The 113,815-nt window shown below is 72.9% G+C and carries 102 protein-coding genes and 2 riboswitches (2 of these 104 running past the window's edge); of the genes, 56 read left to right on the top strand and 46 right to left on the bottom strand.

Features of this window, described 5'->3' with window-relative positions:
• Positions 1-1,003: the 5' portion of an FAD-dependent oxidoreductase gene (locus IE180_RS14275; protein ID WP_190157228.1), read on the bottom strand. It extends 359 nt beyond the left edge of the window; the window shows 1,003 of its 1,362 coding nt (coding positions 1-1,003); its start codon is at positions 1,001-1,003; the stop codon falls past the left edge of the window.
• A gap of 188 nt (positions 1,004-1,191) precedes the next feature.
• Positions 1,192-2,112, bottom strand: a complete 921-nt coding sequence (locus IE180_RS14270) for a TIGR01777 family oxidoreductase (RefSeq protein WP_190157227.1) — start codon at positions 2,110-2,112, stop codon at positions 1,192-1,194.
• A gap of 38 nt (positions 2,113-2,150) precedes the next feature.
• Between IE180_RS14270 and IE180_RS14265 the strand changes: the two genes are divergently transcribed.
• Entirely contained in the window at positions 2,151-2,648 is a 498-nt protein-coding gene (locus IE180_RS14265) for a GNAT family N-acetyltransferase (RefSeq protein ID WP_190157226.1), read from the top strand.
• A 57-nt stretch (positions 2,649-2,705) separates the two neighbouring features.
• Here IE180_RS14265 and IE180_RS14260 read toward each other — a convergent pair whose 3' ends face one another.
• On the bottom strand, positions 2,706-3,368 hold the full coding sequence (locus IE180_RS14260; protein WP_229860471.1) for a TetR/AcrR family transcriptional regulator: 663 nt from the start codon (positions 3,366-3,368) through the stop codon (positions 2,706-2,708).
• A gap of 119 nt (positions 3,369-3,487) precedes the next feature.
• On the opposite strand from IE180_RS14260, the gene IE180_RS14255 reads away from it, so the two are divergent.
• Together IE180_RS14255 and IE180_RS14250 are read left to right on the top strand one after the other, a co-directional pair.
• The gene (locus IE180_RS14255) at positions 3,488-4,282 is read left to right on the top strand and encodes an SDR family NAD(P)-dependent oxidoreductase (protein WP_190157224.1); all 795 of its coding nucleotides are present in this window, start codon (positions 3,488-3,490) and stop codon (positions 4,280-4,282) included.
• Positions 4,282-5,115: an SDR family NAD(P)-dependent oxidoreductase gene (locus IE180_RS14250; protein WP_190157223.1), complete on the top strand. Its 834-nt coding sequence runs from the start codon at positions 4,282-4,284 to the stop codon at positions 5,113-5,115. Before IE180_RS14255 ends, IE180_RS14250 begins: the two co-directional genes overlap by 1 nt.
• A 39-nt stretch (positions 5,116-5,154) precedes the next feature.
• Here the strand turns inward: IE180_RS14250 and IE180_RS14245 are convergent, their stop codons facing one another.
• Positions 5,155-5,676 (bottom strand): DUF4240 domain-containing protein, encoded by a 522-nt coding sequence (locus IE180_RS14245; RefSeq protein ID WP_190157222.1) that lies wholly within the window; start codon positions 5,674-5,676, stop codon positions 5,155-5,157.
• Positions 5,677-5,775: 99 nt separating this feature from the next.
• Here IE180_RS14245 and IE180_RS14240 point away from each other — a divergent pair, with 99 nt between their 5' ends.
• Entirely contained in the window at positions 5,776-6,702 is a 927-nt protein-coding gene (locus tag IE180_RS14240; RefSeq protein ID WP_190157221.1) for an SDR family oxidoreductase, read from the top strand.
• A gap of 101 nt (positions 6,703-6,803) precedes the next feature.
• Here the strand turns inward: IE180_RS14240 and IE180_RS14235 are convergent, their stop codons facing one another.
• The 6 genes from IE180_RS14235 to IE180_RS14210 all read right to left on the bottom strand — a co-directional run bounded on the left by IE180_RS14235 (position 6,804) and on the right by IE180_RS14210 (position 16,880).
• Positions 6,804-7,766: a helix-turn-helix transcriptional regulator gene (locus IE180_RS14235; RefSeq protein WP_190157220.1), complete on the bottom strand. Its 963-nt coding sequence runs from the start codon at positions 7,764-7,766 to the stop codon at positions 6,804-6,806.
• A gap of 202 nt (positions 7,767-7,968) precedes the next feature.
• Positions 7,969-10,674, bottom strand: coding sequence for a pyruvate dehydrogenase (acetyl-transferring), homodimeric type (aceE, locus tag IE180_RS14230; protein ID WP_190157219.1), 2,706 nt, complete (start codon positions 10,672-10,674; stop codon positions 7,969-7,971).
• Positions 10,675-11,064: 390 nt separating this feature from the next.
• Positions 11,065-11,688, bottom strand: a complete 624-nt coding sequence (locus tag IE180_RS14225) for a GntR family transcriptional regulator (RefSeq protein ID WP_190157218.1) — start codon at positions 11,686-11,688, stop codon at positions 11,065-11,067.
• Positions 11,689-11,806: 118 nt separating this feature from the next.
• Positions 11,807-13,624 carry a 2-oxoglutarate dehydrogenase, E2 component, dihydrolipoamide succinyltransferase gene (gene sucB, locus IE180_RS14220; RefSeq protein ID WP_190157217.1) on the bottom strand — a complete coding sequence of 606 codons (1,818 nt, stop codon included), beginning with the start codon at positions 13,622-13,624 and terminating at the stop codon, positions 11,807-11,809.
• A gap of 62 nt (positions 13,625-13,686) precedes the next feature.
• Positions 13,687-15,075: a dihydrolipoyl dehydrogenase gene (gene lpdA / locus IE180_RS14215; RefSeq protein ID WP_030691860.1), complete on the bottom strand. Its 1,389-nt coding sequence runs from the start codon at positions 15,073-15,075 to the stop codon at positions 13,687-13,689.
• Between the two features lie 296 nt (positions 15,076-15,371).
• Positions 15,372-16,880, bottom strand: coding sequence for a leucyl aminopeptidase (locus IE180_RS14210; RefSeq protein WP_190157216.1), 1,509 nt, complete (start codon positions 16,878-16,880; stop codon positions 15,372-15,374).
• A 303-nt stretch (positions 16,881-17,183) separates the two neighbouring features.
• On the opposite strand from IE180_RS14210, the gene IE180_RS14205 reads away from it, so the two are divergent.
• From IE180_RS14205 to IE180_RS14185, 5 genes are read left to right on the top strand one after another with little or no spacing between them, the layout of a single operon-like run.
• Entirely contained in the window at positions 17,184-19,286 is a 2,103-nt protein-coding gene (locus IE180_RS14205) for a hypothetical protein (RefSeq protein ID WP_190157215.1), read from the top strand.
• A 26-nt stretch (positions 19,287-19,312) separates the two neighbouring features.
• Entirely contained in the window at positions 19,313-20,842 is a 1,530-nt protein-coding gene (gene pelF, locus IE180_RS14200) for a GT4 family glycosyltransferase PelF (RefSeq protein WP_190157214.1), read from the top strand.
• Positions 20,839-22,395, top strand: coding sequence for a hypothetical protein (locus tag IE180_RS14195; protein WP_190157213.1), 1,557 nt, complete (start codon positions 20,839-20,841; stop codon positions 22,393-22,395). The genes pelF and IE180_RS14195 overlap by 4 nt, the downstream gene beginning before the upstream one ends.
• A 7-nt stretch (positions 22,396-22,402) precedes the next feature.
• The gene (locus IE180_RS14190; RefSeq protein WP_190157212.1) at positions 22,403-23,023 is read left to right on the top strand and encodes a spherulation-specific family 4 protein; all 621 of its coding nucleotides are present in this window, start codon (positions 22,403-22,405) and stop codon (positions 23,021-23,023) included.
• On the top strand, positions 23,020-23,850 hold the full coding sequence (locus tag IE180_RS14185; RefSeq protein ID WP_190157211.1) for an endo alpha-1,4 polygalactosaminidase: 831 nt from the start codon (positions 23,020-23,022) through the stop codon (positions 23,848-23,850). Before IE180_RS14190 ends, IE180_RS14185 begins: the two co-directional genes overlap by 4 nt.
• Here IE180_RS14185 and cobS read toward each other — a convergent pair.
• Positions 23,847-24,620 (bottom strand): adenosylcobinamide-GDP ribazoletransferase, encoded by a 774-nt coding sequence (cobS, locus tag IE180_RS14180; protein WP_229860470.1) that lies wholly within the window; start codon positions 24,618-24,620, stop codon positions 23,847-23,849. The two genes, IE180_RS14185 and cobS, sit on opposite strands and share 4 nt — an antisense overlap.
• A 67-nt stretch (positions 24,621-24,687) precedes the next feature.
• Here cobS and IE180_RS14175 point away from each other — a divergent pair, with 67 nt between their 5' ends.
• Positions 24,688-25,452, top strand: coding sequence for a hypothetical protein (locus tag IE180_RS14175; RefSeq protein ID WP_190157209.1), 765 nt, complete (start codon positions 24,688-24,690; stop codon positions 25,450-25,452).
• Here IE180_RS14175 and IE180_RS14170 read toward each other — a convergent pair.
• From IE180_RS14170 to IE180_RS14155, 4 genes are all read right to left on the bottom strand, one after another.
• A complete protein-coding gene (locus tag IE180_RS14170; protein ID WP_190157208.1) occupies positions 25,392-26,102 on the bottom strand; it encodes a hypothetical protein in 711 nt (236 codons plus the stop codon). The genes IE180_RS14175 and IE180_RS14170 overlap by 61 nt on opposite strands.
• Positions 26,099-27,862: a phosphatidylglycerol lysyltransferase domain-containing protein gene (locus IE180_RS14165; protein ID WP_190157207.1), complete on the bottom strand. Its 1,764-nt coding sequence runs from the start codon at positions 27,860-27,862 to the stop codon at positions 26,099-26,101. The genes IE180_RS14170 and IE180_RS14165 overlap by 4 nt, the downstream gene beginning before the upstream one ends.
• 107 nt (positions 27,863-27,969) lie before the next feature.
• Positions 27,970-29,046, bottom strand: coding sequence for a nicotinate-nucleotide--dimethylbenzimidazole phosphoribosyltransferase (gene cobT / locus IE180_RS14160; RefSeq protein WP_190157206.1), 1,077 nt, complete (start codon positions 29,044-29,046; stop codon positions 27,970-27,972).
• 48 nt (positions 29,047-29,094) lie between these two features.
• A complete protein-coding gene (locus IE180_RS14155) occupies positions 29,095-30,297 on the bottom strand; it encodes a bifunctional adenosylcobinamide kinase/adenosylcobinamide-phosphate guanylyltransferase (RefSeq protein ID WP_190157205.1) in 1,203 nt (400 codons plus the stop codon).
• 80 nt (positions 30,298-30,377) lie between these two features.
• On the opposite strand from IE180_RS14155, the gene IE180_RS14150 reads away from it, so the two are divergent.
• Entirely contained in the window at positions 30,378-30,584 is a 207-nt protein-coding gene (locus tag IE180_RS14150) for a hypothetical protein (RefSeq protein WP_190157204.1), read from the top strand.
• Positions 30,585-30,638: 54 nt separating this feature from the next.
• Here the strand turns inward: IE180_RS14150 and IE180_RS14145 are convergent, their stop codons facing one another.
• The 3 genes from IE180_RS14145 to IE180_RS14135 all read right to left on the bottom strand — a co-directional run bounded on the left by IE180_RS14145 (position 30,639) and on the right by IE180_RS14135 (position 33,257).
• The gene (locus IE180_RS14145) at positions 30,639-31,727 is read right to left on the bottom strand and encodes a S1C family serine protease (RefSeq protein ID WP_190157203.1); all 1,089 of its coding nucleotides are present in this window, start codon (positions 31,725-31,727) and stop codon (positions 30,639-30,641) included.
• Positions 31,728-31,809: 82 nt separating this feature from the next.
• Positions 31,810-32,586 carry a methyltransferase domain-containing protein gene (locus tag IE180_RS14140; protein WP_229860469.1) on the bottom strand — a complete coding sequence of 259 codons (777 nt, stop codon included), beginning with the start codon at positions 32,584-32,586 and terminating at the stop codon, positions 31,810-31,812.
• Positions 32,587-32,651: 65 nt separating this feature from the next.
• The gene (locus tag IE180_RS14135; protein WP_190157202.1) at positions 32,652-33,257 is read right to left on the bottom strand and encodes a DUF3043 domain-containing protein; all 606 of its coding nucleotides are present in this window, start codon (positions 33,255-33,257) and stop codon (positions 32,652-32,654) included.
• 273 nt (positions 33,258-33,530) lie between these two features.
• On the opposite strand from IE180_RS14135, the gene IE180_RS14130 reads away from it, so the two are divergent.
• The 5 genes from IE180_RS14130 (at position 33,531) to IE180_RS14110 (ending at position 40,412) form a co-directional block, all read left to right on the top strand.
• Positions 33,531-34,325, top strand: a complete 795-nt coding sequence (locus IE180_RS14130; protein ID WP_190157201.1) for a PspA/IM30 family protein — start codon at positions 33,531-33,533, stop codon at positions 34,323-34,325.
• Between the two features lie 24 nt (positions 34,326-34,349).
• Entirely contained in the window at positions 34,350-34,628 is a 279-nt protein-coding gene (gene pspAA / locus IE180_RS14125) for a PspA-associated protein PspAA (protein ID WP_190157200.1), read from the top strand.
• A gap of 534 nt (positions 34,629-35,162) precedes the next feature.
• The gene (locus tag IE180_RS14120; RefSeq protein WP_190157199.1) at positions 35,163-36,419 is read left to right on the top strand and encodes a sensor histidine kinase; all 1,257 of its coding nucleotides are present in this window, start codon (positions 35,163-35,165) and stop codon (positions 36,417-36,419) included.
• Positions 36,416-37,105, top strand: coding sequence for a response regulator (locus IE180_RS14115; RefSeq protein ID WP_190157198.1), 690 nt, complete (start codon positions 36,416-36,418; stop codon positions 37,103-37,105). The genes IE180_RS14120 and IE180_RS14115 overlap by 4 nt, the downstream gene beginning before the upstream one ends.
• 178 nt (positions 37,106-37,283) lie before the next feature.
• A complete protein-coding gene (locus IE180_RS14110) occupies positions 37,284-40,412 on the top strand; it encodes an efflux RND transporter permease subunit (protein WP_190157197.1) in 3,129 nt (1,042 codons plus the stop codon).
• A gap of 88 nt (positions 40,413-40,500) precedes the next feature.
• Here IE180_RS14110 and nadA read toward each other — a convergent pair whose 3' ends face one another.
• Positions 40,501-41,679, bottom strand: coding sequence for a quinolinate synthase NadA (nadA, locus tag IE180_RS14105; protein WP_190157196.1), 1,179 nt, complete (start codon positions 41,677-41,679; stop codon positions 40,501-40,503).
• Positions 41,680-41,916: 237 nt separating this feature from the next.
• Here nadA and IE180_RS14100 point away from each other — a divergent pair, with 237 nt between their 5' ends.
• Entirely contained in the window at positions 41,917-42,273 is a 357-nt protein-coding gene (locus IE180_RS14100; protein WP_015033024.1) for a HesB/IscA family protein, read from the top strand.
• 112 nt (positions 42,274-42,385) lie between these two features.
• On the opposite strand, the gene IE180_RS14095 is transcribed toward IE180_RS14100, so the two are convergent.
• Complete coding sequence (locus IE180_RS14095; protein ID WP_190157195.1) at positions 42,386-43,864, bottom strand: hypothetical protein; 1,479 nt, start codon at positions 43,862-43,864, stop codon at positions 42,386-42,388.
• Between the two features lie 66 nt (positions 43,865-43,930).
• Positions 43,931-44,137, bottom strand: a complete 207-nt coding sequence (locus IE180_RS14090) for a hypothetical protein (protein ID WP_190157194.1) — start codon at positions 44,135-44,137, stop codon at positions 43,931-43,933.
• Between the two features lie 177 nt (positions 44,138-44,314).
• On the opposite strand from IE180_RS14090, the gene IE180_RS14085 reads away from it, so the two are divergent.
• Positions 44,315-45,289, top strand: coding sequence for a carbohydrate kinase family protein (locus IE180_RS14085; protein WP_190157193.1), 975 nt, complete (start codon positions 44,315-44,317; stop codon positions 45,287-45,289).
• A 458-nt stretch (positions 45,290-45,747) separates the two neighbouring features.
• Here IE180_RS14085 and IE180_RS14080 read toward each other — a convergent pair whose 3' ends face one another.
• A complete protein-coding gene (locus IE180_RS14080) occupies positions 45,748-47,133 on the bottom strand; it encodes a cysteine desulfurase/sulfurtransferase TusA family protein (RefSeq protein ID WP_190157192.1) in 1,386 nt (461 codons plus the stop codon).
• A gap of 557 nt (positions 47,134-47,690) precedes the next feature.
• Here IE180_RS14080 and ctaC point away from each other — a divergent pair.
• The 4 genes from ctaC (at position 47,691) to IE180_RS14060 (ending at position 52,157) form a co-directional block, all read left to right on the top strand.
• Positions 47,691-48,656: an aa3-type cytochrome oxidase subunit II gene (gene ctaC / locus IE180_RS14075; protein WP_190157191.1), complete on the top strand. Its 966-nt coding sequence runs from the start codon at positions 47,691-47,693 to the stop codon at positions 48,654-48,656.
• The gene (gene ctaD / locus IE180_RS14070) at positions 48,653-50,389 is read left to right on the top strand and encodes an aa3-type cytochrome oxidase subunit I (RefSeq protein ID WP_190157190.1); all 1,737 of its coding nucleotides are present in this window, start codon (positions 48,653-48,655) and stop codon (positions 50,387-50,389) included. The genes ctaC and ctaD overlap by 4 nt, the downstream gene beginning before the upstream one ends.
• Positions 50,386-50,784 (top strand): cytochrome c oxidase subunit 4, encoded by a 399-nt coding sequence (locus IE180_RS14065; RefSeq protein ID WP_190157189.1) that lies wholly within the window; start codon positions 50,386-50,388, stop codon positions 50,782-50,784. The genes ctaD and IE180_RS14065 overlap by 4 nt, the downstream gene beginning before the upstream one ends.
• A gap of 122 nt (positions 50,785-50,906) precedes the next feature.
• On the top strand, positions 50,907-52,157 hold the full coding sequence (locus tag IE180_RS14060) for a L,D-transpeptidase (protein ID WP_190157188.1): 1,251 nt from the start codon (positions 50,907-50,909) through the stop codon (positions 52,155-52,157).
• Positions 52,158-52,174: 17 nt separating this feature from the next.
• On the opposite strand, the gene IE180_RS14055 is transcribed toward IE180_RS14060, so the two are convergent.
• Positions 52,175-52,576: a DNA-binding transcriptional response regulator gene (locus IE180_RS14055; protein ID WP_190157187.1), complete on the bottom strand. Its 402-nt coding sequence runs from the start codon at positions 52,574-52,576 to the stop codon at positions 52,175-52,177.
• 202 nt (positions 52,577-52,778) lie between these two features.
• Here IE180_RS14055 and ctaE point away from each other — a divergent pair, with 202 nt between their 5' ends.
• The 6 genes from ctaE to IE180_RS14025 all read left to right on the top strand — a co-directional run bounded on the left by ctaE (position 52,779) and on the right by IE180_RS14025 (position 59,948).
• Positions 52,779-53,399: an aa3-type cytochrome oxidase subunit III gene (ctaE, locus tag IE180_RS14050; protein ID WP_030693915.1), complete on the top strand. Its 621-nt coding sequence runs from the start codon at positions 52,779-52,781 to the stop codon at positions 53,397-53,399.
• A 74-nt stretch (positions 53,400-53,473) separates the two neighbouring features.
• Positions 53,474-54,283: a cytochrome bc1 complex diheme cytochrome c subunit gene (qcrC, locus tag IE180_RS14045; protein ID WP_190157186.1), complete on the top strand. Its 810-nt coding sequence runs from the start codon at positions 53,474-53,476 to the stop codon at positions 54,281-54,283.
• Positions 54,280-55,332: a cytochrome bc1 complex Rieske iron-sulfur subunit gene (gene qcrA / locus IE180_RS14040; RefSeq protein WP_190157185.1), complete on the top strand. Its 1,053-nt coding sequence runs from the start codon at positions 54,280-54,282 to the stop codon at positions 55,330-55,332. Before qcrC ends, qcrA begins: the two co-directional genes overlap by 4 nt.
• The gene (gene qcrB, locus IE180_RS14035) at positions 55,329-56,954 is read left to right on the top strand and encodes a cytochrome bc1 complex cytochrome b subunit (RefSeq protein ID WP_190157184.1); all 1,626 of its coding nucleotides are present in this window, start codon (positions 55,329-55,331) and stop codon (positions 56,952-56,954) included. Before qcrA ends, qcrB begins: the two co-directional genes overlap by 4 nt.
• Positions 56,955-57,081: 127 nt before the next feature.
• Positions 57,082-58,146 carry an anthranilate phosphoribosyltransferase gene (gene trpD, locus IE180_RS14030; RefSeq protein WP_190157183.1) on the top strand — a complete coding sequence of 355 codons (1,065 nt, stop codon included), beginning with the start codon at positions 57,082-57,084 and terminating at the stop codon, positions 58,144-58,146.
• A gap of 87 nt (positions 58,147-58,233) precedes the next feature.
• Positions 58,234-58,350: riboswitch (SAM riboswitch) on the top strand.
• A 209-nt stretch (positions 58,351-58,559) separates the two neighbouring features.
• Positions 58,560-59,948: an aminotransferase class V-fold PLP-dependent enzyme gene (locus IE180_RS14025; protein ID WP_190157182.1), complete on the top strand. Its 1,389-nt coding sequence runs from the start codon at positions 58,560-58,562 to the stop codon at positions 59,946-59,948.
• A 69-nt stretch (positions 59,949-60,017) separates the two neighbouring features.
• Here IE180_RS14025 and IE180_RS14020 read toward each other — a convergent pair whose 3' ends face one another.
• Together IE180_RS14020 and IE180_RS14015 are read right to left on the bottom strand one after the other, a co-directional pair.
• Positions 60,018-60,299, bottom strand: coding sequence for an Lrp/AsnC family transcriptional regulator (locus tag IE180_RS14020; RefSeq protein ID WP_017238849.1), 282 nt, complete (start codon positions 60,297-60,299; stop codon positions 60,018-60,020).
• Positions 60,296-61,030 (bottom strand): rhomboid family intramembrane serine protease, encoded by a 735-nt coding sequence (locus IE180_RS14015; protein ID WP_190157181.1) that lies wholly within the window; start codon positions 61,028-61,030, stop codon positions 60,296-60,298. Before IE180_RS14015 ends, IE180_RS14020 begins: the two co-directional genes overlap by 4 nt.
• A gap of 159 nt (positions 61,031-61,189) precedes the next feature.
• Here IE180_RS14015 and IE180_RS14010 point away from each other — a divergent pair, with 159 nt between their 5' ends.
• From IE180_RS14010 to IE180_RS13990, 5 genes are all read left to right on the top strand, one after another.
• Positions 61,190-61,432, top strand: a complete 243-nt coding sequence (locus IE180_RS14010) for a hypothetical protein (RefSeq protein ID WP_123451498.1) — start codon at positions 61,190-61,192, stop codon at positions 61,430-61,432.
• Positions 61,433-61,465: 33 nt separating this feature from the next.
• Positions 61,466-62,830 carry an NYN domain-containing protein gene (locus tag IE180_RS14005; RefSeq protein WP_190157180.1) on the top strand — a complete coding sequence of 455 codons (1,365 nt, stop codon included), beginning with the start codon at positions 61,466-61,468 and terminating at the stop codon, positions 62,828-62,830.
• A gap of 256 nt (positions 62,831-63,086) precedes the next feature.
• Positions 63,087-64,121 (top strand): C40 family peptidase, encoded by a 1,035-nt coding sequence (locus IE180_RS14000; protein WP_190157179.1) that lies wholly within the window; start codon positions 63,087-63,089, stop codon positions 64,119-64,121.
• 196 nt (positions 64,122-64,317) lie between these two features.
• The gene (locus tag IE180_RS13995) at positions 64,318-65,340 is read left to right on the top strand and encodes a C40 family peptidase (RefSeq protein ID WP_190157178.1); all 1,023 of its coding nucleotides are present in this window, start codon (positions 64,318-64,320) and stop codon (positions 65,338-65,340) included.
• A gap of 146 nt (positions 65,341-65,486) precedes the next feature.
• Positions 65,487-66,701 (top strand): hypothetical protein, encoded by a 1,215-nt coding sequence (locus tag IE180_RS13990; RefSeq protein WP_190157177.1) that lies wholly within the window; start codon positions 65,487-65,489, stop codon positions 66,699-66,701.
• Here IE180_RS13990 and IE180_RS13985 read toward each other — a convergent pair.
• Positions 66,698-67,294 carry a PadR family transcriptional regulator gene (locus IE180_RS13985; RefSeq protein ID WP_190157176.1) on the bottom strand — a complete coding sequence of 199 codons (597 nt, stop codon included), beginning with the start codon at positions 67,292-67,294 and terminating at the stop codon, positions 66,698-66,700. The genes IE180_RS13990 and IE180_RS13985 overlap by 4 nt on opposite strands.
• 131 nt (positions 67,295-67,425) lie before the next feature.
• Between IE180_RS13985 and IE180_RS13980 the strand changes: the two genes are divergently transcribed.
• Positions 67,426-68,766, top strand: coding sequence for an MATE family efflux transporter (locus tag IE180_RS13980; protein WP_190157175.1), 1,341 nt, complete (start codon positions 67,426-67,428; stop codon positions 68,764-68,766).
• On the opposite strand, the gene IE180_RS13975 is transcribed toward IE180_RS13980, so the two are convergent.
• Positions 68,727-70,010: a glycosyltransferase 87 family protein gene (locus IE180_RS13975; protein WP_229860468.1), complete on the bottom strand. Its 1,284-nt coding sequence runs from the start codon at positions 70,008-70,010 to the stop codon at positions 68,727-68,729. The genes IE180_RS13980 and IE180_RS13975 overlap by 40 nt on opposite strands.
• 118 nt (positions 70,011-70,128) lie before the next feature.
• Here IE180_RS13975 and IE180_RS13970 point away from each other — a divergent pair, with 118 nt between their 5' ends.
• Positions 70,129-71,271, top strand: a complete 1,143-nt coding sequence (locus tag IE180_RS13970) for a glycosyltransferase family 4 protein (protein ID WP_190157174.1) — start codon at positions 70,129-70,131, stop codon at positions 71,269-71,271.
• Between the two features lie 75 nt (positions 71,272-71,346).
• On the opposite strand, the gene IE180_RS13965 is transcribed toward IE180_RS13970, so the two are convergent.
• Positions 71,347-73,143, bottom strand: coding sequence for an AMP-dependent synthetase/ligase (locus tag IE180_RS13965; protein ID WP_190157173.1), 1,797 nt, complete (start codon positions 73,141-73,143; stop codon positions 71,347-71,349).
• Between the two features lie 255 nt (positions 73,144-73,398).
• Between IE180_RS13965 and IE180_RS13960 the strand changes: the two genes are divergently transcribed.
• The 6 genes from IE180_RS13960 to IE180_RS13935 all read left to right on the top strand — a co-directional run bounded on the left by IE180_RS13960 (position 73,399) and on the right by IE180_RS13935 (position 78,315).
• Positions 73,399-74,166 carry a metallophosphoesterase family protein gene (locus tag IE180_RS13960; protein WP_190157172.1) on the top strand — a complete coding sequence of 256 codons (768 nt, stop codon included), beginning with the start codon at positions 73,399-73,401 and terminating at the stop codon, positions 74,164-74,166.
• A gap of 88 nt (positions 74,167-74,254) precedes the next feature.
• Positions 74,255-74,698, top strand: coding sequence for an SRPBCC family protein (locus IE180_RS13955; RefSeq protein ID WP_190157171.1), 444 nt, complete (start codon positions 74,255-74,257; stop codon positions 74,696-74,698).
• Positions 74,699-74,821: 123 nt separating this feature from the next.
• The gene (locus IE180_RS13950; protein ID WP_190157170.1) at positions 74,822-75,976 is read left to right on the top strand and encodes an ArsA family ATPase; all 1,155 of its coding nucleotides are present in this window, start codon (positions 74,822-74,824) and stop codon (positions 75,974-75,976) included.
• Between the two features lie 44 nt (positions 75,977-76,020).
• Positions 76,021-76,485 (top strand): DUF5304 domain-containing protein, encoded by a 465-nt coding sequence (locus IE180_RS13945; protein ID WP_190157169.1) that lies wholly within the window; start codon positions 76,021-76,023, stop codon positions 76,483-76,485.
• Positions 76,486-76,551: 66 nt separating this feature from the next.
• The gene (locus IE180_RS13940) at positions 76,552-77,493 is read left to right on the top strand and encodes an ROK family glucokinase (RefSeq protein ID WP_190157168.1); all 942 of its coding nucleotides are present in this window, start codon (positions 76,552-76,554) and stop codon (positions 77,491-77,493) included.
• Between the two features lie 78 nt (positions 77,494-77,571).
• Positions 77,572-78,315: an endonuclease/exonuclease/phosphatase family protein gene (locus IE180_RS13935; protein ID WP_190157167.1), complete on the top strand. Its 744-nt coding sequence runs from the start codon at positions 77,572-77,574 to the stop codon at positions 78,313-78,315.
• Between the two features lie 8 nt (positions 78,316-78,323).
• Here IE180_RS13935 and IE180_RS13930 read toward each other — a convergent pair whose 3' ends face one another.
• Both IE180_RS13930 and IE180_RS13925 read right to left on the bottom strand, forming a co-directional pair.
• Positions 78,324-78,974, bottom strand: coding sequence for a hypothetical protein (locus IE180_RS13930; RefSeq protein ID WP_190157166.1), 651 nt, complete (start codon positions 78,972-78,974; stop codon positions 78,324-78,326).
• Complete coding sequence (locus IE180_RS13925; protein WP_190157165.1) at positions 78,967-79,749, bottom strand: alpha/beta hydrolase; 783 nt, start codon at positions 79,747-79,749, stop codon at positions 78,967-78,969. Before IE180_RS13925 ends, IE180_RS13930 begins: the two co-directional genes overlap by 8 nt.
• A 172-nt stretch (positions 79,750-79,921) precedes the next feature.
• Here IE180_RS13925 and IE180_RS13920 point away from each other — a divergent pair, with 172 nt between their 5' ends.
• The 4 genes from IE180_RS13920 (at position 79,922) to IE180_RS13905 (ending at position 83,691) form a co-directional block, all read left to right on the top strand.
• The gene (locus IE180_RS13920) at positions 79,922-80,668 is read left to right on the top strand and encodes a lysophospholipid acyltransferase family protein (protein ID WP_174518248.1); all 747 of its coding nucleotides are present in this window, start codon (positions 79,922-79,924) and stop codon (positions 80,666-80,668) included.
• Between the two features lie 30 nt (positions 80,669-80,698).
• Positions 80,699-81,910 (top strand): MacS family sensor histidine kinase, encoded by a 1,212-nt coding sequence (gene macS, locus IE180_RS13915; protein WP_190157164.1) that lies wholly within the window; start codon positions 80,699-80,701, stop codon positions 81,908-81,910.
• Entirely contained in the window at positions 81,907-82,578 is a 672-nt protein-coding gene (locus IE180_RS13910) for a response regulator (protein WP_373302760.1), read from the top strand. The genes macS and IE180_RS13910 overlap by 4 nt, the downstream gene beginning before the upstream one ends.
• A gap of 114 nt (positions 82,579-82,692) precedes the next feature.
• Positions 82,693-83,691, top strand: a complete 999-nt coding sequence (locus IE180_RS13905) for a 2-hydroxyacid dehydrogenase (RefSeq protein WP_190157163.1) — start codon at positions 82,693-82,695, stop codon at positions 83,689-83,691.
• A 7-nt stretch (positions 83,692-83,698) separates the two neighbouring features.
• Here IE180_RS13905 and IE180_RS13900 read toward each other — a convergent pair whose 3' ends face one another.
• The 3 genes from IE180_RS13900 to IE180_RS13890 all read right to left on the bottom strand — a co-directional run bounded on the left by IE180_RS13900 (position 83,699) and on the right by IE180_RS13890 (position 88,635).
• On the bottom strand, positions 83,699-85,570 hold the full coding sequence (locus IE180_RS13900; protein WP_190157162.1) for an anthranilate synthase family protein: 1,872 nt from the start codon (positions 85,568-85,570) through the stop codon (positions 83,699-83,701).
• A gap of 107 nt (positions 85,571-85,677) precedes the next feature.
• Positions 85,678-85,734: a trp operon leader peptide gene (locus IE180_RS37500; RefSeq protein ID WP_223766914.1), complete on the bottom strand. Its 57-nt coding sequence runs from the start codon at positions 85,732-85,734 to the stop codon at positions 85,678-85,680.
• Positions 85,735-85,827: 93 nt separating this feature from the next.
• Positions 85,828-88,635 (bottom strand): N-acetylmuramoyl-L-alanine amidase, encoded by a 2,808-nt coding sequence (locus tag IE180_RS13890; protein WP_190157160.1) that lies wholly within the window; start codon positions 88,633-88,635, stop codon positions 85,828-85,830.
• Between the two features lie 161 nt (positions 88,636-88,796).
• Between IE180_RS13890 and IE180_RS13885 the strand changes: the two genes are divergently transcribed.
• On the top strand, positions 88,797-90,158 hold the full coding sequence (locus IE180_RS13885; RefSeq protein WP_373302759.1) for a class II 3-deoxy-7-phosphoheptulonate synthase: 1,362 nt from the start codon (positions 88,797-88,799) through the stop codon (positions 90,156-90,158).
• Between the two features lie 122 nt (positions 90,159-90,280).
• Positions 90,281-90,526, top strand: coding sequence for a (2Fe-2S)-binding protein (locus tag IE180_RS13880; protein WP_190157158.1), 246 nt, complete (start codon positions 90,281-90,283; stop codon positions 90,524-90,526).
• A gap of 7 nt (positions 90,527-90,533) precedes the next feature.
• Here IE180_RS13880 and bfr read toward each other — a convergent pair whose 3' ends face one another.
• Positions 90,534-91,010 carry a bacterioferritin gene (gene bfr, locus IE180_RS13875; RefSeq protein ID WP_123451457.1) on the bottom strand — a complete coding sequence of 159 codons (477 nt, stop codon included), beginning with the start codon at positions 91,008-91,010 and terminating at the stop codon, positions 90,534-90,536.
• Positions 91,011-91,188: 178 nt separating this feature from the next.
• Between bfr and IE180_RS13870 the strand changes: the two genes are divergently transcribed.
• Positions 91,189-91,845, top strand: a complete 657-nt coding sequence (locus IE180_RS13870; RefSeq protein ID WP_190157157.1) for a sulfite oxidase-like oxidoreductase — start codon at positions 91,189-91,191, stop codon at positions 91,843-91,845.
• 25 nt (positions 91,846-91,870) lie between these two features.
• Here the strand turns inward: IE180_RS13870 and IE180_RS13865 are convergent, their stop codons facing one another.
• From IE180_RS13865 to thiO, 6 genes are all read right to left on the bottom strand, one after another.
• Positions 91,871-92,494, bottom strand: a complete 624-nt coding sequence (locus IE180_RS13865; protein WP_190157156.1) for a DUF4396 domain-containing protein — start codon at positions 92,492-92,494, stop codon at positions 91,871-91,873.
• Between the two features lie 84 nt (positions 92,495-92,578).
• The gene (locus tag IE180_RS13860) at positions 92,579-93,439 is read right to left on the bottom strand and encodes a deoxyribonuclease IV (protein ID WP_190157155.1); all 861 of its coding nucleotides are present in this window, start codon (positions 93,437-93,439) and stop codon (positions 92,579-92,581) included.
• A gap of 6 nt (positions 93,440-93,445) precedes the next feature.
• A complete protein-coding gene (gene pknB, locus IE180_RS13855; RefSeq protein WP_190157154.1) occupies positions 93,446-95,338 on the bottom strand; it encodes a Stk1 family PASTA domain-containing Ser/Thr kinase in 1,893 nt (630 codons plus the stop codon).
• A 449-nt stretch (positions 95,339-95,787) separates the two neighbouring features.
• Positions 95,788-96,582, bottom strand: a complete 795-nt coding sequence (locus IE180_RS13850) for a thiazole synthase (RefSeq protein WP_190157153.1) — start codon at positions 96,580-96,582, stop codon at positions 95,788-95,790.
• Between the two features lie 4 nt (positions 96,583-96,586).
• Positions 96,587-96,787, bottom strand: a complete 201-nt coding sequence (thiS, locus tag IE180_RS13845) for a sulfur carrier protein ThiS (RefSeq protein ID WP_030693430.1) — start codon at positions 96,785-96,787, stop codon at positions 96,587-96,589.
• Positions 96,784-97,938 carry a glycine oxidase ThiO gene (gene thiO / locus IE180_RS13840; RefSeq protein WP_190157152.1) on the bottom strand — a complete coding sequence of 385 codons (1,155 nt, stop codon included), beginning with the start codon at positions 97,936-97,938 and terminating at the stop codon, positions 96,784-96,786. Before thiO ends, thiS begins: the two co-directional genes overlap by 4 nt.
• Positions 97,936-98,049, bottom strand: a riboswitch (TPP riboswitch). (Overlaps the previous gene by 3 nt.)
• 93 nt (positions 98,050-98,142) lie before the next feature.
• Here thiO and IE180_RS13835 point away from each other — a divergent pair.
• The 5 genes from IE180_RS13835 to IE180_RS13815 all read left to right on the top strand — a co-directional run bounded on the left by IE180_RS13835 (position 98,143) and on the right by IE180_RS13815 (position 102,473).
• Positions 98,143-99,366, top strand: coding sequence for an NAD(P)/FAD-dependent oxidoreductase (locus IE180_RS13835; protein WP_190157151.1), 1,224 nt, complete (start codon positions 98,143-98,145; stop codon positions 99,364-99,366).
• 43 nt (positions 99,367-99,409) lie between these two features.
• Positions 99,410-99,775 (top strand): Rv2175c family DNA-binding protein, encoded by a 366-nt coding sequence (locus IE180_RS13830; protein ID WP_030693433.1) that lies wholly within the window; start codon positions 99,410-99,412, stop codon positions 99,773-99,775.
• 113 nt (positions 99,776-99,888) lie between these two features.
• Positions 99,889-100,542 (top strand): thiamine phosphate synthase, encoded by a 654-nt coding sequence (gene thiE, locus IE180_RS13825; RefSeq protein WP_190157150.1) that lies wholly within the window; start codon positions 99,889-99,891, stop codon positions 100,540-100,542.
• A 122-nt stretch (positions 100,543-100,664) separates the two neighbouring features.
• On the top strand, positions 100,665-101,582 hold the full coding sequence (metF, locus tag IE180_RS13820; protein WP_190157149.1) for a methylenetetrahydrofolate reductase [NAD(P)H]: 918 nt from the start codon (positions 100,665-100,667) through the stop codon (positions 101,580-101,582).
• Positions 101,583-101,636: 54 nt separating this feature from the next.
• The gene (locus IE180_RS13815; protein ID WP_190157148.1) at positions 101,637-102,473 is read left to right on the top strand and encodes a hypothetical protein; all 837 of its coding nucleotides are present in this window, start codon (positions 101,637-101,639) and stop codon (positions 102,471-102,473) included.
• 21 nt (positions 102,474-102,494) lie between these two features.
• Here IE180_RS13815 and IE180_RS13810 read toward each other — a convergent pair whose 3' ends face one another.
• The 5 genes from IE180_RS13810 to IE180_RS13790 all read right to left on the bottom strand — a co-directional run bounded on the left by IE180_RS13810 (position 102,495) and on the right by IE180_RS13790 (position 108,635).
• Entirely contained in the window at positions 102,495-103,928 is a 1,434-nt protein-coding gene (locus IE180_RS13810) for a phytoene desaturase family protein (RefSeq protein ID WP_190157147.1), read from the bottom strand.
• Positions 103,929-103,982: 54 nt separating this feature from the next.
• Positions 103,983-104,630 (bottom strand): DUF4126 domain-containing protein, encoded by a 648-nt coding sequence (locus IE180_RS13805; RefSeq protein ID WP_190157146.1) that lies wholly within the window; start codon positions 104,628-104,630, stop codon positions 103,983-103,985.
• 262 nt (positions 104,631-104,892) lie between these two features.
• Positions 104,893-105,501: a TetR/AcrR family transcriptional regulator gene (locus tag IE180_RS13800; protein ID WP_190157145.1), complete on the bottom strand. Its 609-nt coding sequence runs from the start codon at positions 105,499-105,501 to the stop codon at positions 104,893-104,895.
• 19 nt (positions 105,502-105,520) lie between these two features.
• Positions 105,521-107,644, bottom strand: coding sequence for a YhgE/Pip family protein (locus IE180_RS13795; RefSeq protein WP_190157144.1), 2,124 nt, complete (start codon positions 107,642-107,644; stop codon positions 105,521-105,523).
• Positions 107,616-108,635: an ATP-binding cassette domain-containing protein gene (locus IE180_RS13790; RefSeq protein ID WP_190157143.1), complete on the bottom strand. Its 1,020-nt coding sequence runs from the start codon at positions 108,633-108,635 to the stop codon at positions 107,616-107,618. The genes IE180_RS13795 and IE180_RS13790 overlap by 29 nt, the downstream gene beginning before the upstream one ends.
• Before the next feature lie 147 nt (positions 108,636-108,782).
• Between IE180_RS13790 and IE180_RS13785 the strand changes: the two genes are divergently transcribed.
• The 3 genes from IE180_RS13785 to IE180_RS13775 all read left to right on the top strand — a co-directional run bounded on the left by IE180_RS13785 (position 108,783) and on the right by IE180_RS13775 (position 110,851).
• On the top strand, positions 108,783-109,319 hold the full coding sequence (locus IE180_RS13785; RefSeq protein WP_190157142.1) for an SAV_6107 family HEPN domain-containing protein: 537 nt from the start codon (positions 108,783-108,785) through the stop codon (positions 109,317-109,319).
• Between the two features lie 67 nt (positions 109,320-109,386).
• Complete coding sequence (locus tag IE180_RS13780; protein ID WP_190157141.1) at positions 109,387-110,175, top strand: methyltransferase; 789 nt, start codon at positions 109,387-109,389, stop codon at positions 110,173-110,175.
• Positions 110,176-110,446: 271 nt separating this feature from the next.
• Positions 110,447-110,851 carry an SCO2097 family morphological protein gene (locus tag IE180_RS13775; RefSeq protein ID WP_190157140.1) on the top strand — a complete coding sequence of 135 codons (405 nt, stop codon included), beginning with the start codon at positions 110,447-110,449 and terminating at the stop codon, positions 110,849-110,851.
• Positions 110,852-111,554: 703 nt separating this feature from the next.
• Here IE180_RS13775 and IE180_RS13770 read toward each other — a convergent pair.
• Positions 111,555-113,815, bottom strand: partial view of a transglutaminase TgpA family protein gene (locus IE180_RS13770; protein WP_190157139.1) — the 3' portion only. It continues 88 nt past the right edge of the window; the window shows 2,261 of its 2,349 coding nt (coding positions 89-2,349); its start codon lies off the right edge, out of view — the gene reads right to left on this strand; the stop codon is at positions 111,555-111,557.

Below are 113,815 nucleotides of genomic sequence, written 5' to 3'. Positions count from 1 at the left end.
CGCTCATCACCGCCGTGTGGGCGACCGGTCCGCCCGGGTCGGACTCCAGGAGCAGCGTCGGGTCCGAGGTGGGCGCCACGGGGGCCGTGTGGTGCAGGACCGTGACGGGGTGGAAGGCGGGGACGCGCAGGCCCGGCAGCAGCTCCGCCGCCGTGCGCGCGCCCGTGGCCAGGAGGACCGAGCGGCAGCCGATGACGCCGTGTTCGGCGGTCGTGACCCGGGAGACCGACACGTCCGTGACCCGGACGCCGGTGCGGACGGTGCCGGGCGGCAGGGCGGCGGCGAGCCGTTCGGGGAGCGTCGCCGAGCCGCCTTCGGGAACGGCGGGCCGGGCGCGGGCGAAGGTCCGTAGCGCGAGGTCCGCCTGACGGCTCGACATGCCGAGGTCGGGGTCGGCGAGGAGCGCGGCGAGCAGCGGCCGCAGCACGCCCTGCACGGTCCGGGCGGGGAGCCGGGCGGTGAGGGCCTCCCGGGCGGTCCGTTCGGGGCGGGCGAGCAGGCGCGCGGCCGGGGTCGCGGCGAGCCGGACGAGGGAGGCGCCGAGCCGCGCCTGGTCGAGGGAGGCGGCCGGATTGCGGGGGGCGCTCGCGAGGGCGCGCGCCATGCTGAACGCTCCCCCCACGCCACGGTTGACCCCGCCGCCCCGGTGGCCGGCCGGCCGGCGCGGGTGCGGGACGCCCCACCGCGCGTAGCGCCCGTCGCTGTGCACGAGCACGCCGGGGGCGAACGGGCGCAGCGCGAGCCCGGCGAGCCCCGGTGCGGCCCGGAGCTCCTCGGGCGAGAGGGTGAGCAGCGGGCCCGTCCGGTCGAGCCGGAAACCGTCGACGAGGTCGGTGGCCAGCCGGCCGCCGACCTGCGGCTCCGCCTCCAGGACGGCGACGGCGAGCCCGGCGCCGGTCAGTCGGCGTGCGGCGGCGAGCCCCGCGATCCCGGCTCCTACGATGACGACGTCGACGGCTTCCACGACGTCCCTGTGCTGTGCGCTGCTTGCGGTACTGAGCACGTGCCCCTCCCCAGGTCGGCGCGCCGGTGGGAGGCGTTATGCCCCCAACGGGCCTCTGGAATACCCAAGTTCGCGTTCGTATCGAACAGTGGGCCTCGACGGTGGGCGTCGAGCCTAGGCAGTGCCGGGCGGGAAGTCGGCCGCGCGCGGCGGGGTGCACGCAGCACGGGGGCGCGCGGGCGGCCGTGTCAGCGCAGCGCCGCGCGGATCGAGTCGTCGATCGTCGGGAAGGCGAAGTCGAAACCGGTCTCCAACAGGCGCCCCGGCAGCACCCGCTGACTGCCCAGCACGTCCACCGCGAAGTCGCCGAGGGCGACCTTCAGGGCCGCTGCGGGCACCGGGAGGAGCGTCGGGCGGCGCAGGACCCGGCCCATCGCCGCCGTCACCTCGCGGTTGGTGACGGGGTCGGGGGCCGTCAGGTTCACCGGGCCGGAGAGGGAGGGGGTGTCGACGAGGTGGCGCAGGGCGGCCACCTCGTCGTGGAGGGAGATGTACGACCAGTACTGGCGGCCGTCGCCGATCCGTCCGCCGAGCCCCGCGCGGAAGACGGGGAAGAGCCGCCCCCAGGCGCCGCCCTCGCGGGCGACCACCAGGCCCGTGCGGGCGTAGGCGACCCGGATGCCGGCCTCCTCGGCGGGGGCGGCCGCGGCCTCCCACTCCACGCACACCGAGGGCAGGAAGCCCGTTCCGGCGGGGGCGCTCTCGTCCACCGCCCGGGTGCCGGTGTCGCCGTACCAGCCGAGCGCGGTGCCGCAGACCAGCGTCTCCGGCGGGTCGGCGAGCGAGGCGAGCGCCTGGGAGATCGCCGTCGTGCCGAGGACCCGGCTGTCCCGGATCTCCTTCTTGTACGCCTCGTTCCAGCGGCGCTCGCCGACGCCGGCGCCCGCCAGGTGCACGACGGCGTGGACGCCGACGAGCCCGGCGGCGTCCACGTACAGCCGTTTCGGGTCCCATTCGACCTCGTCGGCGGTGCGGGCGGGACGGCGGACGAGGCGGAGGACGTCATGGCCGTCGGCGCGCAGGGAGCGGACCAGGGCCGAGCCGATGAGGCCGGAGGCGCCGGTGACGGCGACGCGCTTGCGAGTGGCGGAACGCTGCATGCCCACCATCCTGCCCTCCCCGGCCGGTGCGTGGCACAGTGATCGTCATGACCGTGCCGGAGACGCAGATACGTACCGCAGTGCAGGACGACGAGGCCGCGCTCGCGGAGCTCGACCGGGCCACCTGGTCGACGCTCCACGCCGTGATGCCGGCCCCGGAGCCGGGCGCGCCCTTCTTCGGCGAGCGCCACGTGCCCGGGGACTACCTCGTGGCGGTGCGCGGGGGAGCGATCGTCGGCTACGTGCGGGCGGTGCCGCCGGCCCCGCTCGCCGCCATGGCCCACGTCCGTCAGATCCAGGGCCTCGTCGTCGCCGAGTCCGCACGGGGCGAGGGCATCGCGCGGGCGCTGCTGCGGGCCGTCATGGACCGGGCCCGGGAGCAGGGCGCCGTACGGATGACCCTGCGGGTCCTCGGCCACAACGCACCGGCCCGCGCGCTCTACGCCTCGGAGGGCTTCGTGGTGGAGGGGGTGCTGCCGGGGGAGTTGTTCCTCGACGGGGCGTACGTGGACGACGTGCTCATGGGCCGGTCGCTCCTGGGCTGACGCGCCCCGTCACGCATCTCCTCGCGCATCCCGTCACGCATCTCCTCGCGCATCCCGTCACGCGCCCCGCAACAGCCGCATCCCGCCGATCAGTTCGCGCAGGCAGCGAACCGCGAGCGCGGCCGGGGCGTTCTCTCCGCGCTCCGGGGCGTCCGTCTCCGCCCAGCTCTCCAGGGCGATCCGGATCGCGTCGGTGGCCGCCGCCGCCGCGAGCCGCACCTCCAGCGGGTCGGCCTCCGGGCCGGCGAGCCCGGCGACGACCTCGCGCAGCCGCTCCTCGGACTCCTGGTTGACCCGGTACCAGACGGCCCGCAGGGCGGGGTCCTCGGCGGCGGCCCGCAGCAGTCCGCGCGTCCAGCGCAGGCCCTCCGCGTCCGCCTCCGTCTCCGGGGTGAGCGACGCGGCGATCGAGCGCTCCAGGGCCTCGGGCACGCCGGCGCCCGGTTCCGTCGCGGCGAGGCGCTCCCGCCAGCGGTCGGCGCCGCCCGCGAGGAGCGGGGCGACGGCGTCCTGCTTGGAGCGGAAGTAGCGGTAGAAGGTGCGCAGGGCGACGCCGGCCCGCTGGGCGATCTCCTCGGCCGTGGTGCCGTCGGGGCCGCGCTCGGTGAAGAGCTCGGCGGCGGCGCGGGCGATGTCGAGCTGGGTGGCGGCCTTGCGGCGCTCCGTCAGGGAGGGGGGCGAGGGGGTGGGGGGCGCGGCGCCCTCGGGCTTGGTGCTCACCCACGAAGCGTACGCCTGCGCCCCCCGAAGATGCATGACGTGCAGGTGTGGCAAAACGTGCCACCTCGGCGTACGGTGGCGGCATTCCCCGGAAAGCTTGACATCGAGAGGTTGCCGCCATGAACCAGCTGACCCGTTACGAAGGACGCCGCGCCCTCATCACCGGCGGCGGCTCCGGCATCGGCCAGGCCACCGTCCTGCGCATGCTCGCCGAGGGCGGCCGGGTCGTCGCCGCCGACATCAGCGAGGACGGCCTCAAGGACACCGTCGCCAAGGCCGGAGACGCCGCCGACCGCCTCACCACCGTCGTCGTGAACATCGCCGACGAGGCCTCCGTACGGGCCGGCGTCGCCACCGCCGTCGAGGCGCTCGGCGGCCTGGACGTCCTGGTCAACGCGGCCGGCATCCTGCGCTCCTCGCACACCCACGAGACGAGCCTGGAATCCTTCGAGCAGGTGATCCGGATCAACCTCACCGGCACCTTCCTCGTGATCCGCGAGGCCGTCCCGGCGCTCCTGGAGGGCAACGACTCCGCCGTCGTCAACTTCTCCTCCACCTCCGCGATGTTCGCCCACCCCTACATGGCGGCCTACGCGGCCAGCAAGGGCGGCATCCAGTCCATGACCCACGCGCTCGCCTCCGAGTACGCCAAGCAGGGCATCCGCTTCACCGCCGTCCAGCCCGGCTCCATCTCCTCCGGCATGACCGACGGCTCCGGCGCCTCCGGGCAGTCCATGGGCCCCGGCCTGCCCGAGGACACCGACTGGTCCCTCTTCGGCAAGCTCGCCCCCGCCCTCGGCCAGGGCTTCGCCGGCCCCGAGACCGTCGCCGGCGTCGTCGCGATGCTCGCCTCCGAGGACGGGAAGTTCATCACCGGCACCGAGGTCCGCATCGACGGCGGGACCCACTTCTGATGACCGCCGCCGAGGTCTTCGGCGGGCGCACCGCCGTCATCACCGGCGCCTCCTCCGGGATCGGCGCCGGTCTCGCCCGGCACGCCGCCGGACTCGGCATGAAGCTGGTCCTCGCCGACATCGCCGCCGAGCGGCTCGCCGAGTTCGCCGGCGAACTGTCGGCCACCGGCGCCGAGGTCACCGCCGTCGTCACCGACGTCGCCGACCCCGCCTCGGTCGAGTCGCTCGCCGACACCGCGTACACCCGGTTCGGCGCGGTCGACCTGCTCGTCAACAACGCCGGGATCATGGCCATGGGCTACTCCTGGGAGATCCCGGCCGACCGCTGGGACGCCGTGCTCCGGGTCAACATCGGCGGATACGTCAACGGCATCCGGGCCTTCGTGCCGCGCATGCTGGAACGCGGCGAGAAGGCCTGGGTGGTCAACGTCTCCTCGATCGGCGGCCTGCTGCCGAGCCCGCTGATGGCGCCGTACAGCGTCACCAAGTTCGGCACGCTCGCCCTCACCGAGTCGCTGCACTACGAGATGCTGATGAAGGGCGCCCCGATCCAGGTGTCCGTCGTGACGCCCGGCTCGGTCAAGAGCGAGATCTTCAAGGCCGCCCGCCCCGGCGAGACCGCGCCCCCCGAGATCGCCGCCTTCAACGAGCAGCTGCAGAACCTCGCCGACGAACACGGGCTCACGCCCGAGGAGCACGCCGCGAGGGTCTTCGACATGGTCGCCGAGGGCAGGTACTGGGCGATCCCGCAGCCCGAGCAGCTCTTCCCGGCGCTCCAGCCGCGCACGGACATGATCCTCGGCCGGGAGAACCCCCGGCTCCAGCTCGGATGAACCCCCGGGGCGCGGATCCCTCCGTCCGCGCCCCGGATCTCACCCCGTCCCGAAGCGCTCCCACAGCCGGGGGAAGCGGGCCGCGAGCACCTCGTCGTCCCCCAGGTCGAAGGGGGTGCCCAGCGGCTCCCCGCCCGGCATCGGAATGCCCAGGTCGGGGGTCTCGCCGCCGGTCAGCTGCTCGTACGCCTCGTCGGCGGCGAAACCGATCTCCTCGCCGTCCCCGTCGATCTCCACGTCGAAGTCGCCGAGCAGCTCCGCCAGGGCGTCCGGCTCGTGCACGGCCCCCTCGTACACCTCCCGGCCCTGGCCGATCAGCCAGCAGCGGAACGAGTCGAAGGTCTCCTCGCCCGCCCCGTCGAAGAGGACGGCCGCCGCGCCCCACAGGTCCCAGAGGTACGCGCGGTTGAAGCGGGCCTCGAAATGGCGCGCGTAGTCGAGCACCGAGTCGGGGTCGAGCCGGGTCAGCCGCTCCACGAGCAGGTCGGCCTGCTCCTCGGGGTCGCCCTCGGCTTCCTCGCGGGTGGCGTCGATGAGCTCCCAGAACTCGGTCTCGTCCATCACCGCTCCAGCATCGTGGCTCCCGGAGTCCGACGCACCCGGAAAGCCCGAAAGAAAACCCGACAGAAGGTGTCGTGGTTGCCTGTCAGGCTGGCGCCCATGACGACTGAGACCACACCCCTGCACGGACGGATCTGCCTGGTCGCCGGGGCCACCCGGGGCGCCGGGCGGGCCATCGCCGTCCAGCTCGGCGCCCTCGGCGCCACCGTGTACGTCACCGGCCGCACCACCCGCGACAAGGTCAGCGAGGTCGGCCGCGCCACGGAGACCATCGAGGAGACCGCCGAACTGGTGACGGCCGCCGGCGGCGAGGGCGTCGCCGTCCCCACCGACCACCTGGACCCCGAGCAGGTCCGCGCCCTCGTCGACCGGATCGACCGCGAGCGGGGCCGGCTCGACGTCCTCGTCAACGACGTCTGGGGCGGCGAGCACCTCCTCGGCCCCGCCTTCGGCAAGAAGACCTGGGAACTCGACCTCGCCGGCGGCCTCCGCATGCTCGAACTGGGCGTGCGGACCCACGCCATCACCTCGCACCTCGCGGTCCCACTGCTCATCCGCCACCCCGGCGGGCTCGTCGTCGAGGTCACCGACGGCACCGCCGCGTACAACAGCACCCACTTCCGCGAGAACCTCTACTACGACCTCGCCAAGAACGCCCCGATCCGGATGGCCTTCGGCCTCGCCCGGGAACTGGAGGAGCACGGCGGCACCGCCGTCGTCGTCACCCCCGGCTGGCTCAGGTCGGAGCAGATGCTCGCCGGCTTCGGCGTCACCGAGGAGAACTGGCGCGACGCCACCGAGAAGATCCCCGACTTCGGCGTCTCCGAGTCGCCGGCCTACGTCGGCCGGGCCGTCGCCGCCCTCGCCGCCGACCCCGACCGGCACCGCTGGACCGGGCGGTCCCTCTCCAGCGCGCAACTGGCCGTCGAGTACGGCTTCACCGACGCCGACGGCTCCCGCCCGGACGCCTGGGGCTTCATCGCCGCGAGCGAGACCGGGACGCCGGACGTGGCCGACTACCGGTGAGGCCGCGGCCCCGGGGTGGAGCGCCGGCTACCGGTGAGGCCGCGGCCCCGGGGTGGAGCGCCGGCTACCGGTGAGGCCGCGGCCCCGGGGTGGAGCGCCGGCTACCGGTAGAGCTCCGCCAGGCCCCGGGCCGCCTCCGCGAACCGCTCCCGGAGCGCGGCCGGGGCCAGCACCTCGACCTCCGGGCCGAGCCCGAGCAGCTGGCCGAAGGCGACCTCCTCGCTCTCCACCCGGAGGACGACCCGCAGGAGGCCGCCCTCGGCGGTCCCCGCCGCCAGCGCCTCCTCGGCGGCCGCCCGGTCCGTGACGTACGGCAGCCGGCGGGCGCCCGCCTCCGAGAGCCGCACGACCACCTCCGCACGGAGCAGGGAGCGGGCGAACTCCGCCGACCGCTCCTCCCAGAAGACGGGCAGGTCGAACTCCGGGTCCCGGTCGAACCGTTCCTCGCCCACGGCCACCGCCGTGAACCGGTCCACCCGGTACGTGCGGAACGAGGAGCCCGCACGCGCGCACACGTACCAGACGCCCGCCTTCAGGACGAGGCCGTACGGCTGGAGCTCCCGTTCCACCTCGCCGCCGTCGCCGCGCCGGTACCGGGCCGACACCCACCGGTCGTCCCAGACCGCCTCCGCCACCGGCGCCAGCAGCTCCGGCGTCTCCGGCTCCTGGTACCAGCCCGGCGCGTCCAGGTGGAAGCGCCGCGCCGCCGACTCGTGCGCGTCCCGCAGCGAGGGCAGCAGCGCCGCCGACACCTTCAACCGGGCCGCCGAGGCGGCGTCCTCGAGGCCCATGTCCCGCAGCGCGCCCGGCAGTCCGGACAGGAACAGCGCCTCCGCCTCGCCGCGCCCGAGCCCGGTCAGCCGGGTCCGGTACCCGCCGACCAGCCGGTACCCGCCGGTCCGGCCCCGGGCCGCGTACACCGGCACCCCCGCCTCCGAGAGGGCGAGCGCGTCCCGGGTCACGGTCCGCTCCGACACCTCCAGCTCGGCGGCGAGCTGGGCGGCGGTCATGGACGGCCGGTTCTGGAGCAGCAGGACCATTTTGATGAGACGGGCGGCACGCATGGACCCAGGGTGCCGCACGCGCGCCGGGACTGGCCCGCACGCGCGCGAGGGAGCGCGAGGGCCCGCCCCGCACGCGCGCGCCGAGGGTTCGCCCCGTACGCCGCCCCGCACGCGCGCGCCGAGGGCCCGCCCCGTACGCACACGCCGAGGGGCCGCCTCCGCATGTGCGTGCGGAGGCGGCCCCTCGGACGGACCGGAGCCCTTACAGGCCGTAGCGCTCGCGCGCCTCCTTCACGGCCGTCGCCTGGACCTCGCCGCGGCGGGCCAGCTGGGCCAGGGCCGCGACGACGATCGACTGGGCGTCGACGCCGAAGTGGCGACGGGCCGCCTCGCGGGTGTCCGAGAGGCCGAAGCCGTCGGCGCCCAGCGAGGTGTAGTCCTGCTCGACCCACTGCGCGATCTGGTCCGGGACCTGGCGCATGTAGTCGGAGACCGCGAGGACCGGGGAGTCGACGCCCTCCAGGGCCTCGCGGATGTACGGCGTCCGCTCCTCGCCGCGCAGGAGGGCCGCGTCGGCCTCCAGCGCGTCGCGGCGCAGCTCGGTCCAGGAGGTGGCGGACCACACGTCGGCGGCCACGCCCCACTCGGCGGCGAGCAGCTTCTGCGCCTCCAGGGCCCAGTGGATGGCCGTGCCGGAGGAGAGCAGCTGGATGCGCGCGGCGTTCGCGGGCAGCTCCAGACCGGCGGACTCCGCCGTGTTGAAGCGGTAGAGGCCCTTCACGATGCCCTCGTCGACGCCGGCCGGCTTGGCGGGCTGCGGCATCGGCTCGTTGTAGACCGTGAGGTAGTAGAAGACGTTCTGGTCCTCGCCCTCGGCGGCCTCGCCGTACATCCGGCGCAGACCCTCCTTGACGATGACCGCGACCTCGTAGGCGAACGCCGGGTCGTACGTCAGCGCCGCCGGGTTGGTGGCCGCGATGACGGGGGAGTGGCCGTCGGCGTGCTGGAGGCCCTCGCCGGTCAGGGTGGTGCGGCCGGCGGTGGCGCCGACGAGGAAGCCGCGGCCGAGCTGGTCGCCGAGCTGCCACATCTGGTCGGCGGTCCGCTGCCAGCCGAACATCGAGTAGAAGATGTAGAAGGGGATCATCGCCTCGCCGTGCGTGGAGTACGCGGTGGACGCGGCGATGAAGTCGGCCATCGAGCCGGCCTCGGTGATGCCCTCGTTCAGGATCTGGCCGTTGACGGCCTCCTTGTAGTACATCAGCTGGTCGCGGTCGACCGGCTCGTACGTCTGGCCCTTCGGCGAGTAGATGCCGAGCGACGGGAACAGCGACTCCATGCCGAAGGTGCGGGCCTCGTCCGGGACGATCGGGACCCAGCGCCTGCCGGTCTCCTTGTCGCGGATCAGGTCCTTGATCAGTCGCACGAACGCCATCGTCGTGGCCATCGACTGCGCGCCGGAGCCCTTGTCGAACGCGGCGAACGCCTTGTCGGCCGGGGCCGGCAGCGGGGCGAGCGGGTGGGTGCGGCGGGCCGGGGCGGGGCCGCCGAGGGCCGCGCGGCGCTCCTGGAGGTAGCGGACCTCGGGGGAGTCGGCGCCGGGGTGGCCGTAGGGCACGACCCCGTCGACGAACTGGGAGTCCGAGATGGGCAGTTCAAGGAGGTCGCGCATGTTCTTGAACTCGTCCGTCGTGAGCTTCTTCATCTGGTGGTTCGCGTTCTTCGACGCGAAGCCCTCACCCAGGGTGAAGCCCTTGACGGTCTGCGCCAGGATGACCGTCGGCGCGCCCTTGAACTCCAGGGCGGCCTTGTACGCGGCGTACACCTTGCGCGGCTCGTGACCGCCGCGGGAGAGGTGGAAGCACTCGAGGATCTTGTCGTCGGACAGCAGCTGCGCCATCGCGACGAGCGCCGGGTCCTTGCCGAAGAAGTCCTGGCGGATGTAGGCGGCGTCGCGGGTCTGGTACGTCTGGACCTGCGCGTCCGGCACCTCGCGGAGGCGGCGGACGAGGGCGCCGGTGGTGTCGAGCGCGAACAGCTCGTCCCAGGCGTTGCCCCACAGCGACTTCACGACGTTCCAGCCGGCGCCGCGGAACTGGGCCTCCAGCTCCTGCACGATCTTGAAGTTGGCGCGGACCGGGCCGTCGAGGCGCTGCAGGTTGCAGTTGATGACGAAGGTCAGGTTGTCCAGACCCTCGCGGGCCGCCAGGGCGAGGGCCGCGGTCGACTCGGGCTCGTCCATCTCGCCGTCACCGAGGAACGCCCACACGTGCGAGGCGGAGACGTCCTTGATGGAGCGGTTGGTCAGGTAGCGGTTGAAGCGCGCCTGGTAGATCGCGGAGAGCGGGCCGAGGCCCATGGAGACGGTGGGGAACTCCCACAGCCAGGGGAGGCGGCGCGGGTGCGGGTAGGAGGGCAGGCCGTTGCCGCCGGACTCCTGCCGGAAGTTGTCGAGGTGGGCCTCGTTCAGACGCCCGTCGAGGAAGGCGCGGGCGTAGATGCCGGGGGAGGCGTGGCCCTGGATGTAGAGCTGGTCGCCGGAACCGTCGGCTTCCTTGCCCTTGAAGAAGTGGTTGAAGCCGGTCTCGTAGAGCCAGGCCGCGGAGGCGAAGGTGGCGATGTGGCCGCCGACGCCGTGCTTGGAGCCGCGGGTGACCATCGCGGCCGCGTTCCAGCGGTTCCACGCGGTGATCTTCCGCTCCATCTCCTCGTCGCCGCCGAACTCGGTGATCGAGGGCTCGGCGGAGGTGGGGATGGTGTTGACGTAGTCGGTCTCCAGGAGCTTGGGGAGGGCCAGGCCCGCGCCTTCGGCGTGCTGGAGGGTGCGGCGCATCAGGTAGGCGGCCCGGTGGGGGCCGGCGGCCTTGGTGACGGCGTCCAGGGAGGCCGCCCACTCGGCGGTCTCCTCGGTGTCACGGTCCGGGAGCTGGTCGAGCTCGCTCGGAATCTTGCCTACGGGATCGGTCATGATCGCCGCCTTCCGGACAGATGGGGGTGGAGATAAGGGGGCCTTGTCTGGCAGGACAGGGCGAAGGGCCGGGTGGCGGCCCGCCGAAGACTGTAAACCGGCGATCGATGATCGATCAAAGGGTTGAAGCAGAAAACCTCTTCGGATCGAGAAAGTAGGCACAGGGTGCCGCGAAAACGGGCACCCGGTGCCTTGTTTTCGAAGGGTTTCCGCAGGTGGGGAGAGCTGTCTGAGAAGGTGCTCGCACACATGAGCGGAGCCCCGCCGGGCGACGGGGCTCCGCTCGGGTCCCGTACGGGTCGGGCGCGGTCTCATGCGGGTCGGGCGTGCGGTCCCGTACGGGTCGGGCGTGCGGTCCCCGTGCGGGTCGGGCGTGCGGTCCCGTACGGGTCAGGCGCGCGGCGCGCAGCCCAGGACGTGGGCCTTCACCAGGGCGCCGATGTTCGGGTCGCCCCGCCGGAAGGCCTCCACCAGCTCCTGGTGCTCCTCCGCGTACGACTTCTGGACCGTGCCCAGCCAGCGGATCGACAGGGCCGTGAAGACCTCGATGCCGAGCGTCTCCCAGGTGTGCAGCAGGACGCCGTTCCCGGCCGCCTTCACCAGCTCCCGGTGGAAGGCCACCGTGTGCCGGACCTGCGCCGTCCCGTCCGAGACCGCGTCCGCCTCGTACAGCGCCGCCACGTGCGGCTCCAGGGCCGAGCAGTCCGTCGCGAGCCGCCCGGCGGCCAGCTCGGCCGCGATCTGCTCCAGACCGGCGCGGACGGGGTAGCTCTCCTCCAGGTCGGCCGCGGTGAGGTTGCGGACCCGGACGCCCTTGTTGGGCGCCGACTCGATCAGCCGCAGCGACTCCAGCTCGCGCAGCGCCTCGCGGACGGGCGTCTGGGAGACCTCCAGCTCGGTCGCGATCCGGCGCTCCACGATGCGCTCGCCCGGCTTCCAGCGGCCGCTGACGATCCCCTCCACGATGTGCTCGCGGATCTGCTCGCGCAGCGAGTGGACGACGGGGACGGTCATGAAGCGGCTCCTCGGGGAGTGTTGACCCTTAGACAATACGGCGGCGCCCCCGTCCGGAAACACTTCCGGACGGGGGCGCCGCAGGTGAGGCTCGTTACGTTGCGCCTCGGGGGACGGATCAGAGACCGAGGTCGACCTCGAACTCGCCGGCCTCCAGGATCGCCTTGACGGCCGACAGGTAGCGGGCCGCGTCGGCACCGTCCACCAGGCGGTGGTCGTAGGACAGCGTCAGGTAGGTCATGTCGCGGACGCCGATGACGGTGCCCTCGGCGGTCTCGATGACGGCCGGACGCTTGACCGTCGCACCGATGCCCAGGATGGCGACCTGGTTCGGCGGCACGATGATCGTGTCGAACAGCGCACCGCGCGAACCGGTGTTGCTGATGGTGAAGGTCGCGCCGGACAGCTCGTCCGGAGTGATCTTGCTGGCGCGGACCTTGCCGGCCAGCTCGGCCGTGGCCTTCGAGATGCCCGCGATGTTGAGGTCGCCCGCACCCTTGATGACCGGGGTCATCAGGCCCTTCTCGGAGTCCACGGCGATGCCGATGTTCTCCGAGTCGAAGTACGTGATCGTGCCCTCGTCCTCGTTGATCCGGGCGTTGATGACCGGGTGGGCCTTCAGCGCCTGGGCAGCCGCCTTCACGAAGAACGGCATCGGGGAGAGCTTGACGCCCTCGCGGGCGGCGAACGCGTCCTTCGCCCGGGCGCGCAGCTTCATCAGCTTGGTGATGTCGACCTCGACGACCGAGGACAGCTGGGCCTGGCCGTGCAGCGCCTTCATCATGTTGTCGCCGATGACCTTGCGCATGCGGGTCATCTTGACGGTCTGACCGCGCAGCGGGGAGGCCTCCAGGGCGGGGGCCTTCGGCGCGGCGGCGGCCGGAGCGGCGGCCGGAGCGGCAGCGGCGGCCTTCTTGGCCTCGGCGGCCGCGAGGACGTCCTGCTTGCGGATGCGACCGCCGACGCCGGAGCCCTTGACGGACGCCAGGTCGACGCCGTTCTCGCCGGCGAGCTTGCGCACCAGCGGGGTGACGTACGCGCCGTCCTCCGCCGGAGCGGCCGGAGCGGCGGCGGGAGCCGCCGGGACCGGGGTGACCACGGCCGGAGCGATCGACGGGGCGGCGGCCGGGGCCGGGGCGGCGGCCGGAGCGGCCGGGGCAGCCGGCGCGGGGGCCGGAGCCGGAGCGGCCGGGGCGGCCGGAGCCGGGGCAGCGGCGGCGGGAGCCGGGGCGGCAGGGGCCGGGGCGGCGGCGGGGGCCGGGGCGGCCGGGGCCGGGGCGGCGGCCGGAGCGGCACCCGCGGCGCCGATGACGGCCAGCTTGGCGCCGACCTCGGCGGTCTCGTCCTCGCCGACGACGATCTCCAGGAGAACGCCGGAGGCGGGGGCGGGGATCTCGGTGTCGACCTTGTCCGTGGAGACTTCGAGCAGCGGCTCGTCGGCCTCGACGGTCTCGCCGACCGACTTCAGCCAGCGGGTGACGGTGCCCTCGGTGACGGACTCGCCCAGCGCGGGCAGGACGACGTCGGTGCCCTGGGCGGAACCGCCACCGGAGGCCGCCTCGGCCGTCGGGGCCGGAGCCGGCTCCTGGACCTCGGTGGACGGGGCGGCCTGCGGGGCCTCGGGGGCGGCCGGGGCCTCGGCGGCCGGAGCCGGAGCGGCCTCGGCGGCGGGGGCCGGGGCGGCGGCGGGGGCGCCCGAGCCGTCGTCGATGATGGCCAGCTCGGCGCCGACCTCGACCGTCTCGTCCTCGGCGACCTTGATGGAGGCCAGGATGCCCGAGGCGGGGGCGGGGATCTCGGTGTCGACCTTGTCGGTCGAGACCTCGAGCAGCGGCTCGTCGGCCTCGACGCGCTCGCCCTCGGCCTTGAGCCAGCGGGTGACGGTGCCCTCGGTGACGCTCTCGCCGAGCGCCGGCAGGGTTACGGAAACCGACATGGTTTCAGTTGCTCCTAACGAATTGCGGAAAGTGGTCGTCGCGCCCTGTGATGACGTGAGCGTCAGTCGTGGGAGTGCAGGGGCTTGCCGGCCAGGGCCAGGTGGGCCTCGCCGAGCGCCTCGTTCTGCGTCGGGTGGGCGTGGATGAGCTGCGCGACCTCGGCCGGCAGCGCCTCCCAGTTGTAGATCAGCTGCGCTTCGCCGACCTGCTCGCCCATGCGGTCACCGACCATGTGGACGCCGACCACGGCACCGTCCTTGACCTGGACGAGCTTGATCTCGCCCGCGGTCTTGAGGATCTTGCTCTTGCCGTTGCCCGCGAGGTTGTACTTCAGGGCGACGACCTTGTCCGCGCCGTAGATCTCCTTGGCCTTGGCCTCGGTGATGCCGACGGAGGCGACCTCGGGGTGGCAGTACGTCACCCGCGGCACGCCGTCGTAGTCGATCGGCACGGGCTTCAGACCCGCGAGCCGCTCCGCGACGAGGATGCCCTCGGCGAAGCCGACGTGCGCGAGCTGGAGCGTCGGGACGAGGTCGCCCACGGCCGAGATCGTCGGCACGTTGGTGCGCATGTACTCGTCGACCAGGACGTAGCCGCGGTCCATTGCGACGCCCTGCTCCTCGTAGCCGAGGCCGGCGGAGACCGGGCCGCGGCCGATGGCGACCAGGAGGACCTCGGCCTCGAAGGTCTTGCCGTCGGCCAGGGTGACCTTGACGCCGTTGTCGGTGTACTCGGCGGACTGGAAGAAGGTGCCGAGGTTGAACTTGATGCCGCGCTTGCGGAACGCGCGCTCAAGAAGCTTCGAGCTGTTCTCGTCCTCGACCGGGACGAGGTGCTTCAGGCCCTCGATGACCGTCACGTCGGTGCCGAAGGACTTCCACGCCGAGGCGAACTCGACGCCGATGACGCCGCCGCCGAGGATGATCGCGGACTCCGGGACCCGGTCCAGGGTCAGCGCGTGGTCCGAGGAGATGATCCGGTTGCCGTCGATCTCCAGGCCGGGCAGGGACTTCGGCACGGAGCCGGTGGCCAGGAGGACGTGACGGCCCTCGACGCGACGGCCGTCCACGTCGACGGAGGTCGGGGAGGACAGGTGTCCGGTGCCCTCGATGTAGGTCACCTTGCGGGAGGCGACGAGACCCTGCAGACCCTTGTACAGGCCCGAGATCACGTCGTCCTTGTACTTGTGCACGGCCTTGATGTCGATGCCCTCGAAGGAGGCCTTGACACCGAACTGCTCCGCCTCGCGCGCCTGGTCGGCGACCTCGCCGGCGTGGAGCAGGGCCTTCGTCGGGATGCAGCCGTTGTGCAGGCAGGTGCCGCCGAGCTTGTTCTTCTCGATCAGTGCGACGTCCAGGCCCAGCTGCGCTCCGCGCAGCGCCGCGGCGTAACCGCCGCTACCGCCGCCGAGGATCACTAGGTCGAAAACGGTGCTGGCGTCGTTCGCCACGTCACGTCCTCCATGCATGTGCGCTCGTCGCCGGTCGTCGACGACCTGGCGGCGGCTGGTGTCCGGCCGCTTCATTTCGGCCCTGTGGTGGGGGCCCTGTCCTGCCGAGAACCCATCTTCGCACTTGTTGACGGACGACGGGACGTGGGGCCGTGGTCTGAGACGGCCGATCGTCCGTACGGAGGGGGCGCGAGGGCGTACGAACCTACGGATTTCGTCGCGAGCGAACAGCGGCCGGGGAACGGGGAAGGCCCCGGAGCCGAGGCTTCCGGGGCCTTCCGTCACACCGGTGCCGCTCAGAGCTCGCCGGCCGCCGTGCGCTCGGCCAGCTTCACCAGGGTGCGGACCGAGGAGCCGGTGCCGCCCTTCGGGGTGTAGCCGTACGGGGCGCCCTCGTGGAAGGCCGGGCCCGCGATGTCCAGGTGGGCCCAGGTGATGCCCTCGCCCACGAACTCCTGCAGGAAGAGGCCGGCGACCAGGCCGCCGCCCATCCGGACGCCCATGTTCGCCATGTCGGCGGTGGGGGAGTCCATCGTCTTGCGCAGGTCCGCGGGGAGCGGCATCGGCCAGGACTGCTCGCCGACCTCCTCGGCGATCTCGTGGATCGCGGTCCGGTAGTCGTCGTCGTTCGCCATGATGCCGAAGGTGCGGTCGCCGAGCGCCAGGACCATGGCGCCGGTCAGGGTCGCCACGTCGACGATGGCGTCCGGGTGCTCCTCGGAGGCCCGGGTGATCGCATCGGCGAGGACGAGGCGGCCCTCGGCGTCGGTGTTCAGGACCTCGACGGTCTTGCCGCTGTACATGCGCAGCACGTCACCCGGGCGGGTGGCGGAGCCGGACGGCATGTTCTCCGCGAGGGCGAGCCAGCCGGTGACGTTGACCTCCAGGCCGAGGCGGGCCGCGGCGACGACGGCGGAGAACACGGCGGCGGCGCCGCTCATGTCGCACTTCATCGTCTCGTTGTGGCCGGCCGGCTTCAGGGAGATGCCGCCCGAGTCGTAGGTGATGCCCTTGCCGACGAGGGCGAGGGTCTTCTCCGCCTTCGGGTGGGTGTAGGCGATCCGGACCAGGCGCGGCGGGTTCACGGAGCCGACGCCGACACCGAGGATGCCGCCGTAGCCGCCCTTGGCGAGCGCCTTCTCGTCGAGGACCTGGACCTTGAGGCCGTGCTCCTTGCCGGCGGCCTGGGCGACGGCGGCGAAGGCGGCCGGGGTCAGGTCGTTCGGCGGCTGGTTGATCAGGTCGCGGGCGCGGTTGATCTCCTCGGCCACGGCCTGGGCGCGCTCGGCGGCGGCCTTGTGGGCCTTGTCGCGCGGCTTGGCACCGAGCAGGGCCACCTCGGCGAGGGGCTTCTTCGCGTCCTTGCCGTTCTCCTGGTACGCCGTGTAGGCGTACGCGCCGAGCAGCGCGCCCTCCGCGATGGCGGCGGCGTCATCGGGGGCGGCGATCGGCAGCGCGAACGCGGCCTTCTTCGAACCGGTCAGGGTGCGGGCGGCGGTGCCGGCGGCGCGGCGCAGGGTCTCCGCACCGAAGGACTCGCCGTCCTCGGGGGCCTCGCCGAGGCCGACGGCCAGGACGACGGGGGCCTTGAGACCGGCGGGGGCGGGCAGCTTCGTCGCCTCACCTTCGGCACCCGAGGCGCCCAGGGTCTCCAGGACGGCGGCGAGCCGGCCGTCGAAGGCCTTGTCGACGGCCTCGGCGCCCGGGGCGACGACCAGCGTCTTCCCGGACTTCGCGACGCCGACGACGAGGGCGTCGGCGCGCAGCGTCGCCGCGCCGGCAGTGCTGAGAGTGAGAGCAGTCACGGTGGTGAAATCTCGCTTCCATTGAGTTCTGTGGCGGTCGAGGGATGGGCCGACCGTGCCCGCCGCATCGTATTTCGGCCCGGAGAGCGCCGAGAACGAGCCTACGCTCGCTCGCAAGGTTCGATCACGGCGGCGCTGATTCACTCATCCGTGGTGTCTCTTTCATGTTTACCCTTTCGGCCTCGGTCGCCCGGTCACACTCGCCTCATTCACGCAAGGACGACACACCGTCCTTCGCCTCATCTGCGACATCTCCACGGGGCCTGCCGGTTCGGGCGGGGCCCGTCGAGGGGGGACATCCGCATGGACTCCGACCGAATCCGTACGCCCAGAACCGCACCCCGCACCGCACCCCGCACCGCACCCCGCACCGCGCTCCGCACGGGCAGGATCGCGACCCTCGCCGCCGCCGCGCTGCTCGCCACCGTCGTCCCGTCCGCGCAGGCGGTCGCCGAGACGGCGCCCCGCGTGGACCTCACCGTCCTCGTCGTCGACGACGGCGGCAGCGCGGTCGGGGCGATCACCGCCGAGCTGCGGGGCTCCGGCGTCCCGTACCGCAGGATCGACCTGAACGACCCGAACCGGCCCGTCCTGGACGCGGCCTTCCTCAGCGACCCCTCCGACAGCGCGACCGGACGGCCCCGCGCCAAGTACCAGGGCGTCGTCCTGCCCCACGAGAGCGCCTTCGGCCCCGACTCCGCCGAGCAGACCGCCCTCCGGGCGTACGAGCGGACCTTCGGCATCCCCCAGGTCGACGCCTCCACCTGGTCGCACCCCGGCGTCGGCCTCGACTACACCGACCGGGGCGGCTGGTCCGGCGTCCTCGACGGCACCACCGCCGGCGTCACCGCCGCCGGACAGGCAGGCCCCTTCCGGTACCTCGCCGGAACGCTCGCCTTCGAGGACAACGACCCCACGACCGGTGAGAGTTACGGCTACGCGGGCCGCCCCCGCGCCGGCTACACCAGCTACCTCGACATCCCCGTCGACGGCGGCCGGGCCAGCCTCGTCGGCGAGTACGCCGCCGACGGACGCCGCGAACTCGTCGTCACCTTCGCCTACAACCAGTACCAGCGGCAGTTCCGCGCCCTCGCCCGCGGCATCGTCGACTGGCTCACCCAGGGCGTCCACCTCGGACAGAGCCGCAACTACCTCTCCGTCCACGTCGACGACGTCTTCGCCCCCGACGCCCGCTGGGACCCCTCGCTGAACTGCACCCCCGGCGACTTCGACTGCGTCGGCGACGACGGGGAGGGCACGAACCCGATCCGCATGACGGCCGCCGACGCCCAGTACGCCGCCGCCTGGCAGAAGTCCTCCGGCTTCACGCTCGACATGGTCTACAACGGCGGCCAGGGCGAGCAGTGGAAGACCGAGCACGGCGGCACCGACCCGCTCACCGACCGGCTCGTCGCCGACCGCGCCCAGTACCGGTGGATCAACCACACCTACACCCACCCCTTCCTCGGCTGCGTCCAGGACAACACCGTCGTCCCCTGGCGCTGCGCCACCGACGCCACCGGCAACACCCTCTGGGTCAGCCGCTCCGAACTCTCCGGCCAGATCCGGAACAACCACGCCTGGGCCGTCGGCAAGGGCATCTCCGTCGACCGCTCCGAACTCGTCACCGGCGAGCACTCCGGCCTGAGGACCCTGCCCCAGCAGCCCGTCGACAACCCCAACCTCGCCGGCGCCCTCGCCGACAACGGCGTGAAGTGGACCGCGAGCGACGGCTCCCGCGAGCCCGCACAGCGGGCCGTCGGCACCGGCGCCGCGAAGACCGTGCCCCGCCACCCGATGAACGTGTACTACAACGTGGGCACCGCCGCCGAGATGACCGACGAGTACAACTGGATCTACACCTCCCGCGCCGACGGCGGCAGCGGCGTCTGCGAGTCCGACCCGGCCTCCACCTGCCTGCCCGCCCCGCTCCCCACGGCCACCGGCTACGCCGACCGCATCGTGCCGCAGGAGGCCCGCACCGCCCTCTCCCACGTCCTCGGCAACGACCCACGGCCGCACTACGCGCACCAGTCCAACCTCGCCGAGGAGCGCCTCCTCTACCCCGTCCTCGACCGCGTGCTCGCCGACTACCGGGCCCTGTTCGCGGCGAACACCCCCCTGGTGAACCCGGCCCAGAAGGACGTCGGCACCGAACTGGACCGCCGCGCCGCCTGGGACCAGGCCGTCGCCGCCGGAAAGGTCACCGCCTACCGCGTCGGCACCACGGTCACCGTCAAGGCGCCCTCCGGCGTCACCGTGCCCGTCACCGTCCCCGAGGGCACCCGCAAGCGGCTCCTCCTCGGCACCACCGCCTTCGGGACGCCCTACGCGGGCACCCGCTCCGCCTGGACGGCGCCCGAACCGCTCCAGACCACCGTCACGCTCACGCTCCCGACCGCCTGACCAGCACGTCCTGGGGGGACTCGCTCATGCCGAGCAGTGGCCGTCACGTCACCATGCTCACCGAAGGCACCTACCCGCACGTCCACGGCGGCGTCAGCACCTGGTGCGACCAGCTCGTCCGCGGCATGCCGGAGGTCGACTTCGACATCCTCGCCCTCACCGGCAGCGGCCGCGAACCCGTCACGTGGGAACTGCCGCCCAACGTCACCCGGCACACCGCCTACCCCCTGTGGGGACCTCCGCGGGGCCCGGCGGTGCGCAGGCCCCCGCGGGGGCGCGAACGCCGCCGCTTCCTCGACGCGTACGAGCGCCTCCTGCTCGCCCTCCTCGACCCCGAGGCGGACTGCGACTTCGGCACCGGCCTGTACGAGCTCGCCGAACTCGCCCGACGGGGCGGGCTGACCGCCGCACTCCGCTCCGAGCAGGCCCTGCGCTCCCTCATGTGGATCTGGACCATGCCGCACCTGCCCACGCTCGCGGCCCGGCCCACCGTCCACGACGCGCTCACCGCCACCGACCTGCTCGAACACGCCCTGCGCCCGCTCGCCGCCCGGATAGCCACCGGCGGCGTGGCCCACGCCGTCTCCAGCGGCCTCGCCACGCTGCCGGCGCTCGCCGCGCAGCACTTCGAAGGGGTGCCCTTCCTGCTCACCGAACACGGCATCTACCTCCGCGAGCGCTACCTCGGCTACCGCACCGAAGCGCAGCGCTGGCCCGTCAAGGCCCTCATGCTCGGCTTCTACCGCGAGCTCAACACCCTCGGCTACCGCAAGGCCGACCTCATCACCCCCTGCAACGAGTACAACCGGCGCTGGGAGGAGCGCGGCGGAGCCCCCGCCGACCGCATCCGCACCGTCTACAACGGTGTCGACCCCACCCTCTTCCCCGAGGCCGGTCCCGAACCCGAGACACCCACCCTCAGCTGGTGCGGCCGGGTCGACCCCATCAAGGACCTGGAGACCCTGATCAGGGCGTACGCGATCTCCCGCGCCGAACTCCCGGCGCTGCGGCTCCGCCTGTTCGGCCCGGTCCCGGCCGGGAACGAGGACTACCTGACCCGCCTGGAGAAACTCGCCGCCGAACTCGGCGTCGCCGACGGCGTCTCCTTCGAGGGCCGGATCAGCGACGTCCCCTCGGCCTACGCGGCCGGCAGCGTGGTCGTGCTCTCCTCCATCAGCGAGGGCTTCCCCTTCTCCCTCATCGAGGCCATGTCCTGCGGCCGCGCCACCGTCTCCACGGACGTCGGAGGCGTACGGGAGGCCGTCGGCGACACCGGGATCGTCGTCCCGCCCCGCGAACCGGCCGTCATGGCCGCCGCCGTCTCCGCGCTCCTCCGCGACGGCGCCCGCCGCGCCGAACTCGGCCGCCGGGCCCGCCGACGCGTGATCGACCGGTTCACCCTGCACCGCTCGGTGGACGGCTTCCGGCAGATCTACCGCGAACTCGCGGGCACCCGCCCGCCGTGCCCGGCCCCGGCCGTCACCCCCCTCCGCCTGAGCATCCCCGCCCCGCGCCGCACCTCCCCGGCCCTCGTCACCGGAGGCACCCCGGCATGAGCGGCTCCCTCTGGCTGAAACCCCCGAAGACGGGCGGGACCCCGCTCCCGGCGATCCCGCGCCCCCGCCGCGGGCCCCGGGCGAACCGCCCCGACGACGCCCCGCCCCGGGTCCTCGGGACGGCCGCCGCCGGGCCGGCCGGGCACCCGGCCCCGGCCGGCCACCCGGCCCCGGCCGGCCCCGCCGGGGCACCGGTCCCCGCCGCCCCGCCCCCCGCCGGAGACGGCCTCGCCGCCGATCCGCTCGACGAGCTCGCCGCGCGGCTCGACGGGTTCGTCGCCACCGCCGTGCACCCGGACGAGATCGCCGCGATCCTCGAGTCCGACGGCATGACCGACGAGCACATCCGGCTCACCTACGGCCGCGCCGACTCCTTCTCCCTCGCCGAGGACCTCTACGCGCGCGTGGAGCGCCGCCACCCCGAACCGTCGGCGCCGTCCGCCGGCGTCTGGCACGGCGAGCTGTGGGGCTGTCTGCTGCGCGGGCTCGTCTTCGCGCTCCCCGGCCTCGCGTACGTCCTCGCCGCCCCGCTGCTCGTCGCGGAGCACGGCCGGTCCGGACTCCCCGCCGGGACCGTCCCGCTGCTCGCCGGGGCCGTCACCGGCTGGGTCTGGAACCAGGCCCTCTCCCACCGCGCGTACACCTGGCTCGGCCTCGGCGACCGGCCCGCCGCCGCCCGCGCGCTGCTCACCGGCGCCCCGGCCGGCGCCCTCGCGGGGACCGCCGTCGCCCTCGTGACCGCCGGGCCCGGCGAGATCCCGGCCGCCGTCTTCGCCGCCGGCCAGTCGCTCTACCTCGCCGCCGCGACCGTCCTCCTCGTCCTCGGCCGCGAACGGGCCCTGCTCCGCGCCCTGCTGCCGCTCGCCGGAGCCGTCCCCGCCTTCCGCTGGGACCTGCCCGACGCGCTGCGCTCCGGACTGCTCCTCGCCTCGCTCGCCGCGTCCGTCGTCCTCGCCGCCGTCGTCCTGCGCCCCGGTCTCCGCCGGGGAGCGGCGGGCCGCGGCGGTCCCCCGCGCGCCGCCTCCCTCCCGTACGGCCTCTTCGGCCTCGGCAGCGGCCTGCTCGTCCTCCACGCGGGCGCGGCCGACACGCTGGTGAGCGGGGCGGGGGCGGTCATCGCGCTCACCCTCTCCATGGGCCCCGCCGAGTGGCTCCTGCACCGTTTCCGGGGCGAGAGCCTGATCCGGCTGCGGACCCTCACCACCGCCCGCGAGTTCCGCCGGGCGGCCACCGGCACCCTCGTGCTCTGCCTCGGCGGCTACCTCACCGTGCTCCTCGCCCTCACCCTCGCCGCGACCCTGGCCTGGCCCGGCGCGCCGTGGCCGACGTTCCCGCGCCTGGTCACCCTGCTCCTGATCGGGACCGTGCTCTGGCTGGGGCTGCTGCTCCAGGCCTTCGGCGCGGTGCTCAGCGCCGCCACCGTCTGCCTGTTCGCGGCGGCCGCGCAGACCGTGCACCCGGCGGCGGGCCCGCTCACCGCCGGGGGAGCGGCGGCGCTGCTCGCCGCCCTGACCTGTGTCCTGCTGGTACGACCGACCGCCCACCGCGCTTGAGGACGCCATGACGAACCCCTCCCTCCTGGTGCCGTACTACGAGCACCCGTCCGAACGTCCCGAGGCCTGGTCGGCGCTCGTCGACGCGGCCCCGGCCCTGTACGGCGTCGTCCTCAACCCGGCGAGCGGCGCCGGCGAGGCCCCCGACCCGGCGTTCGCCGAGGCCGCCGGGCGACTGCGGGCGGCCGGGGCGCGGGTCCTCGGCTACGTGGACACCTCCTACGGACGCCGCCCGCACACCGAGGTCGTCGCCGAACTGGTCCGCCACCGCGACTGGTACGGCGCCGACGGGGCCTTCCTGGACCAGGTGGCGACCGCGCCCGCCGCCCTCGCCCACTACCGCCGCATCGCGGTCGCCGCCCGCGCCGCAGGGGCCGCGACCCTGGTCTTCAACCACGGGGCCCACCCGGACCCCGGCTACGAGGCGCAGGCCGACCTCCTCGTCACCTTCGAGGGCCCCTGGGACACGTACCGGACGCTCGACCTGCCGGTCGCCGCCCACTACTGCCACCTCGTCTACGCGGCCCCGGCGGACTTCCGTCCGGCCACCCCGGTGCACTGCGCCGTACCGGGCACGGGCGCGCACCCCTGGGGCACCCTCCCGCACCTCCTGGAGCCCGCCCGATGAGAACGGTCCGTCCGGCGGCCCTGCTCACGGGGGCCCTGCTCCTCGCCACGGCCTGCACGGCCGCCCCCGGCCCGGACGCCAAGACGACCGGCGACCGCTGGCGGCCGGCCCCCGGCCTCGCCTGGCAGTGGCAGCTCAGCGGCGGGCTCGACCCGTCCGTCGACGTCCCGGTGTACGACATCGACGGCTTCGACCACCCGGCGTCGACCGTCGCCGACCTCCACCGCCGGGGCCGCAAGGTCGTCTGCTACCTGTCCACCGGTGCCTGGGAGGACTTCCGACCCGACGCCGACGACTTCCCGAAGGCCCTCCTCGGCAAGGGCAACGGCTGGGAGGGCGAGCGCTGGCTCGACATCCGCCGCACCGACCTCCTCGGGCCCCTCATGGCGAAGCGGCTCGACATGTGCCGGGACAAGGGCTTCGACGCCGTCGAGCCCGACAACATGGACGGGTACGAGAACCGCACCGGCTTCCCCCTGACCGCCGCCGACCAGCTCCGCTACAACCGCCTCATCGCCGGCATGGCCCACGAGCGGGGCCTCGCGGTCGGCCTCAAGAACGACCTGGACCAGATCCCGAAGCTGCTCCCGGACTTCGACTTCGCGGTCAACGAGCAGTGCGCGGAGTACGACGAGTGCGGCCGTCTGGCCCCGTTCGTCGCGGCGGGCAAGGCCGTCTTCCACGTCGAGTACGAGCTGACGACGGACCAGTTCTGCCCCCGGGCCCGGAAGCTGGGGCTCAGCTCCATGCGGAAACGGTACGAACTGGATGCCTGGCGGCAAGCCTGCCAGGGCCCGTCCCCCGGCCTGATCGGCACGTCCCCCTAGCCCGCCGAGCCCAGCGTCAGCGCGACCAGGGTCGCCGTCGCCGCCGTCTCCTCCACCGCGCCGAACACATCGCCCGTCACCCCGCCGAAGCGCCGCACGCACCGGCGGAGCAGCAGCGCCGCCGCGCCGAGGCCCGCGCCGACCGCCAGGACGTCGCGGACGGCGTCGTACGGGGAGAGCAGGAGGCCCGTCGCGGCGCCGAGGACCAGGACCAGGGCGGTCGTGAGGGTCGCGGAGCGGGTCGGGACCGTCGCGGCGACGATCGCGCCGAGGCCCTCGGGGCGGGCCGCCGGGACGCCGTGGCGGGACGCGTGGGTGAGGGCGAGGCGGGCCACGGTGGCGGCGAGGGCCGCGGCGACGGCACCGCGCACCCAGCCCTCCCCGTACAGCTCGTACAGCGCGGCGACCTGGGCGAGCAGGACGAGGACCAGGGCGATGACGCCGAACGGGCCGATGTCCGACTGCTTCATGATGCGCAGCGCGTCCTCGGCGGGCTTGGCGCTGCCGAGGCCGTCGGCGGTGTCCGCGAGGCCGTCGAGGTGGAGGCCCCGGGTGAGCAGGGCGGGGACGGCGGTGGTGGCGACGGCCGCGAGCAGCGGTCCCGAACCGAGCAGCAGGAACGCCGCGCCGGCCGCGGCGGAGCAGAGTCCGACGGCCAGGCCCGCGAGCGGGGCGCTGAGCATGCCGGCGCGTGCCGCGTCCCGGTCCCATCGGGTGATGCGGGCGGGGAACACGGTGAGGGTGCCGAAGGCGAAACGCAGGCCGTCCATCCGGGCAGGGTAATCGCCGTCTCCGAGCGGTAGATTGCGCATACCGTGCATATCGGAAGTGGGTGGCATGGGTCACTGGTTCTCCCGGAACATCGTCGAGCCGGGCAAGCTCCCTATGCTGCTCGCTCTGACCTCCTTCGTCCTGACATTCCTGGTCACCCGCACCGTCACCCGGCTCATCCGGGCGGGGAAGGGTCCCTTCCGGAACGTTTCCTCGGGAGGCCTCCACATCCATCACGTCGTGCCGGGCGTCGTCCTCACGGTCCTCGGCGGATTCGGCGCGGTGGCCAGCGACCGGCACGGCCTCGGCGCGGCCGCCTTCGCCGTCGTCTTCGGGATCGGAGCCGGGCTCGTCCTGGACGAGTTCGCGCTCATCCTCCACCTCGACGACGTCTACTGGTCGGACGAGGGCCGCAAGAGCGTCGAGGTCGTCGTCCTCACCGCGGCCCTGGTCCTGCTGGCCCTGAGCGGCTTCTCACCGCTCGGCGTCGACGGCGTGACGACGGAGGAGCGCCAGGACCGGACGGCCTTCGTCCTCACCATCGCGCTGAACTTCCTCATCGTCCTGGTCACCCTGGTGAAGGGGAAGCTCCGGATGGCCGTGTTCGGGATCCTGGTCCCGTTCGTGGCGATCGTCGGCGCCGTCCGGCTGGCCCGTCCCGGTTCCTGGTGGTCCCGGCACCTCTACGGCCGCCGCCACCGCGCCAGGGCCCGCTCCCGGCTCCGCGCCTACCGCCACGACAAGCGCTGGACCAAGGTGCGGCGCCGCCTTCAGGACCTGATCGGCGGCTTCCAGGAGCGCGTGCCCGGCCGGGGCTCGACGCCGTCCTGACCCCGCCCGCGCCGGGCCCGGACCGCGATCAGGGCGAGGACGGCGGCGATCGCCGCGATGTGCTCCTTGCCCGCGAGGTTCGCCTTGACCACCACCTCGATCACCATCGCGAGGACCACCACCGCGCCCGTCCACCGCGCCCCGTACCGCCAGCAGACGTAGACGGCGAGGCCCACCACGGCCGCCGAGGGGCCGGTGTCGACGACCTGCGCGTCGGAGGCGGGCAGCCCGAAGGGGCTGTCCGGGCCGAGGGCGATGCCCACGCGCGCGTAGAGCGTGCCGGCCAGCGTCGCCAGATAGGCGACGGCGAGCGTCCGCCACCGTCCGAGGCAGATCTCGGCGATCCCGAACACCAGCAGGACCTGGGCGAGGGCGCCCCAGACGGGCAGGTCGAGCGCGGGCACGAACAGCGACAGCGGCGTCCGCAGCAGCGCGAGCCACAAGGGGTCCTCGGCCCGTACGGAACCGATGTCCTGGACCGGCTGATAGCCCCAGTCCTGGTTCTGGACGAGCTGGAACAGGGCGGTCAGGCAGACGGCGCCGAGCGTCATCGGCGCCGCCCTCCACCGCTTCACGACCAGTGCCGTCCGCACGGTGGCGAACAGCGGCCCCCACTCGCGGCGGGCGAAATCCTTCGGGGCCCCTCTCAACGACCGCTCTCCAGGTGTTTGCGGTGCATCCACTTCGGCAGACCGGGGGCCTCCAGGAAGCCCTCGGCCCGCCCGGCCGCGAGGCCGATGCGCAGCAGGTCCGCGCTCTTCTCGAAGAGCATGAATCGGGGCTCCCAGATCGGTCGGTACTTGGCGTTGGCGCGGTACAGCGACTCGATCTGCCACCAGCGGGAGAAGAAGCTGAGCAGCGAACGCCACATGCGCAGCACGGGTCCCGCCCCGAGCTTCGAGCCACGTTCGAAGACGGAGCGGAACATCGCGAAGTTGAGCGAGACCTGAGTGATCCCGATCTCCTCGGCCCGCTGCAGGAGTTCGATGACCATGAACTCCATCAGGCCGTTCTCGGAGTCCCGGTCACGGCGCATCAGGTCCAGCGAGAGCCCCTTCGGCCCCCAGGGGACGAAGGAGAGCAGCGCCCGCAGCCCACCCGTCTCGTCGGTGCACTCCAGCATCACGCAGCGGCCGTCCCGGGGGTCGCCCAGCCGGCCGAGCGCCATCGAGAAACCGCGCTCGGTGGCCCCGTCCCGCCAGTCGTCCGCCTTGCGCAGCAGCTCGGCCATCTCCTCGGCGGGAATGTCCTCGTGGCGCCGGATCCGGACCTGGTACCCGGCCCGCTTGACCCGGTTGAAGGCCTGCCGGACCGTCCGCATCGCCCGGCCGTCCAGGGTGAACTCGTCGGTCTCCACGATCGCCTCGTCGCCCAGCTCCAGGGCGTCCAGGCCGTGCCGGGCGTAGATGACCCCGGCCTCCTCGCTCGCGCCCATCACCGCGGGGATCCAGCCGTGCTCGCGCGCCTCGGCGAGCCAGGGCTCGATGGCACCGGGCCAGGCCTCGGGGTCGCCGATCGGGTCGCCGGAGGCGAGCGAGACGCCGCCGACCACCCGGTAGGCGATGGCCGCCTTCTCGCTCGGCGACCACACGACGCTCTTCTCGCGGCGCAGCGCGAAGTAGCCGAGCGAGTCGCGCTCGCCCTGCTTGTCGAGCAGGAGCCGAAGCCGCTCCTCGTCCTCCTCGGTCAGCGGGTCGACGGCCCGCCGGGAGCGGAAGGCGGCGAAGAGCACCGCGAAGAGCAGCAGCGTGGACAGCACGTTGATGGTGACGTCGACCCAGCCGGGGGTGTGGATGCCGGTGAAGCCGGAGTCGTTGGAGGCCAGCGTGGCCAGCCGCATCAGACCGTACTTCCAGCGGTCCATGAAGGTGGAGTGGCCGGTCGACTCGTTGGTGACGGTCACCAGGAGGGCGGCGATCAGCGAGGTGACCAGCAGTCCGCCGACCGCCACCCCCGCCGCCAGCTTGGGATTGGAGCGGTCGCCCTTCGCGTAGAACTCCTTGCGCCCGAGCAGCAGCGCGAGGACGAACGCGGCGGTGAGGGCCAGCGAGATCCAGTTCTGCGCGTGCTGCCGGATCTCGGGGAAGAGCATCACGAGCGCGAAGAGCAGCAGGAAGAGACCGCTGAGCACCAGGTTGAGGATCCATGCGGCCCGCTTGCGGCGCCGCATGGTGATCGCCAGGAAGAGCGTGAAGACGCCCGAGGCGAAGCCCGCGGTGAGCATGTACGGGGTGAAGTAGTCGTCCTCGTTGTGACGGCGCAGGTCGTTGCCGAACGAGACCCACACGGCGCTCAGGAAGTTGATGAACGTGACGACACGCAGGTACCAGACGGCGAACGCGGCGCCGCGCCGCGAACGGGCGGTCGTGCCCCGGGGTGCTGCATCGGCAGACAAGCGGACTTCTCCCATGAAAAGCGATCATATGGGGCATTGCTTGCGGCGCGGAGACGCCCGGGGCGGCCACGCGCGCGTCGCGCGCGACCGCCCCGGAGACGACCGTTCCCCTCCGTCCGCGCTCAGACCCCCGCGGCGCCGTCGGCGTCCACGGCGTCCGGAGCCGGACGTTCGGGCAGCTCCGCGGCGAACGCCGCCGCGGCCCGGACGAGGGGAAGTGCGAGCAATGCCCCGGTTCCCTCACCCACATGGACGCCGTGGTCGAGCAGCGGGTTGAGCGCCATCCGGTCCAGGGCCTTCGCCTGCGCCGGCTCCCCGCTCACCTGGCCCGCCAGCCACCAGTCCGGCGCCCGGAACGCCGCCCGCTGCGCCACCAGCGCACAGGCCGCGCCCACCACGCCGTCCAGGATCACCGGCATCCGCCGCACCGAGGCCTGCAGCAGGAACCCGGTCATCGCCGCCAGGTCCGCGCCGCCGACCGCCGCGAGGAGCGACAGCTGGTCGCCCAGGACCGGCCGGGCCCGCCGCAGCGCGTCCCGGATCGCCGCGCACTTGCGCATCCACGCCAGATCGTCGATCCCGGCACCGCCCCGGCCGGTCACCACCGAGGCGTCCGTCCCGCACAGCGCCGCGATCAGCGTGGCCGCCGGGGTCGTCCCGCCGACGCTCAGGTCACCGAGCACCACCAGATCGGTGCCCGAGTCCGCCTCCTCGTCGGCGATCGCGATGCCCAGCCGGACCGCCGCCTCGGTCTCCTCGACCGTCAGCGCGTCCGCCACGTCGATCCGGCCGCTGCCGCGCCGCACCCGGTGCCGTACCACCTCGGCGGGCAGCAGCTCCGGATCGCAGTCCAGACCGGCGTCCACGACCCGCACCGGCACGTCCGTCGAACGGGCGAGCACGGCCACCGGGCTCGCCCCGTCGAGCACCGCCCGCACCAGCTCGTGCGCCGTGCCCGCCGCGCGGCCCGACACGCCGAGCGATGCCACCCCGTGGTCGCCCGCGAACAGCACGACCTTCGGCTGCTCGATCGCCCGCACCTCGACCGAGGCCTGCGCCGCGGACAACCACTCGCCCAGCTCGTCCAGCCGCCCGAGCGCCCCCGGCGGCACGGTCAGCCGCTCCCTGCGCTCCTCGGCGTCACGCCGTATCCCGCCGTCGGGGCGCTCGATCAGATCGGAGAAGTCGTCCAGGTTCAAGGGTTCCGCCTAGTGACAAGTCAGCGAGGGCCATCAGCGATCGGAACCCTACCCGCGCAGTACGAGCGCCTGCCCCGCGACCACGAGGACGACCTCCTCGCACTCCTCCGCGAAGGACGCGTTCAGCCGCCCCAGCTCGTCCCGGAACCGGCGGCCCGCCGCCGTCGCCGGGACCACCCCGGAGCCGACCTCGTTCGTCACCGCCACGACCGTGCGGCGCGTCGCCCGCACCGCCGCCACCAGCTCCGCCGTCCGCTCCCGCAGCGCCGCCCGCCCGCCGTCCGCCCAGGTCTCGTCGTCCCACGCCCCCACCCGGTCCATGGCGTCCGTCAGCCACAGCGACAGACAGTCGATCAGCAGCGCCGGACCGTCCTCCACCAGCAGCGGCACGAGCTCGCAGGTCTCGGCCGTACGCCACGAACCCGGCCGCCGCTCCCGGTGCAGCCCGACCCGCTCGGCCCACTCCGGGTCGCCCTCCCGCGTGCCGCCCGTCGCCACGTACAGCACCTCGGGGAAGGTCTCCAGGCGCCGCTCGGCCTCCACCGACTTCCCCGACCGGGCCCCGCCCGTCACCAGCGTCCGCCGGGGCACCTCCGGCACCTCGTGGTAGTCGCCGACGTACAGCGTCGTCCCGTCCGGCACCGCCCGCGCCCCGGCCGCCGCGAGCCGCCGGTCCAGCCCGGCGCCCGCCGGCACGTCGTGGTCCAGGTGCACCGCGATCACCTCGGTGGCCGGGCCCACCGCCCCGGCCGCCCGCAGCCGGGCCAGCCCGTCAGGCCGCCCCGTCACATCGGCGACCACCATGTCGTACGGATCGAGCCGGCCGTCCGTCAGCCCGGCGACCGCCCCGCCCGGCGGCAGGTACAGCAGCCGCTCGCCCTCGGCCGAGGTCACCTCGTACCCGGTCCCCGGGGAGTCCATCGGCACGGCCCGCACCCGGTGCCCGCTGATCAGCGTCAACTCCCGGCCGTCCGGCACCCGCCCTGCCGTCGGAAGCCCTGCGGGCACCTCGACGGCGGGCCCGTCGTGCGGATGCGTGAGGAGCACCTGCCGCACCCCCACCAGCGAATGCCCCGACCGGGCCGCCGCGAGCGCGGCCCCCGGGGTCAGATCGAGCAGCAGGGCCCCGTCCACGAGCAGCGCGGTCGCGGCCCGCGCGCGCGGCCCTCGGGAGAGCGCGCACACGGCGCAGGGGCAGTCGGGACGGGGGAGGCCGAGCGGGGCGCCGGTGCCGAGCAGAGTCAGTTCCACCCTCAGATCCTCCCGCGCCACCGCGAGGCGTGCGCGCCCGGCTACGCTGCGGGCAGGAAACCGATCATCCGGAGGCTGACATGGCATGGACGTGGCGGTTCGAGAAGTCCGACGGCACGGAGGTCGAGCCGGTGGTGACCCCCGAGGAGTTCACCACCCAGGGCGACGCGGAGAGCTGGATCGGCGAACACTGGCGTGACCTCCTGGGCGGCGGCGCGGACCAGGTGACCCTTTCGGAGGACGGCAGGAAGATCTACGGCCCGATGTCCCTCGACGCGGAGGGCTAGAACCGGGCGGCGGGGCGCGGGGCCGGGCCCCGCGCCCCGCGCCCCGCCCCCGTCCTACATCTCGCCCAGCGTCACCTTCGCCTGGTGCGTCGCCCCGTCCCGCACGTACCCGACCGTCACCACGTCCCCCGGCTTCATCGACGCCAACGCCTCCGAGAGCGACGTGATCGTCGTGATCTCGGCGTCGCCGAGACGCGTGATCACGTCCCCCGGCCTCAGCCCCGCCTTGGCCGCGGCCCCGCCCGCCGGCGCCTCGACCACCGCGACGCCCGTCGGCTTGTACCCGTCGTCGAGGACCGTACGGCCGGTGATGTTGAGGGCGGCCCGCCCCGAATCCGTCACCTTGCCGTTCTTGACGATCTGGTCCGCGATCGTCCGCACCATCGACGCGGGGATCGCGAAGCCGATGCCCGGAGCCGAGCCACCGCCCAGTTCGGGGTCGGTCGCGGCGAGGGTGGGGATGCCGATGACCTCGCCGTCGAGGTTCACGAGGGCGCCCCCGCTGTTCCCGGGGTTGATCGCGGCCGACGTCTGGACCATGTTCCCGATGGTCGCTCCGGTGCCGCCGCCGGCCCGGCCCTCGCTGACGGTCCGGCCGGTCGCCGAGACGATGCCCTGGGTCACGCTGCCGGACAGGCCCAGCGGGGAGCCCATCGCGAGCACGATCTGTCCCATGTCGACGCCGGTCGAGTCGCCGAACTTCGCCGCCTTCAGCCCCCGGGGCACGCTGTCCAGCTTGAGCACGGCGAGGTCCTGCTCCGGGTAGGAGAAGACGAGCCGGGCCGTCACGGGCTGTCCGCCGGTGGCCGCCGTGACCTTGAAGCTCTTCTCCTGGCCGACCACGTGCGCGTTGGTGACGACGTGCCCCTTGGCGTCGTAGACGACGCCGGAGCCGAGGCTGTTCGTCGCCTCGATCTGCACGACGGACGGCAGGACGTTCCTGATGACGGTCCGGTAGTCGTCCTGGAGCTCGTTGGCGGCGAGCGGCGCCGCCGCCTGGGTGGACCGTTCCGGGGCGGAGAGGTCCCCGTCGGCGGCGGAGCAGCCACCGGTCAGCGCGACGGCGCAGGCACCGGCGGCGAGGGGAAGAAGGACACGACGGGTACGGGCACGATCACGGGCGCGGGCAGGGGAGACGTCCATGTCCGGAGTATCCGATTCCGCCCCGCCCCCGGCCCGGCGAGCGCACCCGTTCAGGGGCGCGCGACCGCCCGCCGCGCCCCCCTCAGCCCCGTACCCCGCACAGGTGCAGCAGCGCCGCGAGCCGTCGGTACGGCTCCGTGCGCCCGGCCCGGTCCTCGGCGGCGAGCAGCCGCTCCAACTCCTCGGCGGCGGGCAGGCCCGCGTCGGCGGGGACGCCGTCCGTGAAGACCCGCACCCCGTACCAGGCGTGCAGCGGCGCCGCGATCCCCGCGAGCGTCGTCGTGAGCGCGTCCAGCCGGTCGGCCCGCACCTTCACGCCGTTGTCGTCCGTGTAGACGTCGGAGTCGAAGGCCGCGAGCGCCCCGGACCAGTCCCCGGCGAGCCCCGGCCGCATGGCCAGGGCCTCCGCGTTCCGCACCACCAGGGACAGCAGGCCGCCGGGGGCCAGCATCCGGGCCAGGCCCGCGAGCAGCGCGTCGGGCTCGTCCGCGTACATCAGCACGCCGTGGCAGAGGACCACGTCGAAACTGCCGGGCAGGAAGTGCACCCCGGTCTCGCGCCCGTCGCCCTCGATCAGCCGGACCCGCTCGCGGATCCCGGCGGGCTCCGTCGCCAGCGACTCACGGGCCGCCTTGAGGAGGTCGGGATCGGCCTCCAGACCGGTCACGGTGTGTCCGGCCCGGGCGAGGCGGAGGGCCTGGGCGCCCTGTCCCATGCCCGCGTCGAGGATCCGCAGGCGCTGGCCCACGGGATACCGGGCGGTTATCTGCTCGTCGAGCTGACGGGCGACGATCTCCTGCCGGATGGTGTCGCGCAGCCCGCCGGGCGCGGCGGGCCAGTGCGCGACGACGGGCAGCACGGGGCCCCCCGACTCCGACGTGGCCTCGCCGAACGCGCGCCCGTCGAACTCCGAGCTGTCGGCGCTCAGGGCCGCTCTCCGCGCTTGACCTGCGGCTTGGGCAGACGCAGTCGGCGCATCTGGAGCGTGCGCATCAGGCCGTAGGCGATGGCACCGCGCTTCGGCTCGTTCGGGAAGCGCTCGTTCAGCTGCTTCCGCAGACGGAGCCAGATGCCGATCGAGTCGATGACGATCAGGACGATCACACCGAGCCACAGCAGCAGGGAGATGTTCTGCAGCGCCCGGTTGGCGTTGCCGAACAGCGACAGCACGAGGATCACCACGGCCATCGGCAGGAAGAACTCGGCGATCGCGAACCGGGAGTCGACGAAGTCGCGCACGAAGCGCCGGACCGGCCCCTTGTCACGGACGGGCAGGTAGCGCTCGTCGCCGCTCGCCAGCGCCTCGCGCTGCCGGGCCAGGTCCGAGCGGCGTGCCTCGCGCTGGCGCTTGGCGGCCTCCTTGCGGTCGGTCGGCACCGTCGCGGCGCGCCGGCGCTGGGACTGCGCATCGCTCCGCTTCGGGGTCGGGCGGCCCTTGGGGGCCTCGGGGTCGCGGGGCTGCTTGGTGGAGAGGTCCGCCGTCACCTTGTCGGTGGGGGCCTTCTCGTCCTTCGAACGGCTACGGAACACAAAACCCAAGGGTACGGGGTGGCGGGCATGAACCCCATGCGGGCCGGGAACGATCCGCTAACGGACTGCGTCTTCGGCCGTACGTACGCGAGGACGGGCGTGGTCTCCCCGGGATCCACCTACTCCCTGCGCGGGAGGAAACCCCACGCGCAGTCGTCCTTGGGGAGGAGCGCATCCCGCTCCGAACAGTGCGGTAATGGAGACAGGGCCCGTACTGTGGATCCTGTTGGAGAGCTGGAGCCGAAGTCCGTCAGAAGGGGGCGCGCGAAGCCCATGAGCGGTGTCATGAAGCGTATGGGGATGATCTTCCGCGCGAAGGCGAACAAGGCCCTTGACCGGGCCGAGGATCCGCGCGAGACGCTCGATTACTCCTACCAGAAGCAGTTGGAGCTGCTGCAGAAGGTGCGGCGGGGCGTCGCCGACGTCGCCACCTCCCGCAAGCGGCTCGAACTCCAGCTGAACCAGCTGCAGGGCCAGTCCGCCAAGCTGGAGGACCAGGGCCGCAAGGCGCTGGCGCTCGGCCGCGAGGACCTGGCGCGCGAGGCGCTGTCCCGCCGGGCCGCGCTCCAGCAGCAGGTCAGCGACCTGGAGGTGCAGCACCAGACGCTGCAGGGCGAGGAGGAGAAGCTCACCCTCGCCGCCCAGCGCCTCCAGGCCAAGGTGGACGCCTTCCGCACCAAGAAGGAGACCATCAAGGCGACCTACACGGCGGCCCAGGCGCAGACCCGGATCGCCGAGTCGTTCTCCGGCATCTCGGAGGAGATGAGCGACGTCGGCCTCGCGATCCAGCGGGCCGAGGACAAGACCGCCCAGCTCCAGGCGCGCGCGGGCGCGATCGACGAGCTGCTCGCCTCGGGCGCGCTCGACGACCAGTCCGGTCTGGCCAAGGACGACATCCAGGCGGAACTGGACCGGCTGTCCGGCGGCACGGACGTCGAGCTGGAGCTCCAGCGGATGAAGGCCGAGCTGGCCGGCGGCTCCTCCGCGCAGCAGCAGGCCATCGAGGGCGGTGGCGCGGCCGCGCCGCAGGACCACACCCAGCAGTCCCACCCGCGCTTCGAGAAGTAGCTTCGGCGACAGACAGGACGCGTCATGATCGTACGGATCATGGGGGAGGGCCAGCGGAAGCTGGCCGACAGCCACTTCGCCGAGCTGAACGGGCTCGACGACGAGCTGCTCGAAGAGGTGGAGGCGGGGGACGAGGAAGGGTTCCGGCGCACGCTCGGCGCCCTCCTCGACGCCGTCCGCAGGCTCGGCTCGCCCCTGCCGGACGACGTGCTGGAGCCCTCGGAGCTGATCCTTCCGGCGCCGGACGCGACCCTGGACGAGGTCCGCGCCATGCTCTCGGAGGACGGCCTGATCCCCGGCTGACCCCCCCGCACCGCGGACACCCGCCCGTCGCGGCCGCCGCCCGCCCCGTCGCGGGCTGCGCCCGCCGGGGCGGTGCCCCCGCCGTTGTGGGCTGCGCCCGCGGGGCGGCGCCCCCGCCCACCCCGTTGTGGGCAGTCGTTCCGCCGGGGCGAGGGGGTCCCCCCTGCTCGAGCGAAGCCGAGAGCTCGGGGGAGGGTGGGCACAACGGAACGGCGCCCCTTGCCGGCGCTCGAGGCTCCCGCGCCCGGACCCGCACCCCGTGTGCGGCGCCGCTGTCGGTGCGGGCCCGGGCGCGGAACGCGGAGGCGCCGCTATGGGCGCCGTCCCGTGTGCCCACCCTCCCCCAAGCTCTCGGCTTCGCTCGAGCAGGGGCCCCCTCGCCCAGCGGGACGATCGCCCACACGGCGGGTGGGCCGGGGCACCGCCCAGCAGGGCACGGGCACCGGCGCGGAAGGGTGCGGCGCCCGGCAAGGCCCGCCCCACCCCACCCCACCCCACCCCGCCCGCCCCGCAGGGCCCGTACCGTTGTCCCCCGTGACCCCTACCGGCCCCGCCACCGGCACCCCCCACGCCCGTCTCCGCGACTGGTTCCGCGCGCACCCCCTCGCCTTCGACGCCGTGATCGCCGCCGGCTCGCTCGTCGCGATGGTCGCCGGGTCCTTCACCGATCCGCACGGCAGCCCGGACGGGCCGACCTTCGGGGACCGCACGCCCGACGTGTGGAGCGTGTTCGCCATGATCGCGGGGGCCGCCGCGCTGGTGATGCGCCGGCGCAAGCCCTTCGCGGTGCTCTCCTTCACCGTCGTGGTCACCCTCCTGGAGCTGGTCGACGACGTCCGGCCCGCCCCGATCGCGATGAGCGCCGTCGTCGCGCTCTACACGGTCGCCGCCCGCACCGACCGGCCCACCACCTGGCGGGTCGGCCTCGCCACGATGGCGGTGCTCACCGCCGCGGCCATGGCCTTCGGCCCGACCCCCTGGTACGCGCAGGAGAACCTCGGCGTCTTCGCCTGGACGGGGATGGCGGCCGCGGCGGGGGACGCGGTCCGCAGCCGCCGGGCCTTCGTGGACGCCATCCGGGAGCGGGCCGAGCGGGCCGAGCGGACCCGCGAGGAGGAGGCCGGGCGGCGGGTCGCCGAGGAGCGGCTGCGGATCGCCCGCGACCTCCACGACGTCGTCGCCCACCACATCGCGCTGGTGAACGTGCAGGCCGGGGTCGCCGCACACGTCATGGACAAGCGCCCCGACCAGGCCAAGGAGGCCCTCGCGCACGTCCGCGAAGCCAGCCGCTCCGCCCTGGACGAGCTGCGCGCCACCGTCGGCCTGCTGCGCCAGTCCGGCGACCCGGAGGCCCCCACCGAGCCCGCCCCGGGCCTCGCCGTCCTGGACGGGCTGCTCGACAGCTTCCGCAAGGCCGGCCTCCCCGTCGCCCTGGCCCGCGCCGACGAGGGCCTGACCCTGCCCGCGACCGTCGACCTCGCCGCGTACCGGATCGTGCAGGAGGCCCTGACCAACGTCCGCAAGCACGCGGGACCGGGCGCGAAGGCCGAGGTGAGCGTCGTCCGGGTGGGCCGTACGGTCGAGATCACCGTCCTCGACGACGGCACCCCGCGGACCGACCCGTCCGGGCCCGCCGAGCAGCCCCCGGTCGGCGGCCACGGACTGCTCGGCATGCGCGAGCGGGTCGGCGCGCTCGGCGGCACCCTCACCGCGGCACCCCGCTACGGCGGCGGCTTCCGCGTGCAGGCGATACTGCCGGTGACGTCCCGCACGGGGGAGGACAGCACGTGACGATCCGGGTACTGCTCGCCGACGACCAGGCCCTGCTCCGCAGTGCCTTCAAGGTCCTGGTGGACTCCGAGCCCGACATGGAGGTCGTCGGGGAGGCGCCCGACGGCGACGGGGCGGTCGCGCTGGCCCGTTCCACGCGGCCGGACGTCGTCCTGATGGACATCCGCATGCCGGGCACCGACGGCCTCGCCGCCACCCGGATGATCACGGCGGATCCCGGGCTGGCCGGCGTGCGGATCGTCATGCTGACGACCTTCGAGGTCGACGAGTACGTCGTGCAGTCGCTGCGTGCCGGCGCCTCCGGTTTCCTCGGCAAGGGCGCCGAACCGGAGGAGCTCCTCGGCGCGATCCGGATCGCCCACGCCGGCGAGGCGCTGCTCTCGCCGGCCGCCACCAAGGGCCTGATCGCCTCCTTCCTCGCCCAGGGTTCCGCCGCGGGGCCCCCGAACGCGGCCGGCGACGCCCGCACCGAGCGGCTCGCCGCGCTCACCGCCCGGGAGCGCGAGGTCCTCGTCCTGGTCGCGGGCGGCCTGTCGAACGACGAGATCGCCGAGCGGCTCGACGTCAGCCCGCTCACCGTGAAGACGCACGTCAACCGGACCATGGCCAAGCTCGGCGCCCGCGACCGGGCCCAGCTGGTGGTCACCGCCTACGAGTCCGGTCTCGTACGCCCGCGGGTGGAGTGAGCGCGTACTCCAGACGCGGTATGCGCGGCGTAAGGAAGTGCACCCGGGGGCCGAGGACTTCCGGCCGCGGATGACGGATCGTATGGACGGGGGGGCACCTCCGGCGGACCCAGCGGGTCCGGACCGGGGTCTCGGCCGCTCCCGCCCGTCGACGAGTACGCCACAGAAGAGAGACCCCATGTCCTGGCTGTCCAGATTCAGCCTCGCGCAACGGGCCCTGATCGGGCTGATGTCCATCGTCGCGATCGTGTTCGGGGCGATCGCGATCCCGCAGCTGAAGCAGCAGTTGCTCCCCTCGATCGAGCTGCCCATGGTCTCGGTCCTCGCCCCGTACCAGGGCGCCTCTCCCGATGTGGTCGAGAAGCAGGTGGTCGAGCCGCTGGAGAGGAACCTCAAGTCCGTCGACGGCCTCAAGTCGGTCACCTCCACCGCCTCCGAGGGCATGGCCGTCGTCATGGCCTCCTTCGACTACGGCGACGAGTCGACGAAGCAGCTCGTCGCCGACGTCCAGCAGGGCGTGAACCGCGCCCGCGCCCAGCTGCCCGACACCGTCGACCCGCAGGTGATCGCCGGTTCGACGGACGACATGCCGACCGTCGTCCTCGCCGCCGCCTCGGACAAGGATCCGCAGGCGCTCGCCGACCAGCTGGAGCGGACCGTCGTGCCCGCCCTGGAGGACATCGAGGGCGTCGGCCAGGTCTCCGTCAGCGGCGTCCAGGACCTCCAGGTCTCCGTCACCCCGGACGGGCGGAAGCTCGCCGCGGCCGGGCTCACCACGATGAAGCTCGCCGAGGCACTTCGCTCCGGCGGCGCCACCCTGCCGGCCGGCGCCTTCTCGGAGGCCGGCAAGTCCCGCACCATCCAGGTCGGCGGCGGCTACACCTCGCTGCAGCAGATCGAGGACCTGCGCATCCCCGCGGCCGTCCCCGGCAAGGGCAGGGCGGTCCGCCTCGGCGACGTCGCCACCGTGAAGCAGGAGGAGTCCCCGCGCACCTCCCTCACGCGAACGAACGGCAAGCCCACCCTCGCCGTGATGGCCACCATGGACAAGGACGGCAGCGCCGTCGCGATCTCGGACGCCGTCGAGGAGAAGCTGCCCGACCTGCGCCGTGACCTCGGCGCGGGCGCCGAGCTGACCGTGGTCTCCGACCAGGGCCCGGCCGTCGCCAAGGCCGTCTCCGGCCTGACCACGGAGGGCGCGCTCGGCCTCGTCATGGCCGTCCTGGTGATCCTGGTCTTCCTCGCGTCGGTCCGCTCGACCCTGGTGACCGCGGTCTCCATCCCGCTCTCGGTCGTCCTCGCCCTCATCGTGCTGTGGACCCGCGACCTCTCGCTGAACATGCTGACGCTCGGCGCGCTCACCATCGCCATCGGCCGGGTCGTCGACGACTCGATCGTGGTCCTGGAGAACATCAAGCGGCACCTGGGCTACGGCGAGGAGCGCCAGAGCGCGATCCTCACCGCGGTCCGCGAGGTGGCGGGCGCCGTCACCTCCTCGACCCTCACCACCGTCGCCGTCTTCCTGCCGATCGGTCTGGTCGGCGGCCTCGTCGGCGAGATGTTCGGCTCCTTCTCGCTGACGGTGACGGCGGCCCTGCTCGCCTCGCTGCTGGTCTCCCTGACGGTGGTCCCGGTCCTCTCGTACTGGTTCCTGCGCGCCCCCAAGGGCACGTCCGAGGACCCGGACGAGGCCCGTCGCCTGGCCGAGGAGAAGGAGGAGAAGAGCCGTCTCCAGCGCCTGTACGTGCCGGTCCTGCGGTTCGCGACCCGGCGCCGGCTCACCAGCCTGGCCATCGCGCTCGCCGTGCTGGTCGTCACCGTCGGCATGGGCGGCCTCCTGAAGACGAACTTCTTCGACCCCGGCGAGCAGAAGGTGCTCAACATCCGGCAGGAGCTGGCGCCCGGCACCAGCCTGAGCGCCTCCGACGAGGCCGCGAAGAAGGTCGAGAAGGTCCTCGCGGACGTCGAGGGCGTCAAGGACTACCAGGTCACCGTCGGCTCCTCCGGCTTCATGGCGGCCTTCGGCGGCGGCACCGGCTCCCACCAGGCCTCGTACAAGGTGAGCCTGGACGACTCCGCCTCGTACGAGGAGACGCGCGACGCCATCGAGAAGGGCCTCGACGCGCTCGACGGGGTCGGCGACACCACCATCGCCGCCGGTGACGGGTTCGGCTCCCAGAAGCTGAGCGTGGTCGTCAAGGCCGCCGACCCGGAGACCCTCAAGAAGGCCTCCGAGCAGGTCCGGGCCGCGGTCGCCGGGCTGAAGGACGTCACCGACGTCCAGAGCGACCTCTCGCAGTCCGTCCCGCGGATCTCCGTGAAGGCGAACGCCCGGGCGGCCGACGCCGGCTTCGACACCACCTCGCTCGGGGCGGTCGTCGCCCAGGCCGTCCGGGGCACCCCGGCCGCCAAGGCGATCCTCGACGACAGCGAGCGGGACGTCCTCATCACCTCGGCCCACCCGGCCACCACCCTGGCCGAGCTCAGGGCCCTGCCGCTCGGCCCGGTGAAGCTGGGCGACGTCGCCACCGTCGAGCTGGTCCCCGGCCCGGTCTCGATGACCCGGATCGACGGCGCGCGCGCCGCGACGATCACGGCCGAGCCGGTCGGCGACAACACCGGCGCGGTGGGCAACGCCCTCCAGGCGAAGCTCAAGGGCCTCGACCTGCCGGAGGGGGCCACCGCCACCGTCGGCGGCGTCACCGCGGACCAGTCCGACGCCTTCCTCAACCTGTTCCTGGCGATGCTCGCGGCCGTCGCGATCGTCTTCATGCTCCTGGTGGCGACCTTCAGGTCGCTGGTCCAGCCGCTGATCCTGCTGGTCTCGATCCCGTTCGCGGCGACCGGCGCGATCGGTCTGCTCGTGGTCACCGGCACGGCGATGGGCGTCCCGGCGATGATCGGCATGCTGATGCTCATCGGCATCGTGGTCACCAACGCGATCGTCCTGATCGACCTGATCAACCAGTACCGGGCGCAGGGCCTGGGCGTCGTGGAAGCGGTGATCGAGGGCGGCCGGCACCGGCTCCGCCCGATCCTGATGACCGCCCTGGCGACGATCTTCGCCCTGCTGCCGATGGCCCTCGGCGTCACCGGCGAGGGCGGCTTCATCGCCCAGCCGCTGGCGGTGGTGGTGATCGGCGGTCTGATCACCTCGACGCTGCTGACCCTGCTCCTCGTCCCGACGCTCTACGCGATGGTGGAGCTCCGCAAGGAGCGCCGCGCGAAGAAGAAGGCGGCGAAGCGGGCGGCGAAGTCCGGCGAGGTGCCGGTCCCGCCGCAGGCGAAGGAGCCGACGGCGGTCTGATCCGTACGGCACGAGGAAGGGGCGCCCCGCGAGCTCGCGGGGCGCCCCTTCCGGCGTACGGACGGGAGAACCGTTCCGGCAGGAACCGTTACGGCAGGGCCAGCATCCGCTCCAGGGCGAGCTTGGCGAAGCTCTCCGTCTCCTTGTCGACCTGGATCTGGTTGACGAGGTTGCCCTCGGCCAGGGACTCCAGGGTCCACACCAGGTGGGGGAGGTCGATGCGGTTCATCGTCGAGCAGAAGCAGACCGTCTTGTCGAGGAAGACGATCTCCTTGCCCTGGTCGGCGAAACGGTTCGCCAGCCGTCGGACGAGGTTCAGCTCCGTGCCGATGGCCCACTTGGAACCGGCCGGGGCCGCCTCCAGGGTGTTGATGATGTACTCGGTCGAGCCCACGTAGTCCGCGGCGGCGACGACCTCGTGCTTGCACTCCGGGTGGACGAGCACGTTCACGCCCGGGATGCGCTCGCGCACGTCGTTGACCGAGTCCAGCGAGAAGCGGCCGTGCACCGAGCAGTGGCCCCGCCACAGGATCATCTTGGCGGCGCGCAGCTCCTCGGCGGTGAGCCCGCCGTTCGGCTTGTGCGGGTTGTAGACCACGCAGTCGTCCAGGGACATGCCCATGTCGCGGACGGCGGTGTTGCGGCCCAGGTGCTGGTCCGGCAGGAAGAGCACCTTCTCGCCCTGCTCGAAGGCCCAGTTCAGGGCCCGCTCGGCGTTGGACGAGGTGCAGATCGTGCCCCCGTGCTTGCCGGTGAAGGCCTTGATGTCGGCCGAGGAGTTCATGTACGAGACGGGCACGACCTGCTCGGCGATGCCGGCCTCGGTCAGCACGTCCCAGCACTCGGCGACCTGCTCGGCGGTGGCCATGTCGGCCATCGAGCAGCCGGCCGCGAGGTCGGGCAGGACGACCTTCTGCTCGTCACCGGTGAGGATGTCGGCCGACTCGGCCATGAAGTGCACACCGCAGAAGACGATGTACTCGGCCTCGGGCTTGGCGGCGGCGTCGCGCGCGAGCTTGAAGGAGTCACCGGTCACGTCGGCGAACTGGATGACCTCGTCGCGCTGGTAGTGGTGGCCGAGCACGAAGACCTTGTCCCCGAGCTTCTCCTTCGCGGCGCGGGCGCGCTCCACGAGGTCCGGGTCGGAGGGCGACGGCAGATCGCCGGGACACTCCACGCCGCGCTCGCTCTTCGGGTCGGCCTCGCGACCGAGCAGGAGCAGGGCGAGCGGCGTCGGCTGGACGTCCAGGGGCTGGGCGGTGGTCACGTCACGCACCCTTTCTTCGAGGAGCCTTTTCGTCGAAATGACGCTATCTATCATAACCCGCTTCACGTCCTATGGACGATGTCCATAGTGTCGATGTGACGAATTCGCCGTCCGCGCTCCTGGACGGGGTGTGCGAGCATGAAAGGGGGAAGACCCCACTCGGCCCGGAATGAATCCGGGGCACCGTCGGTTGCAACCGTCGGCAAGCAGTCTCCGTACACACCGGGAGAGAAGCAGATGTCCGTATCGGACGAGAAGACCACTGTCAGCGACGGCATCCTCCTGTCCGACGCCGCCGCGGCCAAGGTCAAGGCCCTCCTCGACCAGGAAGGCCGCGAAGACCTGGCCCTGCGCGTCGCCGTTCAGCCCGGCGGCTGCTCCGGCCTGCGTTACCAGCTGTTCTTCGACGAGCGTTCGCTCGACGGCGACGTCGTGAAGGACTTCGACGGCGTCAAGGTCGTGACCGACCGCATGAGCGCCCCGTACCTCGGGGGCGCGTCGATCGACTTCGTCGACACGATCGAGAAGCAGGGCTTCACCATCGACAACCCGAACGCCACGGGCTCCTGCGCCTGCGGCGACTCGTTCAGCTAAGCCCGTACACGGGTGAGGGCGGCGGCCCCGGGAAGTCCCGGGGCCGCCGCCCTCACCCGTTTCCCGGGGCCACCGGCCCCGCTCGTGCCCGGGGACCGTCACCCGGGGACCGTCAGCGCCGCGGCACCGACTCCCCGCTCGCCGCGTCGACCACCGGCCGCCCGCCCAGCGGACTCCGGAGCTCCACGGTCAGCGTGATCTCCTTGGCGACCGCGATGCACGCCCGCCCGGGGTCCGACTTCTCGTCGATCCGCACGGTCACCTCCGCCGGCGACTCCACCGCCTTCGCGGTGTACGTGCTGCACACCCCGCCCCAGAAGGTGACCGACAGCTTCCGGCCGTCCCCCGCCGCCCGGTACGACTCGATGCGCCGGGCCGGCGCCGTGCCCTCGTCCGGCGAGGGCTTCCCCGGGGGCACCAGGTACTCCGGGGCGACCGCCGTCTCCGTCACCGTGTACGGCGCCGCGTCCACCGGGTCCGCCGTGAACAGCCACGACGGCACGAGCAGCCGCTCGCCCGCCACGTCCTGCGCGGCCAGACCGAAGACCGCGCCCGTCACCGGGACCTCGGTCGGCGGGGCCGCGTCCGCGGCCGACCGGCAGGGCGCGGCCGGGTCGGCCTTCCCGCTCCCGTCGACCGGCGCCGGGCCGTCCCCGCCGCTCCCCTCGACCCCGGCCGGCGGGTCCGTCGCACAGCCGCCGATGCCGACCGGGCCGGCGCCCCTCGCCTTCTCGTTCAGCTCCGCGAGCGCCTTCGCCGCCCCGACCACCGGATACGTGGCGCCCTTCACCGGCTCCTTCAGCGTCCCGCTCCCGGAGACCGGCCGGCCGTCCGGACCGATCTGCAGCCCCGTCGACCAGCCGTGGGTCGGCAGCCCGTCCACCACCGGATCGGCGTTGACCACCCGCACCGAACCGTCCATCACCTGGGACGCCGTCACCTTCGCGTCGTCCTGGCCCAGGGCCTTCAGGACGGGGGCGGCCGCCGCCTTCGCCGCCGCCTCGCTCACCGGCGAACCGCCGCGCGGGGACTTCGCCGCCCCCGGAGGCGGGCACGCCCTGCCCTTGAGGCAGGTGTCGCCCATCGGGCCGCCGTCGTACCAGGAGTACGTCCAGTTCCCCGGGGCCGCCTTCGCCACGTCCAGGCGCGGACCCCGACCGTCCTTCTCGGGCCGGATCGTCCAGACGTCCCCGACCAGCACGGGCCGGCCCTCGACGCCGAGCGCCTCGGCCAGCCCGGACACCTCCGCCGAGGTGACCAGGCCCTCGGGCCGGTGGACCGCGGCCGAGGAGGGCCCTTGGGGGAGCGGACCCTCGGCTTTGTAGACCGTTCCGTGCGCCCCGCCGCTCGGGTCCGGCTCGCCGGAGGCGATCCCGGGACCGCCCCCCGTACCGCCGCCACCGGCCTCCACGGCCAGGGGCGGCGGCGACCCGACCGCGTCGGCGGCCTTCCCCGCCGCCGCGTCCGGCGTGGCCCCGCCGGACGCGGCGGCCGCCAGGTAGACGCCACCGCCCCCGGCGAGCAGGACACCCGCCGCCACCGAGGCGGCCAGGACGTTCCGTCGCCTCCGCACGTTCTCCGTACCGCTCACCGCAACGCTCCCTCGTCTCGACCGGACGCCGATGGGACGGAGCGGACGCGCGGACGGTTCCGTCCGTCAGCCGCCGTACTCGACGGTGGCGTCGATCAGCCGGGCCGAGGCCGCCGGGACGACGACGCCGTGGATCGACGCGGGGGACACCCGGACGGGGTCCGGGCCGGCCGGAGCCGCCCAGTGGGGGGCCATCCGGGCACCGGCCCCGCGCAGCTCGGCGAGGCTCAACTCGGACTCGTGACGCTCACGAGGAGCGGGATACGTGGTCATGGGCGCACCGTATGCACCGCCCCGCCCCGGGGAAAAGACCTACTCTGGGGTAGTTTCCACTGTTCGGCAGGACGTCCCCCACCCGGTAGCGTGAACTGTCGTTCTCTCCCGTCGCCGTCACCACCTCCGTTCGGGCGCCTCGCGCGCTCCCACCGAATTCCGCAGGAGCACCCAGCCGTGCGTATCGCAGTCACCGGCTCCATCGCCACCGACCACCTCATGACCTTCCCCGGCCGGTTCGCCGACCAGCTCGTGGCCGACCAGCTCCACACGGTGTCCCTCTCCTTCCTCGTCGACAACCTGGACGTCCGCCGGGGAGGCGTCGCCGCCAATATCTGCTTCGGCATGGGACAGCTCGGCAGCCGCCCCGTCCTCGTCGGCGCGGCCGGCTTCGACTTCGACGAGTACCGCGCCTGGCTCGACCGGCACGGCGTCGACACCGGCTCGGTGCGCATCTCCGAGGTCCTGCACACGGCCCGCTTCGTCTGCACCACCGACAAGGACCACAACCAGATCGGCTCCTTCTACACCGGCGCGATGAGCGAGGCCCGGCAGATCGAGCTCAAGGCCGTCGCCGACCGCGTGGGCGGCCTCGACCTGGTCCTCATCGGCGCCGACGACCCCGAGGCGATGCTCCGCCACACGGAGGAGTGCCGGGCCCGGTCCCTCCCCTTCGCCGCCGACTTCTCGCAGCAGATCGCGCGCATGGACGGCGAGGAGATCCGCACCCTCCTCGACGGCGCGACCTACCTCTTCTCCAACGAGTACGAGAAGGGCCTCATCGAGTCCAAGACCGGCTGGACCGACGCGGAGATCCTCTCCCGCGTCGGCCACCGCATCACCACGCTCGGCTCGCGCGGCGTGCGCATCGAACGGGTCGGCGAGACCCCCATCGAGGTCGGCTGCCCCGAGGAGACGGCCAAGGTCGACCCCACCGGCGTCGGCGACGCCTTCCGCGCGGGCTTCCTCACGGGCCTGTCCTGGGGCGTCGGCCTGGAGCGGGCGGCGCAGGTCGGCTGCATGCTGGCGACGCTGGTCATCGAGACGCTGGGCACGCAGGAGTACGCGCTGCGGCGGGCGAACTTCATGGAGCGCTTCACGAAGGCGTACGGCGAGGAGGCCGCCACGGAGGTCCACTCCCACCTCCTCTGACCCCCACCCCACGGGCCCGCGCCCGGCGGGGCGGGGCCGCTTCCACCCCCACCCGCACGGACCCGCGCCTTGCCGGGCGGCGCCCCGCCGGTGTGGGGCCCGCGCCCGCCGGGGCGGCGCCCCTCCCGCACCCCCCCCGTGTGGGCAATCGTCCCGCTGGGGCGGGACGGGTGGGCACACGGGACGGCGCCCTCAGTGGCGCCTCCGCGTTCCGGGCCTGGACCCGCACCCCGTGTGCGCCGTGCCCGTCGGTGCGGGTCCGGGCACGGCAGCCTCGGGCGCCGGCAAGGGGCGCCGTCCGTTGTGCCCACCCGTTCCGCCCCAGCGGAACGACTGCCCACAACGGGGTGGGCGGGGGCACCGCCCCGGCGGGCGCGGCCCGCAACGGGGGCGCGGGGCGCCGTCCCGGCGGGAGGCTGCCCGTGACGGGAGGGGGCGCCGACCCGTGACGGCGGCGGCTACGACACCCGCCGGACCACGTACGCCGTCCCGCCCCCCACCCCCGGCGACTCCCCCACGTACTCCTGCCCCCGCATCTCGCACCACGCCGGAATGTCCAGTCGCGCCGCCGCGTCGTCCGAGAGCACCGTCACCGTCCCGCCCACCGGCACGTCGCCGATCACCTTCGCGAGTTCGATGACCGGGATCGGGCACCGCTTGCCCAGGGAGTCCACGACGAGCGAGTCCGAGGGCGTCGGGACCGAGGGGGCGGAGGCGGGGGCTCCGAGCCGCTCCCGCACCCCGGCCACCACGCCCGGCAGCACGGCCAGGAAGCGGTCCACGTCCTCCTCCGAGGTCCCGGAGGGCAGGGACACCCGGACGTTCCCCTCGCTCAGGACCCCCATCGCGCGCAGCACGTGGCTGGGCGTCAGCGTCGAACTCGTGCACGACGAACCGGACGAAACGGAGAAACCCTCCCGGTCCAGTTCCGACAACAGCGTCTCGCCGTCCACGTACAGGCAGGAGAAGGTGACCAGATGGGGGAGTCGGCGCACCGCGTCGCCCACCACCTCCACGTCCGGCACCACCTGGGGCACCCGCGTCCGGATGCGGTCGACCAGGGCCCGCAGCCGCGCCCCTTCGGCGGCCGCCTCCGCCCGGACCGCCCGCAGCGAGGCCGCCGCCGCCACGATCGCGGGCAGGTTCTCGAAGCCCGGTGCCCGGCCCGACTCCCGCTCGTCGGAGGGCCCTTGCGGCGCGAACCTGACCCCCTTCCGCACGGCGAGCAGTCCGACCCCCGCGGGCCCGCCCCATTTGTGCGCGCTGGCCGCGAGCAGCGACCAGCCGCCGTCCACCGGCCCCCAGCCCAGCGACTGGGCGGCGTCCACGAGCAGCGGGACGTCCGCCGCCCGGCAGGCCTCGGCGACCTCGGCCACCGGCTGTCGGGTGCCCACCTCGTGGTTGGCCGACTGGAGGCACGCCAGGGCCGTGCCGGGGGCGAGCGCGGCCGTGAAGGCGTCCGCGTCCACCGCTCCCGACCGGTCCACCGGCACCTCGGTCACCGTGCCGCCGGCCGCCGCGTGCGTCTCGCCCGCGTGCAGGACGGAGGAGTGTTCGACCGCGGAGACGACGAGCCGGTTTCCGACACGCCGACGTCCCGCGAGCGCGCCGGAGATCCCGGCGTGAACCGCGCGTGTCCCCGAAGGAGTGAACACGAGCTCGTCCGGACGGCACCCCACGGCCTCCGCGGCGGCCTCCCGGGCCGCGTCGAGGAGCAGTCGGGCGCGTCGCCCCTCCCGGTACAGCCGGGCGGGGTCGGCCCACCCCTCGTCGAGGGAGGCGAGCAGCGCCTGACGGGCGACGGGGTGCAGCGGGGCGGCGGACGCGGCGTCGAAGTACGGCATCCGCCCACGGTAGAGCCTGGGGGTGCCCCGGCCCGCGTCTCCCCGGGGCGACCGGCCGACACGGGCCGGACCGGCAGGGGCGGCCTGACGCGGACGGCCTGACGCGGGCCGGGCCGGTACGGGCGGGTCCGACGCAGGCCACGCAGACGCAGGCCGGCCCGGCGCAGCCCGGCCCGGCGCAGCCCGGCCCGGCACAGGTCGGGTCGACGCGGTCCGGCCTTCTCCCCGCCGGTGCGGTGCCCCGCCTCGGGCGCCCCCGCACCGGCCCGCACAACCCCCGCCCTCCCCCCGATGAGCCCCCGTCAAAACCCCGCCCCACCACCCCGGCAGCCCGCCGGACGGCCGTCTCCGGCCGCCCTCCGGAACCCCGGAGTCCACCCCTTCGGGGGCTCGGACGGCGCGTTGGGCACCCTCCCCGCGCGACCCCAAATAGCGTCCAGTAGGGTTTGGTCCGCATAAACATCCAAACCCCTGCCCGCGGCCGGGGCGGCGACCGACCAGCGAGACGGACGGCCGTGGCCGACCACTGCGGGCCGAGACTCTCGGGAAGGCGCTACGTGAGTCCCAACGGCTCCGACCGCTCGTCGCGGCGCCCGATGCGGCGGAAGCTGCCGCAGGTGCTGACTGCGGGCCTGATCCTGGCGACAGCCACCGGCTGCTCGTACAACTGGGAAGACTTCCCCCGCCTTGGTATGCCCACCCCCGTCACGGAAGAGGCGCCTCGGATCCTCTCCCTGTGGCAGGGCTCCTGGGCCGCCGCCCTGATCACGGGCATCCTGGTGTGGGGCCTGATCCTCTGGGCCACCATCTTCCACCGGCGCAGCCGGACCAAGGTCGAGGTACCTCCGCAGACCCGTTACAACATGCCCATCGAGGCGCTGTACACGGTCACCCCGCTCATCATCGTCTCGGTGCTCTTCTACTTCACCGCGCGTGACGAGTCCAAGCTCCTCGAGCTCACCCCGAAGCCGGCCCACACGATCAACGTGGTCGGCTACCAGTGGAGCTGGGGCTTCAACTACGTCGAGAACGTGCCCGGTGTGAAGGGTGACGCGAAGACGGACAAGGACCTGGCGACGCTTCCGGACCGCTACAAGGTCCAGTTCCCGGAGAACGCGGGCGGCGTCTACGACGCCGGCATCCCCGGCACCCGGAACCCCCAGACCGGCAACCCGGGACCGACGCTCTGGCTCCCCAAGGGCGAGAGGGTCCGGTTCGTCCTGACCTCGCGTGACGTGATCCACTCCTTCTGGGTGGTTCCCTTCCTGATGAAGCAGGACGTCATCCCGGGCCACCCCAACGCCTTCGAGGTCACCCCGACCCGGGAAGGCACCTTCCTCGGCAAGTGCGCCGAGCTCTGCGGTGTCGACCACTCCCGGATGCTCTTCAACGTCAAGGTGGTCTCCCCGGAGCGCTACCAGCAGCACCTGAAGGAGCTGGCGGAGAAGGGGCAGACCGGCTACATCCCGTCTGGCATCGAGCAGACGGACCCGGCCAGGAATGCGGAGAAGAAGCAACTGTGAGCATCCCCAACGAAACCCAGGGTGCCGCCGCAGCTGAGGACTCGTACGAGAACGAGCTGCCCGTACGGCGCAAGCAGCCCGGCAACGTGGTCATCAAGTGGCTCACCACCACCGACCACAAGACCATCGGCACGATGTACCTGGTCACCTCGTTCGCCTTCTTCTGCGTCGGCGGACTCATGGCGCTCTTCATGCGCGCCGAGCTCGCCCGTCCCGGCACGCAGATCATGTCGAACGAGCAGTTCAACCAGGCGTTCACGATGCACGGCACGATCATGCTGCTGATGTTCGCGACGCCGCTGTTCGCCGGCTTCGCGAACTGGATCATGCCGCTGCAGATCGGCGCGCCCGACGTGGCGTTCCCGCGGCTGAACATGTTCGCGTACTGGCTGTACCTCTTCGGCTCGCTCATCGCGGTGGCCGGCTTCCTCACCCCGCAGGGTGCGGCCGACTTCGGCTGGTTCGCCTACTCCCCGCTGTCGGACGCCGTCCGCTCGCCGGGCGTCGGCGCCGACATGTGGATCATGGGTCTGGCCTTCTCCGGCTTCGGCACGATCCTCGGTTCGGTCAACTTCATCACCACGATCATCTGCATGCGCGCTCCGGGCATGACGATGTTCCGCATGCCGATCTTCACCTGGAACGTGCTGCTGACCGGTGTCCTGGTCCTGCTCGCCTTCCCGGTCCTGGCGGCCGCGCTGTTCGCCCTGGAGGCGGACCGCAAGTTCGGTGCCCACGTCTTCGACGCGGCCAACGGCGGAGCGCTGCTCTGGCAACACCTCTTCTGGTTCTTCGGACACCCAGAGGTGTACATCATCGCCTTGCCGTTCTTCGGCATCATCTCCGAGGTCATCCCGGTCTTCAGCCGCAAGCCGATGTTCGGCTACATCGGTCTGATCGCCGCGACCATCGCGATCGCCGGCCTGTCCGTGACCGTCTGGGCGCACCACATGTACGTCACCGGTGGCGTGCTCCTCCCGTTCTTCTCCTTCATGACGTTCCTCATCGCCGTTCCGACCGGCGTGAAGTTCTTCAACTGGATCGGAACGATGTGGAAGGGCTCGCTGTCCTTCGAGACCCCGATGCTCTGGGCCGTCGGCTTCCTGATCACCTTCACCTTCGGTGGTCTGACCGGCGTCATCCTGGCCTCGCCCCCGATGGACTTCCACATCTCCGACTCGTACTTCGTGGTGGCGCACTTCCACTACGTCGTCTTCGGCACCGTCGTCTTCGCGATGTTCTCCGGCTTCCACTTCTGGTGGCCGAAGTTCACCGGCAAGATGCTCGACGAGCGCCTCGGCAAGATCACGTTCTGGACGCTGTTCGTCGGCTTCCACGGCACCTTCCTGGTGCAGCACTGGCTCGGTGCCGAGGGCATGCCGCGTCGTTACGCGGACTACCTGGAAGCCGACGGCTTCACCACGCTGAACACGATCTCGACGATCTCCTCGTTCCTGCTCGGCCTGTCGATCCTGCCGTTCCTCTACAACGTCTGGAAGACCGCCAAGTACGGCAAGAAGATCGAGGTCGACGACCCGTGGGGCTACGGCCGTTCGCTCGAGTGGGCGACCTCCTGCCCGCCGCCGCGGCACAACTTCCTCACCCTGCCGCGGATCCGTTCGGAATCCCCGGCGTTCGACCTGCACCACCCTGAGATCGCCGCTCTCGACCAGCTCGAGAACAAGCCGCACGAGGCCGCGGCCCTCACGGGCAGCAAGGAGGCCGGCAAGTGAAGATCCAGGGCAAGATGTTCATCTGGCTGAGCGTCTTCATCCTTGCCATGGCGATCCTCTACGGCGTCTGGTCCAAGGAGCCGGTCGGCACGACGGCGCTCTTCCTGGCCTTCGGCCTGGCCATCATGATCGGCTACTACCTGGCCTTCACGGCCAAGCGTGTCGACGCGATGGCGCAGGACGACAAGGAGGCCGACGTCGCGGACGAGGCCGGTGAGGTGGGCTTCTTCGCCCCGCACAGCTGGCAGCCGCTCTCGCTGGCCGTCGGCGGCGCGCTCGCCTTCCTCGGCATCGCGATGGGCTGGTGGATCCTGTACTTCTCCGCCCCGCTGATCCTCGTCGGCCTGTTCGGCTGGGTCTTCGAGTTCTACCGCGGCGAGAACCAGAACCAGTAGCGGTACCCCGCTCCGCACCGGAGCACACCGAGGGGCCCGGGCACTTCGTCACCGAAGTGCCCGGGCCCCTCTTTTGCAGCACTCGGCGCGCCGGTCGCGAGGATCGTCCTTAGCGTGAGGTCATGAACGACACGCCGCGCATAAGGACTGTTCTGAGCTGCACTCTTCTGGCCGTCACCGTCACCGCGGGCGTCTCCGCGTGCTCGGGCTCCGACGGTCACCCGCTGTCGGAGAAGACCTACGACGCGGCGGACCAGCTCACGGTCAGCGCTCCCGCCGGTGCCAAGGCGGACCCCGAGAAGCCCCTGGAGATCACGGCCAAGGGCGACGAAGGCCGGATCACCGACGTGACGGCCACCGACGCCTCGGGGCACCACCTCGCCGGCGAACTCACCGCGGACGGGCAGCGCTGGCGCTCCACGGCGGCCCTGGCGGCCGGCGCCCGCTACACGGTGCGGGTGGCCACCGAGGACGAGGACGGCGCTCCAGGCGCCCGCACGTTCACTTTCGAGACGGCCCCGGCCAAACGGGCCCTGACCGTGGCCTTCGGGCCGGAGGCGGGCACGTACGGCGTCGGGCAGCCCATCACGGCGGAGCTCAGCCTCCCCGTCAAGGACCGGTCGGCCCGCGCGGTCGTCGAGCGGGCCCTCAAGGTCCGCTCCACGCCCGCCGTCGAGGGCGCCTGGTACTGGGTGGACGACAAGAAGCTGCACTTCCGCCCGAAGGAGTACTGGCCGGCCGGGGCGCACGTCACGGTCACCGGGAACCTGGACGGCCTCAAGGTCGGCGACAAGCTCTACGGCGGCGCGTCCAAGCCGCTGAAGCTCACCATCGGCGACCGGATCGAGGCGGTCGCGGACGCCGGCGCGCACCAGATGACCGTGAAGCGCAACGGGGAGGTGATCAACACCATGCCGGTGACCACGGGGAAACCGGGCTTCTCCACCCGCAACGGGATCAAGGTGGTGCTCGGCAAGGAGTACTTCGTCCAGATGCGGAGCACCACCGTCGGCATCGCGGAGGGCAGCTCCGACTCGTACGACCTGCCCGTGTACTACGCCACCCGGGTCACCTGGAGCGGCGAGTACGTGCACGCCGCGCCCTGGTCCGTCGGCTCCCAGGGCGTCGAGAACGTCAGCCACGGCTGTGTCGGCATGTCGACGGAGAACGCGGCGTGGTTCTTCAAGACCGTCCGCCCCGGCGACATCGTCCGCGTCGTCAACAGCATCGGCGACACGATGGACACCTTCGGCAACGGCTTCGGCGACTGGAACATGGAGTGGGACAAGTGGCGCCAGGGCAGCGCCCTGGTGGAGGCCGCCGGAAACCCGGTGGCCCCCACGGAGAAGGCCCGGCTGAGGCCCTCGATCTGAACCGGGGCCCGACCGGCTCAGGCGCCGATCGACAGGCGCGAGCGCAGCAGGGCCGCCAGGGACGCCGCGAACTCGACCGGTTCCACCGGAAGGGTGACCGCGGCGTCCGCGCGGCTCCAGGTGGCCAGCCAGGCGTCCTGCGGGCGGCCGATCAGCAGCAGCACCGGCGGGCAGCGGAAGACCTCGTCCTTGATCTGCCGGCAGACCCCCATGCCCCCGGCGGGCACCGCCTCGCCGTCGAGCACGCACACGTCGATCCCGCCCTCGTCCAGGCGCTTCAGCACCGCGGGCAGCGTCGCGCACTCCACGAACTCGACCGGGGGAACGTCGGTCGCGGGCCTGCGTCCGGCCGCGAGCCGCACCTGCGCGCGGGTGTTCGCGTCGTCGCTGTAGACCAGGACCGTGGCACTCGACTGCATCGTTCCTCCGTGGGGAAGTCCGTGGGAAGGTCGTCGATCGATGCGCCGGATGCTACTCCGGTCCACACCCCGTCAACAGCCGTTCAACACCTGTTCGAACGGTGCTCCGGGGCCCCGGCGCTGGGCCGTTCGGGCTGGACACACCCCTCTGACACTCCGAACGGCACCCCCCGGAGTGAGGGCGGGATAAGCGACCGACATAATGTCGGTCGTGGCGACAGTAACGACAGTAGAAACAGGGCACGCGCACCCGTCGGTCAATCGACCGAACCTCACCAGCGTCGGAACCATCATCTGGTTGAGCTCCGAGCTGATGTTCTTCGCGGCCCTCTTCGCGATGTACTTCACCCTTCGATCGGTGATGGGCCCCGAGTTCTGGGCGGAAAAGGCCTCGGCCTTGAACTTCCCGTTCTCGGCGACCAACACCACGATCCTGGTGCTCTCCTCCCTCACCTGCCAGCTCGGCGTCTTCGCCGCGGAGCGGGGCGATGTGAAGAAGCTCCGGACGTGGTTCATCATCACGTTCGTGATGGGTGCGATCTTCATCGGCGGCCAGGTCTTCGAGTACACCGAGCTGGTCAAGAAGGACGGCCTCTCGCTGTCCTCCGACCCGTACGGCACGGTGTTCTACCTGACCACCGGCTTCCACGGCCTGCACGTGACGGGCGGTCTCATCGCCTTCCTGCTGGTCCTCGGCCGGACGTACGCCGCCAGGAGGTTCACTCACGAGCAGGCAACCGCCGCCATCGTCGTGTCCTACTACTGGCACTTCGTCGATGTCGTCTGGATCGGCCTCTTCGCCACGATCTACATGATCAAGTAATCGGCTCCGCCACCACGGCGGACCGAGACATCCAGCAAGCATCGACGCAGAAGATCCTGACACCGGGGTAATCCGTGAAAAAGCTCTCCGCACGACGACGCCATCCGCTGGCGGCGGTCGTCGTCCTACTTCTCGCGCTGGCGGCCACTGGGGGGCTGTACGCCGCGTTCGCGCCCGCGGGCACGGCGAAGGCCGATGAAACCGCCCAGTCCCTCGCCATCGAGGAGGGCAAGAAGCTCTACTCCGTCGGCTGCGCCAGCTGCCACGGAACCGGCGGTCAGGGCACCTCTGACGGCCCGTCCCTGGTCGGCGTGGGTTCGGCGGCCGTGGACTTCCAGGTCGGCACGGGCCGCATGCCGGCCCAGCAGCCGGGCGCCCAGGTCCCGAGGAAGAAGGTCATCTACTCGCAGGCTGAGATCGATCAGCTCGCGGCGTACGTCGCCTCCCTCGGTGCCGGCCCGATCAAGCCGACCGAGGGCCAGTACAGCCCTGACGGTGCCGACATCGCCAAGGGTGGCGAACTGTTCCGCACCAACTGCGCCCAGTGCCACAACTTCACCGGTGAGGGCGGCGCGCTGACCTACGGCAAGTACGCCCCGAGCCTCGAGGGCGTGGACCCGAAGCACCTCTACGAGGCCATGCAGACCGGCCCGCAGAACATGCCTTCCTTCCCCGACACCACGATGCCGGAGAAGGAGAAGAAGGACATCATCGCGTACGTCCAGGCCGTCAACAGCGACTCGTCCGCGAGCCCGGGCGGTCTCAAGCTCGGCGGCCTCGGCCCCGTCAGCGAGGGCCTGTTCGCCTGGGTCTTCGGCCTGGGCGCGCTGATCGCAGTTGCCATCTGGGTCGCGGCCCACACCGCTAAGGCCAAGAAGTCATGAGTAGCCAAGAGATTCCAGAAGAGACCCTGCCGGCAGGGCAGGACACCGCGCACGGCGCGGTGACGGTCGCCGACGACCCGTTCGCCGACCCGGGCCTTCCGCCCCACAAGCCCCGCATCCAGGACATCGACGAGCGGGCCGCCCGCCGGTCCGAGCGTGCGGTCGCCTTCATGTTCGTGCTGTCGATGCTGGCCACCGTCGGCTTCATCGCCTCGTACGTGATCTTCCCGGTCGACAAGATCGTGTACATCTGGCCCTTCGGCCACGTGTCCGCGCTCAACTTCGCCCTGGGCATGACCCTCGGTGCCGCCCTCTTCTTCATCGGCGCGGGCGCGGTCCACTGGGCCCGCACCCTGATGTCCGACGTCGAGGTCGCCGACGAGCGTCACCCGATCGAGGCGTCGCCCGAGGTCAAGGCGAAGGTCATGGCGGACTTCGCGGCCGGTGCCGCGGAGTCGGGCATGGGCCGCCGCAAGCTCATCCGCAACACGATGTTCGGCGCGCTGTCGCTCGTGCCGCTCTCCGGCATCGTCCTGCTGCGTGACATGGGCCCGCTGCCCGAGAAGAAGCTCCGGACCACCATGTGGACCAAGGGGCTCCAGCTCATCAACATGAACACGCACGAGCCGCTCCGTCCCGAGGACGTCGCGGTCGGCTCGCTGACCTTCGCGATGCCCGAGGGCCTCTCGGAGCACGACGAGCACTTCCAGACCCAGATCGCCAAGGCCGCCCTGATGATCGTCCGGATCCAGCCGGAGGACATCAAGGACAAGCGCGAGCTCGAGTGGTCGCACCAGGGCATCGTCGCGTTCTCGAAGATCTGCACCCACGTCGGCTGCCCGATCTCCCTGTACGAGCAGCAGACGCACCACGTGCTCTGCCCGTGCCACCAGTCCACCTTCGATCTCTCCGACGGCGCCCGCGTCATCTTCGGCCCGGCCGGTCACCCCCTCCCGCAGCTGCGGATCGGCGTGAACGACAAGGGCTTCCTCGAGGCGCTCGGCGACTTCGACGAGCCCGTCGGTCCGGCATTCTGGGAGCGCGGATGAGCACCGTGACCAACACGCAGAAGAAGGCGCCCGCCGGTGAGCGGGTCGCGGACTGGGCCGACGGTCGCCTGGGGATCTACACGCTGGCCAAGGCCAACATGCGGAAGATCTTCCCGGACCACTGGTCCTTCATGCTGGGCGAGGTCTGCCTCTACAGCTTCCTCATCATCATCCTGACGGGCGTCTACCTGACGATGTTCTTCCACCCGTCGATGAACGAGGTGGAGTACGTCGGACCGTACGTCCCGCTCCAGGGACAGCTGATGTCCGAGGCGTTCAACTCGACCATGCACATCTCCTTCGAGGTGCGCGGTGGTCTGCTGATCCGGCAGATCCACCACTGGGCGGCGCTGATCTTCCTCGCCGGCATGTTCGTGCACATGATGCGCGTGTTCTTCACCGGCGCGTTCCGCAAGCCGCGTGAGATCAACTGGCTGTTCGGCTTCCTGCTGTTCTTCCTGGGCATGTTCACCGGCTTCACCGGTTACTCGCTCCCGGACGACCTGCTCTCCGGCACCGGTGTCCGCTTCATGCAGGGCGCGATCCTGTCCGTGCCGGTCCTCGGCACGTACCTGTCGATGTTCCTGTTCGGCGGCGAGTTCCCCGGCGGCGACTTCGTCGCCCGGTTCTACTCGGCGCACGTGCTGCTGCTCCCCGGCATCATGCTGGGCCTCGTGGTCGCCCACCTCATCCTGGTGTTCGTCCACAAGCACACGCAGTTCGCCGGCCCCGGCCGCACGAACGACAACGTCGTCGGCATGCCGCTGCTGCCCGTGTACATGGCGAAGGCCGGAGGCTTCTTCTTCCTGGTCTTCGGCGTCATCGCGGTCATCGCGGCGATCGCCTCGATCAACCCGATCTGGGCCATCGGCCCGTACCGCCCGGACCAGGTGTCCACCGGCGCCCAGCCCGACTGGTACATGGGCTTCGCCGAGGGTCTGATCCGTGTCATGCCGGGCTGGGAGATCAACCTGTGGGGCCACACGCTGGTCCTCGGCGTGATGATCCCGCTGGCGATCTTCCCGGCGGTCCTGGCCGCGATCGCGGTCTACCCGTTCATCGAGTCCTGGATCACCGGCGACAAGCGCGAGCACCACATCGCGCAGCGCCCGCGCAACGCTCCGACGCGCACCGCCTTCGGCGTCGCCTGGATCACCGCGTACATGATCATGCTCGTGGGTGGTGGAAACGACCTCTGGGCGACCCACTTCCACCTGTCGCTGAACTCGATCACCTGGTTCGTGCGGATCTTCTTCTTCGCCGGCCCGGTCATCGCGTTCGTCGCCACCAAGCGGATCTGCCTCGGCCTCCAGCGCCGCGACAAGGACAAGGTGCTGCACGGCCGCGAGTCGGGCATCATCAAGCGCCTGCCGCACGGTGAGTTCGTCGAGGTCCACGAGCCGCTCAGCCAGGGCGAGCTGCACCGCCTCACGGCGCACGAGCAGTACGCGGCCGCGGAGCTTCCGCCGGCCGTCGACGAGAACGGCGTGGAGCGCAAGATCGGCGCCATGGAGAAGCTCCGGGTCAAGCTCAACAAGGGCTACTACGGCGAGGACAGCCAGGTCGCCAAGCCCACGGTCGAGGAGTACAAGGAGATCCAGAGCGGCCACGGCCACCACTGATCGCCTGAACACCTGACCCGAGGTCGCCACGGCAGGAGCCCCGTCCATTCGATGGACGGGGCTCTTCGCCGTCCCCGGGGGTGGATAGGGTGGGACCGTATCCGTCACGTGATCACCAGGAGCTGCCATGAGCGCTGCGACCCCCGCTGGAGGACCTACGTCGGCGGGCCGCTCCTGGCCCGTCCTGCTGAACGGTCTGCTCGACGGCGAGGACCTCTCCGCCGACGACACCGCCTGGGCGATGGACCTGATCATGAGCGGCGAGGCGACCGACGCGCAGATCGCCGGGTTCCTGGTGGCGCTGCGGGCCAAGGGCGAGACCGTCGAGGAGATCACCGGCCTCGTCCGCACCATGTACGCGCACGCCAACACGATCGAGGTGCCCGGCCCCGCCGTCGACATCGTCGGCACCGGCGGCGACGGCGCCAAGACCGTCAACATCTCCACGATGGCCTCGATCGTCGTCGCCGGCACCGGCACGAAGGTCGTCAAGCACGGCAACCGCGCCGCCTCCTCCGCCTCCGGCTCCTCCGACGTGCTGGAGAAGCTCGGCATCAACCTCGACCTCACGCCGCGGCGGGTCGCCGAGGTCGCCGAGGAAGCCGGCATCACCATCTGCTTCGCCGTGAAGTTCCACCCCTCGCTGCGGCACGTCGCCGCGGCCCGCGGCCAGCTGGGCATCCGGACCACCTTCAACGTCCTGGGCCCGCTGACCAACCCGGCCAAGGTGAAGGCCCAGGCCGTCGGGGTCGCCGACCCGCGCATGGCGCCGATCGTCGCGGGCGTCCTCGCCGAGCGCGGCAACTCCGCCCTGGTCTTCCGCGGCGACGACGGCCTGGACGAGCTGACGACCACCGCCACCTCCCGGGTCTGGGTGGTCCGGGACGGCGGAGTCACCGAGGAGCGCTTCGACCCGCGGGACGTCGGCATCGAGCTCGTCCCCCTGGAGGCCCTGCGCGGCGGCGACCCCTCGTACAACGCCGACGTGGTCCACCGGCTGCTCGCGGGGGAGACCGGCCCCGTACGGGACGCGGTGCTGCTCAACGCGGCGGCGGCGTTCGTCGCCCTGGAGCCCGGCACGGGCACCCTGGCGGAGCGACTGGGCGCGGGCATCGCGAGGGCGGCCGAGTCGATCGACTCCGGCGCCGCCCTCCGGTCCCTGGAGCGGTGGGTCGCCGCCAGCAACGCCTGAGCACGTGTGAACGGCGCGTTGCGACCCCGTCCCGGATGCCGGGACGGGGTTGCGACGTCGTGATCGTCTGGCATAAGTTCGGGAACAGGTCACGAGTGACAGCGTTTTGGCCCCGGCTTGCTGTCCGGCAACCCTCCTTCCGTGGCGGGGTGCCCCGGGTGATGACCAGGCCGTAGGCAGCGAGGTCTACGGCAAGCGCGGATCCCTCGAACACCAGGGGTCCTGGTCGGCCGAGGAGCTTTTTCCGTGAGCAAGCGAATGCGATAGGGCGAGTCCGCCCCTTCTTCACCCTCGGGACAGGGTCCCTTCCGCGTACCCCCACGTCCTCCGAGGCAGCACCCGTACCCCGCCGCACCCGGCCGCGTACGGGATCCACCGAAGCCATTCCGCACCGCCCGCCGGGAGATACCGCCATGTCCGCATACCCGAACGCCGCCGTCACCGCCGACTCCGACTCCGCCGGCCCCTGCTGCGACGCCCCGCTGCCGGTCCTCGGCCGGGACGTGACCGTGCCGCTCGTCACCGGCGGCGAGGTGACCTACGCGGCGCTCGACTACGCGGCCAGCGCACCGGCCCTCCAGCGGGTCTGGGACGACGTCGCCGCCTACGCCCCCTACTACGGCAGCGTCCACCGCGGCGCCGGCTACCTCTCCCAGCTCTCCACCGACCTCTTCGAGAACAGCCGCGCCACCGTCGCCGAGTTCCTCGACTGCCGCCCCGGCGACCAGGTCGTCTTCACCCGCTCCACCACCGACTCGCTCAACCTGCTCGCCCAGGTCCTTCCGGCGGACTGCCAGGTCTTCGTCTTCGAGACCGAGCACCACGCCTCGCTGCTGCCGTGGCGGGACGCCCACGTCACCTACCTCGACGCGCCGCGCACCCCGGCCGAGGCCGTCGAGACCCTGGAGCGGGCCCTCGCCGACCGCGACCCCCACGGCCCGGCGCTCGTCTGCGTCACCGGCGCCTCCAACGTCACCGGCGAGCTGTGGCCGGTGAGGGAGCTGACCGCCGCCGCGCACGCGCACGGCGCCCGGATCGTGCTCGACGCCGCCCAGCTCGCGCCTCACCACCCGGTCTCCGTGAGGGAGTCGGACGTGGACTGGGTCGCCTTCTCCGGACACAAGCTGTACGCGCCCTTCGGCTCCGGCGTCCTCGCCGGCCGCGCCGACTGGCTGCAGGATTCCGAGCCCTACCTCGCGGGCGGTGGAGCGTCCCGCAAGGTGGCCCGTCGGGCCGACGGTGGTGTGGACGTGGAGTGGCACACCACGTCGGCCCGACACGAAGCCGGTTCGCCGAACGTCATCGGCGTCTACTCGATCGCCTCCGCCTGCAAGGCGCTCACCGAGGCCGGCTTCGACTCCCTCGTCGCCCGCGAGCGGCACCTGATCGCGAAGGTCCGGGAGGGCCTGGCCGAGGTGCCCGAGGTGCGCGTGCTCTCGCTCTTCGGCGACGACGCGCCCCGCGTGGGCGTCATCTCCTTCGTCGTGGAGGGCTGGAACAGCTCCCACTTCGCCGCCGCGCTCTCCGCCGAGTACGGCATCGGCGTCCGCGACGGCCTCTTCTGCGCCCACCCGCTGGTCCGCACCCTGCTCGGCAGCGACTTGCAGGACCCGGGCGAGTGCGGCGCGCCCGAGGCGGCCCCGGGGGAGCGTTCCCTCAACGCCATCCGGGTGAGCTTCGGCGCCGGCACGCCGGACGAGCACGTGGAGCGGTTCGTCGGCGCGGTGAAGGAGCTCGTCCGGGACGGCGCGCAGTGGAAGTACCGCACCGAGGACGGCCGCTGCGTCCCCGACCGCGGCTGATCGCTCACTCGTACGGGTGAAGGGGGCCTCCCGATCGGGAGGCCCCCTTCAGCCATGCCGCGCGCGGTGTCAGGACTCCAGGCCGATGGCGAAGGCCGCCTCCAGGTCGTGCTGGGAGTACGTCCGGAAGGCGACGTGCGTGTCCGTGGCCTCGACGCCGGGGATCTTGCTGATGCGGCCGGGGATCACGTCCGCCAGGTCGTCGTGGCGCGGCACCCGGACCATGGCGATCAGGTCGTACGTACCGGTGACCGAGAAGACCTCGCTGACGCTGTCGAGCGCGGCGATCGACTCGGCGATCTCGGGGATGCGGTCCACGCTGGTCTTGATGAGCACGATCGCGGTGATCACGGCTGGCTTTCTCCCTCGGTCGCCGCGGCTTGGGCCTTCACTCTATCCCCACCCCGGAAGCGCCCCCAGGCGTAGAGGAAGCCGACCGAGAAGCCCACCACGTGGGCCAGATAGGCGACGCCGGGTCCCGCGCCCGCCGCCCGCGCGGCCAGCCACTGCAGCGTGAACCAGAAGATCAGGACGATCCAGGCCGGGAAGCGCAGCGGCAGGAAGAACAGGAAGGGGAAGAGGCTGGTGACGCGGGAGCGGGGGAACAGGAAGAGGAAGGCCCCGAGCACCGCCGAGATCGCCCCGGAGGCCCCGACCAGGGTCTGCTCGCTGTCGGCGTGCGCCACCGCGTACCCGCACAGGGCGACGTAGCCGGTGCCCAGGTAGAAGAGGCAGAACCCGAGCGGCCCCATGCGCTCCTCGGCCATCGCCCCGAAGACGTACAGGAAGAGCATGTTGCCGAGCAGATGGAGCCAGCTGCCGTGGACGAAGAGCGCGGTCAGCGGGGTGAGCAGGGCGTGCGGGTCGCCGCCCGTCAGCTCGGCGGGGACCACGCCCCAGCGGTGGAAGTAGGAGCCCTGGGCGGCCAGGAGCTCGTCGCCCGTGCCGTACGCCGGATCGAGTCCGGCGACCGGGCTGCTCACGAAGAGGAGGCAGCAGGCGGCGATCAGCCCGTACGTCACCATGGGGGCGCCGCGGACGCCCCGCCGGGCACCGAGGAACCGGCCTCGCCAGTCGATCATGGACAGATCATGGCGTACCGGGGCCGAAGTGGACAGAGTGCCTCGCCGTGCCCGTCCTTCCCGTGAGGCCGTAGGGTTACGGGCACCACCGACCGCAGTTCGACGGCGCACCGCGGCTCCCGTACCTGGTACCACGCAACAGGAAGAAGGACGGCACCGATGACGACGGTTCCCCTGCCGACCGACGAGACCCGCTGGCGCTGCACGCTCTGCGGCAACCTGACCCGCTTCGACGTGACCCGGTCCTCCAAGGTCGTGGAGTACGTCCATCTGGACCTCGCCGGAGAGCCGACGGTCGAGGAGCGGCAGGTGGTGAGTGAGACCATCGAGTCGGTCCGCTGCCGTTGGTGCAACGCGGTGGACCAGATCGAACTGGTGGACAGGCCTGGCGCCGAATCCTGAGGGACGGCGCGGACGACATAGGGGTGACGGATCGTGGAGCAGCCCGCGCACGGTGGTGAGCCGGCCGGCGCGGCAGGTGACGCTGCCGAGACGCTCGACCACCCATTGCCGGAAGGCGTCCGGCGGCGGGTCGTCGCGCTGGTCGCGGACGCCTTCGGCGGGCTCACCGTCGCGGAGCTGCCCGCGCCCCTGCGGCAGTACGCCCGCTTCACCCCGAGCCGGCGGGCCAAGTTCGCCGGCAACGCGATGGCCGCGGCGCTCGACGCCGATCCGCTCTTCCGGCAGAGGATCGGCGAGCGGTTCAAGCAGGGCCAGCCCGAGCTGGCCGGAGCCGTGGAGACCGGCGTCCTGCCCGCGGCCGCCGACCCCGTCGACGTGGCGGCGGCCGCCTACGTGCTGCGCCCGCCCGGCTGGGTCAAGCTGGTCGCCGCCGCCGGCGAGGAGGCCCAGCGGGCCGACGCCGAGCGGGCCGACGAGGCCGGCCGGCGTGAGCTGGAGCGGCTGCGCGAGGAGCTCGCCGTCGCCCGGGACCGCTCCCGGGGCGAGACCGAGCAGCTCCGGCACGACCTGGAGGCCGCCCGCAAGGAAGCGGAATCGCTTCACCGCAAGCTGCGCAGCGCCCAGAGCGACGTCAAGCGCGGCGAGGCCGCGCTGCGCAGGGCGCAGGGCGAGATCGAGGCCGCGCGGGCCGAGGCGGCGGCGCAGGTCTCGGCCGCCGAGAGCGAGGCGCGGCGGCTCAGGGCGCGGCTCGGCGAGGTCGAGGCCGCCCTGGAGGCGAGCCGCAGGACCGCCCGCGAGGGCCGCTCGGTGGAGGACGTGCGGCTGCGGCTGCTGCTCGACACGGTTCTCGACGCGGCCCAGGGGCTGCGCCGCGAACTCGCGCTGCCGCCCGTCTCGGTGTACCCGGCGGACACCGTGGACGCGGTGGAGCCGGGCCGGATGTCCCCGAAGGACATCGCGGCGCGGGCGCTCTCCGAGACGGACCCGGCGCTGCTCGACCAGCTGCTCGCGCTGCCGCAGGCGCATCTGGTCGTCGACGGCTACAACGTCACCAAGACCGGCTATCCGACGATGCCGCTGGAGAAGCAGCGGCTGCGGCTGCTCGGCGGGCTCTCGGCGCTCGCGGCCCGCTCGGGGGCCGAGGTCACCTGTGTCTTCGACGGGGCGGAGCTGGCGGCCCCGGTGCTGCTCGCGCCGCCGCGCGGGGTGCGGGTGCTGTTCTCCAAGCCCGGCGTCACGGCGGACGAGTTGATCCGGCAGCTGGTCCGGGCGGAGCCGCCGGGGCGGCCGGTCGTGGTGGTCTCCACGGACCGGGAGGTCGCCGACGGCGTGGCGAAGGCGGGGGCGCGGCCGGTGGCGTCCGCCTTGTTGCTCAAGCGGCTTTCGCGGCTCTCGTGACGCATCACAACCCCTGAGGTTTATGCCCGAATTGTGGATGGCGCACCGTCAAGTGCCCATCACTGGCCGTGCGATGCGTGTAAATAAAGTGGTGCGTGAGCGAGTTTTTTGCCAGCGGGATTTGAACTGATCACAACTTGGTCACTAGGGTCGGCCTTCGAACCTTCGCGCGGTTGATCACCCATCCGGGGTGACGGCGGAGGAACCGCCTGCCCCTGACCGGTTGGGCGGCTCGAGGAAGAAGGAGCTCGCCTTCGTGGCGTCCCACCGTCGACCCAAGCAGCCGAGCCGTACCCGTGTGACCGTGTTCACCGCGGCCGCGGCCGCGGCCGTCGCACTCTCCGCCCAGTCCGGAGCACAGGCGGCCCCCGCAAAGCCCAAGATCGACGAGGTCAAGTCGAAGGTCGACAAGCTGAACCACGAGGCCGAGGAGGCCACGGAGCAGTACAACCTCGCCGAGGAGCGGCGCGGCAAGCTGCAGAAGGAGATCAGCAACCTCCAGGACAAGGTGGCCCGCGGCCAGGAGGAGCTCAACACCCTGCGCGACCAGATCGGTTCGGTCGCCAGCGCCCAGTACCGCTCCGGCGGCATCGACCCGGCGCTCCAGCTCTTCCTCTCCGCCGACCCGGACACCTACCTCGACAAGGCGTCCGCGATCGACCAGCTGAGCGCCCAGCAGGCCGACGTGCTCACCTCGATCCAGGCCAAGCAGCGCACGCTCGCCCAGGAGCGGGCCGAGGCCACCTCGAAGCTGGCCGACCTCGAGGACGTCCGCAAGACCCTCGGCGAGAAGAAGAAGAAGTTCCAGGGCAAGCTGGCCGAGGCCCGCAGGCTCCTCAACACCCTCACCGCCGAAGAGCGCGCCAAGGTGCAGCAGCAGGAGCAGCGCGCCAGCCGCGCCGCCGGCGAGCGCGTCGACCTGGGCAACGAGGTCCCGGCCTCGCAGCGCGGCGCCGCCGCCCTCGCCGCCGCGGCCACCCAGATCGGCAAGCCGTACGCCTCGGGCATGGAAGGCCCCAACTCGTACGACTGCTCGGGTCTGACCCAGTGGGCCTACGGCCAGGCCGGCGTCAACCTCACCCGCACCACGTACACCCAGCAGAACGACGGCGTGAAGATCGGCCGCAGCCAGCTCAAGCCGGGCGACCTGGTCTTCTTCAACAACCTGGCGCACGTGGGCCTGTACGCGGGCAACAACACGGTCCTGCACGCCCCCTACACGGGCGCCTACGTCCGCTACGAGTCCATGAACACCATCGGTTCGTTCATGTTCGGCGTCCGCGTCGGCTGATCCCCCGCGACCCGCTCCGGCATGCCGCCCGAACGGGTGGTTCGCCGCGACGCGCGCTGACCCGACGCCCCGCCGGTGACCTGTGTTCTCCGGCGGGGCGTCACTTTGCGTGCCCGGCGCCTTCGTTGGACGAGGACTGATCAGCGGCTACTGTCTGCCGCGCCAGTCTGCGTCGAGCCGAACGGAGCGCGAATTCGTGGCGTCCCACCGTCGACCCGTGAGGGTCACCGTCCTCACCGCCGCCGCGGCCACCGCGGCGGCGTCCCTCGGGGCCGTCCCCGCGAGCGCCGACCCCGCGCCCGCGGCCACCCGCACCACGGTCGACCGCCTCTTCGAGGAGGCCGAGAAGGCCACCGAGGACTACAACCGGGCGGACGAGAAGGCGGACGCGCTGCGCAGGACGGTCTCCCAGGCGCAGGACAGCCTCGCCCGCGGCCAGGAACGCATCAACCGCATGCGGGGCGCGCTCGGTTCGGTCGCGGGAGCCCAGTACCGCTCCGGCGGCATCGACCCCGCCCTCGCCCTGCTGCTCTCCTCCGACCCGGACACCTATCTGGACCGGGCCTCCGCCCTGGACCGGGTCACCGCCCGTCAGGGCGCCGCGCTCGCCGAACTCCGGCGCGAGCAGCGCCGCCTGGGGCAGCAGCGGGCCGAGGCCCGCGCGGTCCTCGCCGAACTGGAGCGCAGCCGGGCCGAGGTCGCCCGCCACAAGCGCACCGTGGAGAAGAAGCTGGCCGAGGCCCGCCGGGTGCTCGCCTCCCTCACCGTCGAGCAGCGCGCCGACTACGACCGCGCCTCCCGCACCGGGGAGCGCGCCGGGGACCCGGCCGAGGGGCCCGTCGCGGAGCTGCCGCCGCTCGCCGACCTCGGTCCCTCGCGGGCCGCCGCCGCGGTGATCGCCGCCCGCAGCGCGATCGGCAGGCCGTACGTGTGGGGGGCGACCGGCCCCTCGGCCTTCGACTGCTCGGGCCTGATGGTCTGGTCGTACCGGCAGGCCGGGATCAGCCTGCCGCGCACCTCCTCGGCGCAGCGGTACGCGGGCCGGCAGGTGCCGCTCTCGCAGGCGCAGCCGGGCGACCTCGTCACGTACCGCGGCGACGCCAGCCACGTGGCGATCTACGCCGGCAACGGCCAGGTCATCCACGCCCCGTACCCGGGCGCGCGGGTCCGCTACGACCCGGTGAACATGATGTCGCACGTGACCGTCACCCGGGTCTGAGGCCGCCCCCCTTTCCGCCGCTCGCCTCCGGGGCGTTCGAGCCGGGCTCGCAGGCCCGTGAGCGCTCGCCCCCGTTCCCCGGGGCTCCGCGCTCCCGGGCCCGTTCCCGCGGCCGCGCCCCTCCGGGGCCCCGTACGATCGGGGGCGTGGCGGGACGGCGGAGCGGAGTGGCACGCGGCGCGGCGGCGGGGCTGCTGGCCGCGGTGCTCGCCCTCGCCGGGTGCGCGGCCCCCGAGCCGGCCGGACCGGCGGCCGGGGAGATCCAGGGCCTCCTCGACCGGCACGCGAGGGCACTGCTCGACCGCGACGAGGCCGGCTACCTCGCGGCCCTCGACCCCGCGCTCGCACCGGCCGCGCGCACCGAGTTCGACCGGCTCGCGAAGATCCCGCTGGGCGGCTGGACGTACCGGATCACCGATCTCGACCGGACCGGCGAGGGCCGGGCCACCGCCAGGGCCGAACTCGGCTACCGGATCGAGGGCTACGACTCCGGCCCCGCCACCACCGAACGGGTCCTCGACCTCGCCGAGCGGGACGGCCGCTGGTACGTGACCCGGGACCGCGCCGCCGACGGCGCCCCGCAGCAGCTGTGGCAGCAGGGCGAGGTCACGGCCGTGACCGGCCGGCGCAGCCTCGTCCTGGGCGTGGGGCAGGGCCGGGAACGGCTGCGGGAGATCGCGGCGGCGGCGGACCGGGCGGTGCCCGCGGTCGGGGACGCCTGGCGCGGGAACTGGGCGGGCCGGGTCGTGGTCCTCGTCCCCGCGTCGATCGAGGCGATGGGCCGGCTCCTCGGCGGGCCGGCCGCCTCCTACCGGGGCATCGCGGCCGTCACGACCGGCCGGACGGGCGGCGGTCCCACGGCGCCCGCTGACCGGGTGATCGTGAACCCGGACGCGTACGCGGTGCTCGGCGCGTTCGGCCGGCAGATGGTCCTCACCCACGAGACCACCCATGTCGCGACCCGCGTCCACACCACCGCGGCCACCCCGGTCTGGCTCTCCGAGGGCTTCGCCGACTGGGTCGCCTACCGGGGCACCGACCGCACCGCCGCCCAGGCCGCCCCCGAGCTGCGCCGCGCGGTCCGGGCCGGCGAGCTCCCGGCGGAGCTCCCCGCCGACGGGGCCTTCGCCTTCGGCGGGGACGCGGAGGCGATGGCCCGGGCCTACGAGGGCGGGTGGCTGGCCTGCGAGCTGATCGCGGACCGCTGGGGCGAGGAGGAGCTGACCGCGTTCTACCGGGCGGTGGGCGCGCACCCGACCCGGGAGGGCGCGGTGGAGAAGGCGCTCCGGGAGGTCCTGGACACCACGCCGGAGGACTTCACCGCCGACTGGCGCGCGTACCTGACCGAGCGGCTGGGCTAGGGGGCGGCCCGCCGGTCAGGCCGGGCTCGCGGCGTCCGGCCCGGTCCGGAAGGCGCCCCCCGGTCACCCCGGCCCTCCAGCAGGTCGAGGGCCTCCGCCAGCCAGGCCTTCTCCTCGGTGCCCGTCGCGCGGGCGATCCGCAGCATCCCCTGTCGGAAGAGGTCGGGCTCCCGCTCGACGCTGACCGCGGTCCCGTCCTCGTAGAAGAAGCTGGCCGGGGTGAGCAGGAACTCCTGGCGGCGGCGGAGGACGGCCGCCTGGTCCGCCCGGTCGGGGAGGTGCCCGAGGAAGGCGAGCAGGGTGAACCAGCGCTGGCCGTCGGTGATCTCGGCGTCCTTGGGCGCGCGCAGCCGGGCGAGGAGCTCCCGGCGGCCCTCGGGGGTGAGCGAGAGCGTCCGGCGCGGGGCCGCGCTCGCGCCCGGCTCCGTACGGCTGTCGACCAGGCCGTTCTTCACCAGGCGGGTGATGGCGGGGTAGAGGGCGCCGTCGCTGACGGGGCGGACGTGGCCGCTCAGGCCGTTGATGCGCTCCTTCAGCTCGTATCCGTGCAGCGGCTTCTCGTACAGGAAGCCCAGGATCGACAGCTCCAGCACCGGGCACCTCTCCTTCGCGCTCGATCGGGGGCCACCGGGTCGGCGACCGCTTGTCGGGGGGCCGCTCCTCATGCTACCTCTTTCCGAGGTACCTCTATTCGAGGTACCTCGGAAAGAGGGGGTCCTTCGTCATGTCCGCACACCGCCGCACGCTCGTCCGGCTCGCCCGCCCGGTCTACCTCGAACTCCTCGCCGGAGTCGCCGCCGGCATCATCAACATGGTCTGGGTCGCCCGCCTCGGCGGGGACGCCGTCGCCGCCGTCGCCCTCGCCGGCAACGTCGAGAACCTCCTCCTCGGCGTCGTCCTCATGGCAGGCTCCGGCACCACCGTCCTCGTCGCCCGCGCCCGCGGCGCCGACGACCCCGGAGCCGTCCGGGCCGCCGTCCGCGGCGGCACCGCCCTCTGCGCCCTGCTCGTGCCGCCCGTCGCCCTCGGCGGGTACCTGCTGCGCGACCCCCTCGCCGCCCTCCTGCTCGGCGGCCCGGACCACCCCGCCCACGCCCTGGCCACCGCCTACTTCGCGATCTCGCTCCCCGGCACGGCCGTCTTCTTCGCCACGAACGTGCTCGACGGGATCCTCAAGGGCGCCGGCGACACCCGCACCCCCATGCGGCTCGCCTTCCTCGCCAACGGGCTGATCCTCGTCCTCGACCCGCTGCTCATCCACGCGTACGGGGTGCCGGGCGCCGCCCTCGCCACCGTCACCGGCCGGACCGCCGCCCTCGCCGCGGGCCTCCTCGCCCTGCGCCGCGACCCGCTCCTCAAGGCCGCGCGGGCCGCCCGCGCGGCCCTGCCCACGGCCGCCGCGCTGCGCCGCACCGCCGCCACCGGACTGCCCATGTCCGTCGACTTCGTCGTCCGGATGGCCGGAGCCCTCGCCCTCGTCTCCGTCGTCGCCCGTCTCGGCGTCACCGAGATCGCCGCCTACGGCATCGCCACCAAGGCCATGTACGTGGCCACCATGGCCTTCTACTCCGTCCGGCAGGCCGCCGCCATCCACAGCGCCCACCTCCTCGGCTCGGGCCTGGACGAACGCCGGGCCGTCGGCCGGCAGGCCCTCCTCCTCGGCGGGACCCTCGGCGCGGGCGCCGCCGGGCTGCTGTTCCTCGGCGCGGGACCCGTGATGCGGGCCTTCGGCGCCGAACCCGAGGTGGCGGCGGCGGGCGCGCTCTTCCTGCGCTGCCTCGGCCCCTACCTGCTGCTCATGGCCGGGTACATCGCGCTCGCCGGCGTCTTCGAGGGCACCGGGGCGAGCCCGTACCTCGCCCGGATCACCGTCGTGGGCGTCCTCGTCCAGTTCCCGCTCGCGCACGCCCTCTCAGGCGCCGGCCTCCCCGGGATCTGCCTCGCCATGGCTCTCGCCATGGGGGCCCAGTGCGCGGCTCTCGCCCTGCTGCACCGCCGCACCCTCGCCGCCGTCCCCCGGGGGTCTCAGCGCGAGCCGGACAGGGTCTTCTCGCGCTCCGGCTGAGTCGCCTGCGCGGGGATCTTCGCGCCCCCGGCCACCGCGAGGCGCGGCTCCGTCACCGTGTGCCGCCACAGGATCCGGCAGGCGACGATCGTGGCGGCGATCAGCAGGCCGTTCCGGGTGAACAGCACCGCCACGCCCAGCGGATCGCTCCGCGTCACGTGCGAGAACCACACCGGGAACTCGAACTGCGTCACCGCCGTCGCCCAGAGCACCAGGTGCGCGGGCCGCCGCATCCGGCTCGACCGGTGGGCGAGGCACACCGCGGCCAGACCGACCAGCCACAGCATGTACTGGGGGGAGAGCACGCGGCTCGTCGTCGTGAACAGCAGCACCGCGACGAAGGCCGCGTCCGCCGCCGTCGACGAGGCGAAGTGCCGCGCCCGCAGCCGCCACACGAGCAGCCAGCCGAAGGCGGCGATCGTGAGGACCAGCGCGGCCGTCGAGACCGTGGACACGTACGGGCCGAGGAACTCGATCGAGCCGTAGTTCATCCTCGCCTCGCCGTCCCAGCCGAAGTGCCGGACGACGTGGAAGACCATCGCGCCCAGCGACTCGACCTCCGTGCCCCGGTCGCGCTGGTAGCCCAGGAAGGCCAGCGCCCCCGGCATCCACACCAGGCAGAACGCGAGCACCGCGGCCGCCGCGCCCACCGCCGTCGACCAGGAGCGGAGCGTCGCCCGTCCCTTCGGGGCGCCGGCGAGGAGCAGCACCGGCCACACCTTCAGGACCGCGCCGAAACCGGCCAGCGCGCCGAGCACGCGCGGGCTGCGGCCCGCCGCCAGCAGCCCCGCCACCGCGACGGCGGTGACCATCACGTCGTACCGGGCGTACGCCGTCGGCCCGAGCAGCGGGACGCCCGCGAGCCAGAACCAGGCGCCCCGGAGCGAACGGCCGGGGCGGCGGCCCGTGTGGAGGAGCAGCCCGAAGACGAGCGCGTCGCAGAGGAAGGCGAGGACGAAGAAGGCGGACGCGTAGCCGAGGAACGGCAGCAGGGCGGGGGAGAGGATCGCGAACGCGGCGGCCGGCGGGTACTGCCAGGTGACGTCGTCCAGCGGGTACGTGCCCGTCCGCAGCACCTCGTACCAGCCCTGGTAGATGTGCGAGACGTCGAAGGTGATGTCCGGCCCGGGGATCACCACGACCTTGAAGACGCACAGCAGCAGAAGGACCCGGGACAGACCCCACAGGCCGAGCGGAAGCCGCAGATCCGTGCGTGACCCGTTCCCCGCCGCACCCGTCGTCACTGTCGCGTCCTTCTGCTGTCGGCCCGCGGTGGCGGGGGCGGTCCTGGTCCTGTCGGCCCGCGGTGGCGGGGCAGGCGTGTTGCCGGGTGGTGCAGGCGATCGCGTACTGTCGGCCACGATGCACAAGACCCTGATCGTAACCAACGACTTCCCGCCGCGTCCCGGCGGAATCCAGGCCTTCCTGCACAACATGGCACTCCGCCTGGATCCCGACCGGATCGTGGTCTACGCCTCCACGTGGAAGCGCAGCCGCGAAGGGATCGAGGCGACGGCCGCGTTCGACGCCGAACAGCCTTTCACGGTCGTACGGGATCGCACCACCATGCTGCTGCCGACCCCCCGGGTCACCGCCCGCGCCACCGCGCTGCTGCGCGAGCACGGCTGCGAGTCCGTGTGGTTCGGCGCGGCCGCGCCGCTCGGCCTGATGGCCCCCGCGCTGCGCCGGGCCGGCGCCCGCCGGCTCGTCGCCACCACCCACGGGCACGAGGCCGGCTGGGCCCAGCTCCCCGCGGCCCGGCAGCTCCTGCGCCGCATCGGCGAGGGCACGGACACGATCACCTACCTCGGCGAGTACACCCGCTCCCGGATCGCGGGCGCCCTCACCCCGGCCGCCGCCGGCCGCATGGTCCAGCTCCCGCCCGGCGTCGACGAGAAGACCTTCCACCCCGGCTCGGGCGGCGACGAGGTCCGCGCCCGCCTCGGGCTCAGCGACCGCCCCGTCGTCGTCTGCGTCTCCCGGCTCGTCCCCCGCAAGGGCCAGGACACCCTGATCCGGGCCATGCCCGCGATCCTGCGCCGGGTCCCCGACGCCGTCCTCCTGGTCGTCGGCGGCGGACCGTACGAGAAGGACCTGCGCCGCCTCGCCGCCGAGACCGGCGTGGCCGGATCCGTACGCTTCACCGGAGCCGTGCCCTGGTCCGAGCTGCCCGCCCACTACGGCGCCGGCGACGTCTTCGCCATGCCCTGCCGCACCCGGCGCGGCGGCCTCGACGTCGAGGGCCTCGGCATCGTCTACCTGGAGGCCTCCGCCACCGGCCTCCCCGTCGTCGCCGGCGACTCCGGCGGCGCCCCCGACGCCGTCCTCGACGGCGAGACCGGCTGGGTCGTCCGCGGCGAGTCCGCCGAGGAGACCGCCGACCGCGTCGCCACCCTCCTCCTCGACCCCGAGCTCCGCGCCCGCATGGGCGAGCGGGGCAGGGCCTGGGTGGAGGAGCGCTGGCGCTGGGACCTGCTGGCGGAGCGACTGCGCGAGCTGCTGTAGGGGTACGGGCGAGGGGCCCGGGGCGATGTGATCGCCCCGGGCCCCTCGCCCGTACCCCTGCTCGGTGGAGACGGCCTACTTGGCGTAGATGGCCTCGATCTCGTCCGCGAAGTCCTTCGCCACCACGTTCCGCTTCAGCTTCAGGGACGGGGTGATGTGGCCCGCCTCCTCGGTGAACTGGGCCGGGAGGATGCGGAACTTGCGGACCGACTCCGCCTTGGAGACGGCGGCGTTGCCGTCGTCGACCGCCCGCTGGACCTCGGCGATCAGCTCCGCGTCCTCCCGCAGGGAGGCCGCCGTCGAACCGGCCGGCTTGCCGTGCTCGCTCGCCCAGCGGCCCAGGAACTCCTCGTCGATGGTGACCAGCGCGCCCACGAACGGACGCCCGTCGCCGACCACCATGCACTCCGCGACCAGCGCGTGCGCCCGGATCCGGTCCTCGATGACCGCCGGGGCGACGTTCTTGCCGCCCGCCGTCACCAGGATCTCCTTCTTGCGGCCGGTGATCGCGAGGTAGCCGTCCTCGTCGAGCGTGCCGATGTCACCCGTGTGGAACCAGCCGTCCGCCAGCGCCTCGGCCGTGGCCGCCGGGTTGTTCCAGTACTCCGTGAAGATGTGCTCGCCGTGCAGCAGCACCTCGCCGTCGTCGGCGATCCGCACCACCGAGCCCGGCAGCGGCTGGCCCACCGTGCCGATCTTCTGCCGGTCCCACGGGTTGAACGCGGTCGCCGCGCACGACTCCGTCAGGCCGTAGCCCTCCAGGACCGTGAAGCCGATGCCCCGGAAGAAGTGGCCGAGGCGCTCGCCCAGCGGCGCGCCGCCCGAGATCGCGTACTCGCCGCGACCGCCGAGCACCGCCCGCAGCTTGCTGAAGACCAGCTTGTCGAAGACCTTGTGCTTCAGCCTGAGCCCGAAGGACGGGCCCTGCGGGGTGCCGAGCGCCCGGCTGTACGCGATGGCCGTGTGCGCGGCCTTGTCGAAGATCTTGCCCTTGCCGTCGGCCTGCGCCTTCGCCCGCGCCGAGTTGTAGACCTTCTCGAAGACGCGCGGCACGCCCAGGATCAGCGTCGGCCGGAACGAGGCCAGCTCGTCCGTGAGGTTCTTGATGTCCGGGACGCAGCCCAGCCGGATCGGCGCCATCACGGACGCGACCTCGACGAGCCGCCCGAAGACGTGCGCGGCCGGCAGGAACAGCAGCACCGAGCACTCGCCCGTACGGAAGAGGGGCTTCAGCCGCTCCACCACGTTGCCGCACTCGGCGAAGAAGGCCCGGTGGGTCAGGACGCAGCCCTTGGGGCGGCCCGTCGTGCCCGAGGTGTAGACGATCGTCGCCGGGTCGTCCGCGTGCGCCGCCGACATGCGCTCGTCGAGCAGTTCGTCGGAGACGTCCGCGCCCGCGGCCGTGAGCCGCGCGACCGCGCCGTCCTCGATCTGCCAGACGCCCTCGAGCTCCGGGAGCCGGTCCCGCACGGACTCCACCGAGGCCTGGTGCGCCGGGCTCTCGACGAGCGCCAGGGTCGCGCTCGAGTCGCCCAGGATCCACTGGACCTGCTCCGGCGAGCTCGTCTCGTACACCGGCACGGTCACCGCGCCCGCGCTCCAGATCGCGAAGTCGAGGAGCACCCACTCGTAGCGCGTGCGGGAGAGCAGCGCGATCCGGTCGCCCGGCTCCACGCCGGAGGCGATCAGGCCCTTGGCGACCCCGCGGACCTCGGCGAGGAACTGCGTGGCGGTGACGTCCGTCCAGACGCCGTCGACCTTGCGCCCCATCACGGCGACGTCTGGGTGCTGGGAGGCGTTGCGGCGGATGAGATCCGTCAGGTTGCCGTCCGCGGGGACCTCGTACAGGGCCGGAAGGCTGAACTCGCGCAAGACTGCTGCTCCTCATCGGGCGCCGGCGCCACGGCTCTGTGTGATGCACCGGTGAAGTCCATGATCGGGCAGGTGCTCAGTGGGGGTGAGCACGACTGGACTGCCCGGACGTTACTCGTCAGTACTCGGTTCCGGATAGGGGGTCCCGGCCAGATGTTCCGTGCGTCACACCGGCGTGACGGTGCTCTGCGCACAGTAATCCACAGGTTTCACGACTCCCAAGTAACCGCAGGTGACACCCCCTAAGGTGGGCTCATGCGAGTCCACGTGGTCAGTGACGTACACGGCAACGCCGACGACCTCGCCGAGGCGGGGGAGGGCGCCGACGCCCTCATATGTCTCGGTGACCTGGTCCTCTTCCTCGACTACGCCGACCACAGCCGGGGGATCTTCCCCGATCTCTTCGGCACCGAGAACGCCGACCGGATCGTCGAGCTCCGCACCGCCCGCCGCTTCGAGGAGGCCCGCGACCTCGGCCGCCGCCTCTGGGCCGGACTCGACGTCGACCGCGACACCGCCATCGAGGCCGCCGTCCGCCGCCAGTACGCCGCACTCTTCGCCGCCTTCCCCACGCCGACGTACGCCACCTACGGGAACGTCGACATCCCCCGGCTCTGGGCGGACTTCGCCGGACCCGGGACGACGGTCCTCGACGGCGAGCGGATCGAACTCGGCGGGCTGACCTTCGGCTTCGTCGGCGGCGGCCTGCGCACCCCCATGCGCACGCCGTACGAGATCCCCGACGAGGAGTACGCGGCCAAGGTCGAGGCGCTCGGCGACGTCGACGTCCTCTGCTCCCACATCCCGCCCGACGTGCCCGACCTCACCTACGACACGGTCGCCCGCCGCTTCGAACGCGGCAGCCGGGCCCTGCTCGACGCCATCCACCGCGTCCGCCCCCGCTACGCCCTCTTCGGCCACGTCCACCAGCCGCTGGCGCGCCGCATGCGCGTCGGCGCGACGGAGTGCGTCAACGTCGGGCACTTCGCCTCGACGGGCAAGCCCTTCGCCCTGGAGTGGTGACGGCGGAGGCGCGGGGGCGCGATAGCCTTCCGTCGGCACGTCTGTGCCCTTTGCTTCCGCCGGACCGCACAGTGGAGGAGCCACCGCGATGGCCGAACACACCAGCTCGAGCATCACCATCGAGGCGGCGCCGGCCGACGTCATGGGCGTGATCGCCGACTTCGCCCGCTATCCCGAGTGGACCGGCGAGGTGAAGGAGGCCGAGGTCCTGGAGGCCGACGACGCCGGGCGGGCTTCGAAGGTCCGCCTCCTCCTCGACGCGGGCGCCATCAGGGACGACCACACCCTCGCGTACACCTGGACCGGGGACGACGAGGTCAGCTGGACCCTCGTCAAGTCCCAGATGCTCCGCTCCCTCGACGGCTCCTACCTGCTGAAGCCGCTCGGTTCCGGTGACCGCACCGAGGTGACGTACCAGCTGACGGTGGACGTCAAGATCCCCATGCTGGGCATGATCAAGCGCAAGGCGGAGAAGGTCATCATCGACCGGGCGCTGGACGGCCTGAAGAAGCGCGTCGAATCGGGCGCGTAACCCTTTCCGGAACCCGCACGCCCCGGCCCACCCGCCCGCGACGGCGGCCCACCCGCCCGCGACGGGGTGGGTGGGCGCGGCCCACGGCGAGGGCCCCCGGGCGGGGCCGGTAACGTCCCCCGCATGCGGATCATCCTTGTCACCGGCCCCGGCGGCGCCGGACGCACCACCCTCGCCGCCGCCACCGCCCTGGCCGAGGCACGGGCACAGGAGCAGGCGCAGACGGGGGCGCGGGCCGGCCGCCGGGTCCTGCTCGTCTCCGAGGACGCGGAGCCGATCGAGGGGCTCCGGATCCTCCGTCCCGACCCCGGCGCCGACTTCCGCCGGGAGTTCCTCGCCCTCCAGGCCCGTTCCTCCACCGCCCTCGACCTGCTCGGTGCCGCCCCCTTCGAGGACGCCGAGCTGACCGAGCTCCCGGGCAGCCGCCCGTTCGCCCTGCTGCGGGCCCTGCGCGACGCCGCCGCCGGCGACCACGACCTCGCGGTCGTCGACCTGCCCCCGCTCGACGAGGCCCTCGCCCTCCTCGCGCTCCCCGCGCAGCTCCGCCGCTATCTGCGCCGCCTGCTGCCGCCGGAGCGCCAGGCCGCCCGAGCCCTGCGCCCGATGCTCGCCCAGCTCGCCGGCGTGCCCATGCCCGCGCAGTGGCTGTACGAGGCGACGGCCCGCTGGGAGGCCGAGCTCGCCGCCGTCCAGGCCGTCGTCGAGGCCCCCACCACCACCGTCCGCCTCGTCCTCGAACCCGGCCCCGCCGCCGCCCGCGCCCTGCGCACCGCCCGGCTCGGTCTCGCCGTCCAGCGCCTCGCCCTCGACGCCGTCGTCGCGAACCGGATCCTCCCCGCCGGTTCCGAGGACCCGTGGCTGGCCGGGCTCGCCGCCGAACAGCACCGGCACCTCGCGGAGCTCCGTACCACCGCCGGCGAACGGCTGTACGAGCTGCCGCACCTCGGCCGTGCTCCGCGCGGTGCCGAGGACCTGGCCCCGCTCGCGCCCGTCCGGCCCGAGCCGGCCCCCGTCCCCGTCCCGGAGTGGACCGTCGAGGACCGGCGCGAGGAGGACGGCGTCCTGGTCTGGCACATCCCCCTGCCGGGGGCCGTCAAGGAGGAGCTCTCGCTCGTCCGCCGCGGCGACGAACTGCTCCTGACCGTCGGCGCGTTCCGCCGCGGCGTCCCGCTGCCGGGCGCCCTGCGCCGCTGCACGGTCACCGGCGCCGGGCTCGTCGAGGGGGACCTGCGGGTGCGGTTCACACCCGACCCCGGGCTCTGGCCCCGCACCTCCTGAGGCGGCGTGTACCGTCGAAGTACGCAGCCATTGAGGAGTACGCCATGAGCGATTCGGACGCCTGGGCCAAGGCCTGTGCCGAGGACATGGAGGCGGAGAAGGCCCGCCGCCGGGCGCAGCGCGCGACCGAGCCCGGCTCGCCCGCGGAGGAGTTCCGCAGGCTCTTCGAGGCCGTGGCCGACAAGGTCTCCGGCGGTCTCGGGAACCCGCTCCTCGGCGGCCGGGCCGCGCAGACCGCCGCGCAGACCGTGCAGCAGCTCGTCGACCAGGCGAAGGCCGCCGTCGAGCCGGTCATCGAACGCAACCCGCAGGTCTTCGACCACCTCGCCGCCGCCGGCAGCGAGCTGCTCGCCGCCTACCGCTCCGCCGTCGAGGGCCACGAGAGCCGCTGGACCCGAGGCGGCGCCGTGCCCGAGGACGACCCGCGCCGGGAGGCGGACCCGGGCCCGGACGTTCCCCGCAAGGACGACGAGGGGCCCGGAACCGGCCAGCACATCGACCTCGACTGATCGGTGGGGCACCTCCCCTCGGGTACGGTGGGCCTTAGCGGGGCTCGACCGAAAACTGAGGGACACATGGGACTCACCATCGGCGTCGACATCGGCGGCACGAAGATCGCGGCCGGCGTGGTCGACGAGGAGGGCAACATCCTCGACACGCACACCGTGCCCACCCCGCCGACCCCCGAAGGCATCGTCGACGCCATCTGCGCCGCCGTGTCCGAGGCCGGCAAGGGCCACTCGATCGAGGCCGTCGGCATCGGAGCCGCGGGCTACGTCGACGACAAGCGTGCCACCGTCCTCTTCGCGCCGAACATCGACTGGCGGCACGAGCCGCTCAAGGACAAGGTCGAGCAGCGGGTCGGTCTGCCCGTCGTCGTCGAGAACGACGCCAACGCCGCGGCCTGGGGCGAGTACCGCTTCGGCGCCGGCCAGGGCCACGAGGACGTCATCTGCATCACCCTCGGCACCGGCCTCGGCGGCGGCATCATCATCGGCAACAAGCTGCGCCGCGGACGCTTCGGCGTGGCCGCCGAATTCGGCCACATCCGGGTCGTCCCGGACGGTCTGCTGTGCGGCTGCGGCAGCCAGGGCTGCTGGGAGCAGTACGCTTCCGGGCGCGCTCTCGTCCGGTACGCCAAGCAGCGCGCCGCCGCCACCCCCGAGAACGCCACGGTGCTCCTCGGGCTCGGCGACGGCACCCCCGAGGGCATCGAGGGCAAGCACGTCAGCGAGGCCGCCCGGGCGGGCGACAAGGTCGCCGTCGACTCCTTCCGCGAGCTGGCCCGCTGGGCGGGCGCCGGTCTCGCCGACCTGGCCTCGCTCTTCGACCCGTCGGCGTTCATCGTCGGCGGCGGCGTCTCCGACGAGGGCGAGCTGGTCCTCGACCCGATCCGGAAGTCCTTCCGGCGCTGGCTGATCGGCGGCCGGTACCGTCCGCACGCGCAGGTCCTCGCGGCCCAGCTCGGCAACAAGGCCGGCCTGGTCGGCGCCGCGGACCTGGCCCGCCAGGGCTGAACCTCCGTACGGAGCCATACGACGGCCGCCCGTCGCGTCCTCCCGGACGCGACGGGCGGCCGTCGTATGTTGGCCGTCATGGCGATCAGTGAGCTGCCCAACTCCCGCACCGAGAGCGACGGTTCGGCCGTCCTCCGGGTCCTGAGCTACAACGTCCGCTCGATGCGCGACGACGAGGACGCCCTCGCCCGGGTGATCCGCGCCTGCGCCCCCGACCTCGTCTTCGTCCAGGAGGCACCCCGCTTCTTCCGCTGGCGCAAACACGCCGCCCGGCTCGCCGCCAAGAGCGAACTCGTCGTCCTGAGCGGCGGCGCCACCGCGGCGGGGCCGCTCCTGCTCTGCTCCCTGCGGGCCACCGTGGAGCGGACCGAGGACGTCCTGCTGCCGCTCACGCCGGGTCTGCACCGGCGCGGCCTCGCGACCGCGGTCGTCCGCTTCGCCGGGGCCCGGCTCGGTCTCGTCAGCTGCCATCTGAGCCTGCGGAAGGACGAGCGGTACGCCCAGGCCGGGATGGTCCTCGACCGGGTCGCCGCCCTCGGCACCCCGCACGCCCTCGTCGCCGGCGACCTGAACGAACGCCCCGGCGGCCCCGCCTTCACCCGCCTCACCGAGGAGCTCCAGGACGGGTGGGCGGTCAGTCCCTGGGGCGGCGAGTACACCTCGACCCCCGCCGATCCGCACCAGCGCATCGACGCGATCCTGGCGACCCCGGGCATCGAGTTCCTCGGCTGCGGAGTCCCGACGGACCTCGACCCCCGGGACCTGCGGGCCGCCACCGACCACCTCCCCGTGCTGGCGGCGGTCCGCGTCCCCGCCTCGTAGGGCCGGGGCTACACCACCGCCCCGCGTCCCGGGTCGTCGAAGCCGTCGTCGTCCTCGTCGTCGTGCTTCATCCGGGCCACCAGCGTCGCGAAGCCGCCCAGGAAGCCGCCCACGCAGAGCGTCGTCAGCCACCAGGTCATGTCCCACTGGAGCAGGACGGCGAGGAGCATCAGGACCGGGCCGCCGACGACCGCGAGCCAGGCGAACTTGGTCGTCGTGTCCGCCTCGGGCAGCGGAGGCGGCTCCGGAGGGACGAAGTGGCCCTCGTCGGCGCCGCCCGCCGCGTCGTCCGGCTCGGCCGGCGAGTGGTCCCGGGGGCCGCCCGCCCGCACCCCGGGCGCGAACACGATCGAGCTGCCCGGCGCCGGCCGCTCGGGACCCGCCTCCGGGTCCTCGGCCGGCCCGGTCTCCTCGGCGGGGTCCGGCAGGGGCTTGGGCCGCGGCTTCCAGGCCGTGCCCTTGACCGGCCGGACCTCCCCGGCGGCCCCGTCCTCCCCGTCCTCCGGCTCCGGCAGCGACAGGTTCTCGACGGGCCGGAACGGCTTCGCCCCCGGAGGGTCCGCGGGCTCCTCGCCGTACCCGGCGACGATCGCCGCCCAAGCGGCCTCCTCGTCGATGGGCTGCGGCTCCCGCCCGTCGCCGTCCTGCTGCTCAGCCACCGCTCCTGCTCCCCTTCCCGTCGACCAGCTCCGGGGCCAGACGCTCGACGAAGGCCAGGCTCTCGTCGAAGATCCGCTCCGCGTCATGGTCCAACGTCGCCACGTGGTAGCTCTGTTCCAGCAGGATCTCCTCGACGTCCGTCGAGGAGATCCGGGAGAGGATCCGGGCCGAGTCGGCGGGCGGCACGACGTGGTCCCGGGGGCTGTGGAGCAGTACCACCGGCTGGGTGACCTGGGGAAGCTGCGCGTCCACGATCCGGAAGAAGCGGCGCATGGTGTGCGCGGCGTGCAGCGGCACCCGGTCGTAGCCGAGCTCGGTCACGCCCTCCTTGGCGATGTCGCTGGCGATGCCCTTGGTGGAGGGGACCAGGTGCCGGACGACCGGCAGCGCGTGCGCGGCGAGGCCGTGCACCTTGTTCGCCGGGTTGACCAGGACGATGCCGCGCACCTCGTCGCCGTGCTGGGCGGCCAGCCGCAGCGTGAGGGCCCCGCCCATGGAGAGGCCGAAGACGAAGACGGTCCGGCAGCGCTCCAGGAGCTCGCGCAGGGCCCGGTCCACCTCCGCGTACCAGTCCTGCCAGGTGACGAGCTGCATGTCCTGCCAGCGGGTGCCGTGGCCCGGCAGCAGGGGCACCGACACCGACAGGCCGCGCTCGGCCAGGTACTCGGCCCACGGACGCATCGACTGCGGGGAACCGGTGAATCCGTGACAGAGAAGGACGCCGACCTCTCCGCCTTCGTGGCGGTACGGCTCGGCTCCGGGAAGGACCGGCACCGGGGTCTCCTGTTCGTTGCGACTCCGGCGTCTTCGGGTGCGCCGGAGCGACGGAATATGGGGAAGGACCTTCACGGTACGCGACCGGACCGACACCGACCAGGGCCGTAGCCGGGGCCGTGCGCCGGTACGGGATAAAGTCGTGGCGACGGCACACGGAAGGCATGGCGAGTTGATCTACGGCGCAATGAAGTTCTCCATCGGAGGGTCCCTGAAGCTCGCCTTCCGGCCCTGGGTGGAGGGACTGGAGAACATCCCCGCCGAGGGACCCGCGATCCTCGCGAGCAACCACCTGTCCTTCTCGGACTCCTTCTTCCTGCCCGCCGTCCTGGACCGCAAGGTCACCTTCATCGCCAAGGCCGAGTACTTCACCACCCCCGGCGTGAAGGGCAAGCTCACCGCCGCCTTCTTCAAGGGTGTCGGCCAGCTCCCGGTGGACCGTTCGGGTGCCCGCGGCGCGGGCGAGGCCGCCATCAAGGCGGGCATCGAGGTCATCGAGGGCGGCGGCCTCTTCGGCATCTACCCCGAGGGCACCCGCTCGCCCGACGGCCGCCTCTACCGGGGCAAGCCCGGCGGCCTGGCGCGCGTCGCCCTGGCCACCGGCGCGCCCGTGATCCCGGTCGCCATGATCGACACCGAGAAGATCCAGCCGCCCGGCAAGGTCGTCCCCAAGCTGATGCGTCCGGGCATCCGGATCGGCAAGCCGCTGGACTTCACCCGCTACCAGGGCATGGAGGGGGACCGCTTCATCCTCCGCTCGGTGACCGACGAGGTCATGTACGAGATCATGAAGCTGTCCGGCCAGGAGTACGTCGACATCTACGCGACGGCCGCCAAGCGGCAGATCGCCGAGGCGGAGAAGGCGGCCAAGGAGGCCGTCAAGGCCGAGATCGCCGCTCGGGAAGAGTCCGGCGCGTAGGTCCCCGCGGGGACTCGGGGGGTGGGGGAGATGGCCAAGCGCGAGCGTGTCGTGCGCATGTCGGTCGAGCAGCCGCTGTGGCGGGCGCTGACCGGCTACCGCGTCCTGACGATGGTCTACGCGGTCCTGCTGTTCGCCTTCGGCCGGAGCGGTTACGAGCGGCCCTGGATCGCCGTCGGCTATCTGACGGTGCTGTGCTGCTGGACCCTCGCCACCCTCCCCAAGGTGGCGAACGCCGCCGGCTGCACCAGGCGCTTCCTCGTCGCCGACCTCGCCATCGCCCTCGTCGGCATCCTCCTCACCCCGCTCGCCGACGCCCAGGCCCAGTCGTTCGACGGCCCCACCCTGCCGTCGATATGGACCGCCGGCTCCGTCCTCGCCTACGCCATCAAGGGAGGCTGGCGCTGGGCCGGCGTCGCCTCCTCCCTCGTCGCCGTCGCCAACATCGTCGAGCGCGGCCACCCCAGCCGGGACACCTTCCACAACGTGCTCCTCGTCTGGGTCGCCTCCATCGCCATCGGCTACGTCGTCGAGGTCGCCCGCGCCTCCGAGCGCACCCTCGCCCGCGCCCTGGAGATCGAGGCCGCGACCCGGGAACGGGAGCGGCTCGCCCGCGACATCCACGACAGCGTCCTCCAGGTCCTCGCGATGGTGCAGCGGCGCGGCACCGCGCTCGGCGGCGAGGCGGCCGAACTCGGCCGGATGGCGGGGGAGCAGGAGGTCGCCCTCCGCACCCTCGTCGCGGGCGGGCTCGCCCGGCCCAGCCTGGTCTCCGAGGACGAGTCCGAGGGCGCCGTCGTCCGGGTCGTGGACGTGGACGACGAACCCGACGCGGACGCCCCCACCGACCTCCGCGTCCTGCTCGCCCCGCGCGCCGGGGCCCGGGTCACGCTCTCCGAGCCGGGCGCCCCGGTCCTGCTGCCGCCGCCCGCCGCCCGCGAGCTGGCCGCCGCCGTCGGCGCGGCCCTGGACAACGTCCGGGTGCACGCGGGCGAGGACGCGCAGGCGTGGATCCTGATCGAGGACTGGACGGACGAGGTGACCGTCACCGTCCGGGACGACGGCCCCGGCATCCCGGAGGGCCGCCTCGCGCAGGCGGAGGGCGAGGGCCGGATGGGCGTCGCCCTGTCCATCCGGGGGAGACTGCGCGATCTGGGCGGCACGGCCGAGCTGTTCTCCGTCCCCGGTCAGGGCACGGAGGTCGAGTTGAAGGTCCCACGGGGGAAGGCAGGGGAGAAGTGAGCGAGCAGCTGATCAAGGTGATGGTCGTCGACGACCATCCGATGTGGCGGGACGCGGTCGCCCGCGACCTCGCCGAGGCGGGTTTCGACGTGGTCGCCACCGCCGGCGACGGCGAGCAGGCCGTGCGCCGCGCCGTCGCGGCCGGCCCCGACGTCCTCGTCCTCGACCTGAACCTGCCGGTGAAGCCGGGCGTCCAGGTCTGCAAGGAGCTCGTCGGCGCCCGGCCCGAGCTGCGGGTCCTCGTCCTGTCGGCGAGCGGCGAGCACGCCGACGTCCTGGAGGCGGTCAAGTCCGGTGCCACCGGCTACCTCCTCAAGTCGGCCAGTACCGAGGAGCTGATCGACGCGGTCCGCCGGACGGCCGTCGGCGACCCCGTCTTCACGCCGGGCCTGGCCGGCCTCGTCCTCGGCGAGTACCGCCGGCTGGCCTCCGAGCCCGCACCGGCGGCCGGCGCCGACGAGCCGAAGGCCCCGCAGCTGACCGAGCGCGAGACGGAGGTCCTGCGGCTCGTCGCGAAGGGGCTCAGCTACAAGCAGATCGCCGAGCGGCTGGTCATCTCCCACCGGACGGTGCAGAACCACGTGCAGAACACCCTGGGCAAGCTCCAGCTGCACAACAGGGTGGAGCTCGTCCGGTACGCCATCGAGCGCGGCCTCGACGACGCCTGAGGCGGCGGGGACGGCCGACGGGGCGCAGATGCGCGAGGTGCGCGATATTCGCGCGCATCGCGCATATCGTGCACATCGAGCATGTGCGGCCCATCGTGACGGTGAGGGGACCTCGTGGAGATCCTGGCATTCGGCGTACAGGCGGACGAGAGGCCCCTCCTGGAGAAGGCCTTCGCGGGGCACCACGACGTCCGCTGCCTGGACGTCTTCCTCGACGAGGACACCGCCCCCATCGCCGTCGGCTACGAGGTCGTCTCCACGAGCGTCAACGCCGACCTGAACCACCGGGTCCTGGAGATCCTCGCGGCCGGCGGCACCCGGATGATCGCCCAGCGCTCCACGGGCTTCAACAACATCGACCTGAAGGTCGCCGAGCGACTCGGCCTCACCGTCGCCCGGGTCTCGTCCTACTCGCCGTACTCCGTCGCCGAGTTCGCCTGGACCCTCGCCCTGGCCGTCAACCGCCGGATCGTCCGCGCCTCCAACCGGACCCGCGACTTCGACTTCCGGCTCGACGGACTGATGGGCCGTGACCTGCGGGGCCGTACCGCCGGCGTCCTCGGCACCGGCAGGATCGGCGAGGCCTTCACCCGCATCGCCCACGGCTTCGGCATGAACCTCCTCGGCTGGGACGTCGCCCGGAACCCCGCCTGCGTGGAGCTCGGCATGGAGTACGTCGACAAGGACCGGCTCCTCGCCGAGGCCGACCTCATCAGCCTCCACGTCCCGCTCGTGGAGGCCACCCACCACCTCGTCGACGCCGCCGCCCTCAGGGCCATGAAGGACGACGCCATCCTGGTGAACTCCAGCCGCGGCGGCCTCGTCGACACCGAGGCCCTCGTCACCGAGCTCCGCGCGGGCCGCTTCACCGGTGTCGGCCTGGACGTGTACGAGGCGGAGGCCGGGCTCTTCTTCCTCGACAAGTCCCTGGGGGGCGTCGAGGACGACACCCTGGCCCGCCTGGTCACCTTCCCGAACGTGGTGGTCACCTCCCACCAGGCCTACTACACGGCCGACGCGGTCCGTCAGATCATCGACACCACCCTCCAGAACGTCCTCGACCACGTCGCGGGACGGCACAGCGAGAACGTCCTGGTGCCGAGGGCCTCCTAGACCAGCACTAGACCAGCACCCCCGCGAGCAGGGAGGCCGTCAGCGCCGCCCCGTCCGTCGTGAGCACCGACTCCGGGTGGAACTGCACGCCCGCGAAGCCCGGCCCGCGCAGGGCGTGCACCTCGCCGGTCTCCGCGTCCCGGCTCACCTCGATGCGGTGCAGCGCGAGCTCCGTCGCCGTCCGGTCGTCGCAGCGTGCGGTGAAGCTGTTGTAGAAGCCGACCGTCTGCTCCTGGCCGAAGAGGTCGATCCGCAGCTGTGCCCCCTGGAACGGGGTCCGCTTGCGGACGATGTCCAGGCCCAGCTCGGCCGCGATCAGCTCGTGCCCGAGGCAGACGCCCAGCAGGCCGTGGCGGTGGTCCCGCACCAGCTCGGCCGTCAGGCCGCGCAGGAAGCGCATCTTCGGGTCGGCGGCGTCCGAGGGGTTCCCGGGCCCGGGCCCCAGGACGACCGGCCCCTCGTGGGCGAGGGCCAGCTCCCGCAGCCCCGGCTCGTCGTAGCGGAGCACCGACACCTCCAGGCCCGAGGAGCGCAGGACGTGCGCCAGCATGGCCGTGAAGGTGTCCTCGGCGTCGATCACGAGCGCGTGCCCGGACAGCTCCGCGGAGCGGGCCTGCATCTTCAGCCAGAACGGCGCGAGGTCCGCGCGGCGCGCGTCGAGCGCGGCCCGCACCCGGGGGTCGTCGGCGAGCCGCGGCGGCACCGGGGCCGACGGGCCGGCCGGCCGGCCCTCCCGGACCCCCAGGGCCGTGAGGACGCCCGCCGCCTTGGCGTGGGTCTCGGCGACCTCGCCCTCGGGGTCCGAGTGCCGCACCAGCGTGGCCCCCACCGGCACCCGCAGCCGGCCGTCGGCGGCGATGTCGGCGGTACGGATGAGGATGGGGGAGTCCAGGGTCTGCGCCCCGCTCCCGTCCGTGCCGAGCAGGGCGAGCGCGCCCGCGTAGTACCCCCGGCCGCCCTCCTCGTGACGCTCGATCACCCGGCAGGCGTTCTGCACCGGCGAGCCGGTCACGGTCGCCGCGAACATCGTCTCCCGCAGCACCTCCCGCACGTCGAGCGAGGACCGGCCCCGCAACTCGTACTCCGTGTGCGCGAGGTGGGCCATCTCCTTCAGGCGCGGCCCGACCACCACGCCGCCCATGTCGCCCACCGTGCACATCATCTTCAGTTCCTCGTCCACCACCATGGAGAGCTCCTCGGTCTCCTTGCGGTCGGCGAGGAAGGCGAGCAGGTCCTCGGCGGTCGGGGCCGTCCCGGCCGGGTAGCGGTACGTGCCGCTGATCGGGTTCATCACGACCGTCCCTCCCGACATCCGGACGTGCACCTCGGGGCTCGCCCCGACGAGCGTCCGCTCCCCGGTGTGCACGACGAACGTCCAGTACGCGCCCCGCTCGCCCGCCAGCAGCCGCCGGAACAGGGCGAGCGCGTCGGCGCGCCCGAAGCCCGGGATCCCGCCGGTGTAGGTGCGCCGGATCACGAAGTTCGCGCCCTCGCCGGAGCCGATCTCCTCGTCGACGACCCGTCGCACGGTCTCCGCGTAGGCCTCGTCGGAGACGTCGAAGCCGCCGCCCTCCACCCGTACGTCGTGGGAGGGGAGCGCGGCCAGGGCGTCGGCGAGCGGCAGCTCGTACGCCTCGTCGGCGACGAGCACGGAGAGCGGGGTGCCGTCGTCCCGCACGTCGAAGCCGCGCTCCCGGATCTGCCGGAACGGCACGAGGGCGAGCGTGGGCGTCGGTCCCACGGGCAGGTCCGCGAGGCGTCCGGCCTCGTGGACCCGGCCGATCAGCACCTCGACGGTGTCGTGGTCACGGCCGGGGGTGCGGCGGCGCAGCAGGGCGAAGGGAGGGCAGGAGTCGTCGAGGAGACGGGAGAGGTCCATGGGGCGTGTCGTTCCTTCCGAGCGGAGTGCGGAGAGGAGGAACGGCCCCGGGTACGAGAAAGGCCGCCCCTCGGGCGGCCTTCGCGTGTCTGTCGGTGTACGCGAGATCAGTGGGCCGCCGGATGAGCGGTCCACCACCAGTTCTGGTTCGAGTGCGCGTACACGTGAGCACTGTAACCCGGCCGGGCACGCGAACGGGGCCCGGTCCGCACCGTGGACGGTGCGCGCCGGGCCCCGGGGCCGGTCGGACTGCTCGATCAGAAGATCAGGTTGTAGGGCTGCCAGCCCGGGCCGACCTGCACCCGCGCGGCGTACGGGGCGGTGGCGCTGCCGGTGCCCTTGTACAGCCACAGGACGCCGGCGCCGTCACGGGCGACGAAGTCGACCTTGCCGTCACCGGTGAGGTCACTCGGTCCGGTGACGCTGTTGTAGATCTGCCAGCCGGTGCCCACCTTGACGCGCGCGGCGTACGGGGCGGTGGCGCTGCCGGTGCCCTTGTACAGCCAGAGCGCCCCGGTGCCGTCGCGGCCGATCAGGTCCGGCTTGCCGTCGGACGTCAGGTCTCCGGTGCTGACGACGTCGTTGTAGATCTGCCAGCCGGTGCCGATCTTCACGCGCGGCGCGAACGGCGTCGCCGGGGTGCCGGTGCCCTTGTACAGCCACAGCACGCCCGACTTCTCGCGGGCGATCAGATCCGGCTTGGAGTCCCCGGTGAGGTCGCGGACGCCGATGATCCGGTCGTAGACCTGCCAGCCGCCACCGGTCTTCAGCCGGGCCTTGAACGGCGCGGACGGGTTGCCGCTGCCCTGGTAGTACCAGAGCACGCCGGAGGCGTCACGGGCCACGGCGTCACCGGTGCCGTCGGCGCGGAGCGCGGTCAGCGGGGTGACGGCGTTGTAGATCTGCCAGCCGCCGCCGACCCTGTACCGGGTCAGGAAGGGCGCGGTGGCGCTGCCGGTGCCCTGGTACTGCCAGAGGACGCCCGAGGTGTCGCGGGCGAGGAGGTTGTAGCGGTTGTTCGTGGCGACGGGAGGCGCGGTCGCGACCTCCTTGACGTCGCTCGCCTTCACCCAGGAGATGCGGTGGTTGTAGCGGATCGGGACGAAGACGTTGGTCGTGCCGACGACACGGGTGCCGTCGGTGTTGTAGGCGCTGTAGTAGTAGTCGCCCGGAACCGGGTCACCGGCCTTGGCGTACAGCTGCCCGGCCGGGAGGCTGTACTTCGTCAGCGACGCGCTGTTGTTGGCCTGCACCGGGACGCCGGTGCCCGTGTAGGCGGCGTCCTCGGGGTAGGTGCGGCCGTAGACGGGGATCGAGGCGGCGCCGTCCTTGGCGGTGATGGCCGTGCCCGTCTTCACCGGGGCCGTGTACTGGCCGCCGGGGTTGTAGAACCAGGCCTTCTTGCCGCCGTACCAGACGGCGGTCCAGTCGGTGCGCGACTCGGCGACGACGTGGGTGCTGCCGGCCGTGACCTTGTTCGTCCAGTTGGCGCCCTCCTGCCAGTTCGCCTGGACGTACGGGTCGGTCAGCGCCTTGGTCTGGTCGGCCACCGGCTCCGAGTAGAGGTAGCCGAAGTTCACCGGCAGCGCCACGGTGGTCTTGGTGACGCCGTCCTCCGTGTACTTCATCGACTGCTGGTTGGCCGAGGTGAAGGGCGGGACGATCCGCACCATCTGTCCGGCCTGGAGCGGGCCGCCCGCGCCACCGGCTCCGGTGGGGGCGCCCACCAGGCCCATGAAGTGGTTCCAGTCCCAGAACGGGCCCGGGTCCCAGTGGTCCTGCCGCGTGCCGTCCAGGATGCTCGGCACGTCGTCGTGGCCGATGACGTGCTCGCGGTCCAGCGGGATCGAGAACTTCGCGGCCAGGTACTTCACGAGGGCCGCGGAGGACTCGTACTCCGGCTCGGTGTACCAGCCGGCGTCGCCCTTGATGGCGTAGCCCTCGTGCTCGATGCCGATCGAGTGCATGTTGAGGGTCTTGTTGCCGGCGTGGTACGCCTCGTTCTTCGTCTCCACCATCTGCGTCACGCGGCCGTCGGCGCGCACGATGTAGTGGGCGCTGGCGTAGCTCAGCGGGTTCTGGAAGACGGAGACCGCCCCGTCGTGGTCGCCCTCGATGTCGTGGATGACGATCTGGCGGACGTCGAAGCCGTTCGCGGGACGGCTCGCGATGTTGTAGTTGCCGTCGTTCTGCGAGTAGGCGGCGGGGATGAAGGTGCAGGCGAGGCCGGAGGGGCACCCGACCGCCGGGGTCTCGGTCGTGGCCGTGAAGCTCGCCGCGAGCGGCACGTTCGACGGCTCGACCGGCTTCACCGACGGGTCCGCGGGCAGGACGACCTGCTCGCCGTCGGCGGTGGTCTCCCGCTCACCCGTCCTGATGGACTCGAAGACGCGCTTCGCGAAGAGGTCGGCGCCCTTCCGGTCCTCGGACTGGCTGTAGCGGGCCACGGCCGGGTACCAGGCGCCCGGGTCGTCGGACAGCTCGGCGCCGGCCTGCTTCTGGTACTCGGCGAGGAGCGCGGCACCGGCGCGGATCGAGGCGGCGGTGTCGTTCTGCACGGACTCGGTCGAGTCGTCGATCAGCCCGGCGGCCTTGTCGAGGGTGTGCAGCGCCGGGTCAGAGGTGTCGACCTTCGTCTTCGCCTCAGGGAGGGCGGCCAGCGCCTTCTTCCCGTCGAACCGCTTCTCGACGCGGGGGTCGCCGCTCCGGTTCATCAGGTCGAGCAGGTGCTCGTCCGTGTCCTGCTCGATGTCCTCGGGGTCGACCTTCGTCAGCCCCATGACGTTGTACGCGCCCGTGGTGCTGGGCTGCCCCTCGTGCGACTCCCACCGCGTCTGCCGGTACGACACCGCCATCAGCACGCTCTGCGGCACGTCGAATTCGCGGGCCGCGTTTGCGAACTGCCTCTGGAGGGGAAGGTCCCCCCCGGGACCGTCGCCCGTCGCGCCGAGGAGGCCCGGCGAGGCGACCGCGATGGTGCCGATGGTGGCGGTGGCGACGACAGCGGCCGCCGCTCCGTACAAGAGTCGTTTCTTCTTGCGATCCCTGCGGTGCCTCTGGGTCACGCCCACCCCTGTGAGTTCGGCTCTGCTCTTGTCAAACGGGCCAGAGGGTAACACCACTCGACGACCGGAAGATCCTCGGCGGACATTTCGGGTGGGGGCGCGGGAGGCGCGCGTCTCAGCCATTGAGCAGAGGGACAGGACCGGACGAAGAACCCCTTACTGTGGTGCTTGTGACCGTGAACGCCGAATCCCACGCCGTCGCCAAGGCGACCTGGCGAGACCTGCCCGCGGCGCAGCAGCCCGAGTACCCCGATGCCGAGGCTCTGCGCGATGTGATCGCGGACCTCGAGTCGTATCCTCCGCTCGTCTTCGCCGGCGAGTGCGACCAGCTGCGCGCCCGGATGGGAGCCGTCGCCCGTGGCGAGGCGTTCCTGCTCCAGGGCGGCGACTGCGCCGAGGCCTTCGACGCCGTGTCCGCCGACCACATCAGGGCCAAGCTCAAGACGCTGCTCCAGATGAGCGCCGTCCTCACCTACGCGGCCTCCGTGCCCGTGGTGAAGGTCGGCCGCATCGCTGGCCAGTACTCGAAGCCCCGTTCCAAGGGGACCGAGACCCGCGACGGCGTGACGCTCCCCACCTACCGGGGCGACTCCGTCAACGGCTTCGACTTCAACGAGAAGGCCCGCATCCCGGACCCCGAGCGCCTGAAGCGGATGTACAACGCCTCCGCCTCCACGCTCAACCTGGTCCGCGCCTTCACCACCGGTGGCTACGCCGACCTGCGCCAGGTCCACGCCTGGAACCAGGACTTCGTGAAGTCGTCCCCCTCGGGCCAGCGCTACGAGGCGCTCGCCCGCGAGATCGACAACGCCCTGAACTTCATGAAGGCCTGTGGCACCGACCCGGCCGAGTTCAAGGCCGTCGAGTTCTACGCCTCCCACGAGGCGCTGCTGCTCGACTACGAGGGCGCCCTGACCCGTACGGACTCGCGCACCGGCAGGCTGTACGACACCTCCGGCCACATGGTCTGGGTCGGCGAGCGCACCCGCCAGCTGGACCACGCGCACATCGAGTTCTGCTCGCAGATCGCCAACCCGATCGGCGTCAAGCTCGGCCCGACCACCACGGTGGACGAGGCGCTCACGTACATCGACCGTCTCGACCCGGACCGCGAGCCGGGCCGGCTGACCTTCATCGTCCGCATGGGCGCCGACAAGGTCCGCGACAAGCTCCCCGAGCTGGTCGAGAAGGTCACCGCCTCCGGTGCGGTCGTCGCCTGGGTCACCGACCCGATGCACGGCAACACCTTCGAGGCCGCCTCCGGCCACAAGACCCGCCGCTTCGACGACGTGCTCGACGAGGTCAAGGGCTTCTTCGAGGTCCACAAGGCGCTGGGCACCCACCCGGGCGGCATCCACGTCGAGCTCACCGGTGACGACGTCACCGAGTGCGTGGGCGGCGGCGACGAGATCTTCGTCGACGACCTGCACCAGCGCTACGAGACGGCCTGCGACCCGCGGCTCAACCGCAGCCAGTCGCTCGACCTGGCGTTCCTGGTGGCGGAGATGTACCGCGACCAGTAGCCAGAGGTCTACGGAGACGGGGCACGGATCGCTGTGATCCGTGCCCCATCTCCGCATCCGGGTCTTTTGGGCTTCCGGGACGCCAGGTAAGGTTAGGTTAGCCTTAACGATCTCGGCGGGAGGTGGACCGCGTGTACGTCTGCTCATGCTTCGGTGTCACGGAGAAGCAGGTCAAGGAGCATGCGGACGCGGGCGCGTGCACGCCCCGCCAGATAGCCTCGGCCAGCAAGGCCGGCACGGACTGCGGTTCCTGCGTCCGTCGCATCCAGGCCATCCTCGGGCGCGGCAGCTGCCCGCGACGCGAGCTCCTGGACCAGGGCGTGCCCGCCCTGGCGTCGGAAGCGGCCGCGCTGCCGGAAGCCGCCTAGAGCGGCCCTAGCTGGGCTGTTCGATCAGCGTCGAGACGTACAGCGCCTCACCCAGGGACTCGATCAGCTCCAGCTGCGTGTCCAGGTAGTCGATGTGGTGCTCCTCGTCGGCCAGGATCTCCTCGAAGAGGTTGGCGGACGTGACGTCCCCCTTGGCGCGCATGACCTCGATCCCGCGCCTGAGGCGGTCGATCGCCTCCACCTCGACCTGGCGGTCCGCCTGGAACATCTCGGTGATCGTCTGGCCGACCCGCACGTGGAAGAGCCGCTGGTAGTTGGGCAGGCCGTCGAGCATCAGGATGCGCTCGGTCAGCTTGTCCGCGTGCTTCATCTCGTCGATGGACTCTTCGCGGGTGTACTTGGCGAGCTTCGTCCATCCCTTGTTGTCCTGGATGCGGTAGTGCAGCCAGTACTGGTTGATGGCCGTCAGCTCGCCGGTCAGCTGCTCGTTGAGGAACTCGAGGACCTCGGGGTCGCCCTGCATCGCTCCAGGCTCCTTCCACGTTACGTGTCTACGCCGTCACCGGGCGGGATGGCCGCATCCTCGCACCCCGCATGGGGGGCGTCCAGTAAGTGCAGGCTTAGTCGCAGTTGCCCGAATCGTGCCACCCGTGTGGTCGCCTGGTCATGACCACCCCTCGCGGTCTGTCACCATGGATGGCATGGGTCAGCCGGAGAGCGGAGTACACCGGGAAGCGGGTCGGCCGGATCGTTCTCCGGACCTTCCGCCGGATCTGCCCCCGGGGCAGCGGCTGCAGCGCGGCTGGCCGGTCACCCATTACGGGCCCGTCCCCAAGTTCAAGCCCGACCGCTGGGAGTTCCGCGTCTTCGGGGCGACCGCCGACGGCGACAAGCGGTGCTGGAACCACGAGGAGTTCTCGGCCCTTCCGTTCTCCACGGTCGTGGCCGACCTGCACTGCGTCACGAAGTTCAGCATGCTCGGGGCCGAATGGGGCGGTGTCCCCGCCCGCACGATCCTGGAGCTCGCTCCACCCGCCCCCCACGTGACGCACGTGATGGTCTGGGCCGAGTACGGATACAGCGCCAACATGCGGCTCGCCGATTTCGCCGCGGACGGCACGATCTTCGCCACCCACAAGGACGGGGAACTGCTCACCGCCGAGCACGGCTTCCCGCTGCGGCTCGTCGTCCCGCACCTGTACGCCTGGAAGGGGCCCAAGTGGGTCCGGGGCGTGGAGTACATGGCGGCCGACCGCCGGGGCTTCTGGGAGGAGCGCGGCTACCACAACCTCGGTGATCCGTGGACGGAGCAGCGCTACTCGTACCAGGAGGAACCGGGGGACGGCCCGGAGCTGTAGCGGCTCCGGACCGTCCGTGGTGCGGTCAGTGGTGGTACTGGTGGACCACCGCGTGGCCCTTGCCGCGGCCGATCATCCACTTGTTGACCGGCGTGGTCAGCACGAAGGCGATGCCGAGCGAGACGGCGAGCACGATCCAGAAGAGCGGCTCGCCGAGGTGCGCGTCCATGGCGCCGGGCCAGAGCGCGATGACGCCGTTGTCGACGACCTCCATGACGGCGATGGAGAGGGTGTCGGCGGCGAGGGCGACCTTGAAGGCCGTCTTGAAGTCGACGCCGGCCTTCAGGATGCCCCGCAGGGTGAGCGCGTAGCCGAAGAAGAAGGCCAGGATGATCGCGAGGACCATCGTCGGCAGGTTGCCCCAGCCGAACGCGGTGCCGATGATCATGCCGAGGATCTCGCCGATGGCGCAGCCGGTGAGGCAGTGCAGGGTGGCCTGGGCGGCCATGGACCAGGAGACGGTGCCGCCGGGGGTGTGGTGACCTTCGTGGCCGTTGTGGCTCTGGTGGTGGTCGGCGTGGGCCGCGTGATCGTGGTGGCCTGCGTGGCCCTCGTGGCCCTCGTGGCCGGTGTGGTCACCGTGCTCCGCGTGCCCCGCGTGGCTCCCGTGGCCCTCGTGACCGTGATGTGCGTGCGCTTCGTGTTCCATGAGAGGTGCCCCCAACCTCGTGTGCGGTTCCTGCCGTCCTCAGGAACCGTATACCCCCCTAGGGTATTCCTCAAGGGGAAGTGATCATCCGCGGCGCTCGCGGAGCTTCTTCAGGAGCTCGATGTCGGCGACGTGTCCCTCCTTGCCGCCCGGGGTCTCGATGATCAACGGCACGTTCTCGGTGGCCGGGTGGCGCAGGAGCTTTCCGAAGGCCTCCTCGCCGATGTGACCCGCCCCGATGTTCGCGTGCCGGTCCTTGTGCGCCCCCACGACGTCCTTCGAGTCGTTGGCGTGGATCAGCTTCAGCCGCCCCTCGCCGACCGTGTCCACCAGCAGGTCCAGCGTCTGCGCCGCCCCCTGCGGGCCCGCCAGGTCGTGGCCGGCCGCGAAGACGTGACAGGTGTCGAGGCAGACGCCCAGCTTCGGGTGGTGGTCGAGCGCGTCGAAGTACGGGCCGAAGTCCCAGGTCCGCGAGCAGAGCGAGAAGCCCTGGCCCGCCGTCGACTCCAGGAGCAGGTACGGATCGTCCTCGTGCGTCAGCTCGTCGAGGAGCGGCAGCATCCGCTCCCGCACCTGGGCGAGGGCCACCTCGCGGGGCCTGCCGCCGGTCGCCGAGCCGGTGTGCACCACCACGCCCTTGGCGCCGATCTCCCGGCCCCGGCGCAGCGAGTGCCGCAGCGACTCCACCGACTTCTCCACCGTGGCCTCGGTGTGGGAGCCGAAGTTGATCAGGTACGGGGCGTGCACCCACGCCGAGATCGAACCGGCCTCGCACTCGGCCCGGAAGCGCGCGTCCTGGGCCGGGTTGCCGACCGGGGTCGCCCAGCCGCGCGGGTTGGCGACGAAGACCTGCACGGTCTCGGCTCCGAGCTCACGGGCGTAGCCGAGGCCGACCGTGGCGAGGCCACCGGCCACGGGGACGTGGCCGCCGACGGGGTTGCGCATGGGTTTCTAGAGTCCCTTGATCGTGATGGTGACGGTGGAGCCCTCGGGCGCGGTCTCGCCGCCCTCCACGGACTGGCTCGCGACCGTGTCGCCCAGGTAGGGGAAGGACTTCTTGACCTCCACCTCGAAGTCCGCGTCCTCCAGGGCCGCCCGCGCGTCCGCGACCGACTGCCCCGTCACGTCCGGGACCTCGACCGGCTTCGGCCCCTTGGAGACGGTGAGGGTGACGACGTCGCCCTCGGCGGCCCGGCTGCCCCCGGCGAGGGACTGGGCGGCGACGGTGCCGGCGTCCTCGGGGGAGTTGATCCGCTCCGGGGCGACCCGGACGGTGAGCCCCTCCTCCTGGAGGGCGGCCGTGGCGTCGGCGACGGTCTCGCCGCTGACGTCGGGCACGTCGATCGGGGAACCCTTGCTGACCACCAGGGCGACGGCCGAGTCGGGGCTGCGCCCGGTGCCGGGCTCGGGGTCGGAACCGACCACGGAGCCCTGCGCGACGGAGTCGCTGAACTCCCGGGTGATCACCCCGGGAGCCAGCCCCTCCTCCTCCAGGAGGCGCTTGGCCTCCGCGAGGGGCTTGCCCTTGAGGTTGGGCACCTTCACGACCTGCGGACCGCGGGAGAGCGTGAGGGTGACCGTGTCGTTGCCCCGGACGCGCTCGCCGGGGGCCGGGTCGACGGCCATGACCGTGCCGCGCTCGTACACGTCGCTGAAGGCGCGCTTCGTGGTGCCGACGTCGAGACCCGCGTCGGCGAGGCGCTTGGTCGCGGCGGCCTCGGACCGGCCGAGGACGGCGGGGACCCGGGTGAACTGGCCGGAGCTGATGTACCAGACGCCGGCGCCCAGGCCGAGGGCGAGCAGGACGGCGACGACGACGAGAAGGGGCCCGCGCGGGGGCCGGCGGCGGGCGGCGGGCGGCGCCTCCGGGGCGGGCAGCCGGTCGGTGTGCAGGACGTCGGTCTCCGCGGGTGCGGGACGGGCGATCACGCTCGTCCGGTCCTCGGCGGTGTCCCGGGCCTCGGACCGCGCGAGCGGGGGCTCCGCGTCCAGCTGCTCGTCGCCGAGCCCGGCACGGGCCTCCCGGAGCAGGGCGAGCAGGGCGACCGCGTCGTACGGACGGAGCTCGGGATCGCGCGCCGTGGCCGCCGCGACCACCCCGTCCAGCTCCGGGGCGAGCCCGGGGACGGCGGCCGAGGGGGCGGGGACGTCGGTGTTCAGGTGCTGGTAGAGCACCTGGGCCGGGGTGTCGCCGGAGTGCGGCTTGCCTCCGGTCAGCATCTCGTAGAGGACGACGCCGCAGGCGTACACGTCGGCGCGGGTGTCGGCGGTGCCGTGCTCGATCTGCTCCGGCGCGAGGTACGACACCGTGCCGAGGACCGCGCCGGTCGTGGCCGTCGCCGAGCCCACGGCCCGCACGAGACCGAAGTCGGCGACCTTCACCCGGCCGTCGTCCCCTATCAGGACGTTCTCCGGCTTCATGTCCCGGTGCACGAAACCCGCCCGGTGCGCGGCGCCCAGCGCGGCGAGCACCGGCTCCAGGATGTCGAGCGCGGCACGGGGCGAGAGGGCGCCGCGCTCGCGCAGGACGTCACGGAGGGTGCAGCCGGCGACGTACTCCATCGCCAGATAGACGTACGGGCCCTCGGCGCCCTGGTCGAAGACCCCGACGACGTTCGGGTGCGCGAGCCGGGCCACGGACTTCGCCTCGCGGATGAACCGCTCGACGAAGGCGGCGTCGGCGGCGAGGGCCGGATGCATCACCTTGAGCGCGAGGACGCGGTCGAGGCGGGTGTCGACGGCCCGGTAGACGGTGGCCATCCCGCCGACGGCGATGCGCGCGTCGACGCGGTAGCGGCCGTCGAGCAGCCGCCCGACGAGGGGGTCCTGAAGGGTCGTGTCCACGGCGACGAGTCTACGAGCCGGGGGCGGGGGGTCCGTCCGGTCGGCCCGCCACTGCAGCGCACCTGTGACGCACCCGCGCCCTGCGGGGCGGTGTCGGGCGGGCCGACACCCGCCCGTGCGGGCCCCGCGCCCTGCTGGGCGGTGCCCCTCCCGCACCCCCGTGTGGGCAATCGTCCCGCTGGGTGGGACGGGTGGGCACACGGGACGGCGCCCCTCAGCGGCGCCTCCGCGTTCCGCGCCCCGACCCGCACCACGTCGTGCGGCGCACGTTCGGTGCGGGTCAAGGCGCGGGAGCCTCGGGCGCCGGCAGGGGCGCCGTTCCGTTGTGCCCACCCGTTCCGCCCCAGCGGAACGATTGCCCACAACGGCGGGGCGCCGGCCACAACGGCGGGGGCGCCGCCCGCAGCGGCGGGGCGCGAGGGGTGGGCGCAGCCCCGGCGGGGCGTGGGTCAGAAGGCCGGGCGTTCGGGGTCCAGGTGGGCCCGGCCCGCCGTCGGGGAGGACGCGGAGGCGAAGTGGCGGCGCGGGATGCGCCCCGCCCGGAAGGCCAGACGCCCCGCCGAGACGGCGTGCCGCATGGCCGAGGCCATCAGCACCGGCTCCTGCGCCCGCGTCACCGCCGACGCCAGCATCACCGCCGCGCACCCCAGTTCCATCGCGAGCGCCGCGTCCGAGGCCGTTCCCGCGCCGGCGTCGAGGATCACCGGGACCCCGGCCCGTTCGACGATCAGCTGGAAGTTGTGCGGGTTGCGGATGCCGAGCCCGGAGCCGATGGGGGAGCCGAGCGGCATGATCGCCGCGCAGCCCGCGTCCTCCAGCTTCCGGGCCAGGACGGGGTCGTCGTTGGTGTAGGGGAGGACGACGAAGCCGTCGTCGACGAGGGTCTCGGCCGCGGCGAGGAGCTCCTCCCCGTCGGGGAGGAGGGTCCGCTCGTCCGCCACCACCTCCAGCTTGATCCAGTTCGTGCCGAGCGCCTCCCGGGCCAGGCGGGCGGTGAGGACCGCCTCGCCCGCCGTGTAGCAGCCCGCCGTGTTCGGCAGGACCCGGATGCCGAGGCGTTCCAGGACGGAGAGGACCGAGCCCTGGACCGTCGGGTCCAGGCGCCGCATGGCGACCGTGGTCAGTTCCGTACCGCTGGCGGCGAGGGAGCGTTCCAGGACGTCGAGGCTGGGGGCGCCGCCGGTGCCCATGATGAGGCGGGAGGCGAACTCCGTGCCGCCGAGGGCGAAGGTGTCGTCGGACATTCCGTCAGCCTCCCTGCACCGCGGTGAGGACCTCGACCCGGTCGCCCTCGCCGAGCAGCGTCGTGGCCCATTCGCCGCGCGGCACGACCGTCTCGTTGAGCGCCGCCGCGACGCCCGAGGGGGCCGTGGTCAGGGTCGCCACGAGGGCGTCCAGGGAGAGGGGGCCGGAGAGCTCGCGCGACTCTCCGTTCACGGACACGTTCATGCGGGCTGCTCCTGTCGTACGGGGGAGAAACGTCGGGGGGTGAAGGGGCGCGCCTCGTCGGGGAGGGCGCCGGTGGTGAGCGCCTCGGCCATGGCGTCGCCGGTGACGGGGGTGAGCAGCACCCCGTTGCGGTAGTGGCCGGTGGCCAGGTGCAGGCCGGGCAGGTCGGTGGGGCCGAGCAGCGGCGCGTTGTCGGGGGAGCCGGGGCGCAGTCCGGCCCGCGTCTCGGTGAGCGGCAGCTCGGTGATGCCCGGGACGAGTTCGTGGGCGTCGCGCAGCAGCTCGTACACCCCGCCCGCCGTCACGGTGGTGTCCCAGCCGAGTTCCTCGCTGGTGGCGCCGACGACGAGCTCGCCGTTCTCGCGGGGCACCAGGTAGACGTGGCTGCCGCGGACGACGGCGCGGACGGTGCGGGAGAGGAAGGGGGCGTAGGCGGGCGGCACCCGCAGCCGGAGGACCTGGCCCTTGACGGGGCGGACCGGCGGCAGCACCTCCTCGGGCACGCCCGCGAGCCGCCCGCTGAGGCTGCCCGCGGCGAGGACGACCAGGCCGGACGTCAGTTCCTGGCCGTCGGTGAGCACGGCGCCGCGCGCCCGGTCCCGCACGACCGTGAGCCGTTCCGCGAGGGTCCGGTGGAAGAGGACGCCGGCCCGTTCGCAGGCGCGCAGGAGCGCGGCGGCCAGTCGGCGCGGGTCGACCTGGTGGTCGCCGTCGACCCGGAGTCCGCCCCGGACGCCGGGCGCCAGCATGGGTTCGAGCCGGCGGCACTCGCGGCCGCTGAGCCATTCGGAGACGAGTCCGCAGCGGGTCTGCAGGGCGTGCAGTTCGCGCATGTGGGCCCGGTCGTCGGCGTCGAGGGCGACGGCGAGGGTGCCGCAGGCGCGGTAGCCGACGTCGTGACCGGCGGCCTCCTCCAGTTCGGTGACGAACGCGGGGTAGCGCGCGGCGGAGGCGAGGTTGAGCCCGAGCAGGGTCTCCTCGCCGTAGTGGAGTTCGGTGACGGCGGCGAGCATGCCGGCCGCGACCCGCGCGGCCCCGCCGCCCGGGTCCGGGTCGACGACGGCGGTGCGCAGTCCGCGCTGCGCGGCCCGCCAGGCCGTGACCAGGCCGATGATGCCGCCCCCGACCACGAGGACATCGGAAGAACGCATGGGCGTCCAGCCCCTCCCTTCGCCGGCATGACCCGGATCAGGTTCGTACGGTCGGAGGCCGTCCCAGCCTCCCTCTCAGCCCGGTGCGTCCGGGCTCCCGCGAGTGCTTTACGCCCGCCAGACTAGCCCGCGCCGGTGCGGGGCCACAGTCCCCTCCCTCGCCCCCACCTTCCTGACGTTTCGTCAGATGCGTAAGGTGGTCGGGTGAGCGAGCAGAAGCAGGCCCAGCAGCACGTCGTGATCGTCGGCGCCGGAATGGCGGGCGTCCAGACCGCCGTCGCCCTGCGCGAGCAGGGCTTCACCGGCCCCCTGACCCTCATCGGGGCCGAACCCCACCAGCCCTACGACCGGCCGCCGCTCTCCAAGGCGATCCTCCTCGGCAAGGCCGAGGACTCCGCCTTCGAGATCGACTTCGAGGACCTCGGCATCGAGCTCCGGCTCGGCCTGGACGTCACCGGACTGCGCGCCGCCGACCACGAGGTCGACACCGAGGCCGGGCCCGTCGCGTACGACGCCCTGGTCGTCGCCACCGGAGCCCACCCCGTCACCCTGCCCGGCACCGAGGGCGTCCCCGGCGTCCACCTGCTGCGCACCCTCGACGACGCCGTGCGCCTCGGGCCCGTCCTGGAGCGCCGCCACTCCGTCGTGGTCGTCGGCGCCGGCTGGATCGGCGCCGAGTTCGCCACCGCCGCGCGCGAGGCGGGCTGCGCCGTCACCGTCGTCGAGGCCGCCGACCGCCCCCTCGCGGGAGCGCTGCCCGCCGAGGTCGCCGCCCCCATGGCCGAGTGGTACGGGGCGAGCGGCGCCGAACTCCTCACCCGCGCGCGCGTGGCCACCGTCGAACCCGGTGAGCCCGGACGCGTCGTCCTCGCCGACGGCCGCGAACTGCCCGCCGACGCCGTCGTCGTCGGCATCGGCGCCCGGCCCGCCACCGGCTGGCTCGCCGGCTCCGGCATCGCCCTGGACCCGAACGGCGCCGTCACCGCGGACGACCGGCTGCGCACCTCCCTGCCCGACGTGTACGCCGTCGGCGACTGCGCCTCCTTCCCCTCCGCCCGCTACGGGGAGCGGCTCCTCGTCCACCACTGGGACAACGCGCTCCAGGGGCCCCGCGCGGTCGCCGCGGCGATCACCGGCGCCGCTGACGTTCCGTACGATCCGGTGCCGTACTTCTGGTCCGAGCAGTTCGGCCGCTTCGTCCAGTACGCGGGACACCACGCGGACGCCGACGAGCTGCTGTGGCGCGGCGACCCGGCCGACGAGGCCTGGTCCGTGCTCTGGCTGCGCGCGGGCGTGCCGGTGGCCCTCCTCGCGGTCGGCCGCCCGCGCGACCTGGCCCAGGGCCGCAAGCTGATCGAGGCCGCCGTGCCCGTCGATCCGGAGCGTGCCGCGGACCCGTCCGTCCCCCTGAAGGCGGCAGCCCGGTAGGGCCCGACTACCGGCCGTCAGTCCGGGATGGCAGGCTTGTCCTGTGACCGAGATTGACGTAAAGATCGATGCTCTCGTCCCCGCCTGGCTCAACCTGCCCGAGATCGCGGAGATGCTCGATGTCGAGGTGACGCGCGTGCGGCAGCTGGTCAAGGAGGGCCAGCTCATCGCCGTGCGCCGCGGACCCAACAACGCGCTGTACGTGCCCGCCGCCTTCATCCAGGGCGACAAGGTGGTCAAGGGTCTGGTCGGGACCCTGACGCTGCTGCGGGACGACGGCTTCACCGACGAAGAGATGCTGGAGTGGCTCTTCACTCCGGACGAGAGCCTGCCGGGCACGCCCGCGCAGGCGCTCAACGAGAACCGCGGCACGGAGGTGAAGCGCCGCGCCCAGGCGCTCGCCGTCTGACGCGCCCGCGCCGACGTCCGTACGCACCGAAGACACCACCCGCGGGTGTCGCGGCGCCCGCCCCCACGGGCCGGGCGCCGCGGCACCGGCGCACGAACGGGGGGAACCCATCCATGTCCACGCCTCGTGAGCGGCTCGCCGACGCCCGGCTCTACCTGTGCACCGACGCCCGGAAGCGTCAGGGCGACCTGCCGGACTTCCTCGACGCCGTGCTCTCCTCCGGCGTGGACGTCGTGCAGCTCCGCGACAAGGGCATGGAGGCCGGTGAGGAGCTGGAGCACCTCGCCGTCTTCGCCGAGGCCGCCCGCCGGCACGGCAGGCTCCTCGCGGTGAACGACCGGGCCGACGTCGCCCACGCCGTCGGCTCCGACGTCCTCCACCTCGGCCAGGGCGACCTGCCCGTCCCCGCGGCCCGCGCGATCCTCGGCGACGAGGTGCTGATCGGCCGTTCCTGCCACGCCGAGGGCGAGGTGGCCGCGGCCGCCTCCGAACCGGGCGTGGACTACTTCTGCACCGGCCCCTGCTGGCCCACCCCCACCAAGCCCGGACGGTACGCGCCGGGGCTCGGCCTCGTGCGGTACGCGGCGGAGCTGGCCCAGGACCGGCCCTGGTTCGCCATCGGCGGCATCGACGAGACCAACCTCGACGAGGTCCTGGACGCGGGCGCCCGCCGGATCGTCGTCGTCCGCGCCATCACCGAGGCCGCCGACCCGGCCGCCGCGACGGCCGCCCTCGCCAAGCGCGTCCGCGAGCGCGCCGAGGCCTGAGGGGCACCCCCCCGGGTCCCGGTCCCGGCCCCGCCCGGTCCCCGTCCGACAGCTGTCCGAAAAGGTGTCCACCACTCGGACGGGGTGTACGCGGTTCCCTGGACCGCGTCTAACCTGCCCATATGGCCCTTGGTACCGCTTCCGTCCGATCGGACCGTGCGCGCACGGTCCGCGAGATCCTCGCTGACGGCGGCACGTCGTACTCCTTCGAGTTCTACGCGCCCCGCACCGAGAAGGGCGAGCAGGTCCTCTGGAACGCCATGCGCCGGGTCGAGGCGGTCGGCCCCAGCTTCGTCTCCGTGACCTACGGCGCCGGCGGCTCCACCCGCGGCGGCACCGTCAAGGCCACCCAGAAGATCGCCTCCGACACCACGCTCACCCCCGTCGCCCACCTCACGGCCGTCGACCACTCGGTCGCCGAACTACGGAACGTCCTCGGCCAGTACGCCGACGCGGGCATCCGCAACATGCTCGCCCTGCGCGGCGACCCGGCGGGCGACCCGCTGGGGGAGTGGATCGAGCACCCGGAGGGCGTGAAGTACGCCGCCGACCTCGTCCGGCTGATCAAGGAGTCGGGAGACTTCTGCGTCGGCGTCGCCGCCTTCCCGGAGATGCACCCCCGGTCCACGGACTGGGACACGGACGTCCGGCACTTCGTGGACAAGTGCCGCGCGGGCGCCGACTACGCGATCACCCAGATGTTCTTCGACCCGGAGAACTACCTGCGGCTGCGGGACAGCGCGACGAAGGCGGGCTGCGAGACCCCGATCATCCCCGAGGTCATGCCCGTCGTGAACGTGAAGACGCTCGACCGGCTGCCCCAGCTGAGCAACGCCGCCTTCCCCGCGGACGTGAAAGAGCGCATCCTCGCCGTCAAGGACGATCCGGCCGCTGTACGCTCCATCGGTATCGAGTTCGCGACGGAGTTCTGCGCGCGTCTGCTCTCCGAGGGTGTCCCCGGACTGCACTTCATCACGCTGAACAGCTCCACCGCGACGCTCGAGATCTACGAGAATCTCGGACTGCACCAGCAGTCGTGACCGGTCGTACCCGCCCCGACCCGCGGCGGTGACCGTGGAGAGGGGCGGCGGGGCATGGGGTGGACGGTCCTCTACATCGCGTTCGGCGTGGTCGCGCTGTGGCTGCTGGGGGAGGTGCTCCTCCAGTACAAGGCGCGGCTGCGCTGGCGCCTGCTCGCCTTCGGCGGCTTCCTCTGCGTGGTCCTGGGCGTCCTGCTGCCCTCGGTGCTCGTCATCGTCGCCGGGGCCGTGGCCTTCGCCGTCGGCCAGACCTATGTGACGCTCTCCTTCCGCCGGGGCTTCTCCACCGGCTGGGCGATCGGCGGCAACCCGGGCGCGAGCCGTCGCCGCAAGGCCACCGCGCCGGCCGACGCCGGCCCCACCCTGGAGGTCACCGAGCTCTCGTACGACACGGTGGACGGCGCGTACGGCACGGTGGACGACACGTACGGCACGGAGGACGGGTACGATCCCCGGCCCGAGAGCGGCGCCGGGACGACGGCGGTCTACGAGCCGCAGCCGATGCCCGACGAGACCGGCCAGTACGGGATCTACGACGCCGCCGCCCACCAGCCGGACCCCGGCTACCAGACGGGGTACGACCCCTACGCGCCCGCGTACGACCAGTCCGCCCACCAGCAGCCCTCCTACGAGCAGCAGCCGGCCTACGACTACGGTGCCGCCACCGGCCAGCAGCAGTACGCCGCGTACTCCGACCCGTACATCGGCCCGGGCACGGACAGCCAGCAGTACGCCCCGTACTACACCGACCCCTACGCCCCCTCGTACACCTACGACACCCCGCCCGGCGGCGTCTGGGTCCCGCAGCAGCGCGACGCCGACCACGCCCCGGAGCAGACCCCGTACGGCTACGAGCAGCCGCACCCGGACGACCAGCAGTACCGCTACTGAGGCCCCGGGCTTCCGCGGCCCCTACCGGGAGCCGCGGAAGTCCGCGCCCTCCACGACGAGGCCGGCCACCAGCGCGCCCGACATGCCGGCGTGGGCGAGCCCGCCGCCCGGGTGCGACCAGCCGCCCGCGAAGTACAGGCCGGGCAGCGGGGAGCGGTTGGCGGCCGGCAGGAGCCGACCGCCCGCCCCGGCGAGGGCGGGGCCCGGCACCTCGGCGGCGCCCGTGTCCCGCCGCACGTCCTCCGGGGTGCGGACGTGCCGCCACAGCAGCCGTTCCGCGAGCCCCGGCACCGCCCGCGCGGCCGCCTCGACCATCCGGTCGGCGAAGGGCTCCCGGTCCTCCTCGGGGGAGGTCCGCACGGTCGCCGTGACCGTCACCGACTCGTACGCGCCGTCCGGGCGCAGCGCCGGGTCGTCCGGCCGCAGCACGGTCACGGCGGGCCGCCCGCCCTCGCCGTGCACGACGGTCCGGTGGACCGCGTCCGCCTCCCGGGAGCCGCGCAGGGCCAGACAGACCGTCATCCGGCCGGTGCCGATCGCCTGGTGGCGCGGCCGGTCGTCGCCGTGCTCCCACTCCACGACGTGGTCGCGGTAGAGCGCCGGCACCGGGGCCCCGGACACCACGTGGTCGGCCCCGACGGTCCCGCCGCCGGCCAGCCGGACGCCGGCCGCCCGACCGTCCTCCTCCAGGACGTCCTCGACCGGAGCGTCGAACACGAACTCCACGCGCCGCTTCCGGCACCGCTCGTACACCGCGTCGGCGAGCGCCCGCAGGCCCCCGCCCACGTACCAGCTGCCGAAGGTCTGCTCCATGTACGGCAGGACGACGGCCGAGGCCGGGGCGGTCGCCGGGTCGAAGCCGTACGACCACGCGTACGCGTCGAGGAGCGCCGCGAGCCTGGGGTCCCGCAGCTCCCGCGCCCCGACCTGGGCGAGCGTCGTCGTCGGGCGCCGCAGCAGACCCGCCCTCAGGGCCGGGTACGGCTCACGGGACAGCGGTGCCGGGTCGGCCGGCTGCGGCTCCTCCAGGAGCGGGCGCCGGGTCCGGTCCCAGGCCTCGCGGGCCCGCGTCAGGAAGTCGCCCCAGCGCTCGCCCGCGCCCGCGCCGAGGGCCTCGTCCAGGGCGGCGACCGTGCCGGCGCGGGAGGCGTTCGGCAGGTCGACGCGGGTGCCGTCGGCGAAGACGTGACGGGCCGCCGGATCCACCTGCGCCAGGGAGACGCACTCCTCCAGGGGTTCCCTGCCGGTCTTCACGAACAGGTCCCGGTAGACGGCCGGCAGGTGCAGCAGCCCGGGGCCGGTGTCGAACGCGAAGCCGTCGCGCTCGAAGCGACCGACCGCGCCGCCGTACGTCGACGTCTTCTCGTACACCGTCACCGTGTGCCCGGCGACCGCCAGCCGGGCCGCCGCCGCCATGGCGCCGAGTCCCGCGCCGATCACCACAATCCGTGCCATGCGGCCGAGTCTATGGGGCGCCCGGGACGGTGGCGGAGGCCCGGTCGGCCGAGGTCAGAAGTGGTCGGACCCGTCGTCCGGAAGGCCCTGGGGCCGTGGTCGCGCCCTCGGGGCCGCGAGCCGTCCCTCCTCCCGCCGCCGGGAGCGGCGGCGCCAGAACCGGCGGATCTGCCGGGCCAGGAGGACCAGTATCGCCAGGCCCGACAGGAGCAGGACGGCCGCGATGACCGAGGCCGCCACCGGATGGAAGACCGCGAAAGTGATGATCGCGGCCACCCCGAGGTCCTCCGCCAGGCTCAGCGCGATGTTCGAGAACGGTTCCGGCGAGGAGTTGACCGCCATCCTCGTCCCGGCCTTCACGAAGTGACTGAGCAGGGCGGTCGAACCGCCGACCGCGCCGGCCGCCAGCTCGGGGAGCGAGCCGTTCTGCCCGGCGAGCAGGGCGCCGACCACGGCGCCCGCGATCGGCCGGACCACCGTGTGGACGGAGTCCCACACCGAGTCGACGTACGGAATCTTGTCCGCCACCGCCTCGCACAGGAACAGCACGCCCGCCGCGACGAGGACATCGGTGCGCTGCAAGGACTCGGGCACCTCGTCGGTCAGCCCGGTCGCGCCGAAGACGCCGAACAGCAGGATCACCGCGTACGCGTTGATCCCGCTCGCCCAGCCGCTGGTGAACACCAGGGGGAGTACGGACACGCCCGCGATCGTAACCAGGACTGAGTACCCGTACCTAGGGGGCGAGATGAGTAGGTGCGCGGATGGGACCGGGGGCGCCCGGAGGAGAGAGTGGAGCCCACGGAAGGGGCGCGGCTCCGGTACCGCCGGCACGGGGCTGCGGAACGGGGCCGTGCGCCTGTCGGCACGGGGGTGCGAAAGGAAGGCCGGTGCGGCGAGGCTCGGGGGGATCGAGCCTCACCGCACCGGCCTCTTCGTGACCCCGCGCGCGTGGCGACCGGCGTCAGCGGCCGCCGACGCGGCCGTGCAGCAGGCGGGAGAGCGCCGCGTGCACGTCGTCGAGCGACCGCTCGCTCTGGAAGGCCTGCCAGTCGAGCGCCGCCACCAGCACCATCCCGACCAGCGCCGCCGCCGTCAGCTGGACGTCGATCTCCTCGCTGAGCTCACCGGCCGCGACCGCCTCGCGCAGCACTCCCTCGACCACCGCCACGGCCTCCTGACGCACCACCAGGAGCGTCGAGTTCCAGGCCCGGTTGGTGCGCCAGAGCTCGGCCACGTACAGCTGGGTGAAGGCCGGGTAGCGGTCGATGAAGACGAGGCCCGCGCGGATCATCGCGTCCAGCGCGTCGACCCGGCTCCCGCCGCGCTCGGCGGTCTCCTCGGCCGCCGCGCGCAGGGAGGCGCTGAGCAGCGACACCCCGTGGCGCAGCAGCTCCTCGAAGAGCTCGGTCTTGCTCTTGAAGTTGTAGTAGACCGTGCCCTTGGCCACGCCGGCCCGCTCGGCGATCTCGTCCACCGTCGTCGCGGAGAAGCCCTGTTCCGCGATGAGGGTGACGGCCGCCTCGTAGAGCTTCGTGCGCGTGGCCTGGCGTCGGGTGCTGCTGCTGTCCATGGCGTCGATTCTCACAGGTTCAGAGCGACAGTTCGGGGTGGAGCCGGTCGAGCGTCCACACCTGCTTCTTGCGCGCCGAGAGGGCGGTCAGGGCCAGGGCGCCCGCGGTGAAGGCGGCCAGCACCGCGCAGGCCTGCCAGACCGGTCCGAGCCCGCCGCCGGTGATCAGCCGGCGCAGCGCCTCGACCACGTGGCTCATCGGCAGGAACGGGTGGACGGCGTTGAAGAAGGCCGGGCTGGTCTGGACGGGGTACGTGCCGCCCGCCGAGGTCAGCTGGAGCATCAGCAGCGCGAGCACCAGGATCCGGCCCGCCGCGCCGAAGCGGGCGTTGAGCCACTGGATGATCGCGGCGAAGCAGCAGGTGACGAGGGCGAGGAAGCCGATCGTGCCGGCGGCCCGGGTCATCTGGAGGCCGAGGCCCCAGTGCAGGACCGACATCAGGGCCGCGACCTGGAGGACGCCGATGGCCGCCACCGGGAGCCAGCCCGCCAGCGCGATCCGCCAGGCGGAGCCGCCGGCGGCGAGGGCGCGCCGGTTCAGCGGCTGGATGATCATGTACGCGACCATCGCGCCGACCCAGAGGGAGAGCGGGATGAAGTACGGGGCGAAACCCGTGCCGTAGTTCGGCGCCTTGTGCAGGGACTGCGAGGCCAGCTTCACCGGGTCGGCCATGACCTCCGTGCGCCGGTCGCGGTCCTGCTTGTCGTAGTCGGGGATCTGGTCGACCCCGTCCTTCAGGCCGGTGGCGAGGGTGCCCGAGCCGTCGGCCAGCTTGAACAGGCCGCCGTCGAGGGCGCCCGCGCCCTTCTTGAGCTTGCCGACGCCGGTGTCGAGGCTGACCGAGCCGCTCTTCGCCTCGGTGATGCCGGTGTGCAGCCGGTCCGCGCCCGACGCGACCTTCTGCGCGCCCGCGTTGAGCTCGTTGATCTTCTTGATGGCGTTCTCGACGTCCTCGTCGAGGTGCGGGGCGCGGACGGCCAACTCGTCGGCCTGCTTCCTGAGCTTGGTGAGACGGGCGTCCAGGGTCTTCAGGTCGTCGGCGTCGTCCTTGGTGAGCTCGTGCACGTCGTCGGCGATGGTGGCGACGTCGTCGGCGGACTGCGCGGCCTTCCCGAGCTTCTCGCAGACCCGGGGGTCGAGGGCGGGAGCGGTGCCGGGGACGGGGACGGGGACGGGGGAGGGGGCGTTCACGCACAGCTCGCGGTGGAGCCTGGCGAGGTCGTCGTCCGCCCTGTGCGCGGCGGCGCGGACCAGGGGCGCCCGCCTGACCAGGTCGTCCAGGTTGTTCTGGGCGGCCGCGGCGGAGTCGGAGACGAGCCGGGCGGTGTCGCGGATCGACTTGCCGTTGTTCGCCAGGTACGGGCGGACCTTGTCGGCGGTGCCGTTCACCTTGTCGGCGAGGGTCTGCGTGCCGTTCGCGACCTTGCGGGAGCCGTTCTCCAGGTCCTTGGCGCCCTTGTCGAGCTTCTTCAGGCCCGCGGCGAGGTCGCCGCTGCCGCTCTTGGCGTCGGTGAGGCCGTCCGACAGGCTCTTGGAGCCCTTCTTCGCCTTGTCCACGCCCTGCTTGAGGTCGGCCGCGCCCTTGGCGGCCTTCGCGGTGGCGTCGTGGATGTCGGAGAAGGAGATGAAGATCTTGTCGAGGAAGCCGCGCGAGGACTTCGCGGAGGCCGCGCTGCGCACCTCGGAGAAGACCGTCCGGGAGATCGAGCCGACGATGTAGTTGTTGGCGTCGTTCGTCCGCACCCGGAGCGCGCCGGTCTCGGGGGAGTCGCCGGAGCTGGAGGCGATGCGGGAGCTGAAGTCGCCGGGCACGGTCAGGGACAGGAAGTACGTCCCGTCCTCCACGCCCGCGCGTGCCTCGGCGTCGCTCACCCGGTGCCACTCGAAGGTCTTGCTCTCCAGGAGCCCCTCGGTGATGTCGTCGCCGGCGTGGATCTCCTTGCCGCCGGCGGTGGCGCCCCGGTCCTCGTTGACGAGGGCGACGGGGATCCTGTCGAGCCTGCTGTACGGGTCCCAGAACGAGTACAGGTACAGGGCGCCGTACAGCAGGGGCAGCAGCAGGATCGCGACGAGCGCGGCGCGCGGCAGCTTTCCCCTGCCGAAGCGCTTCAGCTCAAGCGCGGCCAGTTTCGGCGAGCGCATCGGCCGCCCCCTCCTCGGTCGTGGCGTCGGTGGTGTCGTCGGCGGCCGTCTCCCCGACGGCGGCCCGGTCGGTGTCGGCCGCACCGGTGGTGGTGTCCGCCGGGGTGCGGGCCTCGGCCCCGGTCTCCTCGGCGGCGGTCTCCGCGGGGGCGGTCTCCGTGGTGGCGGGAGCCGGGGTCCCGGAGGCCCGCGGGGCGGTCTCGCTGGTCTCGCCGGTCTCGCCGGTCTCGCCGGTCCCGTCGGTCTCGCCGGTCCCGTCGGTCTCGCCGGAGAGCGTCGTGACGCGGAGGGCGTCCTCGGGGGCCTCGCTGCAGACGGCGAGGACCGTGGTCCCGGCGGCGGCCAGGGAGCGCAGCAGCGCCCAGGCCTCGGCGCGCCCGGCGTCCGAGAGCTTCAGGTCCGTGTCGTCCACGGCGAGCAGCCGGGGACGGCCCATCAGGGCGAGGGCGATCGAGAGCCGCAGCGCCTCCAGCCGCTCCAGGTCCCGTACGGAGGTCCGCTCGCCCTTCGGCAGGGCGTCGAGGTCCAGCCCCGCGGCCTTCACGGCCTCGTCGATCCGGGCCCGGGCCGCCGCGGCCCGCTCGGCGGGGCGGCGCAGGAGCGCCCGTACGGAACCGTCGTAGCGGCGCTGGAGCAGGGCCCGCTCGCGCAGGTGCTCGGCGACCGTGAAGGCGGGGTCGAGCTCGTTGACGCCCGGGACCTGGCCGAGCGCGCTGATCCGGCGCACGGCGGCCATCCTGCGGGGCAGGGGGAGTCCGCCGACCTCCGCGTGGCCCTCCTCGGCCTTCATCCGGCCGGTGAGCGCGAGCAGCAGACAGGTGCGTCCGGAGCCCGAAGGACCCTCGATGGCCACCAGCGCGCCGGGCTCGGCACGGAAGGAGACCTGCCGGAAGACCCAGCCGCGCGGCCCCTTCAGTCCCAACCCGTCCACGACGACGGTGGCGCCGTGCGGCTGTTCCTCGGTTTCCGTGCCCACGGACTCACCCCCCATTCCCCTTTTTGAACTGACCAGTCAGTTCAAAAGTTACCCCCGAGTTGGGCTTCAGGCAAAACCACAGGTCAGCGTGATTGTCAGTGGGGCGCGACACGATGAACACATACGGCCACAGCGCCGTCACGCGACGACAGGAGGCTCGACATGGCCGACCCTTCCGCAGCGGCCGCGCCCCGCCGCCGACCCGCCCCCGGGAAGGCGGGACCCGCGTCCGACATCCACCCCGTCCCGCGCCGCTCCGCCGCCCCGCCCGCCGCCCTCGACCTCCTCGCCAAGTCCCGCGCCGGACTCGCCGAGGCGGCCGCCCTCGACCGCCCCCACGAGCGGTACGCCACCGCCCACCTCGCCGCCCTGCGCGCCGCGGCCGCCGTGCTCGCCGCCCGGGCCAGGCCCGACGCGCGCCCCCACCACCGGCAGCGGATAAGGAGCACCTGGGAGCTCCTCCCCGATCTCGCCCCCGAGCTGACCGAATGGAGCGCCCTCTTCGCCGCCGGCGCCCGGCGCCGGGCCCGCGCCGAGGCCGGCATCAGCGGCGCGGCCACCCGGCGCGAGGCCGACGACCTGCTCAGGGACGCCGCGCACTTCCTGCGCCTGGTCGAGCGGCTGCTCGCCCTGGGGGACGGCTGGCCCTCCGCGCCGGGTCCGGCCCGCCGACCAGGGGCCGACGAGGCCGGAGGATGATCCGGAAGACGGGGGCGAGGCCATAGGGTGGGGAGCGTCCGTACCCGTCACCGAGGAGTCAACAACCGTGCCGGACCCTTCCCCTGTCTTCGGTCGAGAGGCGTCGTCGCGTCCGTCGCGTGCCTCCCTGCGTACCGCCGTCGTCTGGGACGTCCTCAAAGAGGCCCTGGACCGTCGGGTCGAGGCCACCGGGAAGGACAGCCTCGGCGTCCTCGACACGGGTGGCGGCTCCGGGAACTTCGCGGTGCCGGTGGCCCGCCTCGGCCACCGGGTCACCGTCGTCGACCCCAGCCCCGACGCGCTCTTCGCGCTGGAGCGCCGGGCCGCCGAGGCCGGCGTCGCCGACCTCGTCACCGGCGTCCAGGGCGACATCCGCGGCCTCTTCGACGTGGTCGGGCGCGAGGAGTACGACACCGTGCTCTGCCACGGCGTCCTGGAGTACGTCGACGACCCCGCCGAAGGCGTGCGGAACGCCGCCGCCGCGCTCCGCCCCGACGGCAGCCTCAGCCTGCTCGCCGCCGGGGTCGGCGGCGCCGTTCTCGCCCGCGCCCTCGCCGGCCACTTCACCGAGGCCCGGCACGCGCTCGACGACCCCGCCGGCCGCTGGGGCGCCGGCGACCCCGTGCCCCGGCGCTTCACCGCCGAGCAGCTCACCGAGCTCGCCGGCGAGGCCGGACTCGAGATCGGCGCCGTGCACGGCGTCCGGGTCTTCGCCGACCTGGTCCCCGGCGCCCTCGTCGACACCGAGCCCGGCGCCGCCGAGGCCCTGCTCAAGCTGGAGGCCGCCGCGGCGGAGCTGCCCTCCTTCCAGGCCATCGCCACCCAGCTGCACCTTCTCGGCGAGAAGCGGGCCTGAACGGAACGCCCGTCCGGACGGCGGCGCGGGCCGGGCGCTCCATGGAGTACGCCACAGCCCGCCCGATGAGGGGCTCCGCCCCGTATGATCGGGGGACACCATCCGGCATGACGGGGAAGGGGCTGGGGAATCAACGCCTCAGCAACCGATCCGCATGGCGGCCCGGATTGGCTATTCGGCATTGAGGGCGGGTTTCACGGGGGCGATTCCCTGCCTATCCTGAAAGGGCCGCAAACCGGTCGCCCCCGCGACCGACGACTAGGAGGACTCCGTGCCGCTCTCGGAGCACGAGCAGCGAATGCTCGAGCAGATGGAGCGAGCGCTGTACGCCGAAGATCCCAAGTTCGCGACAGCGCTCGAGGGAAGCGGACTGCGTACGTACACCCGGCGACGGGTCTACCAGGCAGTCGTCGGCTTCCTGGTGGGTATCGCGCTCCTCATGGCCGGAATGGTCGCACAGCAGATCTGGATCAGCGTGGTGGGATTCCTCGTCATGCTGGGCTGCGCGGTCCTGGCGGTCACCGGATGGCGCAAGGCGCCGAAGCCGGGTGAGCAGCGGGCCAGGGGCGGGATGGCGGCCGGTGGCCGTCAGACCCGGCAGCGACGCTCCATGATGAACCGGATCGAGGAGCGGTGGCAGCGCCGCCGTGACGAGCAGCAGGGCGGCGGCCACTGACGGCGCCCGAGCGGTAGCCCCGCCCCCCTAAACGACCGAGCCCCGCAGGGCCGGCGCCCCTGGGCGCCTCCCTCGCGGGGCTCGTCCCGTCCCACGGACCCGCACCACGAGGACGACACACCTGACGATCCACCCTCGCCCGTGCGGGGCCGCGCCCTGCGGGGCGGCTTCCCCCTGCCCGCGCGGGGCCCGCGCCCTGCTGGGCGGCGCTCCTCCCGCACCTCCGTGTGGGCCCGCGCCCTGCTGGGCGTTGCCCCGGCCCACCCGCCGTGTGGGCCCGCGCCCTGCTGGGCTATGCCCCCGCCCACCCGCCGTGTGGGCAATCGTCCCGCAGGGCGGGACGGGTGGGCACACGGGACGGCGCCCCTCAGCGGCGCCTCCGCGTTCCGGGCCTGAACCCGCACCCGTGTGCGCCGTACCTGCCGGTGCGGGTCAAGGCGCAGCAGCCTCGGGCGCCGGCAGGGGCACCGTCCCGTTGTGCCCACCCTCCCCCGAGCTCTCGACTCCGCTCGAGCAGGGGGGACCCCCTTCGCCCCAGCGGAACGACTGCCCACAACGGGGGGGCACCGCCCCCGCGGGCGCAGCCCGCGACGGGGCGCGGGGCGGGCGCCGCCCCGTGAGCGCAACCCACACCGGTGGGGGCGCGGGGACGGGCGCCGCCCCGGGGGCGTCCGCGACGAGGGTGGCGTCCGGGGCGGTGCCCTCAGTTCGCCTCGTGGGCCCTCCGGCGGAAGAGGGACGACCAGCGGGCCGTCGCGGCGGACCAGCGGGACGCGGCGGTCCAGCGGAGGCGGGCGCCCGAGCGGGGCGCCAGGAGGGCGCGGAGCCGCCCGCGCCGGTCGGCGCCCGCGTGGAACCCGGCCCGGACCCGCCCGGCCTCGGCGGCCAGGCCCGCGACGGGCCGCGGCCGGGGCGCGTACAGCGCCTCCTCCACCGCCCGCGCCACCCGGTGCACCGCGTCCGCGGACTCGCCCCCCAGCTCACCGAGGCGCACGATCCGCGCCGCCGCCTTCCGGGGCGTCAGCGAGTCGTCGGGCTCGACCCCGTGGTCCCAGGCGGTGTCGTTGATCTCCTCCCAGACCGCGAGCGTGTCCGAGCCGAGCCGGCGGGCCCGGACCCGGTTCCGCCAGAGCAGCGGGAGGAGGGGGAGGGAGAGGAGGAGTGCGGCCGCCAGGGACAGCAGCGTCACCGTCAGGGGGTCGGGGCCCGAACCGCCCGGGGTCGCCCCGGCCACCGCCTCGTCCGGACCGCAGTCGCCGAGCTTCCGGTCCTGCGGGGTGCAGCCCGCCGTGGCGCTCGGCGCGGCGGACGGCTGCGCCGAGGCGCTCTGCTGCGGCTGCGCGGGCCCGGTGGCCGTGCCCGAGGGCGTGGTCTCCCGGGTGTACGAGGGGGTGGAGCCCCGTGAGGGGGTCGGTTCGAACCGGGTCCACCCGGTGCCCTGGAAGTACAGCTCGGGCCAGGCGTGGGCGTCCCGGATGCCGACGGAGACCGAGCCGTCGGTCTGGGGCGTGCCCGGCATGAAGCCCACGGCCACGCGGGCCGGGATGCCGAGCGAGCGGGCCATCGCCGCCATGGAGAAGGAGAAGTGGATGCAGAAGCCCTCCTTGTCCTTCAGGAAGCGGGAGATCGCCTGCGCACCGGTGCCGGAGTCCACGTCGACGTCGTAGCGGAAGCCGCCGTCACGGGCGAACCAGTCCTGCAGCTTCACGGCCCGCTCGTAGTCGTCGCGCGCGCCCTTGGTGACCGACAGGGCCGTCGCCCGCACGTCGGCGGGCAGCGCGGTGGGCACCTTGGTGTACTCGCGGCGCAGCTTCTCCGGGGCGGGCCCGGCGCCGGCCAGTTGCTGGGCCGTCGGCTGCACGTCCAGGCTGGCGACCTGGTAGCGGACGCCCTTGGTGGTCTGCTTGTCGTCGCCGACGAGCATCCGGCCGGCCGGCTCGTACCGCCAGCGGCCCTCGATGTCGACCCGGCCGGCGGGGTACGGCATGGGCAGCCACTTCTGCTCGTACGCGTCGGAGGCGACGAAGTTGCCGGTCACCTCGGTGATCTTGACGCTCTGGGAGAGGCCGTCCGGCCAGGGCAGCTGCCCCGGCACGTCCTCGATCGGGCGGACCGAGGACTTCCACGAGGTGCCGTCGAACTGGTCGAGCGCGACGAGCCGCAGGTACATGCCGCTGATGTCGCGGGCGTTGGTCCGGTAGCGGATGACCTCCCGGTCCTCCGGCTGGCGCAGATTGTTCTGGAGGGAGACCAGCGGGTTCACGGCGGAGATCGTGCCGCCCTTGCCGGGGCCTCCGTTCCCCTCGCCGTCGCCGCCGAAGAGCCCGCCGGAGAAGCCCGGCAGCGCGAGCGGTGCCACCAGCGCCACGCCCATGGCGACGGCGCCGATCCGGCGGCCGGTGCGGGCCGGGGCGAAGGCGGGGCCGCCGGCGGCCGAACCGGGGCGCCCGGAGCGCTGGGCACCGAAGACCCGCCCCCACTGGGAGAGCCGGTCACGGCCCTCGGCGAGGAGCAGCAGCAGATAGCCGGAGGCCGCGAGGAGGAACCAGAGCCAGCCCGCGCCGCCGCCGGAGAGCCCGGCGGCCACCGAGTACAGGGCGAGCAGCGGCAGGCCGGCCGGGGCGGCCTTGCGGAAGGTGACCGCGAGGGCGTCCACCAGGAGCCCTATCGCGACGACGCCGCCGACCAGCATGAGCCGGATGCCCTCGGTGTCGGGCGCGGGGATCGCGTACCGGCCGACGTCCTCGGCGCCCGCCCGGAACAGCTCGACGGCGTGCGCGAGGGCCTCGGGGCCGGGGAGGAACCAGAGGACGGCCTGCTCGCGGGCGAAGAACAGGGTCAGCGCGAGGAGCACGGTGGCGGTCTGGGCGAGGAGGGTCAGCGGCCGGGCCAGCGGCACCCGCCGTGCGAGCGTGCCGACGCCGCTCACCAGGGCGAGGACGAGGGCCGCCGTGAAGATCCAGG

It is taken from the genome of Streptomyces litmocidini (assembly GCF_014649755.1).
In the GTDB taxonomy this organism is placed as follows: domain Bacteria; phylum Actinomycetota; class Actinomycetes; order Streptomycetales; family Streptomycetaceae; genus Streptomyces; species Streptomyces litmocidini.
This window is presented reverse-complemented; position numbering and strand designations above follow the sequence as displayed.

What these genes read in the sequence shown, in the direction of transcription:
- IE180_RS14270 (WP_190157227.1), bottom strand. Translation starts at nt 2,112, where the DNA reads ATGGTGGGCATGCAGCGTTCCGCCACTCGCAAGCGCGTCGCCGTCACC.
- IE180_RS14265 (WP_190157226.1), top strand. Translation starts at nt 2,151, where the DNA reads ATGACCGTGCCGGAGACGCAGATACGTACCGCAGTGCAGGACGACGAG.
- IE180_RS14255 (WP_190157224.1), top strand. Translation starts at nt 3,488, where the DNA reads ATGAACCAGCTGACCCGTTACGAAGGACGCCGCGCCCTCATCACCGGC.
- IE180_RS14250 (WP_190157223.1), top strand. Translation starts at nt 4,282, where the DNA reads ATGACCGCCGCCGAGGTCTTCGGCGGGCGCACCGCCGTCATCACCGGC.
- IE180_RS14245 (WP_190157222.1), bottom strand. Translation starts at nt 5,676, where the DNA reads ATGGACGAGACCGAGTTCTGGGAGCTCATCGACGCCACCCGCGAGGAA.
- IE180_RS14240 (WP_190157221.1), top strand. Translation starts at nt 5,776, where the DNA reads ATGACGACTGAGACCACACCCCTGCACGGACGGATCTGCCTGGTCGCC.
- IE180_RS14235 (WP_190157220.1), bottom strand. Translation starts at nt 7,766, where the DNA reads ATGCGTGCCGCCCGTCTCATCAAAATGGTCCTGCTGCTCCAGAACCGG.
- aceE (WP_190157219.1), bottom strand. Translation starts at nt 10,674, where the DNA reads ATGACCGATCCCGTAGGCAAGATTCCGAGCGAGCTCGACCAGCTCCCG.
- IE180_RS14225 (WP_190157218.1), bottom strand. Translation starts at nt 11,688, where the DNA reads ATGACCGTCCCCGTCGTCCACTCGCTGCGCGAGCAGATCCGCGAGCAC.
- sucB (WP_190157217.1), bottom strand. Translation starts at nt 13,624, where the DNA reads ATGTCGGTTTCCGTAACCCTGCCGGCGCTCGGCGAGAGCGTCACCGAG.
- IE180_RS14205 (WP_190157215.1), top strand. Translation starts at nt 17,184, where the DNA reads ATGGACTCCGACCGAATCCGTACGCCCAGAACCGCACCCCGCACCGCA.
- pelF (WP_190157214.1), top strand. Translation starts at nt 19,313, where the DNA reads ATGCCGAGCAGTGGCCGTCACGTCACCATGCTCACCGAAGGCACCTAC.
- IE180_RS14195 (WP_190157213.1), top strand. Translation starts at nt 20,839, where the DNA reads ATGAGCGGCTCCCTCTGGCTGAAACCCCCGAAGACGGGCGGGACCCCG.
- IE180_RS14190 (WP_190157212.1), top strand. Translation starts at nt 22,403, where the DNA reads ATGACGAACCCCTCCCTCCTGGTGCCGTACTACGAGCACCCGTCCGAA.
- IE180_RS14185 (WP_190157211.1), top strand. Translation starts at nt 23,020, where the DNA reads ATGAGAACGGTCCGTCCGGCGGCCCTGCTCACGGGGGCCCTGCTCCTC.
- cobS (WP_229860470.1), bottom strand. Translation starts at nt 24,620, where the DNA reads ATGGACGGCCTGCGTTTCGCCTTCGGCACCCTCACCGTGTTCCCCGCC.
- IE180_RS14175 (WP_190157209.1), top strand. Translation starts at nt 24,688, where the DNA reads ATGGGTCACTGGTTCTCCCGGAACATCGTCGAGCCGGGCAAGCTCCCT.
- IE180_RS14165 (WP_190157207.1), bottom strand. Translation starts at nt 27,862, where the DNA reads ATGGGAGAAGTCCGCTTGTCTGCCGATGCAGCACCCCGGGGCACGACC.
- IE180_RS14150 (WP_190157204.1), top strand. Translation starts at nt 30,378, where the DNA reads ATGGCATGGACGTGGCGGTTCGAGAAGTCCGACGGCACGGAGGTCGAG.
- IE180_RS14145 (WP_190157203.1), bottom strand. Translation starts at nt 31,727, where the DNA reads ATGGACGTCTCCCCTGCCCGCGCCCGTGATCGTGCCCGTACCCGTCGT.
- IE180_RS14130 (WP_190157201.1), top strand. Translation starts at nt 33,531, where the DNA reads ATGAGCGGTGTCATGAAGCGTATGGGGATGATCTTCCGCGCGAAGGCG.
- pspAA (WP_190157200.1), top strand. Translation starts at nt 34,350, where the DNA reads ATGATCGTACGGATCATGGGGGAGGGCCAGCGGAAGCTGGCCGACAGC.
- IE180_RS14110 (WP_190157197.1), top strand. Translation starts at nt 37,284, where the DNA reads ATGTCCTGGCTGTCCAGATTCAGCCTCGCGCAACGGGCCCTGATCGGG.
- IE180_RS14100 (WP_015033024.1), top strand. Translation starts at nt 41,917, where the DNA reads ATGTCCGTATCGGACGAGAAGACCACTGTCAGCGACGGCATCCTCCTG.
- IE180_RS14090 (WP_190157194.1), bottom strand. Translation starts at nt 44,137, where the DNA reads ATGACCACGTATCCCGCTCCTCGTGAGCGTCACGAGTCCGAGTTGAGC.
- IE180_RS14080 (WP_190157192.1), bottom strand. Translation starts at nt 47,133, where the DNA reads ATGCCGTACTTCGACGCCGCGTCCGCCGCCCCGCTGCACCCCGTCGCC.
- IE180_RS14060 (WP_190157188.1), top strand. Translation starts at nt 50,907, where the DNA reads ATGAACGACACGCCGCGCATAAGGACTGTTCTGAGCTGCACTCTTCTG.
- IE180_RS14055 (WP_190157187.1), bottom strand. Translation starts at nt 52,576, where the DNA reads ATGCAGTCGAGTGCCACGGTCCTGGTCTACAGCGACGACGCGAACACC.
- ctaE (WP_030693915.1), top strand. Translation starts at nt 52,779, where the DNA reads ATGTCGGTCGTGGCGACAGTAACGACAGTAGAAACAGGGCACGCGCAC.
- qcrA (WP_190157185.1), top strand. Translation starts at nt 54,280, where the DNA reads ATGAGTAGCCAAGAGATTCCAGAAGAGACCCTGCCGGCAGGGCAGGAC.
- qcrB (WP_190157184.1), top strand. Translation starts at nt 55,329, where the DNA reads ATGAGCACCGTGACCAACACGCAGAAGAAGGCGCCCGCCGGTGAGCGG.
- trpD (WP_190157183.1), top strand. Translation starts at nt 57,082, where the DNA reads ATGAGCGCTGCGACCCCCGCTGGAGGACCTACGTCGGCGGGCCGCTCC.
- IE180_RS14025 (WP_190157182.1), top strand. Translation starts at nt 58,560, where the DNA reads ATGTCCGCATACCCGAACGCCGCCGTCACCGCCGACTCCGACTCCGCC.
- IE180_RS14015 (WP_190157181.1), bottom strand. Translation starts at nt 61,030, where the DNA reads ATGATCGACTGGCGAGGCCGGTTCCTCGGTGCCCGGCGGGGCGTCCGC.
- IE180_RS14010 (WP_123451498.1), top strand. Translation starts at nt 61,190, where the DNA reads ATGACGACGGTTCCCCTGCCGACCGACGAGACCCGCTGGCGCTGCACG.
- IE180_RS13980 (WP_190157175.1), top strand. Translation starts at nt 67,426, where the DNA reads ATGTCCGCACACCGCCGCACGCTCGTCCGGCTCGCCCGCCCGGTCTAC.
- IE180_RS13970 (WP_190157174.1), top strand. Translation starts at nt 70,129, where the DNA reads ATGCACAAGACCCTGATCGTAACCAACGACTTCCCGCCGCGTCCCGGC.
- IE180_RS13960 (WP_190157172.1), top strand. Translation starts at nt 73,399, where the DNA reads ATGCGAGTCCACGTGGTCAGTGACGTACACGGCAACGCCGACGACCTC.
- IE180_RS13955 (WP_190157171.1), top strand. Translation starts at nt 74,255, where the DNA reads ATGGCCGAACACACCAGCTCGAGCATCACCATCGAGGCGGCGCCGGCC.
- IE180_RS13950 (WP_190157170.1), top strand. Translation starts at nt 74,822, where the DNA reads ATGCGGATCATCCTTGTCACCGGCCCCGGCGGCGCCGGACGCACCACC.
- IE180_RS13945 (WP_190157169.1), top strand. Translation starts at nt 76,021, where the DNA reads ATGAGCGATTCGGACGCCTGGGCCAAGGCCTGTGCCGAGGACATGGAG.
- IE180_RS13940 (WP_190157168.1), top strand. Translation starts at nt 76,552, where the DNA reads ATGGGACTCACCATCGGCGTCGACATCGGCGGCACGAAGATCGCGGCC.
- IE180_RS13935 (WP_190157167.1), top strand. Translation starts at nt 77,572, where the DNA reads ATGGCGATCAGTGAGCTGCCCAACTCCCGCACCGAGAGCGACGGTTCG.
- macS (WP_190157164.1), top strand. Translation starts at nt 80,699, where the DNA reads ATGGCCAAGCGCGAGCGTGTCGTGCGCATGTCGGTCGAGCAGCCGCTG.
- IE180_RS13900 (WP_190157162.1), bottom strand. Translation starts at nt 85,570, where the DNA reads ATGGACCTCTCCCGTCTCCTCGACGACTCCTGCCCTCCCTTCGCCCTG.
- bfr (WP_123451457.1), bottom strand. Translation starts at nt 91,010, where the DNA reads ATGCAGGGCGACCCCGAGGTCCTCGAGTTCCTCAACGAGCAGCTGACC.
- IE180_RS13870 (WP_190157157.1), top strand. Translation starts at nt 91,189, where the DNA reads ATGGGTCAGCCGGAGAGCGGAGTACACCGGGAAGCGGGTCGGCCGGAT.
- IE180_RS13865 (WP_190157156.1), bottom strand. Translation starts at nt 92,494, where the DNA reads ATGGAACACGAAGCGCACGCACATCACGGTCACGAGGGCCACGGGAGC.
- IE180_RS13860 (WP_190157155.1), bottom strand. Translation starts at nt 93,439, where the DNA reads ATGCGCAACCCCGTCGGCGGCCACGTCCCCGTGGCCGGTGGCCTCGCC.
- IE180_RS13850 (WP_190157153.1), bottom strand. Translation starts at nt 96,582, where the DNA reads ATGTCCGACGACACCTTCGCCCTCGGCGGCACGGAGTTCGCCTCCCGC.
- thiS (WP_030693430.1), bottom strand. Translation starts at nt 96,787, where the DNA reads ATGAACGTGTCCGTGAACGGAGAGTCGCGCGAGCTCTCCGGCCCCCTC.
- thiO (WP_190157152.1), bottom strand. Translation starts at nt 97,938, where the DNA reads ATGCGTTCTTCCGATGTCCTCGTGGTCGGGGGCGGCATCATCGGCCTG.
- thiE (WP_190157150.1), top strand. Translation starts at nt 99,889, where the DNA reads ATGTCCACGCCTCGTGAGCGGCTCGCCGACGCCCGGCTCTACCTGTGC.
- metF (WP_190157149.1), top strand. Translation starts at nt 100,665, where the DNA reads ATGGCCCTTGGTACCGCTTCCGTCCGATCGGACCGTGCGCGCACGGTC.
- IE180_RS13815 (WP_190157148.1), top strand. Translation starts at nt 101,637, where the DNA reads ATGGGGTGGACGGTCCTCTACATCGCGTTCGGCGTGGTCGCGCTGTGG.
- IE180_RS13810 (WP_190157147.1), bottom strand. Translation starts at nt 103,928, where the DNA reads ATGGCACGGATTGTGGTGATCGGCGCGGGACTCGGCGCCATGGCGGCG.
- IE180_RS13800 (WP_190157145.1), bottom strand. Translation starts at nt 105,501, where the DNA reads ATGGACAGCAGCAGCACCCGACGCCAGGCCACGCGCACGAAGCTCTAC.
- IE180_RS13795 (WP_190157144.1), bottom strand. Translation starts at nt 107,644, where the DNA reads ATGCGCTCGCCGAAACTGGCCGCGCTTGAGCTGAAGCGCTTCGGCAGG.
- IE180_RS13790 (WP_190157143.1), bottom strand. Translation starts at nt 108,635, where the DNA reads ATGGGGGGTGAGTCCGTGGGCACGGAAACCGAGGAACAGCCGCACGGC.
- IE180_RS13785 (WP_190157142.1), top strand. Translation starts at nt 108,783, where the DNA reads ATGGCCGACCCTTCCGCAGCGGCCGCGCCCCGCCGCCGACCCGCCCCC.